The 110,123-nt window shown below is 74.6% G+C and carries 34 protein-coding genes, 1 tRNA gene and 2 pseudogenes (1 of these 37 only partly in view); 24 read left to right on the top strand and 13 right to left on the bottom strand.

The genetic code is table 11. From position 1 onward, the window contains the following. The 12 genes and pseudogenes from ACIF6L_RS24860 to ACIF6L_RS24915 form a co-directional block, all read left to right on the top strand. Window positions 1-6,533: the 3' portion of a type I polyketide synthase gene (locus ACIF6L_RS24860; RefSeq protein ID WP_396491771.1), read on the top strand. 8,437 nt of this gene lie to the left of the window's left edge; only the last 6,533 of its 14,970 coding nucleotides appear in the window; its start codon lies off the left edge, out of view; the stop codon is at window positions 6,531-6,533. A 43-nt stretch (window positions 6,534-6,576) separates the two neighbouring features. Beyond that, a pseudogene (locus tag ACIF6L_RS24865) lies at window positions 6,577-23,220 on the top strand (type I polyketide synthase); the annotation flags it as partial. A 31-nt stretch (window positions 23,221-23,251) separates the two neighbouring features. After that, entirely contained in the window at window positions 23,252-37,972 is a 14,721-nt protein-coding gene (locus tag ACIF6L_RS24870; protein ID WP_396491439.1) for an SDR family NAD(P)-dependent oxidoreductase, read from the top strand. 264 nt (window positions 37,973-38,236) lie between these two features. Next, window positions 38,237-38,953 (top strand): hypothetical protein, encoded by a 717-nt coding sequence (locus ACIF6L_RS24875; RefSeq protein ID WP_396492581.1) that lies wholly within the window; start codon window positions 38,237-38,239, stop codon window positions 38,951-38,953. A 5-nt stretch (window positions 38,954-38,958) separates the two neighbouring features. Next, window positions 38,959-42,117 carry a condensation domain-containing protein gene (locus tag ACIF6L_RS24880; RefSeq protein ID WP_396491438.1) on the top strand — a complete coding sequence of 1,053 codons (3,159 nt, stop codon included), beginning with the start codon at window positions 38,959-38,961 and terminating at the stop codon, window positions 42,115-42,117. Window positions 42,118-42,197: 80 nt separating this feature from the next. Further along, on the top strand, window positions 42,198-43,064 hold the full coding sequence (locus tag ACIF6L_RS24885; protein WP_329490248.1) for a 3-hydroxyacyl-CoA dehydrogenase family protein: 867 nt from the start codon (window positions 42,198-42,200) through the stop codon (window positions 43,062-43,064). Then, window positions 43,061-43,351, top strand: a complete 291-nt coding sequence (locus ACIF6L_RS24890) for an acyl carrier protein (RefSeq protein WP_329490249.1) — start codon at window positions 43,061-43,063, stop codon at window positions 43,349-43,351. The genes ACIF6L_RS24885 and ACIF6L_RS24890 overlap by 4 nt, the downstream gene beginning before the upstream one ends. Continuing rightward, window positions 43,344-44,459, top strand: a complete 1,116-nt coding sequence (locus tag ACIF6L_RS24895) for an acyl-CoA dehydrogenase family protein (protein ID WP_329490250.1) — start codon at window positions 43,344-43,346, stop codon at window positions 44,457-44,459. The genes ACIF6L_RS24890 and ACIF6L_RS24895 overlap by 8 nt, the downstream gene beginning before the upstream one ends. A gap of 45 nt (window positions 44,460-44,504) precedes the next feature. Next, window positions 44,505-45,611, top strand: coding sequence for an HAD-IIIC family phosphatase (locus ACIF6L_RS24900; protein ID WP_359811455.1), 1,107 nt, complete (start codon window positions 44,505-44,507; stop codon window positions 45,609-45,611). A 332-nt stretch (window positions 45,612-45,943) separates the two neighbouring features. Beyond that, a pseudogene (locus ACIF6L_RS24905) lies at window positions 45,944-65,692 on the top strand (SDR family NAD(P)-dependent oxidoreductase); the annotation flags it as partial. Between the two features lie 45 nt (window positions 65,693-65,737). Further along, on the top strand, window positions 65,738-76,576 hold the full coding sequence (locus ACIF6L_RS24910; RefSeq protein ID WP_396492583.1) for a type I polyketide synthase: 10,839 nt from the start codon (window positions 65,738-65,740) through the stop codon (window positions 76,574-76,576). Window positions 76,577-76,642: 66 nt separating this feature from the next. Continuing rightward, the gene (locus tag ACIF6L_RS24915) at window positions 76,643-79,813 is read left to right on the top strand and encodes an amino acid adenylation domain-containing protein (protein ID WP_396491437.1); all 3,171 of its coding nucleotides are present in this window, start codon (window positions 76,643-76,645) and stop codon (window positions 79,811-79,813) included. 80 nt (window positions 79,814-79,893) lie between these two features. Here ACIF6L_RS24915 and ACIF6L_RS24920 read toward each other — a convergent pair whose 3' ends face one another. The 3 genes from ACIF6L_RS24920 to ACIF6L_RS24930 form a co-directional block, all read right to left on the bottom strand. Beyond that, window positions 79,894-80,556 carry a response regulator transcription factor gene (locus ACIF6L_RS24920; RefSeq protein ID WP_329490255.1) on the bottom strand — a complete coding sequence of 221 codons (663 nt, stop codon included), beginning with the start codon at window positions 80,554-80,556 and terminating at the stop codon, window positions 79,894-79,896. Next, on the bottom strand, window positions 80,541-81,866 hold the full coding sequence (locus ACIF6L_RS24925; RefSeq protein WP_396491436.1) for a sensor histidine kinase: 1,326 nt from the start codon (window positions 81,864-81,866) through the stop codon (window positions 80,541-80,543). The genes ACIF6L_RS24920 and ACIF6L_RS24925 overlap by 16 nt, the downstream gene beginning before the upstream one ends. 212 nt (window positions 81,867-82,078) lie before the next feature. Beyond that, on the bottom strand, window positions 82,079-82,525 hold the full coding sequence (locus tag ACIF6L_RS24930) for a hypothetical protein (protein ID WP_396491435.1): 447 nt from the start codon (window positions 82,523-82,525) through the stop codon (window positions 82,079-82,081). Between the two features lie 355 nt (window positions 82,526-82,880). Between ACIF6L_RS24930 and ACIF6L_RS24935 the strand changes: the two genes are divergently transcribed. Then, the gene (locus ACIF6L_RS24935) at window positions 82,881-83,099 is read left to right on the top strand and encodes a DUF5988 family protein (protein ID WP_329490258.1); all 219 of its coding nucleotides are present in this window, start codon (window positions 82,881-82,883) and stop codon (window positions 83,097-83,099) included. Window positions 83,100-83,405: 306 nt separating this feature from the next. Here the strand turns inward: ACIF6L_RS24935 and ACIF6L_RS24940 are convergent, their stop codons facing one another. Further along, window positions 83,406-84,194 carry an alpha/beta fold hydrolase gene (locus tag ACIF6L_RS24940; protein WP_329490259.1) on the bottom strand — a complete coding sequence of 263 codons (789 nt, stop codon included), beginning with the start codon at window positions 84,192-84,194 and terminating at the stop codon, window positions 83,406-83,408. A 235-nt stretch (window positions 84,195-84,429) separates the two neighbouring features. Between ACIF6L_RS24940 and ACIF6L_RS24945 the strand changes: the two genes are divergently transcribed. Both ACIF6L_RS24945 and ACIF6L_RS24950 read left to right on the top strand, forming a co-directional pair. Next, a complete protein-coding gene (locus ACIF6L_RS24945) occupies window positions 84,430-84,723 on the top strand; it encodes a hypothetical protein (protein WP_329490260.1) in 294 nt (97 codons plus the stop codon). 563 nt (window positions 84,724-85,286) lie between these two features. Next, window positions 85,287-86,204: a transcriptional regulator gene (locus ACIF6L_RS24950; protein WP_396491434.1), complete on the top strand. Its 918-nt coding sequence runs from the start codon at window positions 85,287-85,289 to the stop codon at window positions 86,202-86,204. A gap of 59 nt (window positions 86,205-86,263) precedes the next feature. Here ACIF6L_RS24950 and ACIF6L_RS24955 read toward each other — a convergent pair whose 3' ends face one another. After that, window positions 86,264-87,205, bottom strand: a complete 942-nt coding sequence (locus ACIF6L_RS24955) for an ABC transporter ATP-binding protein (RefSeq protein WP_396491433.1) — start codon at window positions 87,203-87,205, stop codon at window positions 86,264-86,266. 566 nt (window positions 87,206-87,771) lie between these two features. On the opposite strand from ACIF6L_RS24955, the gene ACIF6L_RS24960 reads away from it, so the two are divergent. Continuing rightward, window positions 87,772-89,151 carry a sensor histidine kinase gene (locus ACIF6L_RS24960; protein WP_396491432.1) on the top strand — a complete coding sequence of 460 codons (1,380 nt, stop codon included), beginning with the start codon at window positions 87,772-87,774 and terminating at the stop codon, window positions 89,149-89,151. A 408-nt stretch (window positions 89,152-89,559) separates the two neighbouring features. Continuing rightward, the gene (locus ACIF6L_RS24965) at window positions 89,560-90,375 is read left to right on the top strand and encodes a 4'-phosphopantetheinyl transferase family protein (protein ID WP_396491431.1); all 816 of its coding nucleotides are present in this window, start codon (window positions 89,560-89,562) and stop codon (window positions 90,373-90,375) included. A gap of 17 nt (window positions 90,376-90,392) precedes the next feature. Here the strand turns inward: ACIF6L_RS24965 and ACIF6L_RS24970 are convergent, their stop codons facing one another. Next, entirely contained in the window at window positions 90,393-91,325 is a 933-nt protein-coding gene (locus ACIF6L_RS24970) for a LuxR C-terminal-related transcriptional regulator (protein WP_329490265.1), read from the bottom strand. Window positions 91,326-91,612: 287 nt separating this feature from the next. Here ACIF6L_RS24970 and ACIF6L_RS24975 point away from each other — a divergent pair, with 287 nt between their 5' ends. The 3 genes from ACIF6L_RS24975 to ACIF6L_RS24985 all read left to right on the top strand — a co-directional run bounded on the left by ACIF6L_RS24975 (window position 91,613) and on the right by ACIF6L_RS24985 (window position 96,631). Continuing rightward, window positions 91,613-91,882, top strand: a complete 270-nt coding sequence (locus tag ACIF6L_RS24975) for a hypothetical protein (RefSeq protein ID WP_329490266.1) — start codon at window positions 91,613-91,615, stop codon at window positions 91,880-91,882. A 936-nt stretch (window positions 91,883-92,818) separates the two neighbouring features. Beyond that, window positions 92,819-95,536 (top strand): AAA family ATPase, encoded by a 2,718-nt coding sequence (locus ACIF6L_RS24980; RefSeq protein WP_396491430.1) that lies wholly within the window; start codon window positions 92,819-92,821, stop codon window positions 95,534-95,536. A gap of 147 nt (window positions 95,537-95,683) precedes the next feature. Next, window positions 95,684-96,631, top strand: a complete 948-nt coding sequence (locus ACIF6L_RS24985; protein ID WP_396491429.1) for a hypothetical protein — start codon at window positions 95,684-95,686, stop codon at window positions 96,629-96,631. A gap of 138 nt (window positions 96,632-96,769) precedes the next feature. Here the strand turns inward: ACIF6L_RS24985 and ACIF6L_RS24990 are convergent, their stop codons facing one another. Further along, window positions 96,770-99,352 (bottom strand): BTAD domain-containing putative transcriptional regulator, encoded by a 2,583-nt coding sequence (locus ACIF6L_RS24990; RefSeq protein WP_396491428.1) that lies wholly within the window; start codon window positions 99,350-99,352, stop codon window positions 96,770-96,772. Between the two features lie 112 nt (window positions 99,353-99,464). After that, complete coding sequence (locus tag ACIF6L_RS24995) at window positions 99,465-100,403, bottom strand: AfsA-related hotdog domain-containing protein (protein ID WP_396491427.1); 939 nt, start codon at window positions 100,401-100,403, stop codon at window positions 99,465-99,467. A 234-nt stretch (window positions 100,404-100,637) separates the two neighbouring features. On the opposite strand from ACIF6L_RS24995, the gene ACIF6L_RS25000 reads away from it, so the two are divergent. Next, on the top strand, window positions 100,638-101,246 hold the full coding sequence (locus tag ACIF6L_RS25000) for a DNA polymerase ligase N-terminal domain-containing protein (protein WP_396491426.1): 609 nt from the start codon (window positions 100,638-100,640) through the stop codon (window positions 101,244-101,246). A gap of 451 nt (window positions 101,247-101,697) precedes the next feature. On the opposite strand, the gene ACIF6L_RS25005 is transcribed toward ACIF6L_RS25000, so the two are convergent. Beyond that, window positions 101,698-102,585 (bottom strand): Rieske 2Fe-2S domain-containing protein, encoded by an 888-nt coding sequence (locus ACIF6L_RS25005; RefSeq protein ID WP_396491425.1) that lies wholly within the window; start codon window positions 102,583-102,585, stop codon window positions 101,698-101,700. 302 nt (window positions 102,586-102,887) lie between these two features. Here ACIF6L_RS25005 and ACIF6L_RS25010 point away from each other — a divergent pair, with 302 nt between their 5' ends. Together ACIF6L_RS25010 and ACIF6L_RS25015 are read left to right on the top strand one after the other, a co-directional pair. Next, window positions 102,888-103,124: a DUF6296 family protein gene (locus ACIF6L_RS25010; protein WP_329490273.1), complete on the top strand. Its 237-nt coding sequence runs from the start codon at window positions 102,888-102,890 to the stop codon at window positions 103,122-103,124. A 572-nt stretch (window positions 103,125-103,696) separates the two neighbouring features. Then, window positions 103,697-104,269, top strand: a complete 573-nt coding sequence (locus ACIF6L_RS25015; protein WP_359839284.1) for a type 1 glutamine amidotransferase domain-containing protein — start codon at window positions 103,697-103,699, stop codon at window positions 104,267-104,269. 87 nt (window positions 104,270-104,356) lie between these two features. Here ACIF6L_RS25015 and ACIF6L_RS25020 read toward each other — a convergent pair whose 3' ends face one another. Further along, a complete protein-coding gene (locus ACIF6L_RS25020; RefSeq protein WP_396491424.1) occupies window positions 104,357-105,268 on the bottom strand; it encodes a SigB/SigF/SigG family RNA polymerase sigma factor in 912 nt (303 codons plus the stop codon). Window positions 105,269-106,428: 1,160 nt separating this feature from the next. On the opposite strand from ACIF6L_RS25020, the gene ACIF6L_RS25025 reads away from it, so the two are divergent. Beyond that, window positions 106,429-107,070, top strand: coding sequence for an HAD family acid phosphatase (locus ACIF6L_RS25025; protein WP_396491423.1), 642 nt, complete (start codon window positions 106,429-106,431; stop codon window positions 107,068-107,070). Window positions 107,071-107,254: 184 nt separating this feature from the next. Here the strand turns inward: ACIF6L_RS25025 and ACIF6L_RS25030 are convergent. The 3 genes from ACIF6L_RS25030 to ACIF6L_RS25040 form a co-directional block, all read right to left on the bottom strand. Continuing rightward, window positions 107,255-107,328: transfer RNA gene (locus ACIF6L_RS25030), tRNA-Ile, on the bottom strand. Window positions 107,329-107,588: 260 nt separating this feature from the next. Further along, a complete protein-coding gene (locus ACIF6L_RS25035; protein WP_396491422.1) occupies window positions 107,589-108,191 on the bottom strand; it encodes an isochorismatase family protein in 603 nt (200 codons plus the stop codon). A 305-nt stretch (window positions 108,192-108,496) separates the two neighbouring features. After that, window positions 108,497-109,480, bottom strand: a complete 984-nt coding sequence (locus tag ACIF6L_RS25040) for a DJ-1/PfpI family protein (protein ID WP_329490278.1) — start codon at window positions 109,478-109,480, stop codon at window positions 108,497-108,499. Between the last annotated feature and the right edge of the window lie 643 nt (window positions 109,481-110,123).

The raw sequence follows: 110,123 nt of genomic DNA on the forward strand, positions 1-110,123 counted from the left end.
TGGCCGCGGCCGGTGTGCCGGTCCGGTCCTTCACCGGTCCGGCCGAGGCGGCCGAGGCCGAGCCGCAGGTCGTGCTGGTCTGTGCGGGGGCCGAGGAGGCCGAGGACGGCGACGTGGCCGGGGCCGCCCGCCGCCGCACCGCCGACGCGCTGGCGCTGGCCCAGGAGTGGCTGGCCGAGGAGCGCCTGGAGAACGCCCGGCTGGTGGTCGTCACCCGGGGCGGCGTGGCCGCCGGGGAGGGTGAGGCCGTGGCCGACCTGGCCGCCGCCGCCGTCCGGGGTCTGCTGCGCTCGGCGCAGTCGGAGAACCCCGGCCGGCTGGTCCTGGTGGACCTGCCCGCCACCGGTACGGCCGAGCGGATCGCCGTTCTCCCGGGCGTCCTCGCCACCGGCGAACCGGAGCTGGCCCTCCGTGACACGGCCGTGCTGGGCCGGCGGCTGGGCCGTCCGTCCGGCGCTGGAGCAGCGGTTGAACGCCTCGCGGGCCGCGCGGCCGACGGCCCGCGGACGCTGCTGGTGACCGGTGGGACGGGCACCCTGGGCGGCCTGGTGGCCCGGCACCTGGTGGTGACCGGGCAGGTCAACGGCGTCGTGCTGACCAGCCGTTCGGGCCCCGCCGCCGCCGGGGCGGCCGCGCTGGCGGCCGAGCTGGCGCAGCTGGGCGCCCCGGTCCGGATCGTGGCGTGCGACGTGGCGGACCGGGACGCGCTGGCCGCGCTGCTGGCCACGATCCCGGCCGGCCGCCCGCTGGGCTCCGTCTTCCACGCCGCCGGGATCATCGACGACGGCGTGATCGGCACCCTCACCGCCGACCGGCTGGCGGCGGTCATGCGGCCGAAGGTCGATGCCGCCTGGCACCTGCACGAACTCACCCGGGACCTGGACCTGGCGCACTTCGTCCTGTTCTCCTCGGCCGCCGCCGTCTTCGGCGCACCCGGGCAGGGCAACTACGTCGCCGCCAACTCCTTCCTGGACGCGCTGGCCGGGTACCGCCGGGCCGCCGGCCTGGCGGGCCTGTCGCTGGCCTGGGGCCCCTGGGTGCACGAGGCGGGCATCGGCCGGGAGCTGGGCGAGCGGCTGCTGACCCGGATCAGCCGGTCCGGGGTCGCGGCGCTGGGCGCGGACGAGGGCCTGGCCGTGCTGGACGAGGCGCTCACCCGCGGCGAGGCGGTCCTGGTGCCGGCCCGGCTGGACCTGGCGGACCTGCGGGCGCGGGCCGCCCGCAGCGGGGACGTCCCGCCGCTGTGGCGGGCGCTGGCCGGTGGCCGGGTCCGGCGGGCCGCCGCCGCGGCCGGCACCGGGGCCGAGGCCGGCGAGGCGCTGCGGCACCGGCTGGCCGGGCTCTCCGGCCAGGACCGTGACCGGGCGCTGCTGGACCTGGTCCGGGCGCACGTGGCCGCGGTGCTCGGGCACGCCTCCGCCGAGGCGGTCGAGCCCACCCGGGCCTTCACCGACCTGGGCTTCGACTCGCTGACCGCGGTGGAGCTCCGGAACCGGCTGCGGACCGAGACCGGGCTGCGGCTGCCGGCCACGCTGGTCTTCGACCACCCCACCCCCGTCGCGCTGGCCGCGCTGCTGCGCGGCGAGCTCGCGGGCGGCCTGCCCGCCGCGGCCCCGGCGGTCCGGCCGTCCGCCGCGGTGGCGGACGAGCCGATCGCGATCGTCGGCATGGCCTGCCGGTTCCCCGGCGGCGCCGCCGGCCCGGAGGAGCTGTGGGAGCTGCTGGCCTCGGGCCGGGACGCGATCGGCCCGTTCCCGCAGGACCGCGGCTGGGACCTCGACGCCCTGTACGACCCGGACACCGAGCACGCCGGGACGTCCTACACCCGCGAGGGCGGCTTCGTCCGGGACGTCAGCGGCTTCGACCCGGCGTTCTTCGGGATCTCGCCGCGCGAGGCGCTGGCGATGGACCCGCAGCAGCGGCTGCTCCTCGAAGTGTCCTGGGAGGCCTTCGAGCGGGCCGGGATCGACCCGGCCGCCCTGCGCGGCAGCCTGACCGGCGCCTTCGTCGGCGGCTACGGGTCGGGGTACGCCGGGATGAGCCTCGAAGGCGAGTCCGAGTTCGAGGGCATCGACGGCCATGTGATGACCGGGAACGCGACCAGCGTGCTCTCGGGCCGGCTGTCCTACACCTTCGGCCTGGAGGGGCCCGCCGTCACGATGGACACGGCGTGCTCCTCGTCGCTGGTGGCGCTGCACCTGGCCTGCCAGTCGGTCCGGGCGGGGGAGTGCTCGCTCGCGCTCGCGGGCGGCATCACCGTCATGGCGGCCCCGGACGGCTTCATCGCCTTCTCCCAGGCGCGCGGGCTGGCCGTGGACGGCCGGTCCAAGGCGTTCGCCGCGTCCGCCGACGGGATGGGCATGGCCGAGGGCGTCGGCATGCTCGTGGTGGAGCGGCTGTCCGACGCGCGCCGCAACGGGCACCCGGTGCTCGCGGTGGTGCGCGGTTCGGCGATCAACCAGGACGGCGCGTCCAACGGCCTCACCGCCCCCAACGGGCCTTCGCAGCAGCGGGTGATCCGGGCCGCGCTGGCCAGTGGCGGGCTGACGGCCGCCGACGTGGACGCGGTCGAGTCGCACGGCACGGGCACCAAGCTCGGCGACCCGATCGAGGCCCAGGCGCTGCTGGCGACCTACGGGCAGGACCGCCCCGAGGACCGTCCGGTCTGGCTGGGGTCGGTGAAGTCCAACCTCGGGCACACCCAGGCGGCCGCCGGGGTGGCCGGGGTGATGAAGATGCTGCTGGCGCTCCAGCACGAGGAACTGCCGCGGACGCTGCACGTGGACGAGCCGTCCCCGCACATCGACTGGTCGGCCGGGCACGTGCGGCTGCTCACCGAGCCGGTGCCGTGGCGGGCGAACGGGCGGCCGCGCCGGGCGGGCGTCTCCTCGTTCGGGATCAGCGGCACCAACGCGCACATCATCCTGGAGGAGGCACCGGCGGCCGGGGCGGCCGACGCCGTCGAGCCCGCGGCGCCGGCGCCGTCCGGGGCCGGCGCGTGGGTGCTGTCGGGCCGCTCGCCCAAGGCGCTGGCGGGCCAGGCGGGCCGGCTGCGCGAGTGGGTGGCCGCCCGGCCCGGGGCGGAGCCGGCCGATCTGGCCTGGTCGCTGGTCGCGACCCGGTCGCTGTTCGAGCACCGGGCCGTGGTCGTGGGCGGGGACGGCGCGGAGCTGGCGGCCGGGCTGGAGAGCCTGGCGGCGGGCGTGTCCGCGGGGTCGGTGGTGTCGGGGGTGGCCCGGGCCGACGCGCGGCCGGTGTTCGCCTTCCCCGGCCAGGGCTCGCAGTGGGTCGGGATGGGCCGTGAACTGGCCGCGGTGAACCCGGTGTTCGCGGCGCGGCTGGCGGAGTGCGAGGCGGCGCTGGCGCCTTATGTGGACTGGTCGCTGGGTGAGGTCCTGGCGGGCGCCGAGGGCGCGCCGGAGCTGAAGGCGGCGGATGTCGTCCAGCCCGCGCTGTGGGCCGTGATGGTGTCACTGGCGGCGGTCTGGGAGGCCGCCGGGGTGGTGCCCGAGGCGGTGGTCGGTCACTCGCAGGGCGAGATAGCGGCGGCGACGGTGGCGGGGATGCTGTCGCTGGAGGACGGCGCCCGGGTGGTGGCGCTGCGTTCGAAGTCGTTGAAGGTGCTGGCCGGTCTCGGCGGGATGCTGTCGGTGAGCCGGAGCGCCGCGGTGGTGGAGGAGCGGATCGCCCGGTTCGGTGAGCGGCTGTCGCTGGCGGCGGTCAACGGCCCTTCGGCGGTGGTGGTTTCGGGTGAGCCGGAGGCGCTGGAGGAGTTGAAGGCGGAGCTCGAGGCCGAGGGAGTCCGGGCCCGGATGGTCGCGGTGGACTACGCCTCGCACAGTGCGCAGGTCGAGCGGCTGGAAGCGGAGATCACGTCCGTGCTGGCCGCGGTGGAACCGCGCCCGGGCCGGATCCCGATGGTGTCCGCGATGACCGGTGAGACGCTGACCGGTGAGGAGTTGGACGCCGCCTACTGGTACGGCAGCCTGCGGGCGACGGTGCACTTCGACCGGGCGGTGCGCACGCTCGCGGGTCAGGGGCACCGGGTGTTCGTCGAGGTCTCCCCGCACCCGGTGCTGCTCGGCGCGATGACGGAGTCGCTGGAGGAGGTCGCGCAGCAGGCGGGCGCGGCCGCCGTGCCCGCCGCCGTCTGCGGCACCCTGCGCCGTGACGACGGCGGTGCGACCCGCCTGGTCACCTCCTTCGCCGAGGCCTTCGTGAACGGCGCGGCCGTCGACTGGACGGCCGTCCTCCCGGCCGGCCGGCGGGTGGACCTGCCGACGTACGCCTTCCGGCACGACCGCTTCTGGCCGAAGGTCCCGTCGGCGCTGCCGGCGGGCGGCCCGGCCACCGGCCGGGACGGGGCGGCCACACCGGCCGAGTCCGCGTTCTGGGCGGCCGTCGAGGGCGGCGACCTGGAGCAGCTCGCGGACACCCTGGCGATCGAGGACGGACGCGAGCGGCTCGGCGAACTGCTGCCCGCGCTGACGACGTGGCGGCGCCACGACCTGGACCGCTCGACCACCGCGAGCTGGCGCTACCGGATGGGCTGGGCGCCGGTCGCCGAGCCCGACCCGGGCGTGCTCACCGGCACCTGGCTCGTCGCGGTGCCCGAGGCGGACGCCGCCGGCGACCTGGCGCAGGGCTGCGCGGTCGCGCTGGGTGTGCGCGGGGCCGAGGTCGTGCCGGTCGAGGTCCCGGCCGGGACGACGGACCGTGCCGTCCTGTCCGCGCTGCTCGCCCGGGCGCTCCGGGAGGCGGGCGCGGAGCCGTCCGGCGTGACCGGCGTGCTGTCGCTGCTGGCGCTGGACGGGACACCGCTGCCGGACCACCCGGTGGTGACCGGCGGGCTGGCCGCCACCCTGACCCTCATCCAGGCGCTCGGCGACGCCGGGATCGAGGCACCGCTCTGGCCGGCCACCCGCGGCGCGGTCGCGGCCACGCCCGGCGAGCTGCCGACCGCTCCGGCGCAGGCACAGGTCTGGGGCCTCGGCCGGGTCGTCGGCCTGGAGCACCCGGACCGCTGGGGCGGTCTGATCGACCTGCCCGAGGTGCTGGACGACCGGGCCGGCGCCCGGCTGGTCGCGGTGCTCGCCGGCTGCGGCGAGGACCAGGTCGCCATCCGCCCGGCCGGGATGCTGGGCCGCCGGATGAGCCGGGCCGCCGGGGTGCGGGCCGGTGAGGACCGCTGGACCCCGCGCGGCAGCGTGCTGATCACCGGCGGCACCGGCGCCATCGCCGGGCACGTGGCCCGCTGGCTGGCCGAAGGGGGCGCGCCGCGCGTCGTGCTGACGGGCCGTTCCGGCCCGGCGGCCGCCGGGGTCGCGGCCACGGTCGCCGAACTGGCGGAGCGCGGCACCGCGGTGGACGTCGTCTCCTGCGACGTGAGCGACCGCGCGGCGCTGGCCGGGCTGGTGGACCGGATCGGGAAGACCGGTCCGGCGCTGTCCTCGGTGCTGCACACCGCCGCCGTCCTGGACGACGGCGTGGTCGACCGCCTCACCCCGGCCCGACTGGAGACGGTGCTGGCCGCCAAGGCTGCGAGCGCCGCCCACCTCGACGAGCTGACCGCCGACCTGGACCTGGACGCCTTCGTGCTGTTCTCCTCCGCGGCCTCGACCCTCGGCTCCGCCGGGCAGGGCAACTACGCGGCCGCCAACGCCCACCTCGACGCCCTGGCCGAGAACCGGCGGGCCCGCGGGCTGACCGGTCTGTCGGTGGCCTGGGGCCAGTGGGGCGGCGGCGGCCTGGCGGAGTCCAAGGAGGCGATCCGGGAGCGGATGAAGAAGCTCCCGATGTCGGCGATGGACCCGCAGCTGGCGGTCCGGGCCCTGGACGAGTCGCTGCGCGGCCCCGACGCCGTGGTGACGGTGATGGACGTGGACTGGGCCCTGCTGGCGCAGACCGCGGTGGACCTGCCGAAGGCCCCGCTGGTGCGGGACCTGCCGGAGGTCCGCCGGATCGCCACCACCGCCGCCGCCCGGCCCGCCGAGGCGGCCGGCGCGGGGGAGGGCGAGCTGGGCCGGCGGCTGGCGGGCCTGGACCGGGCCGAGCAGGAGCGGCTGCTGTCGGACCTCGTACGGGCCGAGGCGGCCGTGGTCCTGGGCCACGCGTCGGCGGACGGCGTCCAGGCCCAGCAGGCCTTCAAGGACCTCGGGTTCGACTCGCTGACCGCGGTGGAGATCCGCAACCGGTTGAACACCGCGACCGGACTGCGGGTGCCCGCTACGTTGATTTTCGACTACCCCACCCCGGTGGCGGTGGCCGCCTGGCTGCGCACCGAACTCGCCCCGGACGAGGCGGACTCGGTGCCGGTGCTCGACGACCTCGACCGGCTCGAATCCAGCCTGTCCGGTCCGGCACCCGACCAGGACACGAGCGAGCGAATCACGAGGCGGCTGCAGAGCATTCTGTCGAAGTGGATCGAGAAGCAGGGCGAAGCGGAATCCGGCAGCGGCGAGGTTGAACTCGAATCGGCGACACCCGACCAGGTGTTTGAGTTTCTCGACAAGGAACTTGGTCTGTCCAACTAGTTACTTCGCGCTAATTGACGGCATGTTTTGGTAAGGGGTCACTGTGGATAACCAAGAGAAACTCTTCGACTACCTCAAGAAGACCGCGGCCGAGCTCCAGGAGACGCGCAAGCGCCTGCACAAGCTGGAGGCCGGCGAGTACGAGCCGCTGGCGATCGTCGGCATGGCGTGCCGCTACCCGGGCAACGTGGAGACCCCGGAGGACCTCTGGGAGCTGCTGGCGGCCGGCGGCGACGCGGTGGGCGAGTTCCCCACCGACCGCGGCTGGGACCTGGAGAGCATCTACGACCCGGACCCGGAGAAGTCCGGCCGGTCGTACACCCAGTCCGGGGCCTTCGTGAAGGACGCCAGCGGATTCGACGCCGCGTTCTTCGGGATCAGCCCGCGGGAAGCCGTCGCGATGGACCCGCAGCAGCGTCTGCTGCTCGAAGTCGCCTGGGAGGCGCTGGAGCGCGCGGGAATCGACGCGGGAACGCTGAAGGGCAGCCGGACGGGCGTTTTCGTCGGTGGTTTCACCTCGAACTACCTGGTGAACCTGGAGCTGGCGGAAGGGGGCACGGCCGGGCTGGAAGGCCACATGATGACCGGCAACCTGACCGCCGTGCTCTCCGGCCGGGTCTCCTACGTCATGGGCCTGGAGGGCCCCGCCGTCACGGTGGACACGGCGTGCTCCTCCTCGCTGGTCGCGCTGCACCTGGCCTGCCAGGCGATCCGCGCCGGGGAGTGCTCGATGGCACTCGCCGGCGGTGTGACCGTGCTGGCGCAGCCCGGCATGTTCGTCGAGTTCTCCCGCCAGCAGGGCCTGTCGGTGGACGGCCGCTGCCGCGCCTTCTCCGACGACGCGAACGGCACCGGCTGGGCCGAGGGCACCGGCATGCTCGTCGTGGAGAAGCTCTCCGACGCGCGCCGCAACGGGCACAAGGTGCTCGCGGTGATCCGTGGCTCGGCGATCAACCAGGACGGCGCGTCCAACGGTCTGACCGCCCCCAACGGCCCCTCGCAGCAGCGGGTGATCCGCGCCGCGCTGGAGAGCTCCCGGCTGTCCGCCGCCGACATCGACGCGGTGGAGGCCCACGGCACCGGCACCAAGCTCGGGGACCCGATCGAGGCGCAGGCGCTGCTGGCGACGTACGGCCAGGAGCGCGGCGGCGGGCAGCCGCTCTGGCTGGGGTCGGTGAAGTCCAACCTCGGACACACCCAGGCCGCCTCCGGGGTGGCCGGCGTGATCAAGATGGTGATGGCGCTGCGCAACGGCCGGTTGCCGCGGACGCTGCACGTCAACGAGCCCACCCCGCACGTCGACTGGTCCGCCGGTGAGGTGGAGCTGCTGACCGAGTCCGTCCCGTGGCCGGCCGGCGAGCGGGTCCGCCGCGCGGGCGTGTCGTCCTTCGGTGGCAGCGGCACCAACGCCCACCTGATCCTGGAGGAGGCACCCGCCGAGGAGGACGCGGCCGAGCCGGTGGAGGCCGCGCCGCGGGTCGTCTCGGGCGCCGGCGCGTGGCCGGTGTCGGGCCGCTCGGCCGAGGGGCTGGCGGCGCAGGCCGGCCGGCTGCGGGACTGGGTGGCGGCGCGGCCGGAGGCGGAGCCCGCGGACGTGGCGTGGTCGCTGGCGACCATGCGCGCGACCTTCGAGCACCGCGCCGTGGTCGTGGGCGGGGACGGCGCGGAGCTGGCGGCCGGGCTGGAGAGCCTGGCCGACGGCGTGCCCAGCGGCGCCGTCGTCGCGGGGGTGGCCCGGGCCGACGCGCGGCCGGTCTTCGTCTTCCCCGGTCAGGGTTCGCAATGGCTCGGCATGGGCCAGGAGTTGGCGCGGTCGAGCCCGGTGTTCGCGGCGCGGCTGGCGGAGTGCGAGGCGGCGCTGGCGCCGTATGTGGACTGGTCGCTGGGTGAGGTCCTGGCAGGCGCCGAGGGCGCGCCGGAGCTGAAGGCGGCGGATGTCGTCCAGCCGGCGCTGTGGGCCGTGATGGTGTCGCTGGCGGCGGTCTGGGAGGCCGCCGGGGTGGTGCCCGAGGCGGTGGTCGGTCACTCGCAGGGCGAGATAGCGGCGGCGACCGTCGCGGGGATGCTGTCGCTGGAGGACGGCGCCCGGGTGGTGGCGCTGCGTTCGAAGTCGTTGAAGGTGCTGGCCGGGCTTGGCGGGATGCTCTCGGTGAGCCGGTCGGCGGCCGTGGTGGAGGAGCGGATCGCCCGGTTCGGTGAGCGGCTGGCGCTGGCGGCCGTCAACGGCCCGTCGGCGGTGGTGGTTTCGGGTGAGCCGGAGGCGCTGGAGGAGCTGAAGGCGGAGTTCGAGGCCGAGGGCGTGCGTGCCCGGCTGGTCGCGGTGGACTACGCCTCGCACAGTGCGCAGGTCGAGCGGCTGGAAGCGGAGATCACGTCCGTGCTGGCCGCGGTGGAACCGCGCCCGGGCCGGATCCCGATGGTGTCCGCGATGACCGGCGAGACGCTGACCGGTGAGGAGTTGGACGCCGCCTACTGGTACGGCAGCCTGCGCGCCACGGTGCACTTCGACCGCGCGGTGCGGACCCTGGCGGGCCAGGGGCACCGGGTGTTCGTCGAGGTCTCCCCGCACCCGGTGCTGCTCGGCGCGATGACGGAGTCGCTGGAGGAGGTCACCCAGGAGGCCGGGCCGGGTGCGGTGCCCGCCGCCGTCTGCGGCACCCTGCGCCGTGACGACGGCGGTGCGACCCGCCTGGTCACCTCCTTCGCCGAGGCCTTCGTCAGCGGCGCGGCCGTCGACTGGGCCGCCGTGCTCCCGGCCGGACCGGGAGTGGACCTGCCGACCTACGCCTTCCAGCACGAACGGTTCTGGCCCAAGGGCACGCTGGGCGAGCTGCGCTCCGCGCGCCCGGGCGGCGGCGACGCGCTGTCGCTCGGCCTGGGCGCGGTGGGCCACCCCATGCTCGGCGCGGTGGTGGAACTGGCCGGTGGCGCGGGCCTGGTGTGCATGGGCCGGGTGTCGCTGCGCACGCACGCCTGGCTGGCCGACCACGCCGTCGGCGGCGTCGTCCTGCTGCCCGGCACCGGCTTCGTGGAGCTCGCGGTGCGCGCCGGTGACCAGGTGGGCTGCGGCCTGCTGGAGGAACTGACGCTGCACGCACCGTTGGTGCTGCCCGCCGACCGCGGCGGGGTCCAGCTCCAGGTGGTCGTGGCCGCGCCCGACACAGAGGGCCGCCGCGGGGTCGAGGTGTTCTCCCGCCCCGAGGAGACGGCCGCCCCGCAGGCCTGGGTCCTGCACGCGAGCGGCGTGGTCGCCCCCGCCACCGCGGCCGGGCGGACCGACGAGGACTTCCTGGTGTGGCCGCCGAAGGACGCCGCACCGGTGGACATCACCGACGTGTACGCGGTGCACCTCGCCGAGGTGTACGGCCCGACGTTCCACGGCCTGCGGGCTGCCTGGCGCCGGGGCGAGGACGTCTTCGCCGAGGTCGCGCTGCCCGAGGAGGCGGCGGCCGAGGCCGGCGCGTTCGGCCTGCACCCGGCGCTGCTCGACGCCGCCCTGCACGCCTCGCTGCTGGCGGAGCCGGTTGTCGAGGCCGAGCCGGGCCAGGTGCCGATGCCGTTCGCGTGGACCGGCGTCGAGCTGCACGCCGGTGGCGCGTCGGTGCTGCGGGTGCGGCTGCGCCAGGACGCCCAGGGCGGTGTGTCGCTGACCGCGGCGGACGCCACCGGCGCACCCGTGGTGTCGGTGGGGTCGCTGGTGAAGCGACTCGTCGCGATGGACCAGCTGCGCTCCGCGCAGAACGAGTTGAACGACTCGCTGTTCGTCCAGGAGTGGACCGAGGTGCCCGCCGGCGCCGCCCCGGCCGGCGAGTGGGCGCTGATCGGCGCCGACCGCTTCGGGCTGGTCGACGAGCTGGGCGCCGCCGCTGTGCCGGTGCGCGCCTTCGCCGGCATCGCCGAGCTGGCCGCCGCCGTCGAGACGGGCGAGGCCGCTCCCGGCACCGTCCTGCTGTGCGCGGACGCCCTGCTCGGCGGGGACGCGGACCAGGGCGCCGGCCTCCCGGACACGGTGCGCCGGGCCGGTGCCGAGGCACTGCGGCTGGTGCGCGAGTGGCTGGACGAACCACGCCTGGACGCCGTGCGGTTGGTGGTCGTCACCCGGGGCGCCGTGGACGCCGGCGGCGAGGCGGTGACGGACCTGGCGGCGGCCTCCGTACGGGGGCTGCTGCGGTCCGCCCAGGCCGAGAACCCGGGCCGGCTGGTCCTGGCCGACCTCCCGGCCGTCGAGGCCGGCGCCCGAAGCGCGCTGCTGGCCACCGTGGTCGGCGGCGACGAGCCCGAGCTGGCGATCCGCGGCGAGGCCGCCTACGGCCGGCGCCTGACCCGCCCCTCGGGCGAGCTGGAGCCGGTCATCTGGCCGGCCGACGCGGTGGCCGACCCGGCGGCGCGTTCGCTGCTGGTGACGGGCGGCACCGGGACGCTGGGCGGGCTGGTCGCCAAGCACCTGGTGGCGACCGGCCGGGCCGGTGGTGTAGTGCTGACCAGCCGCTCCGGCCCGGCCGCCGCCGGAGCCGCCGCGCTGGCGGCCGAGCTGGCGGAGCTGGGCGTCTGGGTCCGGATCGTCGCGTGCGACGCGGCCGACCGGGACGCGCTGGCCGAGGTGCTGGACCGGATCCCGGCCGAGAACCCGCTGGGCTCCGTGGTCCACTCGGCGGGCGTCGTCGACGACGGCGTGATCGCGTCGCTGACGCCGGAGCGGCTGGCGGCCGTCATGCGGCCGAAGGTCGACGCGGCCTGGAACCTGCACGAGCTGACGGCCGGGCTGGACCTGGAGCGCTTCGTCCTGTTCTCGTCCGCGGCCTCCACCTTCGGCGCGGCCGGCCAGGCCAGCTACGTGGCGTCGAACTCCTTCCTGGACGCCCTGGCCGGGTACCGCCGGGCCGCCGGCCTCGCGGGGATGTCGCTGCAGCTCGGCCCGTGGATGCACGAGGCGGGCATCGGCCGGAACCTGGACCGGACCTCGCTGTCGCGGATCGACCGCGGCTTCGTCCCGCTCGGCGCCGAGGACGGCCTGGTCGTCCTGGACGTGGCGCTGGCCCGGGACGAGGCGGTGCTGATGCCCGCCCGCCTCGATCTGGCGGCGCTGCGGGCGCAGGCCGCCGGCAGCGCGGACGTCCCGCCGCTGTGGCGCACGCTGGCCGGGGTGTCCGTCCGGCGCACGGCCGTCTCGGCCGCCGCCACCGGTACCGGCGCCGACGCGGCCGAGGCGCTCCGGCGCCGGCTCGCGGCGGTCTCCGGCCCCGAGCGGGACCGGGTGCTGCTGGACCTCGTCCTCGCCCATGTCGCCGCCACGCTGGGGCACGCCTCGGCGGACGCGATCGACACCGGCCGCCCGTTCACCGACGTCGGCTTCGACTCGCTGACCGCCGTCGAGCTGCGCAACCGCCTGAACGCCGAGACCGGCTTGCGGCTGCCCGCGACGCTGGTCTTCGACTACCCCACCCCGACCGCGCTCGCCACGCTGCTGCGCGGCGAGCTGGCGGGCGACCTGCCCGCCGTCGCGGCACCCGCGGCGCCGGTGGCCACCGGCGCCGCGGACGAGCCCATCGCGATCGTCGGCATGGCCTGCCGGTTCCCCGGCGGCGCGGCCAGCCCGGAGGAGCTGTGGCGCCTGCTGGCCTCGGGCTCGGACGCGATCGGCCCGTTCCCGCGCGACCGCGGCTGGGACTTGGAGAGCCTCTACCCGGACACCGACCCGCACGGCGAGTCGTACACCCAGGCCGGCGGCTTCGTCCAGGACGCCAGCGCCTTCGACGCGGGGTTCTTCGGCATCTCGCCGCGTGAGGCGCTGGCGATGGACCCGCAGCAGCGGCTGCTGCTGGAGACCTCCTGGGAGGCGTTCGAGCGGGCCGGGATCGACCCCGCGACGCTGCGCGGCAGCCAGACCGGCGCCTTCGTCGGCGGCTACAGCTCCCGGTACGCGACCGACGTCCAACTGGAGGGCACCGAGGTCGTCGAGGGCCACCTCGTGACCGGCAACGCGACCAGCGTGCTCTCGGGCCGGCTGTCCTACACCTTCGGCCTGGAGGGCCCGGCGGTCACGGTGGACACGGCGTGCTCCTCCTCGCTGGTGGCGCTGCACCTGGCCGCCCAGGCGCTGCGTTCCGGCGAGTGCTCGCTCGCCCTGGCCGGCGGGGCCACCGTCACCGCCACCCCCGGGGTGTTCGTGGCCTTCGCCAAGGCCGGCGGCATCTCGATGGACGGGCACTGCAAGTCCTTCGCCGCGGCGGCCGACGGCTCCGGCTTCGCCGAGGGCGCGGGCATGCTCGTGGTGGAGCGGCTGTCGGACGCGCGGCGCAACGGGCACAAGGTGCTCGCGGTGATCCGCGGTTCGGCGATCAACCAGGACGGTGCGTCCAACGGTCTGACCGCACCCAACGGCCCCTCCCAGCAGCGGGTGATCCGCGCGGCCCTGGCCAGCGCCCGGGTGTCGCCCGCCGACGTGGACGTGGTCGAGGCGCACGGTTCGGCGACCACGCTGGGCGACCCGATCGAGGCACAGGCGCTGATCGCCACCTACGGCCAGGACCGGCCGGAGGGCCGGCCGCTGTGGCTGGGGTCGGTGAAGTCGAACATCGGGCACACCCAGGCCGCGGCCGGTGTGGCCGGGGTGATGAAGATGGTGCTGGCGCTGCAGAACGAGCAGCTCCCGCAGACGCTGCACGTGGACGAGCCGACCCCGCACGTGGACTGGTCGGCGGGCGAGGTGCGGCTGCTGACCGAGCCGGTGGCGTGGCCCACCGGCGAGCACGTCCGCCGGGCCGGTGTGTCCGGCTTCGGGATGAGCGGCACCAACGTGCACGTCATCCTGGAGGAGGCGCCGGCCGCGGTCGCCGAGGAGGCGGACGCCCTGGACGAGCCGGCCGGTGAGGCCGGGGTGGTGGCGGTGCTGGAGCCGGCCGGGCCGGTGGCGTGGCCGGTGTCGGCGCAGTCGTCGGAGGCGTTGGCGGGTCAGGCGGATCGGTTGCGGGAGTGGGTGTCGGCGCAGCCGTCGCTCGAACCGGTGGATGTGGCGTGGTCGTTGGCGGCGACGCGGTCGGTGTTCGAGCACCGGGCGGTGGTGGTCGGTGGCGGTCGTGAGGAGCTGGTGTCGGGGCTGGGTGGCCTGGTGGCCGGGTCGGGTGCGGCCGGGGTGGTGTCGGGGGTTGCCCGTTCGGGTGGTCGGTCGGCGTTCGTGTTCGCGGGTCAGGGTGCGCAGTGGGTTGGCATGGGCCGTGAACTGGCTTTGTGCAGTCCGGTGTTCGCGGCGCGTCTGGCGGAGTGTGAGGCGGCGCTGGCGCCGTATGTGGACTGGTCGTTGAGTGAGGTTCTGGCGGGTGCCGAGGGTGCGCCCGGTCTGGACGCGGCTGATGTGGTGCAGCCGGTGCTGTGGGCGGTGATGGTGTCGCTGGCGGCGGTGTGGGAGGCCGCGGGCGTCACGCCGGACGCGGTGGTGGGTCATTCGCAGGGTGAGATCGCGGCGGCGACGGTCGCGGGGATGCTGTCCCTGGAGGATGGTGCGCGTGTGGTGGCGGTGCGGGCTCGGGCGCTGACGAGTTTGTCGGTGCAGGGTTCGATGGTGTCGGTGGTGATGCCGTCGCAGGCGGTGCGGGAGATCGTCGAGGGTTGGGGCGAGCGCCTGTCGGTGGCGGCGGTGAATGGCCCGGCTGCGGTGGTGGTGTCGGGTGAGCCGGAGGCGTTGTCGGAGTTCGAGCGTGAGTTGGCTTCGCGCAAGGTGTTGCGGTGGCGGATTCCGGCGACGGACTTCGTGGCGCATTCGCCGGCGGTGGAGCCGTTGGAGGCGGTGCTGGCGGCGGAGTTGGCCGGGATCGTGCCGCGGGCGGGTCGTGTTCCGATGATCTCGACGGTGACGGGCGAGTGGTTGTCCGGTACGGAGGTGGACGCGGGCTACTGGTTCGCGAACCTGCGGCGGATGGTTCGTTTCGAGGAGGCCGTTCGCACCCTGCTGGGCGGCGGTTACGGCTCGTTCGTGGAGGTCTCCACGCACCCGGTGCTGACGGCGGCGGTGGCGGAGACGGCCGAGGACGCCGGTGTCGCCGATGTCCTGACGGTGGGCTCGCTGGAGCGCGACAACGCTGGCGCCACCCGCCTCCTCACGGCATTCGCCCAGGCCTACGTCGGCGGCCTGTCGGTCGACTGGAAGACGGTGCTGCCCGCCGCCGAGACGGTGGAGCTGCCGACCTACGCCTTCCAGCACCAGCACTACTGGCTCCAGTCCGCCGCAGCGCCGTCCCCGCTGGGCGGCGACGGTGCGAGCACGGCCGCGGAGGCGCAGTTCTGGGCCGCCGTCGAAGGCGGCGACCTGGCCCACCTCACCGAGGCGCTGGCCATCGAGGACCAGCAGCTCATCGAGGTGCTGCCCGCGCTGGCATCCTGGCGTCGCCGGGAGCGGGACCGCTCGGTCACGGAGGCCTGGCGCTACCGGGTGACCTGGTCCCCGGCGACCGTCCCCGGCGGCCTCGCCCGGCTGTCCGGCCGGTGGCTGGTGGTGCTCCCCGCCGGGGAGACCGACGGCGATGTGGCCCAGGGCTGCGTGGCCGCGCTGTCCTCCCGCGGCGCCGAGCTCGTCTTCGTCGAGGTCCCGGCCGGGACGGTCGACCGGGCGGCTCTCGCCGCACTGCTCGGCGAGGCGCTGCGGGGCACCGGGGAGGTGTCCGGCGTGCTGTCGCTGCTCGCGACCGACGAGACCCGTCTGCCGGATCACCCGGTGGTGACCGTGGGCCTGGCCGCCACACTGGGCCTGGTGCAGGCGCTGGGCGACGTCGAGGTCGTCGCGCCGCTCTGGGTCCTCACCCGGGGCGCCGTGGCCACCGCCCCGAACGAGGTGCTGACCAGCCCGCTGCAGTCCCAGGTCTGGGGCTTCGGCCGGGTCGTCGGACTCGAATACCCGGACCGCTGGGGCGGGTTGATCGACCTCCCACCCGTCCTGGACGAGCGGACCGGCTCGCAGCTGGTGGCCGTACTGGCCGGCTGCGACGAGAACCAGGCCGCGCTCCGCCCGGCCGGGATCGTGGGCCGCAGGCTGACCCACGCCCCCCAGCCGGCGGCGGCCGGGACGTGGCGGCCGACCAACGGCACCGCGCTGATCACCGGCGGTACCGGTGCGCTCGGCGGGCACGTGGCCCGCTGGCTGGTCGGACGCGGTGTGGAGCGCCTGGTGCTGACCAGCCGGTCCGGCGCCGGCGCCGCCGGTGTCGCCGCGCTCGCGGCCGAACTGGCCGCCCGGGGCTCCCGGGTGGACGTGCTGGCCTGCGACGCGGCCGACCGGTCCGACCTGGCCGGCCTGCTCGACCGGCTCGCCACGACCGGCCCCGCGCTGGGCACCGTGGTGCACACCGCGGCGGTGCTGGACGACGGCGTGATCGACGGCCTCTCGGCGGCGCGCCTGGAGTCCGTGCTCGCGGCCAAGGCCGCCGGTGCGGCCTACCTGGACGAGCTGACGGCCGACCTCGACCTGGACGCCTTCGTACTGTTCTCCTCCGTGGTGGCCACCACGGGCGGCCCGGGCCAGGCCAACTACGGTGCGGCGAACGCCTACCTGGACGCCGTGGCCGAGAACCGGCGCAGCCGCGGCCTGGCCGCGCTCGCCGTGGCCTGGGGCCCGTGGGCGGCCGGCGTGGCGCAGGGCTCCGAGGCGGCCCGGCAGCGGCTGGCCCGCAACCAGTGGGAGGGCGTGATGGACCCGGACCTCGCGGTCCGGGCCCTGGGCGAGGCACTGGACTGCCGCGACACCGTGCTGACCGTCACCAACATCGACTGGTCCGTCATCCTCGCGCAGCCGCAGCAGGCGGCGAGCCTGCTGACCGTCCCCCTGATGCGTGACCTGCCGGAGATCCACCGGCTGGCCGCCCTGCTGGCCGAGGTCCCGGCCGCGCCGGTCGAGCAGGACCTGGTCCGCCGACTGGCCGGGATGAGCCGGGCCGAGCAGCGCCGGGTGCTGACCGAACTCGTCCAGGCCAAGGCCGCCCATGTGCTCGGCTACGCCTCGTCCGAGGCGGTCGAGACCAACCGCGCCTTCAGCGAACTCGGCTTCGACTCGCTGACCGCGGTCGAGCTGCGCAACGACCTCAGCTCCGCCACGGAGCTGCGGCTGCCCGCGACCCTGCTGTTCGACTACCCGACCGCGGCCGCGCTGGCCGACTACCTGGAGGCGGAACTGCTCGGGGCGGTGCCGGACGGCGCCGGGACGCCGGCGGCCGTGCCGGCCACGATCGCGGCCGACGAGCCGATCGCGATCGTCGGGATGGCCTGCCGCTACCCCGGCGGGGTGGTCGACCCCGACGGGCTGTGGGCGCTGCTGGCCTCCGGCGGGGACGGGATATCCGGCTTCCCGGACGACCGCGGCTGGGACCTGGAGGCGCTCGGCGAGTCCTCGTACGTCAGGTCCGGCGGGTTCGTCCAGGACATGAGCGGGTTCGACGCCGGCTTCTTCGGCATCAGCCCCCGCGAGGCGCTGGCGATGGACCCGCAGCAGCGGCTGCTGCTGGAGCTGTCCTGGGAGGCGGTGGAGCGGGTCGGCATCGACCCGGAGTCGCTGCGCGGCAGCGCGACCGGCGTCTTCGTCGGCGGCTACACCTCCGGCTACGGCTACGGCGCGGACATCGAGGGCATGGCCCACCTGATCACCGGCAACGCCACGAGCGTGCTGTCCGGCCGGGTCTCCTACGCGCTCGGGCTGGAAGGCCCGGCGGTGACGATCGACACGGCCTGCTCGTCGTCCCTGGTGGCGATGCACATGGCCGCCCAGGCGCTGCGCTCCGGCGAGTGCTCGATGGCGCTGGCCGGCGGTGTCACCATCCTGGTGTCCCCGGAAGGCTTCGTCGGCTTCAGCGAGCAGAGCGGACTGGCGGCGGACGGCCGCTGCAAGGCCTTCTCGGCCGACGCGGACGGCATGGGCTTCGCCGAGGGCGCGGGCATCCTGGTGGTGGAGCGGCTGTCCGACGCGCGGCGCAACGGGCACCAGGTGCTCGCGGTGCTGCGGGGCAGCGCGACCAACCAGGACGGTGCGTCCAACGGTCTGACGGCGCCGAACGGTCCGTCCCAGCAGCGGGTGATCCGCGCGGCGCTGGCGAACGCCGGCCTCACGGCCGCCGATGTGGACGCCGTCGAGGCGCACGGGACGGGTACCAAGCTGGGTGACCCGATCGAGGCGCAGGCGCTGCTGGCGACCTACGGGCAGGACCGTGGTGCCCAGAAGCCGCTGTGGCTGGGGTCGGTGAAGTCCAACATCGGGCACACCCAGGCGGCCGCCGGTGTGGCGGGTGTGATCAAGATGGTGCTGGCGTTGCAGCACCAGGAGCTGCCGAGGACGCTGCACGCGGACGAGCCGTCGCCGCACGTGGACTGGTCCGCCGGTGAGGTGGAGCTGCTGACGGAGGCGGCGCCCTGGCCGAGCAACGGCCGGGTGCGGCGAGCGGGGGTGTCCTCGTTCGGTCTGAGCGGCACCAACGCGCACGTCATCCTGGAGGAGGCCCCGGCGGTCGCCGAGCCGGCCGATGCCGGGAACGACGCCGGGAACGACGGCCGGGGCGACGTCCCGAACAAGGTGGTCGAGCCCGGCGCGGTGGGCGCCTGGCTGGTGTCGGGCCGCTCGGCCGAGGGCCTCACCGCTCAGGCGGGCCGGCTGTACGACTGGGCCGTGGCACGGCCGTCGGTGGATCCGGCGGAGGTGGCGTGGTCGCTGGCGACGACGCGGTCCGTGTTCGAGCACCGGTCGGTGGTGGTCGGTGCCGACGCCGGCGAGCTGCTTTCCGGCCTGCAGAACCTCGCGGCCGGTGTGCCGTCGGGTGCGGTCGTGTCGGGTGTGGCGCGGCCGGGTGCGCGGGTGGTGTTCGCCTTCGCCGGTCAGGGTTCGCAGTGGGTCGGCATGGGGCGTGAACTCGCCTCGTGCAGCCCGGTGTTCGCGGCGCGGTTGGCGGAGTGCGAGGCGGCGCTGGCGCCGTATGTGGAGTGGTCGCTGAGCGACGTCCTGGCGGGTGCCGAGGGTGCCCCCGCACTGGAGGCGGCGGATGTTGTCCAGCCGGCGTTGTGGGCGGTGATGGTGTCGCTGGCGGCGGTCTGGGAGGCCGCGGGCGTCACGCCTGCTGCGGTGGTGGGGCATTCGCAGGGTGAGATCGCGGCGGCGACGGTGGCGGGGATGCTGTCGCTGGAGGACGGCGCGCGCGTCGTGGCGCTGCGTTCGCGGTCGTTGAAGGTCCTGGCAGGTCTGGGCGGGATGCTGTCGGTGAGCCGGAGCGCCGCGGTGGTGGAGGAGCGGATTGCCCGCTTCGGTGAGCGGCTGTCGCTCGCGGCCGTCAACGGGCCCTCGGCGGTGGTGGTTTCGGGTGAGCCCGAGGCCCTGGAGGAGCTGAAGGCCGAGTTCGAGGCCGAGGGCGTGCGCGCTCGGATGGTCGCGGTGGACTACGCCTCGCACTCGGCGCAGGTGGACCGCCTCGAAGCGGAGATCACCGAGGTCCTGGCCGGTATCGCGCCGCGCCGGGGCCGGATCCCGATGGTGTCCGCGATGACCGGCGAGACGCTGACCGGTGAGGAGCTGGACGCCGCCTACTGGTACGGCAGCCTGCGCGCGACGGTCCACTTCGACCGGGCGGTGCGCACCCTGGCCGGTCAGGGCCACCAGGTCTTCGTCGAGGTGACTCCGCACCCGGTGCTGCTGGGCGCGATGAACGACACGCTCGAAGAGGTCGCGCTGGACTCCGCCGCGCTGCCGGCGGCCGTCTGCGGCACGCTGCGCCGCGACGACGGCGGTGCCCAGCGCCTGCTGGCTTCACTCGCCGAGGCCCATGTCAACGGCGTGGCGGTCGACTGGACGACGGTTCTGCCCTCCGCCGACCTCGTCAAGCTGCCGACGTACGCCTTCCAGCACGAGCGGTACTGGCCGCGTGCGGCCGGACCGGCTCTGGGCGGGGACGCGGTGTCGCTGGGCCTGGGCGCGGTCGGTCACCCGCTGCTGGGCGCGGCGGTCGAACTGGCCGGTGGTGCGGGGCTGGTCTGCACCGGGCGGCTGTCCGTGCGGACGCACCCGTGGCTGGCCGATCACGCGATCGGCGGGGCGGTGCTGCTGCCGGGGACCGGCTTCGTCGAGATGGTGGTCCGGGCCGGTGACCAGGTGGGCTGCGGCCTGCTGGAGGAGCTGACGCTCCAGGCGCCGCTGGTGCTGCCCGCCGACGGCTCCGGTGTGCAGGTCCAGGTCGTGGTGGCCGCCGCCGATGCGGACGGCCGTCGGACGGTCGAGGTGTTCTCCCGCCCCGACGGGCAGGAGGAGTGGGCGCAGCACGCCGGTGGCGTCGTCGCTCCCGCCGGGGAGGCGCCGGTCGCGGAGGAGGACTTCGCGGTCTGGCCTCCGCGCGGGGCCACGGCGGTGGACGTGACCGGCATCTACGAGGCCGGCGCCGGGGCGTCCTACGGTTACGGCCCGGCGTTCCGGGGGCTGCGCGCGGTGTGGCGCCGGGGCGAGGACCTCTTCGCGGAGGTGGCACTGCCCGAGGGTGTGGCCGCCGATGCGGGTGCGTTCGGTCTGCACCCGGCGCTGCTGGACGGTGTGCTGCACGCCAGCGCCCTGGTCGCCGGGGCCGAGGACGAGGGCCAGGTGCGGTTGCCGTTCGCGTGGACGGGTGTCGAGCTGCACGCGGCGGGTGCGTCCGTGCTGCGGGCCCGGCTGCGCCGGGATGCGCAGGGCAGTCTGGTGCTGTCGGCGGCGGATGCCACGGGTGCGCCGGTGGTCTCCGTCGAGTCGCTGATCACTCGTCCGGTGTCGGCCGAGCAACTCCGTTCGAACGATGCCGGGGTGGCGGATTCCCTGTTCACCGTCGAGTGGGCCGCGGTGACTGTTGCCGAGGCTTCGGCCGGGGCGTGGGCGCTGATCGGCGCCGACCGCTTCGGCCTCGCCGAGGCGCTGGAGGCCTCCGGCGTTCCGGTCCGCTCGTTCACGGACCTGGCCGGTCTGGCCGCCGCCACCGAGGCGGGGGAGATCGAGCCCGCCCTGGTGCTGGCCTGCGCCGGCGACCAGGGGGAGGGCGACAACGCGGCCGAGGCCGCCCGCCGGGCGACCGGCGACGCCCTGGGCCTGGCCCAGACCTGGCTGGCCGAGGAGCGTCTGGCCGAGGCCCGGTTGGTGGTCGTCACCCGAGGGGCCGTCGCCGCCGCGGCCGGTGAGCGGATCGCCGATCTGCCCGCCGCCGCCGTCTGGGGCCTGCTGCGCTCGGCGCAGTCGGAGAACCCCGGCCGACTCGTCCTGGTCGACCTGCCGACCGGCGCGGGCGCCGAGCAGATCGCCGCCCTCCCGACGGCACTCGCCACCGGCGAACCGGAACTCGCCGTGCGCGGCACCCTGGCCCACGCACGGCGCCTGGCGCGCCCGGCGGGCGAGCTGGCGGTGCCCGAGGGCCCGTGGCGGCTGGAGCCCGATGCCGGCGGCTCGCTGGAGGGCCTCGTGCTCGCGGCGGCGCCGCAGACGGGCGACGCGCTGGAGCCCGGGCAGGTTCGGGTGGCGGTCCGCGTCGCCGGGCTGAACTTCCGGGACGTGCTGATCGGCCTGGGGATGTACCCGGGCGGCGGTGTGATGGGCAGTGAGCTCGCCGGAACGGTGCTCGAAGTCGGCTCCGGAGTCTCCGGGCCGGCCGTGGGCGACCGGGTGATGGGCGTCGCCGAGGGCGCGTTCGGCCCGGTGGCGGTCACGGACGCCCGGCAGCTGGTGCGGATCCCGGAGGGCTGGACCTTCGCCGAGGCCGCGTCCGTCCCGAGCGCGTTCATGACGGCCTGGTACGCCCTGGTCGAACTGGCCGAGGCCGAGGCCGGCCGGCGGGTGCTCGTGCACGCGGGTACCGGTGGCGTCGGCATGGCGGCGGTGCAGCTCGCCCGGCACCTGGGCCTGGAGGTGTTCGCGACGGCGAGTCCGGCGAAGTGGCCGGTGCTGGCCGCGATGGGCCTGGACGAAGCGCACATCTCCTCGTCCCGCGACGCCGGGTTCGAGGCGGAGTTCCTCGCCGCCACCGGCGGCGCGGGTGTGGACATCGTGGTCAACTCCCTGGCGGGCGAGCTGACGGACGCCTCGCTTCGGCTGCTGCCGCGCGGCGGGGCCTTCGTCGAGATGGGCCGCACCGACCTCCGGGACGCGGAGGCCCTGGCCGTCCAGTACCCGGGGGTCTTCTACCGGCCCTTCGACCTGGGCGAGGCCGGGCCCGAGCGGATGGGCGCGATGCTCGGCCGGATCGTCGACCTGATGGCCGCCGGCACGCTGACGAAGCTGCCGGTCCGGGCCTGGGACGTGCGGCGGGCGCGTGAGGCGTTCCGCTTCATGCAACAGGCACGCCACACCGGCAAGCTCGTCCTCACCGTCACCGCCGGCCCGGCCGAACCCCGCGAGCGCGGCAGGTCGGCGCTGGTCACGGGCGGCACGGGCACGCTCGGCGGCCTGGTGGCCAGGCATCTGGTGACCACCGGGCGGGCCGACGGGCTGGTGCTGACCGGCCGTTCCGGCCCGGCCGCGCCGGGTGCGGCCGCGCTCGCCGCGGAGCTGGCGCAGTCGGGCGCGTCGGTGGACGTGCTCGCCTGCGACGCGGCGGACCGCGACGCCCTGGCCGCCGTCCTGGCCGGAGTCCCGGCCGGGGCTCCGCTGACGACCGTGGTCCACACCGCCGGTGTCCTGGACGACGCGACCATCGCGTCGCTGACCCCCGAGCGGGTGGCCGCCGTGATGCGGCCCAAGGCCGACGGTGCCTGGAACCTGCACGAACTCACCCTGGGGCTGGACCTGGAGCACTTCGCCCTGTTCTCCTCGGCCGCGGCGACCTTCGCCAGCCCCGGTCAGGGCAACTACGTGGCGGCCAACGCGTTCCTGGACGCGCTGGCGGCCGACCGCCGGGCGGCCGGACTGCCCGCCACCTCGCTCGCCTGGGGCATGTGGGCCGAGGCCAGCGCACTGACCGGGCGGCTCAGCGACTCCGAGCGCGCCCGGATCAACCGCGGCGGCGTCGCCGCGCTCAGCGCGGACGAGGGCCTGGCGCTGCTGGACCTGGCGCTCGCCAGGGACGAGGCGGTGCTGGTCCCGGCCAAGCTGGACCTGGCCGGGCTCCGGGCCCAGGCCGGCCGCGCCGCCGACGTCCCGCCGCTGTGGCGGGCCCTGGTCGGCGGCGGGACGGGCCGGCGCCACGCCGCCTCGGGCGCCGTCGGTGCGGACTCGCTGCGCAAGCAGCTGGCCGGGGTGTCGGAGCCGGGGCGGCTGCGGCTGCTCGTCGACCTGGTCCGGGCCCACGTGGGCGCCGTGCTGGGGCACGCCTCCGTCGAGGCGGTCGAGTCCACCCGGGCCTTCACCGACCTGGGCTTCGACTCGCTCACCGCGGTCGAACTGCGCAACCGCCTGGGCACGGCGAGCGGACTGCGGCTGCCGGCCACCCTGGTGTTCGACTACCCCAACCCCACGGAACTGGCCGGGCTCCTGCTGGAGAAGCTGCTGCCGGAGCTCGCCGAGCACGGCGAGGCGGACGCGGCCGAGGAGAAGCTGCGGAAGGCCCTCGCGACCGTCCCGCTGTCCAGGTTCCGCGATGCCGGGCTGATGGAGGCGCTCATGCGGCTCGCCGACGTCCGGGACGCCGCGCTGATCGGCGACCAGGGCGAAGAGGCCGAGGCCATCGACGAGTTGGACGCGGACAGCCTGATCCGCCTGGCCCTGGACGGCGAGTCGGAGTGATGTTGATGATGCTCGATGCGTGGAGGCAGCGATGACCGGACAGGCCGACAAGCTCCTTGAAGCGCTGCGTGCCTCCGTGAAGGAAACCGAGCGGCTGCGACAGCGGAACCGCCAGCTCGTCTCGGCGGCCTCGGAACCGCTGGCGATCGTCGGCATGAGCTGCCGCTACCCCGGGGGCGTGACGACCCCCGAGGAACTGTGGGAGCTGCTCGCCTCCGGCGGGGACGCGATCTCCGGGTTCCCGGACGACCGCGGCTGGGACACCGAGGGTGTCTACGACCCCGACCCCGACCACCAGGGCACGTCCTACGTGGTCGAAGGCGGGTTCCTGCGGGACGCGGCCGGCTTCGACGCCGGGTTCTTCGGGATCTCGCCGCGTGAGGCGCTGGCGATGGACCCGCAGCAGCGGCTGCTGCTGGAGACCTCCTGGGAGGCGCTGGAGCGGGCCGGGGTCGACCCGGCCTCGCTCCGGGGCTCGCAGACCGGCGTGTTCGTCGGCGTCGCCCCCTCCGACTACGTCGCGCACCAGTCCCTGCAGACCATGGAGGGGCTCGACTGGCACCTCATGACCGGTGGTGCGGCCAGCGTGATGTCCGGCCGTATCTCCTACCTGCTCGGTCTGCAGGGGCCGGCGGTCTCCGTCGACACGGCGTGTTCGTCGTCGCTGGTGGCGCTGCACCTGGCCTGCCAGGCGGTGCGCGCCGGGGAGTGCTCGCTGGCGCTGGCCGGCGGTGTCACGGTCATGGCCACCACCATGGGCTTCGTCGGGTTCTCCCGGCAGCGCGGCCTGGCCGAGGACGGGCGTTGCAAGGCGTTCTCGGCCGACGCGGACGGCATGGGGATGGGCGAGGGCGCCGGCATGGTCGTCGTCGAGCGCCTGTCGGACGCGCTGCGCAACGGGCACAAGGTGCTCGCGGTGGTGCGCGGTTCGGCCGTGAACCAGGACGGCGCGTCCAACGGTCTGACGGCGCCGAACGGTCCGTCCCAGCAGCGGGTGATCCGCGCGGCCCTGGCGAACGCGCGGATCTCGGCCGCCGACGTGGACGCGGTCGAGGCGCACGGCACGGGCACCACGCTGGGCGACCCGATCGAGGCGCAGGCGCTGCTCACCACGTACGGCCAGGACCGTCCGGAGGGACGGCCGCTGCTGCTGGGGTCGGTGAAGTCCAACATCGGCCACTCCCAGCAGGCGGCGGGTGTCGCCGGGGTGATCAAGATGGTGCTGGCCCTCCAGCACGAGCAGCTGCCGAAGACCCTGCACGCGGACGTGCCGTCGCCGCACGTCGACTGGACGGAAGGCGAGGTCCGGCTGCTGACCGAGGCCGTGCCGTGGCCGGCCGGTGAGCGGGCCCGTCGGGCCGGGGTGTCCTCGTTCGGTCTGAGCGGTACCAACGCGCACATCATCCTGGAGGAGGCCCCGGCCGGGGGCGGGGAGCCCCAGGAGGGTGACACCCCGGCGACGGCGCCGGTGGTGTCGGGGGCGGACGCCTGGCTGGTGTCGGGCCGCACGGCCGAGGGCCTGACGGCGCAGGCGGAGCGGCTGCACGCATGGGTGTCGGCGCGGCCGTCGGTGGAGTCGGCGGAGGTGGCGTGGTCGCTGGCGACGACGCGGTCGGTGTTCGAGCACCGGGCGGTCGTGCTGGGTGGCGGGCGCGGCGAGTTGGTGGCCGGGTTGGAGAGTCTGGCGGCCGGTGTGCCGTCGGGGTCGGTGGTGTCGGGTGTGGCGCGGCCGGGTGCGCGGGCGGTGTTCGCGTTCGCGGGGCAGGGTTCGCAGTGGGTGGGGATGGGTCGTGAACTGGCTCTGTCGAGCCCGGTGTTCGCGGCGCGGCTGGCCGAGTGCGAGGCGGCGCTGGCGCCTTATGTGGACTGGTCACTGGCCGATGTCCTGGCGGGTGTGCCGGAGTTGAAGGCGGCGGATGTCGTCCAGCCGGCGTTGTGGGCGGTGATGGTGTCGCTGGCGGCGGTCTGGGAGGCCGCCGGTGTCAAGCCTGCTGCGGTGGTGGGGCATTCGCAGGGTGAGATCGCGGCGGCGACGGTGGCGGGGATGCTGTCGCTGGAGGACGGCGCGCGCGTCGTGGCGCTGCGTTCGCGGTCGTTGAAGGTCCTGGCAGGTCTGGGCGGGATGCTGTCGGTGAGCCGGTCGGCCGCGGTGGTGGAGGAGCGGATTGCCCGCTTCGGTGAGCGTGTTGCCCTGGCGGCGGTCAACGGGCCGTCGGCGGTGGTGGTTTCGGGTGAGCCGGAGGCCCTGGAGGAGCTGAAGGCCGAGTTCGAGGTCGAGGGCGTGCGCGCTCGGATGGTCGCGGTGGACTACGCCTCGCACTCGGCGCAGGTCGACCGCCTCGAAGCGGAGATCACCGAGGTCCTGGCCGGTATCGCGCCGCGCCGGGGCCGGATCCCGATGGTGTCCGCGATGACCGGCGAGACGCTGACCGGTGAGGAGCTGGACCCCGCCTACTGGTACGGCAGCCTGCGCGCCACGGTCCACTTCGACCGCGCGGTGCGCACCCTGGCCGGTCAGGGCCACCAAGTCTTCGTCGAAGTGACTCCGCACCCGGTGCTGCTGGGCGCGATGAACGACACGCTCGAAGAGGTCGCGCTGGACTCCGCCGCGCTGCCGGCGGCCGTCTGCGGCACGCTGCGCCGCGACGACGGCGGCGCCCAGCGCCTGCTGGCCTCACTCGCCGAGGCCTTCGTCAACGGTGCCCCCGTGGACTGGCGCACGGTGCTCCCGGCCGCCGAGTCGGTGGAGCTGCCCACCTACGCCTTCCAGCACGAGCAGTTCTGGCCGCCGGCTGCGGCGCCGTCCCTCGGTGGGGACGCGGTGTCGCTGGGCCTGGGCGCGGTCGGTCACCCCCTGCTGGGCGCGGCCGTCGAGCTGGCCGGCGGCGCGGGGCTGGTCTGCACCGGGCGGCTGTCGCTGCGGACGCACCCCTGGCTGGCCGACCACGTAGTCGGCGGGGTCGCGCTCCTGCCGGGGACCGGCTTCGTCGAGATGGTGGTCCGGGCCGGTGACCAGGTGGGGTGCGGCCTGCTGGAGGAACTGACCCTCCAGGCGCCGCTGATCTTCCCGGCGGACGGTTCCGGTGTGCAGGTCCAGGTCGTGGTGGCCGCCGCCGATGCGGACGGCCGTCGGACGGTCGAGGTGTTCTCCCGCCCCGACGCCGCCGACGCGCAGCAGGCGTGGCTCCAACACGCGAGCGGTCTGGTCGCCCACGCCGGTGAACCCGCGCTCGCCGAGGAGGACTTCGCGGTCTGGCCTCCGCGCGGGGCCACGGCGGTGGACGTCAGCGGTATGTACGAGGCGCTGGCCGGGACGCCCTACGGCTACGGCCCGGCGTTCCGGGGGCTGCGCGCGGTGTGGCGCCGGGGCGACGAGGTCTTCGCGGAGGTGGCACTGCCCGAGGGTGTGGCCGCCGATGCGGGTGCGTTCGGTCTGCACCCGGCGCTGCTGGACGGTGTGCTGCACGCCAGCGCCCTGGTCGGCGGTTCCGAGGAGGGCGATTCCGGGCAGGTGCGGCTGCCGTTCGCGTGGACGGGCGTCGAGCTGCACGCGGCGGGTGCGTCCGTGCTGCGGGCCCGGCTGCGCCGTGATGCGCAGGGCAGTCTGGTGCTGACGGCAGCGGACGCCACGGGTGCTCCGGTGGTCTCCGTCGAGTCGCTGGTCACCCGTCCGGTGGCGGCCGACCAACTGAACTCCGCTGCCTCGACGGTGGCGGATGCCCTGTTCACCGTCGAGTGGGCCCCGCTGAGCGTTGCCGAGGCTCCGGTCGGGGCGTGGGCGCTGATCGGCGCCGACCGCTTCGGTCTGGCCGAGGCGCTGGAGGCCTCCGGCGTTCCGGTCCGGGCCTTCGCCGACCTGGCCGGTCTGACCGCCGCCACCGAGGCGAGGGAGATCGAGCCCGCCCTGGTGCTGGCCTGCGCCGGTGACCAGGACAGTGGAAACCCGGCGCAGGCGGCCGCGCGTGTGACCGGTGAGGTGCTCGGCCTGGCCCAGGCCTGGCTGGCCGAGGAGCGTCTGGCCGAGGCCCGGTTGGTGGTCGTCACCCGGGGAGCCGTCGCTGCCGCGGCCGGTGAGCGGATCGCCGATCTGCCCGCCGCCGCCGTCTGGGGCCTGCTGCGCTCGGCGCAGTCGGAGAACCCCGGCCGACTCGTCCTGGTCGACCTGCCCGCCGGTGAGTCCGGTGCGCCCGCCACGGTGCTGCCGTCGGCGGTGGGCAGCGGTGAGTCCGAGCTGGTCGTCCGCGCCGACCAGGCCCACGGGCGGCGTCTGGCGCGCCCAGCGGGCGAGTTGGCGGTGCCCGAGGGCCCGTGGCGGCTGGAGCCGGACGCCGGCGGGTCACTGGAGGGGCTGACACCGGCGGCGGCGCCGCAGACGGGCGACCCGCTGGAGCCCGGGCAGGTTCGGGTGGCGGTCCACGCGGCCGGGCTGAACTTCCGGGACGTGCTGATCGGCCTGGGGATGTACCCGGGCGGCGGTGTGATGGGCAGTGAGCTCGCGGGTACGGTGCTCGACCTCGGCCCCGAGGTGACCGGCCTCGCGGTCGGCGACCGGGTGATGGGCGTCGCCGCAGGCGGGTTCGGGCCGGTGGCGGTCACGGACGCCCGGCAGTTGGTGCGGATCCCGGAGGGCTGGACCTTCGCCGAGGCCGCGTCGGTGCCCGTGGCGTTCATGACGGCCTGGTACGCCCTGGTGGAACTGGCCGAGGCCGAGGCGGGCCGGCGGGTGCTCGTGCACGCGGGCGCCGGTGGCGTCGGCATGGCGGCGGTGCAGCTCGCCCGGCACCTGGGCCTGGAGGTGTTCGCGACGGCGAGTCCGGCGAAGTGGCCGGTGCTGGCCGCGATGGGCCTGGACGAAGCGCACATCTCCTCGTCCCGCGACGCCGGGTTCGAGGCGGAGTTCCTCGCCGCCACCGGCGGCGCGGGTGTGGACATCGTGGTGAACTCCCTGGCGGGCGAGCTGACGGACGCCTCGCTGCGGCTGCTGCCGCGCGGTGGGGCCTTCGTCGAGATGGGCCGTACCGACCTCCGGGACGCGGAGGCCCTGGCCGTTCAGTACCCGGGGGTCTTCTACCGGCCGTTCGATCTCGGTGAGGCCGGGCCCGAGCGGATGGGGGCGATGCTCGGCCGGATCGTCGACCTGATGGCGGCGGGCGAGCTGACGCGGCTCCCGGTCCGGGCCTGGGACATCCGGCGGGCGCGTGAGGCGTTCCGCTTCATGCAGCAGGCGCGCCACACCGGCAAGCTGGTCCTGACCGTGCCCGCCGAACTGCGCGCCCCCCGCCCATCCGGGCGGACGGCGCTGGTGACGGGTGGCACGGGCACGCTGGGTGGTCTGGTCGCGCGGCATCTGGTGACCGCGGCCCAGGCGGACGGTCTGGTGCTGACCAGCCGTTCCGGTCCGGCCGCCGCCGGGGTGGCGGTGCTGGCGGCGGAGTTGGCGCGGGCGGGTGCGTCGGTGGACGTGGTCGCCTGTGACACGGCGGACCGTGAGGCGCTGGCCGCGCTGCTGGCGGCGATTCCGGCGGGGCGTCCGCTGCGGAGCGTGATCCACACCGCCGGAGTGCTCGACGACGGGATCATCGCGTCGCTGACGCCCGAGCGGGTGGCCGCGGTGATGCGGCCGAAGGCCGACGGTGCCTGGCACCTGCACGAGCTCACCCGGGGTCTGGATCTGGACCGGTTCGTGCTGTTCTCCTCGGCCGCGGCGACGTTCGGCGTCCCGGGTCAGGGCAACTACGTGGCGGCCAACGCGTTCCTGGACGCGTTGGCGGCCGACCGGCGGGCGGCCGGACTGCCCGGCACCTCGCTGGCCTGGGGCCTCTGGGCGGAGGTCAGCGGCCTGACCGGGCAGCTCTCGGACTCCGACCGGTCCCGCCTGACCCGCGGTGGCGCCGTGGCACTGAGCGCGGACGAGGGCCTGGCCCTGCTGGACCAGGGGACCGCCCGCTCCGAGGCGCTGCTGGTGGCGACCCGGCTGGACCTCGCCGGGCTGCGCGCGCAGGCCACGCGGAGCGCGGAGGTCCCGCCGCTCTGGCGGACCCTGGTCACGGCCGGGACCGGCCGGCGGACCGCCGCCTCGGGCGGCGTCGGCGCGGACTCGCTGCAACGGCAGCTGGCCGGCCTCTCCGAACAGGAGCGCACCCGGCTGCTCACCGACCTGGTCCGGACCCACGTGGCGGCCGTGCTGGGGCACAGCTCCGCCGAGGCCGTCGAGCCCGGCCGGGCCTTCACCGACCTGGGCTTCGACTCGCTCACCGCGGTCGAACTGCGCAACCGCCTGGGCACCGCGACCGGTCAGCGGCTGCCGGCCACCCTGGTCTTCGACTACCCCAACCCGGTCGCGCTGGCCGGTCACCTGCGGGCCCGGCTGCTCGGTGACACCGAGCAGCCCGTGGACCTCCTGCCGGTCCGCCCGGCGGAAGCGGGATCCGACGAGCCGATCGCGATCGTCGGGATGGCCTGCCGGCTCCCCGGCGACGTGAACGACCCCGACGGGTTCTGGCAGCTGCTCACCACCGGGGCGGACGCGATCTCCCGCTTCCCGGACGACCGCGGCTGGAACGTGGAGGGCCTCTACGACCCGGACCCCGAGAGCGTCGGCACCTCCTACACCCAGGAGGGCGGCTTCGTCGCGGACGCCGGCGGCTTCGACGCCGGGTTCTTCGGGATCTCGCCGCGCGAGGCGCTGGCGATGGACCCGCAGCAGCGTCAGCTGCTGGAGACGTCCTGGGAGGCGCTGGAGCGGGCCGGGATCGACCCCGCGACGCTGCGCGGCAGTCAGACCGGCGTCTTCGTCGGCGGGTTCGCGTCGGCCTACGGGCTCGGACTGGCGACCGGCGGCGAGGGAGCCGAAGGGCACCTGACGACCGGCTTCGCGACGAGCGTGATGTCCGGCCGGGTGTCCTACACGCTGGGCCTGGAGGGCCCGGCGGTGACCATCGACACCGCGTGCTCGTCCTCGCTGGTGGCGCTGCACCTGGCCACCCAGGCGATCCGCGCCGGGGAGTGCTCGATGGCGCTCGCCGGCGGGGCAACCGTGATGGCGACCCCCGACGGCATCGTCGGGTTCAGCCAGCAGCGCGGTCTCGCGGTGGACGGCCGCTGCAAGGCCTTCTCGGCCGACGCGGACGGCATGGGCTTCGCCGAGGGCGCCGGCATGGTGGTCCTGGAGCGGCTCTCGGACGCGCGACGCAACGGGCACCGGGTGCTCGCCGTGGTGCGCGGCTCGGCGGTGAACCAGGACGGGGCGTCCAACGGTCTGACGGCGCCGAACGGTCCGTCCCAGCAGCGGGTGATCCGCGCCGCGCTGGCGAACGCCGGCCTCACGGCCGCCGATGTGGACGTGGTGGAGGCGCACGGGACGGGTACCAAGCTGGGTGACCCGATCGAGGCGCAGGCGCTGCTGGCGACCTACGGTCAGGACCGTGGTGCCCAGAAGCCGCTGTGGCTGGGGTCGGTGAAGTCCAACATCGGGCACACCCAGGCGGCCGCCGGTGTGGCGGGTGTGATCAAGATGGTGCTGGCGTTGCAGCACCAGGAGCTGCCGAGGACGCTGCACGCGGACGAGCCGTCGCCGCACGTGGACTGGTCCGCCGGTGAGGTGGAGCTGCTGACGGAGGCGGCGCCCTGGCCGGTGGGGGAGCGGCCGCGTCGGGCCGGTGTGTCCTCGTTCGGGATCAGCGGCACCAACGCGCACGTCCTGCTGGAGGAGGCGCCCGCCGAGGCCGGTACCGCGACCGACGCGGAGCCGGTCGAGCCGGCAGCTGCCTCGTCGGTGGTCGAACCCGGCGGGGTCGGGGCCTGGGCGGTCTCGGGGCGTTCCGCCCAGGGGCTGACGGCGCAGGCGGAGCGGCTGCACGCGTGGGTGTCGGCGCGGCCGTCGGTGGAGTCGGCGGAGGTGGCGTGGTCGCTGGCGACGACGCGGTCGGTGTTCGAGCACCGGGCGGTCGTGCTGGGTGGCGGGCGCGGCGAGTTGGTGGCCGGGTTGGAGAGTCTGGCGGCCGGTGTGCCGTCGGGTGCGGTGGTCTCGGGTGTGGCGCGGCCGGGTGCGCGGGTGGTGTTCGCGTTCGCGGGGCAGGGTTCGCAGTGGGTGGGGATGGGCCGTGAACTGGCGGCGTGCAGCCCGGTGTTCGCAGCGCGCCTCGCGGAGTGCGAGGCGGCGCTGGCGCCGTATGTGGAGTGGTCGCTGAGCGACGTCCTGGCGGGTGCCGAGGGTGCCCCCGCACTGGAGGCGGCGGATGTCGTCCAGCCGGCGTTGTGGGCGGTGATGGTGTCGCTGGCGGCGCTCTGGGAGGCAGCCGGTGTCGCCCCGGACGCCGTGGTCGGTCACTCGCAGGGCGAGATAGCGGCGGCGACCGTGGCCGGGATGCTGTCGCTGGAGGACGGCGCCCGGGTGGTGGCGCTGCGTTCGCGGTCGTTGAAGGTGCTGGCGGGCCTGGGCGGGATGCTGTCGGTGAGCCGGTCGGCCGCGGTGGTGGAGGAGCGGATCGCCCGCTTCGGTGAGCGGCTGTCGCTCGCGGCGGTCAACGGGCCTTCGGCGGTGGTGGTTTCGGGTGAGCCGGAGGCGCTGGAGGAGCTGAAGGCCGAGTTCGAGGTCGAGGGCGTGCGCGCTCGGATGGTCGCGGTGGACTACGCCTCGCACTCGGCGCAGGTGGACCGCCTCGAAGCGGAGATCACCGAGGTCCTGGCCGGTATCGCGCCGCGCCGGGGCCGGATCCCGATGGTCTCGGCGATGACCGGCGAGACGCTGACCGGTGAGGAGTTGGACGCCGCCTACTGGTACGGCAGCCTGCGCGCGACGGTCCACTTCGACCGCGCGGTGCGCACGCTCGCCGGTCAGGGGCACCAGCTGTTCGTCGAGGTGACTCCGCACCCGGTGCTGCTGGGCGCGATGAACGACACGCTCGAAGAGGTCGCCCAGGAGGCCGGCCCGGGCATCGTGCCCGCCGCCGTCTGCGGCACCCTGCGCCGCGACGAGGGCGGCGTGACCCGGCTGGTCACCTCGCTCGCCGAGGCCTTCGTCAACGGCGCCTCCGTGGAGTGGACTTCCGTCCTCCCCGCCGCCGAGCGGGTCGAGCTGCCGACGTACGCCTTCCAGCACGAGCGGTACTGGCCGCGTGCGGCCGGACCGGCTCTGGGCGGGGACGCGGTGTCGCTGGGCCTGGGCGCGGTCGGTCACCCGCTGCTGGGCGCGGCGGTCGAACTGGCCGGCGGTGCGGGCCTGGTCTGCACCGGGCGGCTGTCCGTGCGGACGCACCCGTGGCTGGCCGATCACGCGATCGGTGGGGCGGTGCTGCTGCCGGGGACCGGCTTCGTCGAGATGGTGGTCCGGGCCGGGGACGAACTCGGTTGCGGCCTGCTGGAGGAGCTGACGCTCCAGGCGCCGCTGGTCCTGCCCGCCGACGGCGGCGGGGTCCAGGTCCAGGTGGTGCTGGCCGAGGCGGACTCCGAGGGCCGTCGGACGGTCGAGGTGTTCTCCCGCCCCGACGGGCAGGAGGAGTGGACGCAGCACGCCGACGGCGTCCTCGCTCCCGCCGGGGAGGCGCCGGTCGCGGAGGAGGACTTCGCGGTCTGGCCTCCGCGCGGGGCCACGGCGGTGGACGTCAGCGGTATGTACGAGGCCGCGGCCGACGGGCCGTACGGCTACGGGCCGGCGTTCCAGGGCTTGCGGGCCGCCTGGCGCCGGGGCGACGAGGTCTTCGCGGAGGTCGCGCTGCCGGACTCGGTGGCCGCCGATGCGGGTACGTTCGGTCTGCACCCGGCGCTGCTGGACGGCGTGTTGCAGGCCAGCGCCCTGGTGTCGGAGGCCGGGGACGAGGTGCGGTTGCCGTTCGCGTGGACGGGTGTCGAGCTGCACGCGGCGGGTGCGTCCGTGCTGCGGGCCCGGCTGCGCCGGGATGCGCAGGGCAGTCTGGTGCTGTCGGCGGCGGATGCCACGGGTGCGCCGGTGGTCTCCGTCGAGTCGCTGATCACCCGTCCGGTGGCGGCCGACCAACTGAACTCCGCTGCCTCGACGGTGGCGGATTCCCTGTTCACCGTCGAGTGGGCCGCGGTGAGCGCTGCCGAGGCTCCGGCCGGGGCGTGGGCGCTGATCGGCGCCGATCGCTTCGGTCTGGCCGAGGCGCTGGAGGCCTCCGGCGTTCCGGTCCGCTCGTTCACGGACCTGGCCGGTCTGGCCGCTGCCACCGAGGCGGGGGAGATCGAGCCCGCCCTGGTGCTGGCCTGCGCCGGTGACCAGGCGGAGGGCGACAACGCGGCCGAGGCCGCCCGCCGGGCGACCGGCGACGCCCTGGGCCTGGCCCAGGCCTGGCTGGCCGAGGAGCGTCTGGCCGAGGCCCGGTTGGTGGTCGTCACCCGAGGGGCCGTCGCTGCCGCGGCCGGTGAGCGGGTCGCCGATCTGCCCGCCGCCGCCGTCTGGGGCCTGCTGCGCTCGGCGCAGTCGGAGAACCCCGGCCGACTCGTCCTGGTCGACCTGCCGACCGGCGCGGGCGCCGAGCAGATCACCGCCCTCCCGACGGCACTCGCCACCGGCGAGCCGGAACTCGCCGTGCGCGGCACCCTGGCCCACGGACGACGGCTGACGCGTCCATCCCGTTCCACGGAGGCAGTTGAACAGCTGCCGGGCCGCCCATCCGGGCGGACGGCGCTGGTGACGGGTGGCACGGGCACGCTGGGCGGTCTGGTCGCGCGGCATCTGGTGACCGCGGCCCAGGCGGACGGTCTGGTGCTGACCAGCCGTTCCGGTCCGGCCGCCGCCGGGGTGGCCGTGCTGGCGGCGGAGTTGGCGCGGGCGGGTGCGTCGGTGGACGTGGTCGCCTGTGACACGGCAGACCGAGAGGCGCTGGCCGCGCTGCTGGCGGCGATTCCGGCCGGGCGTCCGCTGCGGAGCGTGATCCACACCGCCGGAGTGCTCGACGACGGGACGATTCCGTCGCTGACGCCCGAGCGGGTGGCCGCGGTGATGCGGCCGAAGGCCGACGGTGCCTGGCACCTGCACGAGCTCACCCGGGAGCTGGATCTGGACCGGTTCGTGCTGTTCTCCTCGGCCGCGGCGACGTTCGGCGTCCCGGGTCAGGGCAACTACGTGGCGGCCAACGCGTTCCTGGACGCGTTGGCGGCCGACCGGCGGGCGGCCGGGCTGCCCGGCACCTCGCTGGCCTGGGGCCTCTGGGCGGAGGTCAGCGGCCTGACCGGGCAGCTCACCGACGCCGAGCGGTCCCGGATGACCCGGAGCGGGACCAGCGGGCTGAGCGCGGCCGAGGGCCTGGCCCTGCTGGACCTGGCGCTCGGCCGGGACGAGGCGGTGCTGGTACCGGCCCGGCTGGACCTGGCCGGGCTGCGGTCCCAGGCGGCCCGCACCGGTGACGTCCCGCCGCTGTGGCGGGCACTGGCCGGCCGACCGGCCCGGCGCACCGCCGCCGCTTCCGACGGGGCGGGCGCGGACTCGCTGCGGCAGCGGCTCGCCGCGCTGCCCGCCGCGGACGGCGACCGGATGCTGCTGGACCTGGTCCGGGCGCACGTGGCGGCCGTGCTGGGGCACAGCTCCGCCGAGGCCGTCGAGCCGGGCCGGGCCTTCACCGACCTGGGCTTCGACTCGCTCACCGCCGTCCAGTTGCGCAACCGCCTCACCACCGGGACCGGACTGCGGCTGCCGGCGACCCTGGTCTTCGACTACCCCAACCCGGCCGTGCTGGCCGGGCACCTGCGGGGCCGGCTCGGCGGCGGAGCCTCGGCGGCCGTGGCACCGCCGGCCCCGGTCGGGGCGGCGGCCCACGACGAGCCGATCGCGATCGTCGGCATGAGCTGCCGGTTCCCGGGCGGTGTGACGGGGTCCGAGGACCTCTGGCGGATGATCTCCGAGGGGCAGGACGCGATCTCGCCGTTCCCCGCCGACCGCGGCTGGGACCTGGACTCCCTCTACGACCCGGACGCCGCGCACATCGGCACCTCGTACACCCAGGCGGGCGGGTTCGTGCAGGACGCCAGCGCCTTCGACGCCGGGTTCTTCGAGATCAGCCCGCGTGAGGCGCTGGCCATGGACCCGCAGCAGCGGCTGCTCCTGGAGCTGTCCTGGGAGGCCATCGAGGGAGCCGGGATCGACCCGGTGTCCCTGCGCGGCAGCCAGACCGGCACCTTCGTGGGCGGCTACACCTCCGGCTACGAGATGAGCGTGCTGGCGCACGGCGGCGCGGAGGCCGAGGGCCACCTGATGACCGGGATCGCGACCAGCATCCTGTCCGGCCGGCTGGCCTACACCTTCGGTCTGGAGGGGCCGGCGGTCACGGTCGACACGGCGTGCTCGTCGGCGCTGGTGGCGCTGCACCTGGCGGCCCAGGCACTGCGGTCCGGCGAGTGCACGATGGCGCTCGCCGGGGGCGTGACGATCATGGCCACGCCGGGGACGTTCGTCGAGTTCTCCCGCCAGCGCGGGCTGGCCCCGGACGGCCGCTGCAAGGCGTTCGCCGCCGCGGCGGACGGCACCGGCTTCGCCGAGGGCGCGGGCGTGCTGGTGGTCGAGCGGCTGTCCGACGCGCAGCGCAACGGGCACCGGGTGCTCGCGGTGCTGCGGGGCAGCGCGACCAACCAGGACGGTGCGTCCAACGGTCTGACCGCCCCCAACGGGCCCTCGCAGCAGCGGGTGATCCGGGCCGCGCTGGCCAACGCCGGCGTCCGCGCCGACGAGGTCGACGTGGTGGAGGCGCACGGCACGGGCACCAGGCTGGGCGACCCGATCGAGGCCCAGGCGCTGCTGGCCACCTACGGCCAGGACCGGCCGGAGGACCGGCCGCTCTGGCTGGGGTCGGTGAAGTCCAACATCGGACACACCCAGGCCGCGGCCGGCATCGCCGGAGTGATCAAGATGGTGCTCGCCCTGCGACACGGCCGGATGCCCGCCACGCTGCACGTCGACGAGCCCACGCCGCAGGTCGACTGGACGGAGGGCCGGGTGCGGCTGCTGACCGAGCCGGTGCCGTGGCAGCCGAACGGGCGGCCGCGCCGGGCGGGCGTCTCGTCGTTCGGGATCAGCGGTACCAACGCGCACGTCATCGTGGAGGAGGCCCCCGCGCCTGCCGCGCCCGTCGCCCCCGCCGCTCCGTCGGCAGCGCCGGCGGTGGTGCCGTGGGTGCTGTCCGGGCGGACCGAGGAGGCGCTGCGGGCCCAGGCCGGGCGGCTGCGCGACTTCCTCCTCGACCGGCCGGACGCGGACCCGGTGGACATCGGGTTCTCCCTGGCCACCACGCGCACGGTCTTCGACCACCGGGCGGTCGTGCTGGGCGCGGACCGGGACGGCCTGCTCGCGGGCCTCGCGGTGGCCGCCGCCGGCGTGCCCACCAGGGACGTGCTGACCGGCACCGCGACGGCGGGCCACCGGCCCGTGTTCGTCTTCCCCGGCAGCGAGTCCCGGTGGCTCGGCTGCGCCGCCGCGCTGCTGGACGAGGCGCCGGTCTTCGCGGACCGGATCGCCGCGTGCGAGCGGGACCTGGCCCCGTACGTGGACTGGAAGGTCACCGAGGTACTGCGGGAGGGCCCGGCCGGTCCGGCGCTCGACCGCCCCGAGGTCCTCCAGCCGGTGCTCTGGGCGGTGATGGTGTCGCTGGCCGCGCTGTGGCGCTCGGCGGGCGTCCACCCGGCGGCCGTCGCGGGCCACGCGGTGGGCGAGGTCGCGGCCGCCCAGGTGGCCGGTGTGCTGTCACCGGCGGACGCGGCCCGGATCGCGGTGCTGACCGGCCGGTCGGCGGCCGGCGTGGCCGCCGACCGGGCGGAACTCGCCGCCGTCCGCCCGCGGGCGGGCACGGTGCCGCTGTTCTCCACCCGGGCGATGGCCTGGGCCGAGGGCGCCGGACTGGGCGCCGACCACTGGGTCCGGAGCCCGCAGGACGCCCTGCCGGCCGAGGAGTTGGCGGCGGCCCTGGCCGACGGCGGCTTCGGTGCGTACATCGAGGTCAGCGCCGACCCGGTGCTCACCGCGGCCCTCGCCCGGGCCCTGGACGACCGGGGCCTGCGGGCCGGGGCGGGCGCCACCGTCACCGGGACGCTGCGCCACGGGGAAGGGGGCCTGCGGTCGTTCACCTCCGGTCTGGCCGCCCTCCACGTCCTCGGTGTCCCCGTGGACTGGGCCGCGGTCCTGGGTGGCGGGCGCCGCGTCGACCTGCCGACGTACGCGTTCCAGCGACAGCCCTACTGGCCGCAGCCGCCGGCCCGCAGGCCCGGTGCCGAACCGGTCGCGGCCGGCTCCGCCACCCCGGGCGAGCAGCGCTTCTGGGCCGCGCTGGAGGGCGGGGACATGGCCGCCCTGGCCGAAGTCCTCGGCCTGGCCGAGCCGTTGCGGGAGGACATGCCGCTGGGCACGGTGCTGGCGCGGCTCTCGACCTGGCGTCAGCAGGAGCGCGAGCAGGCGCCGCTCGACGGCCCCGACGGGTCCGCCGACGGCTCCGGTGACCTCGACTGGCTCCGGCAGCTGGCCGGCCTCGGCGAGGCCGAGCAGCGGGAGCTGGTGCTCGACCTGCTCCGCCAGGAGATCGCCACGATGCTCGGCTACGCGTCGGTCGATTCGGTCCGCCCGAACGGCGACGTGTTCGAGATGGGCATGACGTCCATGTCGGCCGTTCAACTGCGGGAAAGAATTACCGGGCTGACCGGCCTTAAGCTGCCGGAGGGCTTCATCTATGACCTCTATCTGCCGGAAGCGATCGCGGATTTCCTGCTCGGCGAGCTGACGGCGGTCCTCCGGGAAAGCGCCGACGGGCAATGAGCCGACGGGCCATGAGCCGGGGGCCGATGAGCGGCCCCCGGCGATCCGGGGCCGTGCCGGTGTCCGACCGGTTCTTCGAGGAAATGTTCCACGGGCTGTGCCGCAGGGAAACCAGCCGTCCGACTCCGAAGATGGGATGAGAAAGTGCCGAACGAGAACGCCTGGAGCGTCATAACCGCCCCGACGTCGAAGTCCCTTGTTCTCGGAATCGATTTCCCCGCCGCCGGGCGGCGCGAGGCCGGATTCGAGGACCTCGCACGGAAGATGGGCCCGGCCTGGGCCGGGCACGGGTTCCTGCAGACCACGCCCCCGCCGGTCCGCCTGGCCGACCGCCCGGCCGGCGACTACTACACCGAGCACTGGCTGAACGCCGGCGAGTGGGAGAAGTACGAGGTGGTGGCCGTGCTCGGCTACTGCGTCGGCGGCGTCTACGCCGGTGAGATCGCCGACCGCCTGGCGCAGCGTCAGGGCACCGCACCCAAGGTGATCCTGTTCGACCCGCAGGTCACCGACCTGCAGCTGCTGGAGTCCGAGATCCACAAGATGATCGCGCTGGCCGGCCCGGTCTTCACCGCGGAGGAGGCGGAGCACGCCCGCGAGCGGGCCGCCGAGATCGTCGGGACTCCTTCGATCGGCCTGCTCGACGCCGCCGTAGAGATCGTCGGCCTCTACCGCGAGATGGCCTCCATCGCCTTCCGGCGGATCGGTCTCGCCGACGCCCGCCGGGACGAGGTCGTGCTGCTCTTCGAGTCGTACATGACGTGGCTCTCCGCCGCCTCCCAGATCGACCCGAGCCGGGCCTGGGGCGAGGCGCTCGCCGTCACCTCCTCCGACTACGCGGAGCTGGAGCGGACCGGCGCGGCGACGGTGGTCAACGCCAGCAAGGTGCTGGGCCGGCGGCTCTCGCTGGAGATCGGCCACGTCGACCTCCTGCGGGACGACTCGACGGTCCGGCTCCTCCTCGACAACGCCGAATTCTGAGGGCGATGAACTCCGACCTGGGCGCGTCCGGCCGGCCGCCGGAACCGGACCGCGCGAACGCACCGACGAACGCACCGACGAACGCTCCGACTACCGCGACGACGAACGCACCGACGACCTCGGCGCCGACCGCGACGACGAGCAAGGAGAAGGCCCTCTGGCTGCTGGAGCAGCTGGTCCCGGAGACCGGGGTCAACAACCTGGGGCTGGCCCTCCAGGTGAGCGGGCGGCTGCGGCCGGACGCGCTGCGGGCGGCCCTGGCGATCGTGGTCGGCCGGTACGAGGTGCTGCGGACCGTCTACCGCACCACCGGGGCGGACCTGGTCAAGGAGGTCGTCCCCGCGAGCGGGTTCGCCGTGGAGATCGAGCCGCTCGACCTGTCGGGCGACCCGGTGGAGCGGCAGCTGACCGCGTTCGCGGACCGGCCGTTCCGGCTCGACGGCCGGCCGCTGGTCAGGATCGGGCACGCCGTCCGTCCGGACGGCGACGTGCTCTGCGTGGCCGTGCACCACCTGGTCTTCGACATGGTCTCGGTGGCCCTGTTCCTCCAGGCGTTCATCCCGGTCTACGACGCGATCGCGGCGGGCCGGCCGGTGCCGCCGCAGGCCACCGCACCGGCCCCGGCGCTCGCCGAGCCCGAGCCGCGGCCCGCCGACCTCGCCTACTGGCGGGAGACCCTGGAGGGCTTCGACCCGGCCGGGCTGGAGCTGTGGTGCGGCACCCCGCGCGACCGGCAGCCGCGGCTGCGGGGCGAGACCGCGAGCCGCGCGCTCTCCCCCGGGGCGCAGCAGGCCGTGCTGCAGTTGCAGCGCGCGGTCAGGGCGCCGCTCGGCGCGGTGATGCTGGCCGCCTACGCGGCCCTCCTCGCGGCGCACGGCGCCGGACCGGACCTCGTCATCGGCTCCCCGGTCAACGTCCGCGGGGCGAACACCGCCGCCATCGGCTACCACGTCAACGTCGTGCCGATCCGGATCCGGGTGGACCTCGCCGAAGGCTTCCGGGCGCTGGCCCGGCAGGCCCGGGACGCGTTCCTCGGGGCGATGGCGCACGCCGACACCCCGGTCGACGAGCTGACCGGGGAGCTGCCGGGGATCGGTACGTCCTGGCAGACCCAGCTCTTCCGCCACCTGTTCAACTTCCTGCCCGAGGCGCCGGCCGGCGAGCTGTCGGTCGGCGGCATGGCCGCCCGGGTGCTGACGGTGGAGAACCCGCACAGCAAGTTCGACCTGGAGCTGGTCGGCTCGCCGTCCCGGGCGGAGATCGTGTTCCGCCGCTCCGAGACGCTGGCCCCGGCCGAGGTCGAGGCGATGCTGGACCGGTTCGACGCCCTGCTGGTCGCGGCCGCGCAGGACCCGGACCGGCCGCTCGCCGGGACGGCGGGCTGGAGCGACGCCGACCGCCGGGCCGTCGACCGGGCCGACGGGACGGCCGCCCCGGCCGTGCGCCCGACGGTGCCCGCGGCGTTCCGGGCCTGGGCGGAGAAGACACCCGAGGCCCCGGCCGTGACCGACGGCGACCACGGCGTCGACTACCGGCAGGTGGACGGGGCGGCATCCGCCGTCCGCGCGCTGCTGGCCGGTGCCGGCATCGGGCCGGGCGACACGGTGGCGATCGCCGTGCCGCGGCGCGAGGCCGCGGCCGCCGCCCTCGGCGTCTGGCGGGCCGGCGCCGTCTGCCTGCCGCTCGACGCCGGACACGACCCGTCCTGGCTGACCCGGCAGCTAACCCACGCGCGGGCGAAGGCCGTCCTCACCGGGACGGGTGTCCGGCTGCCCGACGACGCCGACCTGCCGCCGGTCCTGACGTCGGCCGACGCCCCTGCGCCCGGTCCCGCCGGACCGGCCGCGGACGGCGAACCGACCACGCCCGCCTGCCTGTTCTACACCTGCGGGGAGGCCGGAGAACCGGTCGCCACCGTGCTCAGCCACGCCGGCCTCGCGGACGCGGTCGGCCACTTCGCGGCCGAGCTCGGCGTCGGGCCCGGCACCGGTGTGCCGGCGCTCGCCGCGCCGGCCGGCTTCGACGCGCTCTTCGAGACCTTCCTGGCGCTGGGCGCGGGCGGCCGCTGCGTGGTCCTGCCCGACGGCGCCCGGACCGACGCGACCGCCCTCCGGGCCGCCGCCGACGGGCTCGACGCGACCGTCGCCGTCGTCCCGCCCGGCACCCCGGCCCGCCTCCTGGCGGACCCGGCCGGGCAGCTGCCCGGACTGACGGTGCTGGCCAGGGGCGACGAGCTGACCGCCGAGGTGGCGGAGCGGCTCCTCGCGGCCGGCTGCCGACTGCACAGCGGCCTCGGCATTCCGGGGACCACCGGCTGGGTGCTGTCCGGCCGGGTGGAGAGCCCCGACGGGCTGACCCGGGGGCGGCCGGTGGCCGGCACCCGGGCCTTCGTCACCGCCCCCGACGGGCGCGAGCTGCCCGTGGGACTGCGCGGTGAACTCCGCCTCGCGGGAACGGCTGCGGCCCCGAGCGGGCCGGACGGCCCGGCGGTCGCGACCGACGCACGGTACGGGCGCCACCACCGCACCGGCGAACTCGCCCGCCGGCGGTCCGACGGGGCGATCGAGTGGCTCGGCCGGGCCGACCGCCGGGTCACCACCGAGGACGGCCCGGTCGACCTCGGCCGCGTGGAGGCCGACCTGCTCGGCCGGGCCGGGGTGACGGCGGCCGCCGCGCTGGCCGTGCCGCGGCCCGACGGCGGGCACACCGTCGTCGCCTTCGCCGAGACGACCACCGAGACGACCACCGAGGCGTCCACCGATCCGACCACCGACCCGGCCGTTGCCCCGGGCACGGCCACCGACACCGGCGCCCCCACCGGGTCCCGGCTGTTCGTCCGCCTGGCCGCGCTGCCCAGGACACCGGACGGCCGCCCCGACCACGAGGCCCTCCGCGCGCTGGCCCGCAAGGCCGTCGAGCAGGGCGCCGACCTGCCGGACCCGGCGGAGGACGACGCGCTCGTCCGCAGCCTCGTCGGGATCTGGGGGCAGCTGCTGAGCACCGGCGCCACGGCACAGACGAACTTCTTCGACTCGGGCGGCCACTCGCTGCTCGCGGCCGTCCTGGCGCAGCGGGTCGAAGAGCTCACCGGCAGGAACCTCGAACTCGCCGACGTGTTCAAGCACCCGACCCCCGCCGCTCTCGCCGCGCTGCTGCGCGCCTGAGCGGCGGACCACACCGGGCCGCGTCACCACGACCGGGCCGGCCGACAGGAACCGGCTCACGAAACAGCAGGGAAGAATCCATGAGCACTGCTCTTGAGGAGCACCGCCTCGCCATCATCGGCGCCGGTGTGATGGGTACCAACATCTCGGCGCTCGCCCTCGGCCACGGCGTCTCCGTCGTCCTGGTCGACGTCGACGAGACCGTGCTGGAGACGGCCCGGCAGACCATCCGGCAGAAGCTGCGGCACGCCCAGCTCATGGGCGTCCTGCCGGCCGACCGCCCGCAGGGCACGCTGACCACCAGCGTCAACCTCGACGACATCGCCGAGGCCACCACCGTGGTCGAGGCCGTCACCGAGGTCGACAAGGTCAAGCAGGAGGTGCTCTCCGCGGCCTCCCGGGTCGTGACGCCCGGCACCACCCTGATCTCCAACACCTCGTGCATCCCGATCGACGAGATGGCCGAGTGGATCGTGCGCCCCGAGGACCTGGTGGGCGTGCACTTCATGAACCCCTCCTACATGATCAAGATGGTCGAGGTCATCCGCGGCCCGCGCACCGACCCGGCCGTCCTGGAGCAGGCCACCGAGCTGCTCACCGTCCTCGGCCGCGAGGCACTCGTCATCGAGGACTCGGCGGGCTTCGTGATCAACCGCCTGCTCCACCCGCTGATCAACACCGCGGCCATGCTCGTCCAGGAGGGCGTCGCCTCCGTCGAGGTCGTCGACGGCCTGCTGGAGGGCTGCCTCGGCCACTCCACCGGCCCGCTGCGCACCGGCGACCTGATCGGCCTGGAGAACCTGGTCGACTCGCTCAACGTGCTCTACGAGCGCCGCGGTGACGAAAGCTGCCGCCCCTGTGACCTCCTGCTCGAAAAGGTGCGGGACGGCCACCTCGGCCGGAAGACCGGCCGGGGCTTCTACGACTACGGAAAGGTCGCGTCATGACCGTCCACGGGGACAACACTCCGCTGACCGCTGAGACCCTCCAGAAGGAGATCCTCGGCTTCCTCGCCGAGCGCATCAAGACCGACGTCGAGCTGGACCAGGACCTCTTCGCCTCCGGCGTGGTCTCCTCGATGTTCGCCATGCAGCTCGTCGTCCACCTGGAGGACGCCTACGACATCGCCATCGTCGGCGGCGACCTCAAGCTCGACAACTTCCGCACCGTCGGGGGCATGGCCGGCCTCGTGCTGCGCCTGCGCGGCGACGCGGTGGCGGCCGGGAATGCCTGACCGACCGGCCGACGAGCGCGCCCTCATCGGCGAGCTCGTCGGCTCCCGGGCCGGCTCCTGGGACGTCGCGGGCGAACTGCCCCTCGACGTGCTGCGCACGCTCGGCGCCAAGGGCCTGCTGTGCGCGCAGGTGCCGGCCTCCTACGGCGGCCTCGGGCTGAGCAGCCAGGACAACGGCGAACTCACCGCGTACGTGGGGAGCCTGTGCAGCTCCCTGCGGTCCATCATGACCTCGCAGGGCATCGCGGCCTGGACCATCCAGCGCTTCGGCGACCGCGAGCAGCGGCGCACCTTCCTGGCGGAGCTGACCGGCGGGAAGCTCACCGCGGTCGGCTTCAGCGAGCCGGGGGCCGGCAGTGACCTGGCGGCCATGCGCACCCGGATCAAGGCCGACGGCGACGGGTTCGTCATCGACGGCGAGAAGAAGTGGGTCACCGGCACCCGGTACGCCGACTTCGTCGTCGTCATCGGCCGGCAGGGGGACAGCGACGGCGCGGCCGCCGCGATCGTCCCCGTCGACGCGCCGGGCGTGCACATCGACCTGGTACCCCAGCCGATGGGCTGCCGGGCCGCCGGCCACGCCAACATCCGCCTGGACAACGTCCGGCTGCCGGCCACCCACGTGCTGGGCGGCGGCGGACAGCCCCTGTCGATGCTCTTCACCACGGCGCTCTCCTACGGGCGGGTGTCGATCGCGTGGGGCTGCGTCGGCATCCTGCAGGCCTGCCTGAGCGCCGCCACCCGGCACGTGAAGCACCGGCACCAGGCGGGCGTGGCGCTCGCCGAGCACCAACTCGTCCGCGGGCACCTCGCGGAGCTGCTCGTCGCCGAGCAGGTCTCGCGGCGCAGCTGCGAGCACGCCAGCCGGCAATGGGACTCCGCCGCCCCGGACATGGGGCTCACGGCGGTCCTCGCCAAGCACGTCAGCGCCAACCACGCGGCCCGCGGCGCCGCCACCGCGGTCCAACTGCTCGGATCGACCGGTGCCGAGGACGGCCACGTGGTGGCCCGCGCGTTCCGGGACGCCAAGCTCATGGAGCTCATCGAAGGCAGCAACGAGATCTGCCGGCTGATCCTGGCGGACCACGCCCTGTCGATTTCCGACTGACGTCCATCCGACCGAAGTCCGACCGAAAGCTGGTAGGAGACCCCCGTGGCTGAGAAGCCAACCCTCGTGAAGTGCCTGGTCTGGGACCTGGACAACACCGTCTGGGACGGCACGTTGCTGGAGGACCCGACCGTCGAACTGTTCCCCGGAATCCACGACACCATCGTCGAGCTCGACTCCAGGGGAGTCCTGCACTCGGTGTCGAGCAAGAACGACCACGACCTCGCCTGGAAGCGGCTCGAAGACCTGGGCCTCGCCGAGTACTTCGTGCATCCCCAGATCGGGTGGGGGCGCAAGTCCGACGCGGTTAGGCTGATCGCCGAGCGGCTGAACTTCGCGGAGACGGCCGTCGCCTTCATCGACGACCTGCCCACCGAGCGCGCCGAGGTCAACTACCACGCGCCCGACATCCGTTGCTACCCGGCCGAGCGGGCGGCCGAGCTGACCGCACTGCCCGAGTTCAGCCCCGAGATCGTCACGGTCGACGCCCGGCGCCGCCGGGAGATGTACCAGGCGAGCTTCCGCCGGGACGCCGAGAAGGACACCTTCAGCGGCCCCGACGAGGAGTTCCTGCGCACCCTCGACCTCGTCATGGAGATCAAGCGCGCCGACCAGGAGGACATCTCCCGGGTCGAGGAACTGACCCTGCGCACCAGCCAGATGAACGCGACCGGCGTCCACTACTCGGACGCCGCGCTGCGTGCGCTGCTGGTCGACCCGGACCACGAGGTCCTGACCGTCAACCTCACCGACCGCTTCGGTCCGCACGGCGCCGTGGGCGTGCTCCTCCTGGAGCGCCACGCGGATCTGTGGCACCTCAAGCTCCTCGCGACCTCGTGCCGCGTGGTGACCTTCGGTGCCGGCGCGGTCATCCTCAACTGGCTGATCGACCAGGCGGCCCGCTCCGGCGCCCACCTCGTCGCCGACTTCCGGCGCACCGAGCGCAACCGCATGATGGACATCGCCTACCGGTTCGCAGGCTTCGCCGACGACCCCTGCGCCTGCCAGGCCGTCCTCGGCGAGCCCGCCGGGGAGGGCGTCCAGCGCCTGCACCTGGTCGCGGATCGCCGCGAGGGGCCGACGACGATGCGGCTGGACTCGCCCGAACTCGCCGCGGCCGCCTCCGAGAAGGACGCTGTCGCCCGAGGGTGAGCGGTACCGGGACTCCCCGGCCGAACGGAAAGGCGCGCCGATCAACCGGCGCGCCTTTCTCGGTTGAACACGTGGTCCTCCGGACGGACCGGCTCATATCCTGACCGTCGGGGGCTCCGGCGGGCCATTTCCCGGATTTCCTCGCACAGCTCCAGTGCGGTTCTTCGACGCAGCTTTCTGTGCGGCCGTTCTGTTCAGCCCTTTTGCATTGCTGTTTCTCCTTGGCTGAAAGACATTCGACCAGGTATCGCACTCCCAGACTCCGGAATGCCGAGGGATTTGTGAACGAGACTGATGGGCCGGCCCTGACGGAACGTGCCGCAGCCGGTGCGGAGCCGTTGGCGATCGTCGGCATGAGCTGCCGCTACCCCGGCGGGGTCCGTTCGCCCGAGGACCTGTGGAGCCTGCTGGCCGAACGCCGGGACGCCCTCTCCGACTTCCCCGCGGACCGGAACTGGAACCTCGAATCCCTCTACGACGCCGACCCGGAGAGCGCCGGGAGGACCTACCTCACCCGGGGCGGCTTCCTCGACGACGCCGCCGGTTTCGACGCCGCCTTCTTCGGCATCCCGCCGCGCGAGGCGCTGGCGATGGACCCGCAGCAGCGGCTGCTGCTGGAGACCTCGTGGGAGGCGCTGGAGCGCTCCGGCATCACCCCGTCCGCGATCCGGGGCACCCGGACCGGCGTGTTCGTGGGCGCCGAGCCGAGGGAGTACGGCCCCCGGCTGCAGGAGGCGCCGGAGGGCGTGAAGGGCTACCTGCTCACCGGCACCACGACCAGCGTGATGTCCGGCCGGATCTCCTACCTGCTCGGGCTGCACGGGCCGTCCCTCACGGTGGACACCTCCGCCTCCAGCTCCCTGGTCGCCATCCACCTCGCCGTGCAGGCGCTGCGGTCCGGCGAGTGCTCGCTGGCGCTCGCCGGCGGCGTGTCCGTGATGGCCACCCCGGGCAACTTCGTCGCGTTCAGCGGGCTGCGGGCGCTGTCCTCGGACGGCGTCTGCCGCCCGTTCTCGGCCGCCGCCGACGGCACCGTCTGGTCCGAGGGCGCCGGCCTGATCGTCCTGGAGCGGCTGTCCGACGCCCTGCGCAACGGCCACTCCGTGCTGGCCGTGCTGCGCGGCTCGGCGATCAACTCCGACGGGACCAGCGACGGCCTGACCGCCCCGAACGGCCGCGCCCAGCAGGCGGTCATCCGCCGCGCCCTGGCGAACGCGAGCCTGTCCGCCGCCGACGTCGACGCGGTGGAGGCACACGGCACGGGCACCCGGGTCGGCGACCCGATCGAGGCGGGCGCACTGCTCGCCACCTACGGCCGGGAGCGCCCCGAGGGCCGGCCGCTGTGGCTCGGCTCGGTGAAGTCCAACATCGGGCACACCCAGGCGGCCGCCGGTGTGGCCGGGGTGATCAAGATGGTGCTGGCGCTCCAGCACGGCGAGTTGCCCGCGATGCTGCACGCGGAGGAGCCGTCGCCGCAGGTGGACTGGTCGGCGGGTGCGGTGCGGCTGCTGGCCGAGCCGGTGCCGTGGCCCGCCGGGGAGCACACGCGGCGCGCGGGCGTGTCGGCGTTCGGGATCAGCGGGACCAACGTCCACGTCGTCCTGGAGGAGGCACCGCCGGCTGTCGAGACCGCCGAGGTGCCCGACGTGGCGCCGGTCCTCCCGGGCGCCGGTGCGTGGCTGGTCTCGGGCCGGTCGGCCGAGGGGCTGACGGCCCAGGCGGAGCGGCTGCACGACTGGGTGACGGCCCGGCCGTCGGTGGAACCGGCGGATGTCGCGTGGTCGCTGGCGGCGACGCGGTCGGCGTTCGAGCACCGGGCGGTCGTGCTGGGTACCGGGCCGGCCGAACTGCTGGGTGGCCTGCGGAGCCTGGCCGCCGGGGCGTCTTCGGCCTCGGTGGTGTCGGGCGTGGCGCGGCCGGGTGCCCGGGTGGGTCTGGTCTTCGCCGGTCAGGGCTCGCAGTGGGTCGGCATGGGCCGGGGCCTCTATGAGGGCAGCGCGGTCTTCGCCGAGGTCTTCGACCGGGTGTGCGGGCTGCTGGAGCTGGAGTTGGGCGTCTCGGTCCGGGACGTCGTGCTCGGCGCCGAGGGCGTGGACGAGGCGCTGGCGAACCAGACCTTGTACGCGCAGGCCGGTCTGTTCGCCTTCGAGGTCGCTGTCGCGGCGGTGCTGGAGGCCGCGGGTGTGACGCCGGACGCGGTGGTCGGTCACTCGGTGGGCGAGGTCGCGGCCGCGTATGTGGCCGGAGTGCTGTCGCTGTCCGAGGCCTCGCGGCTGGTGGCGGCGCGGGCACGGCTGATGCAGGCGCTGCCGGCGGGCGGCGCGATGGCTGCGGTGAACGCGCCGGAGGCCGAGGTGCTGGCGGAGCTGGTGCCCGGTGTGGTGATCGCGGCGGTCAACGGCCCGGAGTCCGTGGTGGTTTCGGGTGAGGTCGAGGCCGTCGATCAGGTGGTGGAGCTGTGGCGTGAGCGGGGCCGCCGGGTGCGGCGGCTGCGGGTCTCGCACGCCTTCCACTCCCCGGCGATGGACCCGGTGATCGACGAACTCACCGCCGTCGCGGCCGGGTTGGAGTACCGCCGGCCGAACATGATGTGGGCGGGCGCGCTCACCGGTGAACTGGTCACCGAGCCCGAGGCGGGCTACTGGCCGGCCCAGACGCGGGGAGCGGTGCGCTTCGCCGACGCGGTCGCCGCGCTGGCCCGCGAGGGCGTCTCGGTGTTCATCGAGGTCGGCCCGGACGGGTCACTCTCCTCGCTCGGCGCGGACATCGTGGCCGGCACCGCGAAGGACGAGCCCGACTTCGTCCCGCTCCAGCGGCGCGACGACGAAGGCACCACGAGCCTGGTGACGGGCCTGGCCCGCGCCTTCGTGCACGGCGTGCCGGTGGACTGGCGTGCGGTCCTGCCCACCGGGAGGCCGGTGGAGCTGCCGACGTACGCCTTCCGGCACAAGCGCTTCTGGCTCGACAGCGGCCCCTCCGCGCAGGTGATGGAGCTACCGCACGCGGCGGACGACACGGCCGGGGCGCCTCCCCTCGACGCCGCCGAGGGCTTGCTGCGCCGGCTCGCGGGCCTGTCGCGGCCCGAGCAGGACCAGGTGGTCCTCGACCTGATCGCGGCGCACGCCGCGGCCGTCCTCGGACACCCCTCCGCGCAGGCGCTCGACCCCGCGCACACCTTCAAGGAACTCGGCTTCGACTCGGTGACCGGGGTCGAGCTGCGCAACCGGCTGAGCAGCGCGGTCGCCCTGCGGCTGCCCACCACACTGATCTTCGACTACCCGACCCCGGTGGCACTGTCCGAGTACCTGCGGGCGCAGACGCTGGGGCACGCCGACGACACCACGGCGGCGGCCCGGACGGCAGCGGCCGCCGACGAGCCGATCGCGATCGTGGCGATGAGCTGCCGCCTCCCCGGTGACGTCAGTGCCCCCGAGCAGCTCTGGGACCTGCTGGCCACCGGCGGCGACGCGGTCGGCGAACTCCCCACCGACCGCGGCTGGGACCTCTCGCAGCTCTTCGACCTGGACGCGGAGCGAGCCGGCACCTTCTACACGCGCGGCGGCGGATTCATCATCGGAGCCGGGGAGTTCGACGCCGGGTTCTTCGGGATCAGCCCGCGTGAGGCGCTGGCGATGGACCCGCAGCAGCGGCTGCTCCTCGAACTGTCCTGGGAGGCCTTCGAGCGGGCGGCCATCGACCCCAGGCGGCTGCGCGGCTCGGCGACCGGCGTCTTCGTGGGCGCCTCCTCGTCCGGCTACGGCGCCAACGCGCCCGAGGAGCTCGAAGGGCACCTCCAGTCGGGCATCGCGCCCAGCGTGATCTCCGGCCGGGTGGCCTACACGCTCGGCCTCGAAGGGCCGGCGCTCACCGTCGACACGGCGTGCTCGTCCTCCCTGGTGGCACTGCACCTGGCAAGCCAGTCGCTGCGGTCGGGGGAGTGCTCGCTGGCGCTGGCGGGCGGCGTCACCGTGCACGCCACCACGGCGTGGCTCGCCTGGTTCAGCCGGCAGCAGGGCCTCGCGGCGGACGGCCGCTGCAAGGCGTACTCGGAGCGGGCCGACGGCATGGGTATGGCCGAGGGCGCCGGCATCGTCGTGCTGGAGCGGTTGTCGGACGCGCTGCGCAACGGGCACAAGGTGCTCGCGGTGGTGCGGGGTTCGGCGGTGAACCAGGACGGTGCGTCCAACGGTCTGACGGCGCCGAACGGGCCGTCGCAGCAGCGGGTGATCCGGGCGGCGCTGGCGGGCGCCGGGTTGTCGGCGGCCGAGGTGGACGTGGTCGAGGGCCACGGCACCGGCACGCGGTTGGGTGACCCGATCGAGGCGCAGGCACTGCTGGCGACCTACGGCCAGGACCGGCCGCAGGACCGGCCGCTGTTGCTCGGCTCGCTGAAGTCCAACATCGGGCACACCCAGTGGTCCTCGGGTGTCGCGGGCGTGATCAAGATGGTGCTCGCCCTGCAGCACGAGCAGGTGCCCCAGACGCTGCACGCCGACGAACCCTCCTCGCACGTGGACTGGGAGGCGGGCGCGGTCCGGCTGGCGACATCGGCGGTGGCCTGGCCGCACTCCGAGGAGCGGCCGCGACGCGCGGGTGTGTCGTCGTTCGGCATCAGCGGGACCAATGCGCACGTGATCATCGAGCAGGCGCCGGTGCAGGACGCTCCGGTGGCCCGTTCCGGTGGTGTTGACCTGCCGGTGGTGCCGTGGTCCCTTTCGGCGCGGTCGGCGGAGGGTCTTGCCGGCCAGGCGGAGCGGCTGTCGGCGTTCGGTGAGCGCTCCGATGCTGATGTCCTGGACGTGGGTTGGTCGTTGGCGGTGTCGCGGGCGGCGTTGGAGCAGCGGGCGGTGGTCCTCGGTGCGGACCGCGAGGAGTTGCTGGCCGGTGTTGCGGCGTTGGCCGAGGGCCGTGAGGTTCCGGGTGTGGTGATCGGGTCCGTGGGCGGTGTGGGCAAGGTCGGGTTCGTGTTCACCGGTCAGGGTGCGCAGCGCGTTGGCATGGGGCAGGGCTTGTATGCCGCGTTCCCGGTGTTCGCCGAGGCATTCGACGCGGTGTGCGCGGGTCTGGCCGAGCACCTGGACGGTTCCCTCGCCGCCGTCATCCGGGGTGAGGGCCCGATCGACGAGACGGGGTGGGCGCAGCCCGCACTGTTCGCGGTCGAGGTGGCCCTTCACCGCCTGCTGGAGTCGTGGGGTGTGAGCCCGCAGGTGGTGGCCGGTCATTCGATCGGTGAGCTGGCCGCGGCGCATGTGGCGGGTGTGTGGTCGCTGGAGGACGCCTGCGCGGTGGTGGCCGCGCGTGGCCGGCTGATGCAGCAACTGCCTTCCGGTGGTGCGATGGTGGCTGTCGAGGCGACTGAGGAGCAGGTTCTCGAAGCGATCGCGGGTCGTACCGGTGTCGGTATCGCCGCGGTGAACGGCCCCAAGGCCGTGGTGATCTCGGGTGTCGAGGACGAAGTGCTTCAGGCCGCCGCGCAGTTGGCCGCGTCCGGCGCTCGGACGAAGCGTCTGCAGGTCTCGCACGCGTTCCACTCGCCGCTGATGGAGCCGATGCTGGAGGAGTTCGCCCGTGTCGTCGCCGCCGTCAGCTACCGCGCGCCCAAGCTGGCGATGGTTTCCGCCCTGACCGGTCTCCCGGTGATGGACGAGGTGACGGACCCGGCCTACTGGGTGAAGCATGTCCGCGAGGCGGTCCGCTTCCACGACGCCGCGCAGTCCCTTCGCGCCGCCGGTGTGCGGACGTTCGTGGAGATCGGGCCCGACGGTGTGCTGTCCGGCATGGGCCCGCAGACCCGCACGGACGACCAGGGCGAGCCCGAGCTCTGGCTGCCGCTGCTCCGTCGCGGCCGTGACGAACCCCGCGCCCTGTTCACCGCCCTTGCGAAGCTCTTCGTGCGCGGTGTGCCGGTCGCCTGGGAGCAGGTCTACGCGGACACCGGTGCCCAGCAGGTCGACCTGCCCACCTACGCCTTCCAGCGGCAGCGCTACTGGTTGACCGCGACGGCGGGTAGCCGCGCCGAGGACCTCGGCCTGGAGAATCCCGGACACCCGCTGCTCGGCGCCGCCGTCACCCTGCCGGCCACCGGCGGCGTCGTCCTGACCGGAAGGCTGTCACTCGCCGCACAGCCCTGGCTGGCCGATCACGTGGTCGCCGGGCAGGTCGTCGTCCCCGGCGCCGCGCTGGTCGAGATGGCCGTGCGCGCGGGCGACGAGGCCGGCTGCACCCGGGTCGAGGAGCTGGTCATCGAGGCGCCGCTGGTCCTCCCGGCGCAGGGTGGCGTCCGGGTCCAGGTGACGGTGGACGGCCCCGACGAGTCCGGTCGCCGGGAGCTCGGTGTCTATGCCCAGGCCGAGGAGGCCGCGCCCGACGGGGAGTGGACCCGGCATGCGTCGGGCACGCTGTCGGTCGCCACGGCGTCGGCCGACAGCCTGCCGGCCGAGTGGCCCCCGGCAGGCGCCGAGGCGGTGGACCTCGCAGGGTTCTACCCGGCGCTGGCCGCCAGCGGCCTCGCCTACGGACCGGCGTTCCAGGGGATACGGGCGGCCTGGCGGCGCGGCGAGGAGCTGTTCGCCGAGGTCGCGCTGCCGGACGGCGTGAGCGCCGCCGACTTCGGGCTGCACCCCGCGTTGCTGGACGCCGCCCTGCACGTGATCGTGGGCACGGGCGAGCGCCGGGACCGGCTTGAGGTCCCGTTCTCCTGGGGGAACGTCGACCTGCATGCCACCGGCGCCGCCCTGGCCCGGGTCCGGGTGACCCCGGAGCTGACCGGTGAGGGCGTGTCGCTGACCCTGGCCGACGCGACGGGCGCGTTGATCGCCTCGGTCGGTTCGCTGGTCCTGCGGCCCTTCGCGGGCGCCGCGGCACCCGCGAGCGACGGCCTGTTCGGCGTGGAGTGGGTCCCGGCTGCCCTGGACGGCGCCGCGACGGAGGGCGGCCGGTGGGCGGTCCTCGGGACCATGGATCTGCCGGGCGCGGAGTCGTTCCCGGATCTGGCGGCGCTGGTGGCGTCGGCGGAGCCGGCCCCCGAGGTCGTGGCGGTGCGGGTCGTGCCGGAGCCGGGTGACGTCCCGGCCGGGGCTCGTCGTGCAGCCGCCGACGTGCTGGGTCTGGTGCAGGAGTGGCTGGCGGCGGAGTCCCTGGCCGCGTCCCGTCTGCTGGTGGTGACCGAGCGGGCCGTCGACGCCGGTCCGGAGGCGCCGACGGAGGTCGCGGCCGCTCCGGTGTGGGGTCTGGTCCGGGTGGCGCAGGCGGAGAACCCGGGCCGGATCGTCCTCGCCGACGTCGAGGATGCCTCCATGGAGGCGCTGCGCCAGGGTGTGGCCTCCGGTGAGCCGCAGTTCGCGGTGCGGGCCGGCCAGCTGCGGGTGCCCCGGCTGGCGCGCGTCGCGGAGGGGTTGCCGGTCCCGGCGGAGCGGGTGTGGAGCCTGGGCTTCCACGAGCGCGGCACGCTGGAGAACCTCACCCTGCTGGGTGGCGAGGAAGCGGGTGCGCTCGACGCCGGTCAGGTGCGGGTCGCCCTGCGTGCGGCGGGCGTGAACTTCCGCGATGTGCTCAACGTGCTGGACATGTACCCGGGTGACGCGGGCCGGCTGGGCCTGGAGGGCGCCGGTGTCGTGCTGGAGGTCGGTCCGGGCGTGACCGGGCTCCGGCCGGGCGATGCGGTGATGGGCCTGTTCACGGGCGCGTTCACCACCGAGGCGGTGACCGACCAGCGGCTGCTGGCCCCGGTGCCGTCCGGATGGACGATGGCGGAGGCGGCCGGTGCGCCGCTGGTGTTCCTGACCGCCTGGTACGCGCTGGTGGAGCTGGCCGGCCTGCGGCGGGACGAGCGGGTGCTGGTCCACGCCGCCGCCGGTGGGGTGGGCATCGCGGCGGTGCAACTGGCCCGGCAGCTGGGGGCGGAGGTGTTCGCGACCGCGTCGCCCGCCAAGTGGGCGGCGGTGCGCGGACTGGGTGTCGGTGCGTCGCACATCGCGTCGTCCCGCACGACCGACTTCGAGGAGACCTTCCGGACCGCGTCCGCCGGCCACGGGGTGGACGTGGTGCTGGACTCCCTGGCCGGGGAGTTCGTGGACGCGTCGCTCCGGCTGACCCGCGCGGGCGGCCGGTTCGTCGAGATGGGCAAGACCGACATCCGTGACCCGGAGCAGGTGCGCCGCGACCACGGGGTCGCCTACCGGGCGTTCGACCTGCTGGACCTGGACCCGGACGTGCTCGGCCGGATGCTGCGGTCGCTGACCCTGCTGTTCGAGGAGGGCGCCCTGCGGCCGCTGCCGGTGGCCTGCTGGGACGCACGCCGCGCGGTGGACGCCTTCCGGTTCCTGAGCCAGGCGCGGCACATCGGCAAGGTCGTCCTGACCCTGCCCGCGACGGCCGCCGGGGCGGGCACGGTCCTGGTGACCGGCGCGTCCGGTGCGCTGGGCGGTCTGGTGGCCCGGCACCTCGCCGAGAGCGGGCGGGCCGAGCACCTGGTGCTGGTCTCGCGTCGGGGCATCGAGGCCGCCGGGATGCCGGAGCTGGTCGCCGACCTGGAGGCGCTGGGCGCCGAGGTCACGGTGGCGGCCTGCGACGTGGCCGACCGCGACGAGCTCGCGGCCGTCCTGGCGGGTGTGCCGCTGACGGGCGTCGTGCACGCCGCCGGGATCGTCGACGACGGGATCGCGGCCTCGCTGAGCCCGGAGCGGGTGGCGGCGGTGATGCGGCCGAAGGCCGACGCGGCCTGGCACCTGCACGAGCTGACCCGCGGCCTCGACCTGGACATGTTCGTCCTGTTCTCCTCGATCGCCGGCGTCTGGGGCAACCCGGGCCAGGCCAACTACGCGGCCGGGAACACCTTCCTGGACGCGCTGGCGGCCTCCCGCCGCCGGGCCGGTCTGCCCGCCGCGTCCCTGGTGTGGGGGCCGTGGGAACACGGCATGACCGCCAAGCTCGACCGGGCCGACTGGCAGCGGATGTCCCGCCAGGGGCTGAAGCCGCTGCCCGCGGCCGACGGTCTCGCCATGCTGGACACGGCGGCCCGCGCCGCCGACGCCCTGACGGTGACGGCCAAGCTGGACCTCGCCGCCCTGCGCCGCTCGGGCGAGGTCCCGCCCTTCCTGTCCGGTCTGGTCCGAACCGGGCATGCGGGCCCGCCCGCCCGGCGCACGGCCGGCGGACCGGCCGCCGACGGCCGGAACGCGCTGAGCACCAGGCTCCTGGCGCTCGACCCCGCCGCGCGGACCGCCGCCGTCCTCGACGTGATCGCGGCGCAGGCCGCCCTGGTGCTGGGCATGGCCGGACCGGAGAGCATCGAGGCCGGCCGAGCCTTCCGCGAGACCGGCTTCGACTCGCTGACCTCCGTGGAACTGCGCAACCGGCTGAACTCGGCGACGGGCCTGCGCCTGTCGGCGACGACGGTCTTCGACTACCCGACGCCGGCGGCACTGGCCGGGTTCATGCTGGGCGAGCTGGTCGGCGCGGCCGAGCCCGGCCCGGCGGGGGCCGCGCCCGCGGTCACCGCCGGCGTGCCCGCCGACGAGGACCCGGTGGTCATCGTCGGCATGGGATGCCGGTTCCCCGGCGGGGTGTCGTCCCCCACCGAGTTCTGGGAGCTGCTGGAGGCGCGCGGGGACGCGATCGGTCCGTTCCCGACGGACCGCGGCTGGGCGCCGGACGTCCACGATCCGGACCCGGAGGCGGTCGGCAAGAGCCTGTCCGGCGAGGGCGGATTCCTTTACGACGCAGGGGAGTTCGACGCCGGGTTCTTCGGGATCAGCCCGCGTGAGGCGATCGCGATGGACCCGCAGCAGCGACTGCTGCTGGAGACGTCGTGGGAGGCACTGGAGGACGCCGGGATCGACCCGAACACACTGCGCGGCTCCGCGACCGGTGTCTTCGCCGGCCTGATCTACCACGACTACCTGCCGTTCGGCGCGGTGTCCGAGAACGTCGAGGGCTATGCCGGCACCGGCGGCTCGGGCGGGGTCGCCTCCGGGCGGGTGGCGTACGCGCTGGGGCTGGAGGGCCCGGCGGTGACGGTGGACACGGCGTGCTCCTCGTCGCTGGTGGCGCTGCACCTGGCCTGCCAGTCGCTGCGGTCGGGCGAGAGCACGCTGGCCTTCGCCGGCGGCGTCAACGTGATGTCGACGCCCGGCACCTTCATCGACTTCACCCGGCAGGGCGGTCTGGCCGCCGACGGGCGCTGCAAGGCGTTCGCGGAGTCCGCGGACGGCACCGGGTGGGGCGAGGGCGTCGGCGTCCTGGTGCTGGAGCGGCTGTCGGACGCACGCCGCAACGGTCACAAGGTGCTCGCGGTGGTGGCCGGTACGGCGGTCAACCAGGACGGCGCGTCCAACGGTCTGACGGCGCCGAACGGGCCGTCGCAGCAGCGGGTGATCCGGGCCGCGCTGGCCGGCGCCGGGTTGTCCGCGGCCGACGTGGACGTGGTCGAGGCCCATGGCACCGGCACGCGGTTGGGTGACCCGATCGAGGCGCAGGCGTTGCTGGCGACCTACGGCCAGGGGCGACCGGAGGACCGGCCGCTGCTCCTGGGGTCCGTGAAGTCCAACATCGGGCACGCCCAGGCGGCCGCCGGTGTGGCGGGTGTCATCAAGATGGTCGCCGCGATGCAGCGCGGTGTGGTGCCGGCGACCCTGCATGTGGACGCGCCGTCCTCGCACGTGGACTGGGAGTCGGGCGCGGTCCGGCTGGTCACCGAGGCGCAGCCGTGGCCGGATGCCGGGCATCCCCGGCGGGCGGGCGTGTCCTCGTTCGGGTTCTCCGGGACCAATGCGCACGTGATCATCGAGCAGGCACCGGTGCAGGACGCTCCGGTCGCCTGTTCCGGTGGTGTTGACCTGCCGGTGGTGCCGTGGTCCCTCTCGGCGCGATCGGCGGAGGGTCTTGCCGGTCAGGCGGAGCGGCTGTCGGCGTTCGGTGAGCGCTCCGATGCTGATGTCCTGGACGTGGGTTGGTCGTTGGCGGTGTCGCGGGCGGCGCTGGAGCAGCGGGCGGTGGTGCTGGGCTCGGACCGCGAGGAGCTGCTGGCCGGTCTTGCGGCGCTGGCCGAGGGCCGCGAGGTTCCGGGAGTGGTGACCGGGTCCGTGGGCGGTGCGGGCAAGGTCGGGTTCGTGTTCACCGGCCAGGGTGCGCAGCGCGTCGGTATGGGGCAGGGCCTCTACCAGGCGTTCCCGGTCTTCGCCGACGCGTTCGACGCGGTGTGTGCGGGGCTGGCTGAGCACTTGGACGGTTCCCTGGCGGGTGTGATCCGGGGTGAGGGCCCGATCGACGAGACGGGGTGGGCGCAGCCCGCTTTGTTCGCCGTTGAGGTGGCCCTTCACCGCCTGCTGGAGTCCTGGGGCGTGAGTCCCCAGGTGGTGGCCGGTCATTCGATCGGTGAGCTGGCGGCGGCGCATGTGGCGGGGGTGTGGTCGCTGGAGGACGCCTGCGCGGTAGTGGCCGCACGCGGTCGGCTGATGCAGCAACTGCCTTCCGGTGGTGCGATGGTGGCCGTCGAGGCCACGGAGGGGCAGGTTCTCGAAGCGATCGTGGGTCGTACCGGTGTCGGTATCGCCGCGGTGAACGGCCCCAAGGCCGTGGTGATCTCGGGCGTCGAGGACGAAGTGCTCCAGGCCGCCGCGCAGTTGGCCGCGTCCGGCGCTCGGACGAAGCGTCTGCAGGTCTCGCACGCGTTCCACTCGCCGCTGATGGAGCCGATGCTGGAGGAGTTCGCCCGCGTCGTCGCCGCCGTCAGCTACCGCGCGCCCAAGCTGGCGATGGTTTCCGCCCTGACCGGTCTCCCGGTGACGGACGAGGTGACGGACCCCGCTTACTGGGTGAAGCACGTCCGCGAGGCGGTCCGCTTCCACGACGCCGCACAGTCCCTGCGTGCGGCCGGGGTCCGGACGTTCGTGGAGATCGGGCCCGACGGTGTGCTGTCCGGCATGGGCCCGCAGACCCGGATCGACACCGAGGGCGAGGCAGCCGCCGAGGTCTGGCTGCCGCTGCTGCGCCGGGGCCGTGACGAACCCCGCGCTCTGCTCACCGCCCTCGCGAAGCTCTTCGTGCGCGGTCTGGCGGTCGCGTGGGGCGAGGTCTTCGCGGGCACCGGCGCCCAGCGGATCGATCTGCCCACCTATGCCTTCCAGCGGCAGCGTCACTGGCTCCCGGCCGTTGCCGCCGCGGTGGACGCGGCCGGGCTGGGCCAGTCACCGGCGCGTCATCCGCTGCTGGGTGCGGCGGTGACCCTGCCGGCCAGTGGGGGTCTCGTGCTGACCGGGCGGCTGTCGCTGGCCGGACAACCGTGGCTGGCCGATCACGTGGTGGCCGGGCAGGTGGTCCTGCCGGGGACGGCGCTGGTCGAGATGGCCGTGCGGGCCGGGGACGAGACCGGGTGCGGGCGGGTCGAGGAACTGGTGATCGAGGCGCCGTTGGTGCTGCCCTCCCAAGGGGCGGTCCGGGTGCAGGTCACGGTGGACGAGGCGGACGAGTCCGGCCGCCGTGCCGTGGCCGTCTACGCCCAGGCCGAGGACGTGGCGTTCGGGGAGGAGTGGACCCGTCATGCGTCGGGAACGCTGACGCCGGTCGCGCCGGAGGCGGGGGAGGCGCTGACCGAGTGGCCACCGGCGGGTACCGAGGTGGTGGACCTCGAAGGCTTCTACCCGGCCCTGGTCGACAGCGGTCTCGCCTACGGTCCGGTGTTCCAGGGGGTGCGTGCGGCGTGGCGGCGTGGCGAGGAGCTGTTCGCCGAGGTCGCGCTGCCGGACGGTGTCAGCGTGTCCGGGTTCGGGCTGCACCCCGCGTTGCTGGACGCCTCCCTCCACGTGATCGTGGGCACGGGCGAGCGCCTGGCGCGGCCCGAAGTACCGTTCGCCTGGGGCGATGTGGTCGTCCATGCCGCGGATGCGGCGGCTGCCCGGGTGCGGGTCACGCCTTCGGGTGAGGGCGTGTCGCTGACCCTCGCCGATGCCACGGGTGCGTTGATCGCCTCGGTGGGTTCGGTGGTCCTGCGCCCCTTCGCAGCGGTGGCGGCGCCGGCCCATGGTGACCTGTTCGGTGTGGAGTGGGTTCCGGCTGACCTGACCGGCGCCGCGACGGAGGGCGGTCGGTGGGCTGTCCTCGGGACGGCGGAGCTGGCGGGTGCGGAGTCGTTCCCGGATCTGGCCGCGCTGGTGGCGTCGGCGGAGGCCGTGCCCGATGTGGTGGTGGTGCGGGTCGTGCCGGACGCCGTGGACGAGGTCCCGGCTGCGGCTGGTCGTACGGCTGCCGGTGTGCTGGGTCTGGTGCACGAGTGGTTGGCGGCGGAGTCCCTGGCCGGGTCCCGTTTGCTGGTGGTGACGGACCGAGCGGTGGACGCCGGTCCGGAGGCGCCGATGGATGTCGCGGCTGCCCCGGTGTGGGGTCTGGTCCGGGTGGCGCAGGCGGAGAACCCGGACCGGATCGTTCTCGCCGACGTCGACGAGATGTCCGCAGAGTGGTTGCGCCTGGGTGTGGCCTCGGGTGAGCCGCAGTTCGCGGTGCGGGCCGGCCAGGTGCGTGTACCCAGGCTGGTGCGGGTGCCGTCGACGCCTGCCGCCGACTCGGGTGGTCGTCCGGGCACGGTGCTGATCACCGGTGCGTCCGGTGTGTTGGGTGGTCTGGTGGCCCGGCGTCTCGCGGAGAGCGGGCATGCCGAGCACCTGGTCCTGCTGTCGCGTCGGGGCATCGAGGCCGGCGGGATGCCGGAGCTGGTGGCCGATCTGAAGGGGCTGGGTGTCGAGGTCACGGTCGCGGCCTGTGACGTGGCCGATCGCGAGGAACTCGCCGACGTCCTGGCGGGTGTGCCGCTGACGGGTGTCGTCCACGCGGCCGGGATCGTCGACGACGGGCTCGTCGCCTCGCTGACCCCGGAGCGGTTGGCGGCGGTGATGCGGCCGAAGGTCGACGCGGCGTGGCACCTGCACGAGCTGACCCGTCACCTGGACCTGGACATGTTCGTCCTGTTCTCCTCGGTGGCCGGCGTCTGGGGCAACCCGGGGCAGGCGAACTACGCGGCGGGGAACACGTTCCTGGACGCGCTGGCCGCTCACCGGCGGCACGAGGGCCTGGCTGCGGTGTCGCTGGCCTGGGGCCCGTGGGAGGACGGCATGGCCGGCGGTCTCACTGACGCCGACTGGCGCCGGCTGTCCCGCCAGGGGCTGAGGCCGCTGCCCGCGGCCGACGGGCTCGGCATGCTCGACGCGGCCGCCCGCGCCGCCGCGCCGCTCGTGGTGACGGCCAGGCTGGACCTGGGCGCCCTGCGGAACTCCGGCGAGGTGCCGCCGCTGCTGACCGGTCTGGTCCGCGCCGGGCACCAGGGCTCCCGCACCCGCCGCTCGGCGGGCCGGGCCGCCGTCGGCGCCCAGAACGCCCTGGCCGCGCGGCTGGCCGGGCTGGGGCCGGACGAGCAGCGGGAAGTGGTGCGGGAGCTGGTGCTGTCGCAGGCCGCTCTGGTGCTGGGGATGGCCGGACCGGCCGGCCTGGACGCCGAACGTTCCTTCCGGGACGTCGGGTTCGACTCGCTCACCGCCGTCGAACTGCGCAGCCGACTGAGCAATGTGACGGGCCTGCGGCTCTCGGCGACGATCGTGTTCGACTACCCGACACCGGCGGCCCTGGTCGGCCACCTGGTGGGCGAGCTGGTCGGTGGGGCCGATCCCGTGTCGGCGGGCTCCGCACGGTCCGTGGTCCGACGCGCGTCGGCCGAGGACGACCGCGTGGTGATCGTCGGGATGGCGTGCCGGTTCCCGGGCGGGGTGTCGTCCCCTACCGAGTTCTGGGAGCTGCTGGAGGCGCGCGGGGACGCGATCGGCCTCTTCCCGACGGACCGCGGCTGGCCCGGCGACGTGGTCGATCCGGATCCGGACGCGGTGGGCAAGAGCGTGTCCGGTGAGGGCGGGTTCCTCTACGACGCGGGGGAGTTCGACGCGGAGTTCTTCGGGATCAGTCCGCGTGAGGCGGTGGCGACGGATCCGCAGCAGCGGTTGTTGCTGGAGGCGTCGTGGGAGGCGTTGGAGGACGCGGGGATCGACCCGACGGGGCTGCGGGGCAGTGCGACGGGGGTGTTCTCGGGGCTCTTCTACCACGACTACCTGCCGTCGCACTTCGTGCCGGAGGAGGTCGAGGGGTATCTGGGGACGGGTGGCACGGGTTCGGTGGCCTCGGGGCGGGTGGCGTATGCGCTGGGGCTGGAAGGTCCGGCGGTGACGGTGGACACGGCGTGTTCGTCGTCGCTGGTGGCGCTGCACCTGGCCTGCCAGTCGCTGCGCTCGGGGGAGAGTTCGCTCGCGCTGGCGGGCGGTGTGACGGTGATGTCGACACCGGGTACCTTCATCGACTTCTCGCGGCAGCGCGGTCTTGCGGCCGATGGCCGGTGCAAGGCGTTCGCGGAGTCCGCGGACGGCACGGGCTGGGGCGAGGGCGTCGGCGTCCTGGTGGTGGAGCGCATGTCCGACGCGCTGCGCAACGGGCACCGCATCCTGGCCGTGGTCGCCGGTACGGCGGTCAACCAGGACGGCGCGTCCAACGGTCTGACGGCGCCGAACGGGCCATCCCAGCAGCGGGTCATCCGGGCCGCGCTGGCCAACGCCGGGTTGTCCGCGGCCGAGGTGGACGTGGTCGAGGGCCACGGCACCGGGACCAGGCTGGGCGACCCGATCGAGGCGCAGGCGCTGCTGGCGACGTACGGCCAGGACCGGCCGCAGGACCGGCCGCTGCTCCTGGGGTCCGTGAAGTCCAACATCGGTCACGCGCAGGCGGCCGCCGGTGCCGCGGGGATCATCAAGATGGTCGCCGCGATGCAGCACGGCGTGGTGCCGGCGACGCTGCACGCGGACGAGCCGTCCTCGCGGATCGACTGGGAGTCGGGCGCCGTCCGACTGGTGACCGAAGCGGTGCCGTGGCCGGATGCCGGGCACCCCCGGCGCGCGGGTGTTTCGTCCTTCGGGTTCTCCGGGACCAATGCGCACGTGATCATCGAGCAGGCGCCGGACCAGGACACTTCGGGCTCCGGTTCCGGTGGTGTTGACCTGCCGGTGGTGCCGTGGTCCCTTTCGGCGCGGTCAGCGGAGGGTCTTGCCGGTCAGGCGGAGCGGTTGGCGGCGTTCGTTGAGCGTGCTGATGCTGATGCTGATGTCCTGGACGTGGGTTGGTCGTTGGCGGTGTCGCGGGCGGCGTTGGAGCAGCGGGCGGTGGTGCTGGGCTCGGACCGCGAGGAGTTGCTGGCCGGTCTTGCGGCGTTGGCCGAGGGCCGTGAGGTTCCGGGTGTGGTGACCGGGTCCGTGGGCGGTGCGGGCAAGGTCGGGTTCGTGTTCACCGGCCAGGGTGCGCAGCGCGTCGGTATGGGGCAGGGCCTCTACCAGGCGTTCCCGGTCTTCGCCGACGCGTTCGACGCGGTGTGTGCGGGGCTGGCTGAGCACTTGGACGGTTCGCTGGCGGGTGTGATCCGGGGTGAGGGCCCGATCGACGAGACGGGGTGGGCGCAGCCCGCGCTGTTCGCGGTCGAGGTGGCGTTGTTCCGTCTGCTGGAGTCGTGGGGTGTGAGTCCGCAGGTGGTGGCCGGGCATTCGATCGGTGAGCTGGCGGCGGCGCATGTGGCGGGTGTGTGGTCGCTGGAGGACGCCTGTGCGGTGGTTGCCGCACGCGGTCGGCTGATGCAGCAACTGCCTTCCGGTGGTGCGATGGTGGCTGTCGAGGCCACGGAGGAGCAGGTTCTCGAAGCGATCGCGGGTCGTACCGGTGTCGGTATCGCCGCGGTGAACGGCCCCAAGGCCGTGGTGATCTCGGGTGTCGAGGACGAAGTGCTTCAGGCCGCCGCGCAGTTGGCCGCGTCCGGCGCTCGGACGAAGCGTCTGCAGGTCTCGCACGCGTTCCACTCGCCGCTGATGGAGCCGATGCTGGAGGAGTTCGCCCGTGTCGTCGCCGCCGTCAGCTACCGCGCGCCCAAGCTGGCGATGGTCTCCGCCCTCACCGGTCTCCCGGTGATGGACGAGGTGACGGACCCCGCTTACTGGGTGAAGCATGTCCGCGAGGCGGTCCGCTTCCACGACGCCGCGCAGTCCCTTCGCGCCGCCGGTGTGCGGACGTTCGTGGAGATCGGCCCCGACGGTGTGCTGTCCGGCATGGGCCCGCAGACCCGCACGGACGACCAGGGCGAGCCCGAGGTCTGGCTCCCCCTTCTGCGCCGGGGCCGTGACGAACCCCGCGCCCTGTTCACCGCCCTCGCGAAGCTCTTCGTGCGGGGTGTGCCGGTCGCCTGGGAGCAGGTCTACGCGGACACCGGTGCCCAGCAGGTCGACCTGCCCACCTACGCCTTCCAGCGTCAGCGCTACTGGCTGACCGCGACGGCGGGCAGCCGCGCCGAGGACCTCGGTCTGGAGAGCGCAGGGCACCCCCTGCTGGGCGCGGCGGTCACCCTGCCGTCGAGTGGTGGCGTGGTCCTGACCGGGCGACTGTCATTGGCCGCACAGCCCTGGCTGGCCGATCACGTGGTCGCCGGGCAGGTCGTCGTCCCCGGCGCCGCGCTGGTCGAGATGGCCGTGCGTGCGGGCGACGAGGCCGGCTGCACCCGGGTCGAGGAGCTGCTCGTCGAGGCGCCGCTGGTGCTGCCGCCCCAGGGCGGAGCGCGGGTGCAGGTGACGGTCGACGAGGCGGACGAGTCCGGCCGCCGCGTGGTGGCCCTCTACGCCCAGGCCGAGGAAGCGGCTCAGGAGGAGGAGTGGACCCGGCACGCCGCCGGCGTTCTAGCTCCGGCCGACACGTCTGCCGACGTTCACGGCGATCTGGCGCAATGGCCTCCGGCTGGTGCCGAGGCGGTGGATCTGGACGGGTTCTACCCGGGGCTCGCCGCCAGCGGTCTCGCCTACGGTCCGGTGTTCCAGGGGGTGCGTGCGGCGTGGCGGCGTGGCGAGGAGCTGTTCGCCGAGGTCGCGCTGCCGGACGGGGTGAGCGCCGCCGACTTCGGGCTGCACCCCGCTCTGCTGGACGCCTCCCTCCACGTGATCGTGGGCACGGGCGAGCGCCGGGACCGGCCGGAAGTGCCGTTCGCCTGGGGCGATGTGGTGGTGCACGCCGCGGATGCGGTGGCCGCCCGGGTGCGGGTCACGCCTGTGGGCGAAGGCGTGTCGCTGACCCTGGCCGATGCCACGGGTGCGTTGATCGCGTCGGTCGGTTCGGTGGTCCTGCGGCCTTTCGCGGCTGCTGAGGCACCGGCTCGCGACGACCTGTTCGGTGTGGAGTGGGTTCCGGCTGCTCTGGACGGTGTCGCGACGGAGGGTGGTCGGTGGGCTGTCCTCGGGACGGCGGAGCTGGCGGGTGCGGAGTCGTTCCCGGATCTGGCGGCGCTGGTGGCGTCGGCGGAGCCGGCCCCCGAGGTGGTGGTGGTGCGGGTCGTGCCGGAGCCGGGTGACATTCCGGCTGCGGCTGGTCGCACAACCGCTGACGTGCTGGGTCTGGTGCAGGAGTGGCTGGCGGCGGAGTCCCTGGCCGGGTCCCGGTTGCTGGTGGTGACGGACCGAGCGGTGGACGCCGGTCCGGAGGCGTCGATGGACGTCGCGGCTGCTCCGGTGTGGGGTCTGGTCCGGGTGGCGCAGGCGGAGAACCCGGGCCGGATCGTTCTCGCCGACGTCGACGAGATGTCCGCAGAGTGGTTGCGCCTGGGTGTGGCCTCGGGTGAGGCGCAGTTCGCGGTGCGGGCCGGCCAGGTGCGTGTACCCAGGCTGGTGCGGGTGCCGTCGACGCCTGCTGCCGTTGGCGGGGACCGTCCGGGCACGGTGCTGATCACGGGCGCGTCGGGTGTGTTGGGTGGTCTGGTGGCCCGGCGCCTCGGGGAGAGCGGGCGGGCCGAGCACCTGGTCCTGCTGTCGCGTCGGGGTATCGAGGCCGTCGGGATGTCGGAGCTGGTGGCCGATCTGAAGGGGCTGGGTGTCGAGGTCACAGTCGCGGCCTGTGACGTGGCCGATCGCGAGGAACTCGCCGAGGCCCTGGCGGGTGTGCCGCTGACGGGTGTCGTCCACGCGGCGGGTGTCCTGGACGACGGGCTTGTCGCCTCGCTGACCCCGGAGCGGTTGGCGGCGGTGATGCGGCCGAAGGTCGACGCGGCGTGGTATCTGCATGAGCTGACGCGCGAGCTGGACCTGGACATGTTCGTCCTGTTCTCCTCGATCGCGGGTGTGATCGGTAACGCGGGTCAGGCGAACTACGCGGCGGGGAACACGTTCTTGGACGCGCTGGCCGCTCACCGGCGGCACGAGGGCCTGCCGGGGGTGTCGTTGGCCTGGGGTCCGTGGGAGAACGGCATGGCGGGTGAGCTCTCGGAGGCGGACCGCCGCCGGATGGGCCGGCAGGGTCTGCGGCCATTCTCCGACGCACGCGGGCTCGCCGTCCTGGAGGCGGCCGTCGGCCGGCCCGAAGCGCTCTTCGTGGCAGCGGAGTTGAACTTGGCTGCCCTGAGGGGATCCGGCGAGGTCCCGCCGCTGCTGTCCGGCCTGGTGCGCGGATCGCGGGCCAGTGGGTCGGCCCGTCGATCGGTCGCGGAGCCTCCCGCCGACGGTCGGAGCGCCCTGGCCGCGCGGTTGGCCGGGCTGGGGCCGGACGAGCAGCGGGAGGTGGTGCGGGAGCTGGTGCTGTCGCAGGCCGCCCTGGTGCTGGGGATGGCCGGTCCGGGCAGTCTGGACGCCGAACGTTCCTTCCGGGACGTCGGTTTCGACTCGCTCACCGCCGTCGAACTGCGCAACCGGCTGAACAGCGCCACCGGCCTGCGGCTGCCGGCCACGGCGGTCTTCGACTATCCGAGCCCGACGGCCCTGGCCGACTTCCTGGCCCAGGAGACCTTCGAGTCGGTCGCCGAGGTGTCGGGCGCCCTGGCGGCGTACTCCGGACTCGACCGGCTCGAAGCCTCGGTCACCGAGCTCCTGGGCGACGAAGACGCCCGGGCCCGGGTCACGGCGCGGCTCAAGGACATCCTCTCGGCGCTGAGCGACACCGCCGGGTCCGGCGAGGGCGACGAGGGCGCCTCGGTCGCCGAGACGATCCAATCGGCCAGTGACGACGACATGTTCGACTTCATCGACAACCAGCTCGGGCTCTGAGTACGTCGCCGTACCACCGTGCGAAATGAGGAAGGCGTCCATCGGATGGCGAACGAAGAGAAGCTCCGTGACTACCTCAAGCGGGTCACCACCGACCTGGCGCAGACCCGGGAGCGCCTGCGCGAGGTGGAGGGCCGGCAACAGGAACCCGTGGCCATCGTCGGTATGGCCTGCCGGTTCCCGGGCGGGGTGTCGTCACCGGAGGAGTTCTGGCAGCTGCTGGCCTCGGGCGGGGACGCGATCGGCCACTTCCCGACGGACCGCGGCTGGCCGGGGAACCTGGTTGATCCGGATCCGGACGCGGTGGGCAAGAGCGTCTCCGGCGAGGGTGGATTCCTCTACGAAGCTGCCGAGTTCGACGCGGAGTTCTTCGGGATCAGTCCGCGTGAGGCGGTCGTGATGGATCCGCAGCAGCGCTTGCTGCTGGAGACGTCCTGGCACGCGCTGGAGGGTGCCGGGATCGACCCGACGGGGCTGCGGGGCAGCGCGACGGGCGTGTTCGCCGGCCTCTTCTACCACGACTACCTGCCGTTCTACCCCGTACCGGAGGAGGCCGAGGGCTATCTCGGCACCGGAGGCATGGGGTCGGTCGTCTCCGGGCGGGTGGCGTATGCGCTCGGGCTGGAGGGCCCGGCGGTGACGGTGGACACGGCGTGCTCCTCGTCGCTGGTGGCGCTGCACCTGGCCTGCCAGTCGCTGCGCTCGGGGGAGAGTTCGCTCGCGCTGGCGGGCGGTGTGACGGTGATGTCGACGCCCGGCACGTTCATCGACTTCTCGCGGCAGCGCGGCCTGGCCGCTGACGGGCGCTGCAAGGCCTACGCGGAGTCCGCCGACGGCACCGGCTGGGGCGAGGGCGTCGGCGTCCTGGTGGTCGAACGGCTTTCGGACGCACGCCGCAACGGTCACAAGGTGCTCGCGGTGGTGACCGGTACGGCGGTCAACCAGGACGGCGCGTCCAACGGTCTGACGGCGCCGAACGGCCCGTCCCAGCAGCGGGTGATCCGGGCCGCGCTGGCCAGCGCCGGAGTCGGCGCCGACGGCGTGGATGTTGTCGAGGGCCACGGCACCGGCACGCGGTTGGGTGACCCGATCGAGGCGCAGGCGTTGCTGGCGACCTACGGCCAGGAGCGGCCGGCCGACCGGCCGCTGCTGCTGGGCTCGGTGAAGTCGAACATCGGGCACGCCCAGGCGGCCGCCGGTGTGGCGGGTGTCATCAAGATGGTTGCCGCGATGCAGCACGGTGTGGTGCCGGCGACGCTGCACGCGGACGAGCCGTCCTCGCGGATCGACTGGGAGTCGGGCGCGGTCCGACTGGTCACCGAGGCGCAGCCGTGGCCGGAGACGGGTGAGCGGCCGCGTCGGGCGGGTGTGTCGTCGTTCGGGTTCTCCGGGACCAACGCACACGTGATCGTCGAGCAGGCGCCGGCCGAGGAGGCTGTCGCGCCGAGGGGCGAGGGCTGGACGCTGCCGGTGGTGCCGTGGTCCCTCTCGGGGCGGTCGGCGGAGGGTCTTGCCGGGCAGGCGGAGCGGTTGGCGGCGTTCGTTGAGCGCTCCGATGCGGATGTCCTGGACGTGGGTTGGTCGTTGGTGGTGTCGCGGGCGGCGTTGGAGCAGCGGGCGGTGGTGCTGGGCTCGGACCGCGAGGAGTTGCTGGCTGGTCTTGCGGCGCTGGCCGAGGGCCGTGAGGTTCCGGGTGTGGTGACCGGGTCCGTGGGCGGTGCGGGCAAGGTCGGGTTCGTGTTCACCGGCCAGGGTGCGCAGCGCGTCGGTATGGGGCAGGGCTTGTATGCCGCGTTCCCGGTGTTCGCCGACGCGTTCGACGCGGTCTGTGCGGGGCTGGCCGAGCACTTGGACGGTTCGCTGGCGGGTGTGATCCGGGGTGAGGGCCCGATCGACGAGACGGGGTGGGCGCAGCCCGCGCTGTTCGCGGTCGAGGTGGCGCTGTTTCGTCTGCTGGAGTCGTGGGGTGTGAGTCCGCAGGTGGTGGCCGGTCATTCGATCGGTGAGCTGGCGGCGGCGCATGTGGCGGGTGTGTGGTCGCTGGAGGACGCCTGTGCGGTGGTTGCCGCGCGTGGCCGGCTGATGCAGCAACTGCCGTCCGGTGGTGCGATGGTGGCTGTCGAGGCCACGGAGGAGCAGGTTCTCGAAGCGATCGCGGGTCGTACCGGTGTCGGTATCGCCGCGGTGAACGGCCCCAAGGCCGTGGTGATCTCGGGCGTCGAGGACGAAGTGCTTCAGGCCGCCGCGCAGTTGGCCGCGTCCGGCGCTCGGACGAAGCGTCTGCAGGTTTCCCACGCGTTCCACTCGCCGCTGATGGAGCCGATGCTGGAGGAGTTCGCCCGCGTCGTCGCCGCCGTCAGCTACCGCGTGCCCAAGCTGGCGATGGTCTCCGCCCTGACCGGTCTCCTGGTGACGGATGAGGTCACGGACCCCGCTTACTGGGTGAAGCATGTCCGCGAGGCGGTCCGCTTCCACGACGCCGCGCAGTCCCTTCGCGCCGCCGGTGTGCGGACGTTCGTGGAGATCGGGCCCGACGGTGTGCTGTCCGGCATGGGCCCGCAGACCCGCACGGACGACCAAGGCGAGCCCGAGGTCTGGCTCCCCCTCCTGCGCCGGGGCCGTGACGAACCCCGCGCCCTGTTCACCGCCCTCGCGAAGCTCTTCGTGCGCGGTGTGCCGGTCGCCTGGGAGCAGGTCTACGCGGACACCGGTGCCCAGCAGGTCGACCTGCCCACCTACGCCTTCCAGCGCCGGCGCTACTGGCTGCCGACCGGTTCCGGCGTGGTGGACGCGGCCGGGCTGGGTCAGTCACCGGCGCGTCATCCGCTGCTGGGTGCGGCGGTGACCCTGCCGGCCAGCGGGGGTCTGGTGCTGACCGGGCGCCTGTCACTGGCTGCACAGCCCTGGCTGGCCGACCACGTGGTGGCCGGGCAGGTCGTCGTCCCAGGGGCGGCGCTGGTCGAGATGGCCGTGCGCGCGGGCGACGAAGCCGAGTACAGCCGGGTCGAGGAACTGCTGATCGAGGCGCCGCTGGTGCTCCCGCCGCAGGGCGCGGTCCGGGTGCAGGTGACGGTGGACGAGGCGGACGAGTCCGGCCGCCGTGCGGTCGCGGTGTATGCCCAGTCCGAGGAGGCGGCCTTCGCGGAGGAGTGGACCCGGCACGCGACGGGCGCGCTGGCACCGGTCGCGCCGAGTGCCGACACTGCGCTGCCGGGCGAGTGGCCGCCGGCGGGCGCCGAGACCGTAGACCTGGACGGGTTCTACCCGCGCCTGGCCGCCAGTGGCCTCGCCTACGGTCCGGTGTTCCAGGGTATGCAGGCAGCCTGGCGGCGTGGCGAGGAGCTGTTCGCCGAGGTCGCGCTGCCGGACGGTGTCGGCGTGTCCGGATTCGGGCTGCACCCGGCCCTGCTGGACAGCGCGCTGCACGTGGCGGGCCTGAGCGACGACGGGGACGGCCTGACGCTGCCGTTCGCGTGGAGTGACGTCGAGGTGCACGCATCGGGTGCGGTGGCGGCCCGGGTGCGTGTGGCACCGGCTGCCTCGGGCGAGGGCGTGTCGATCACGTTGGTCGATGCTGCGGGCGAGCTGGTGGCGTCGGTCGGTTCGTTGGTGCTGAGGGCGGCCTCGGCCGAGGACCTGGCGGGTGGCACCGGGGCGGCGAATGAGTCGATGTTCGGTGTGGAGTGGGCTCCGGCTGCTCTGGACGGTGTCGCGACGGAGGGTGGTCGGTGGGCTGTCCTCGGGACGGCGGAGCTGGCGGGTGCGGAGTCGTTCCCGGATCTGGCGGCGCTGGTGGCGTCGGCGGAGCCGGCCCCTGAGGTGGTGGTGGTGCGGGTCGTGCCGGAGCCGGGTGATGTCCCGGCCGGGGCTCGGTCCACGGCTGCCGGTGTGCTGGGTCTGGTGCAGGAGTGGTTGGCGGCGGAGTCCTTGTCCGGGTCCCGTCTGCTGGTGGTGACCGAGCGGGCCGTCGACGCCGGTCCGGAGGCGCCGATGGAGGTCGTGGCGGCTCCGGTGTGGGGTCTGGTCCGGGTGGCGCAGGCGGAGAACCCGGGCCGGATCGTTCTGGCCGATGTGGACGAGATGTCCGCAGAGTGGTTGCGCGTGGGTGTGGCGTCGGGTGAGGCGCAGTTCGCGGTGCGGGCGGGCCAGGTGCGTGTACCCAGGTTGGTGCGGGTGCCGTCGACGCCTGCCGCCGTTGCCGGGGGCCGTCCGGGCACGGTGCTGATCACGGGCGCGTCGGGTGCGCTGGGTGGTCTGGTGGCGCGGCATCTCGCGGAGAGCGGGCGGGTCGAGCACCTGGTCCTGCTGTCGCGTCGGGGTATCGAGGCCGCCGGGATGCCGGAGCTGGTGGCCGATCTGAAGGGGCTGGGTGTCGAGGTCACGGTCGCGGCCTGTGACGTGGCCGATCGCGAGGAACTCGCGGACGCGCTGGAGGGCTTGGCGCTGAACGGTGTCGTCCACGCGGCGGGTGTTCTGGATGACGGGCTCGTCGCCTCGCTGACCCCGGAGCGGTTGGCGGCGGTGATGCGGCCGAAGGTCGACGCGGCGTGGTATCTGCATGAGCTGACCCGTCACCTGGACCTGGACATGTTCGTCCTGTTCTCCTCGATCGCGGGTGTGATCGGTAACGCGGGTCAGGCGAACTACGCGGCGGGGAACACGTTCTTGGACGCGCTGGCCGCTCACCGGCGGCACGAGGGCCTGCCGGGGGTGTCGTTGGCGTGGGGTCCGTGGGAGAACGGCATGGCGGGTGAGCTCTCGGAGGCGGACCGCCGCCGGATGGGCCGGCAGGGTCTGCGGCCATTCTCCGACGCACGCGGGCTCGCCGTCCTGGAGGCGGCCGTCGGCCGGCCCGAAGCGCTCTTCGTGGCAGCGGAGTTGAACCTGGCTGCCCTGAGGGGATCCGGCGAGGTCCCGCCGCTGCTGTCCGGCCTCGTCCGTGCGACACGCGCAGGCTCGCGCACCCGCCGCACGGCCGGACTGCCGAGCGCCGACGGTCGGAGCGCCCTGGCCGCGCGGCTGGCAGGGCTGGGGCCGGACGAGCAGCGGGAGGTGGTGCGGGAGCTGGTGCTGTCGCAGGCCGCTCTGGTGCTGGGGATGGCCGGTCCGGGCAGTCTGGACGCCGAACGTTCCTTCCGGGACGTCGGTTTCGACTCGCTCACCGCCGTCGAACTGCGTAACCGGCTGAACAGCGCCACCGGTCTGCGGCTGCCGGCCACGGCGGTCTTCGACTATCCGACCCCGGCGGCCCTGGCCGGCTTCCTGCTGGGTGAGCTGGTCGGTGGCAACGACCCCGTCTCGACGGGTGCCGCGCTCCCGGCCTCCGGGCGCGCACGGGTCGAGGACGACCCGCTGGTGATCGTCGGGATGGCGTGCCGGTTCCCGGGCGGCGTGTCGTCCCCGGGCGACTTCTGGGAGTTGCTCGCCTCGGGTGGGGACGCCATCGGGGAGTTCCCCACCGACCGGGGCTGGGCGACGGACGTTTATGACCCCGATCCGGCGGCCGCAGGCCGGAGCGTTTCGCGGGAGGGCGGGTTCCTCTACGACGCGGGGGAGTTCGACGCGGAGTTCTTCGGGATCAGTCCGCGTGAGGCGGTGGCGATGGATCCGCAGCAGCGGTTGTTGCTGGAGGCGTCGTGGGAGGCGTTGGAGGACGCGGGGATCGACCCGACGGGGCTGCGGGGCAGTGCGACGGGGGTGTTCTCGGGGCTCTTCTATCACGACTACCTGCCGTCGCACTTCGTGCCGGAGGAGGTCGAGGGGTATCTGGGGACGGGTGGCACGGGTTCGGTGGCCTCGGGGCGGGTGGCGTATGCGCTGGGGCTGGAAGGTCCGGCGGTGACGGTGGACACGGCGTGTTCGTCGTCGCTGGTGGCGCTGCACCTGGCCTGCCAGTCGCTGCGCTCGGGGGAGAGTTCGCTCGCGCTGGCGGGTGGTGTGACGGTGATGTCGACACCGGGTACGTTCATCGACTTCTCGCGGCAGCGCGGTCTTGCGGCCGATGGCCGGTGCAAGGCGTTCGCGGAGTCCGCGGACGGCACGGGCTGGGGCGAGGGCGTCGGCGTCCTGGTGGTGGAGCGGCTGTCGGACGCGCGCCGCAACGGTCACAAGGTGCTCGCGGTCGTGCGGGGTTCGGCGGTCAACCAGGACGGTGCGTCCAACGGTCTGACGGCGCCGAACGGGCCGTCGCAGCAGCGAGTGATCCGGGCGGCCCTGGCCAACGCCGGTCTGTCGGCGGCCGAGGTGGACGTGGTCGAGGGCCACGGCACCGGGACCAGGCTGGGCGACCCGATCGAGGCGCAGGCGCTGCTGGCGACCTACGGCCAGGACCGGCCGCAGGACCGGCCGCTGCTCCTGGGCTCGGTGAAGTCGAACATCGGGCACGCCCAGGCGGCCGCCGGTGTGGCGGGTGTCATCAAGATGGTCGCCGCGATGCAGCACGGGAGCGTTCCGGCGACGCTGCACGTGGACGAGCCGTCCTCGCACGTGGACTGGGCGGCGGGCGCGGTCCGGCTGGTCACCGAGGCGCAGCCGTGGCCGGAGACGGGTGAGCGGCCGCGTCGGGCGGGCGTGTCGTCGTTCGGGTTCTCCGGGACCAACGCGCATGTGATCATCGAGCAGGCTCCCGAGCAGGACATTCCGCGCCCCCGGGCGGACCACCGGACGCTCCCGGTGGTGCCGTGGGTGGTGTCGGGGCGGTCGGCGGAAGCGCTTGCCGGTCAGGCGGAGCGGCTCGCGGACTTCGTACAGCAGTCTGACGCTGATCTTCTGGACGCTGGTTGGTCGTTGGCGGTGTCGCGGGCGGCGCTGGAGCAGCGGGCGGTGGTCCTCGGTGCGGACCGCGAAGAGCTGCTGGCCGGTCTTGCCGCGTTGGCCGAGGGCCGTGAGGTCCCCGGTGTGGTGACCGGAGCCGTGGGCGGTGCGGGCAAGGTCGGGTTCGTGTTCACCGGCCAGGGTGCGCAGCGCGTCGGTATGGGGCAGGGCTTGTATGCCGCGTTCCCGGTGTTCGCCGACGCGTTCGACGCGGTGTGTGCGGGTCTGGCTGAGCACTTGGACGGTTCCCTGGCGGGTGTGATTCGGGGTGAGGGCCCGATCGATGAGACGGGGTGGGCGCAGCCCGCTTTGTTCGCCGTTGAGGTGGCGCTTCACCGCCTGCTGGAGTCCTGGGGTGTGAGTCCGCAGGTGGTGGCCGGTCATTCGATCGGTGAGCTGGCCGCGGCGCATGTGGCCGGGGTGTGGTCGCTGGAGGACGCCTGCGCTGTAGTGGCCGCACGCGGTCGGCTGATGCAGCAACTGCCGTCCGGTGGTGCGATGGTGGCCGTCGAGGCCACGGAGGGGCAGGTTCTCGAAGCGATCGTGGGTCGTACCGGTGTCGGTATCGCCGCGGTGAACGGCCCCAAGGCCGTGGTGATCTCGGGCGTCGAGGACGAAGTGCTGCAGGCCGCCGAACAGTTGACCGCATCCGGCGCGCGCACGAAGCGTCTCCAGGTTTCCCACGCGTTCCATTCCCCGCTGATGGAGCCGATGCTGGAGGAGTTCACCCGTGTCGTCGCCGCCGTCAGCTACCGCACGCCCAAGCTGACGATGGTCTCCGCCCTGACCGGTCTCCCGGTGACGGACGAGGTCACGGACCCGGCCTACTGGGTGAAGCATGTCCGCGAGGCGGTCCGCTTCCACGACGCCGCGCAGTCCCTTCGCGCGGCCGGTGTGCGGACGTTCGTGGAGATCGGGCCCGACGGTGTGCTGTCCGGCATGGGCCCGCAGACCCGCACGGACGACCAGGGCGAGCCCGAGGTCTGGCTCCCCCTTCTGCGCCGGGGCCGCGACGAACCCCGCGCCCTGTTCACCGCCCTCGCGAAGCTCTTCGTGCGGGGCGTGCCGGTCGCCTGGGAGCAGGTCTACGCGGACACCGGCGCCCAGCAGGTCGACCTGCCCACCTACGCCTTCCAGCGTCAGCGCTACTGGCTGACCGCGACGGCGGGCAGCCGCGCCGAGGACCTCGGTCTGGAGAACCCCGGACACCCGTTGCTCGGCGCGGCCGTCACCCTGCCCGGCACCGGCGGCGTCGTCCTGACCGGGCAGCTGTCACTGGCCGCGCAACCGTGGCTGGCCCAGTCGCTCCTCAGGGACCGGGTCATGGTCCCCACGGCGGCGCTGGTCGAGATGGCCGTGCGCGCGGGCGACGAGGTCGGCTGCGGACGGGTCGAGGAACTGACCGTCGAGATGCCGGTCGTGCTGCCGGAGCGCGGCGGCGTGCGCGTCCAGGTGACCGTCGGGGAGAGCGGTCCCGCCGGGCGGCGGGAGGTCGCGCTGTTCGCGCGGGCGGACGACGGGGAGTGGGTGCGGCACGCGTCCGGCACCCTGGCCCCGGACGAGCCCGGCGAGCCGGCCGGCCACTCCGGAGCGGACACGGCGGCGTGGAGCGTGCAGTGGCCGCCGGTGGGTGCCGAGGCGGCCGACGTGGACGCGATGTACGCACGGCTGGCGGCGGCCGGGCTCGGCTACCGGCCGGCGGTCCGGGCCGCGTGGCGGCGCGGCGACGAGGTGTTCGCCGAGGTGGCGTCGGCCGAGGGGACCGAGGTGGCCGGGTTCGGGGTGCACCCCGCCCTGCTGGACGCCGCGCTGCACCTCATCGGCCTGGAACAGGCCGCCGAGGAGGGCCCGCTGCTGCCCCTCGGGTGGGCCGACGTGACGGTCCATGCCTCGGGCGCCCCGGCGGCGCGCGTACGGGTGGCGCCGTCGGCCTCGGGTGAGGGCGTCTCGGTGGCCCTGGCCGACCAGTCCGGACAGCCGATCGTCTCGGTCGGCTCGGTGGTGCTCGGAGCGCCGGCCGCCGGCTTGCTGGACCGGGCCGCGGGGGCGGTCGGTGACGGACTCTTCCGGGTGGACTGGGTGCCGGTCGCCGCGCCGGAGACGGCCGGCGAGCCGGGTCGGGTGTGGGCGGTGCTGGGCGACGACGGTGGCCTGGCCGTGCCCGGCGCCGCGGCGTACGCGGACGTGGCGGATCTGGTCGCCGAGGTGGAGGCGGGGGCTGCGGTCCCGGACGTCGTGCTGGTCTGCGGCGTTCCCGGAACAGCACCCTTCGGAACAACCACCGGCGAAGGCGCGGACGACGTCCCGGCCGCGGCGCGGGCCGCCGTGCTGCGTGTGCTGGCGGTGCTCCGGGACTGGCTGGCGGCGGGCTCGCTCGACGGGACGCGGCTGGTCGTGGTGACCGAGCGCGGTGTGGATGCCGGCTGCGGCGCGAGCGTGCGACTGGACAGCGCGGGCGTGGTCGGACTGGTGCGGGCGGCGGCCGGTGAGCATCCGGAGCGGATCGTGTCGGCGGACGTGGCGGAGCTGGCGGGCTCCGGGCCGCTCGTCGTGGCCGGAACGGCGCTGGGGGAGCCCGGGTTCGCGGTGCGGGACAGCACCGTGCGAGTGCCGCGCCTGACGCGTGCGGCCGATCAGGACCGGCAGGAGCCGGGCGAGCAGGCCTCCAACCGGAACGACCGGAACGACCGGAACGACCGGAACAACCAGAACGACAGGAACAATCGGAACAACCAGAACGGCCGGGACGACCGGCACCGGCTCCACGCCACCGACCGCCCGCGCACCGTCCTCGTGACCGGCGCCTCCGGTGCGCTGGGCGGTCTGGTCGCCCGGCACCTGGCGGCGAGCGGACAGGCCGGACGGCTCCTGCTGGCCTCCCGTCGCGGCCCGGCCGCCGCCCAGCTGTCCGCGCTGGCGGCCGAGTTGGCCGGTGCCGGGACGAGCGTGCGGGTGGTGGCGTGCGACGCCGCCGACCGCGCGCAATTGGCGGGCGTACTGAACGGCGAGCCGCTCACCGGGGTCGTCCACACGGCGGGCGTTCTCGACGACGGTGTCGTCGGCTCGCTCACCGACGACCGCGTCGAGCGGGTCATGCGGCCGAAGACCGACGCAGCCTGGCACCTGCACGAGCTGACCCGCCACCTGGACCTGGACACCTTCACCCTCTTCTCCTCGGTGGCCGGTGTCTGGGGCACCCCGGGGCAGGCCAACTACGCGGCCGGCAACACCTTCCTGGACGCGCTGGCCGCCCACCGGCGGCACGAGGGCCTGCCCGGTGTGTCGCTGGCGTGGGGCCCCTGGGAGCAGGGCATGGCCGGTGAGCTCACCGAGGCCGACCGCCGTCGGATGGCCCGGCAGGGCCTGAAGCCGCTGTCCGCCTCCGAAGGGCTCGCGCTGCTCGACGCGGCCGCGCACGCCGTCGACCCCCTGCTGGTCGCGGCCCGGCTGGACCTGCCCGCGATGCGTCGCCCCGGGAGCGTCGTGCCGGCGCTGGTGACCGGGCTCGTCCGCCCCGGTCGGCGCTCGGTGGGGCGCGGGGCCGGTCCGGAGGGCGGGAGGAGCCTCCTGAACCAGCTGGTCGCCCTCCCGCCGGAGCAGCTGGAGGGCGCGGTCCTGAACCTGGTGCTGACCCAGGCGGCCCTGGTGCTCAACCGGCCGGGCTCCGAATCCATCGAGGCCGGCCGGTACTTCCGTCAGCTCGGCTTCGACTCGCTGACGGCGCTGGAGTTCCGCAACCGGATCAGCGGCGCCCTCGGGCTGCGGCTGCCCGCGGCGGTGGTCTTCGACTACCCCACCCCCGCGGAGCTGGCCCGGTACCTCCGGGACCGGGTCGCCGAGCAGGAGATCGACTACGAGCCGGTGCTGGGCGAGCTCGACCGGCTCAAGTCCCTGCTGACCGCGATCGCCCGGCGGGGCGGCGGCCAGAACGCGAAGATCACGAGCCGTCTCGAACTGCTCCTGGAGGAGTTCCGCGGTGCGGACGCGAACGGCGCGCCCTCCGACGAGGACATCATCGGGGCGACGGACGACGAGATCTTCGACCTGATCGACAAAGAGCTGGGGATCTGAGCGGTCGGGCAGCAGCGGGAACGCCGGCGGACCCAACGGACTGGTAACGGGTAGAGGAGTGACGTGATGATTTCCGCGGAAGGGCGTACGCCTGCGGATCCGGCTGACGACGCGGGAGTCTCCCCCAGGGAAGAGGCGCTGTGGCTGCTGGAGTCGCTGGTGCCGGGCACGCCCGTGAACAACGTGTCCGCGGCGTTCGCCGTCGCGGGCCGGCTGGACCCGTTGCGGCTGGACGCGGCGCTGGCCGTCGTGCTGCGGGGCCACGCGGCCCTGCGCACCGTCTACCGCGCCGACGGCACCCGGCTGACCAAGCGGGTGGTCGCCGCGGCCGACTTCCGGCTGGAGCTCGTCCAGGTCGTGCTGGCGGGCGAACCCGGCGAGGCCGACCTGGCATCGGTGGCCGCCGTGCCGTTCCGGCTGGACGGGGGGCCGATGCTGCGGGCGGTGCTCCTCCGCTCGCCGGCGTCGGACGTCCTCTGCGTCACGGCGCACCAGCTGGTCTTCGACGAGGTGTCCGTCCCGGTGTTCCTGGCGGACCTGGCATCGGCCTACGAGAACGCCGACGCCGCCGCCGACACCGAGAGGAACGCAGCGCCCGCGCCCGTGCCCGGCTGGACCGAGCCGGATCCGACCCCGGAGAGCCTCGCCCACTGGCGCGCGGAGCTGGCGGGCGCGAGCACCGGCACCATGGAGCTGGCCTGCACCGAGCCCGAGCCGGACCGCCCGACGCTGGCGGCGGCGCAGCTCGACCGCACCCTGCCGCCCGGTACGGTGGCCGGGGTCCGCCGCCTCGCCGAGGACCTCGGCGTCCCGGAGTCCGCCGTTCTGCTGGCCGCCTACTACGTGCTGCTGGAGGCGTCCGGCGCCGGGCCCGACCTGCTGGTCGGGTGCCCGGTCGATCTCCGGCCGCCGCACGCCGCCCGCACGATCGGGTACCACGTGACCCATGTGCCGCTGCGGCTGCGGCTGGACCGCGCGGAGAGCGTCCGCGCGCTGGTGCGCCGCAGCGGCGAGCGGCTGCGCACGAGCGCGGCGCACGCCGACGTGGCCGTGGACGCCCGGGCGGACCTCATGCCCGCGGCGCGGACCGGCCGGTGGTCGCTGCCCTTCCGGCACGTGTTCGACCACCGGACGGCGAGCGGCGCCGCCGCGCCGGCCCTGGACGGGCTGCCGGTCAGGCCGTTCGCCGTCGGGAGCGGCTTCGGCAAGTTCGACCTCCAGCTCTGCGCCACCTCGACGGCGGACGCCGTCTCGCTGCGGGCCGTGTACCGGACGGAGCTCTTCGAACGGGCCCATGCCGAGCTGCTGTTGGGCCGCTTCGAGGCGGTGCTGGCCTCCTTCGCCGAGGACCCGGACCGCGCGGTCGGCGACGTGCGGTGCTGGAGCGACCGGGACCACGCGATCATCGGCGCGGCGAACGACACCGCCCGGCCCGTGCGGCCCGGCTCCGTCCTGGAAGCCGTCCACGCCCAGGTCCTGCGCTCGCCCGACGCGGTCGCCGTCGTCGAGGGCGACCGTTCGGTGCGGTACCGGCAGCTGTGGAGCGCGGCGCACGCGATGGGCGCCCTCCTCCGGGGCGCCGGGGTCCGGGCCGGCGACGTGGTGGCGACGGCCCTTCCGCGCGGGCCCGAACTGGTCGCGTCCGTCCTGGGGGCGTGGCTCGCGGGTGCGGCGTACCTGCCGGTCGACACGGCCCACCCCGAGGAGCGGATCCGCCACCAGCTCTCCGACTCCGGCGCGAAGGTGCTGGTCGCGGGCCCGGCCGGGGCCACGGGCGGGACCGGTGGCCCCGAGCAGGCGGTCGGGACCGGCCCGGTGGTGCTGACCGCGCCGGCCGTCGAGGACGCGCCGGACCGGGTGCCGGCCGAGGCCCGGCCCGCGGCGGTGGATCCGGCGGCCTGCGCGTACCTGATGTACACCTCGGGCTCGACCGGCCTGCCCAAGGGCACGCTGGTCGACCACGCGGCGCTGGCCAACGTGGTCGCGCACTTCGCCGAGCAGTTCGGCGCGGCGGCCGGGGACACGACGCTGTGGACGACCACCTTCGCGTTCGACATCTCCGGTCTCGAACTGTTCGTGTCGCTGAGCTCCGGCGGCCGGCTGGTGGCCGCCCCCGACCGGGCCAGGAGCGACGGCCGGGTCCTGCGGGAGCTGATCGAGCGGTACGGGGCACGGTTCGTCCAGGCGACGCCGACCACCTGGCGGCTGGTGATCGACCGGGTGGCGGACTGCCTGCGCGGCCGCGGCGTCGTCGTGGGCGGCGAGCCCGTGCCGCTGTCCCTCGCCCGGCGGCTGGTGGCGGCCGGCTGCGTGCTGCACCACGCCTACGGGCCGACCGAGACGACCATCTGGTCGACGTCACGCGTCGTCACCGAGGCGCCGGCCGGCCGCCTGGACGTCGGCGCGCCCATCCGCAACACCCGGGTCCACGTGCTCGACCGCCACGGCCGCGAGCTGCCGGTCGGCGTCCGCGGCGAGCTCTGCATCTCGGGCGTCGGGGTGGCGATCGGGTACCACGGCCGGCCGGACCTCAACGCCCAGCGCTTCGGCGAGCACCCCGGGTTCGGCCGGTTCTACCGGACGGGCGACGTCGCCTGCTGGCGCGCGGACGGCCTGCTCGACCTGTTCGGCCGCAGCGACCGGCAGGTCAAGCTCCGGGGCAACCGCATGGAACTGGGCGAGATCGAGGCGACCCTGCTGGCGCACCCCGAGGTCGGCGGCGCCGCGGTGGTCATGGTCGGCGACCCGAGCGCGGACGCCGTGCTGATCGGCTGCCTGGAGCCGGCCGCCGGGCCGATCGACACCGGGAGCGTGTGGGCGCACGCCCGCGCCCGGCTGTCCCGGTCGATGCTGCCGGGGGACCTCGTGACGGTCGACTCGCTGCCGGTCAACGGCAGCGGGAAGGTCGACTACCCCGCGCTGCAGCGGATGGTCGAAGCCCGGCGCGCGGCCGCCACCCGGTCCGGCCCGGACCGCCCGGAGCGGCGCGACGTCGACGACCTGACGGCCGAGCTGACGGGGCTGTGGCGGAGCATCCTGCGGGACGAGGCGCTCGACGCCGACACCGACTTCTTCGCCAACGGCGGGAACTCGATGCTCGCCGCGCTGGCGATGCAGGAGTTCCAGAACATCAGCGGGGTGTCGGTCAGCCTGGCCGAGGTGTTCGAGCGCCGTACGCCGCGGGAACTGGCCGCCGCCGTCCGGGACTCGGCACGGGCGCAGGCGCCGGCCGGCTGACCGTCCCGCGCACACGGCAGCGGCCCTGCGGGAGGACATCCCGCAGGGCCGCTGCTGTGTGCTGTCCGGCTGCCCGGTGCTCAGTCCTCGCCCTGCCCGTCGGCGCCGAGGTAGGTGAGGACGGCGCGGACCCGGCGGTTGGTGTCGTCGTCGTTGGCGAGCCCGAGCTTGGCGAAGATCGCCGTCGTGTACTTGCTGATGGAGCCCTCGCTGAGGAACAGCTGGTTGGCGATCGCCGTGTTGGAGAGCCCCTCGGCCATCAGCGCGAGGACGGAGCGCTCCCGTTCGGTGAGGGTGGCGAGCGGGTCGGCCCGCATCGGCCGGCCCAGCAGCTTGGCGACCACCGTGGGGTCGAGCGCGGTGCCGCCGTCGGCCACCCGCTGGACCGCGTCCATGAACTGGTTGGCGTCCAGGACACGGTCCTTGAGCTGGTAGCCGATGCCGCCGTGGCCGTCGGCGAGCAGCTCGCGCGCGTACAGCTGCTCCACGTGCTGGGAGAGGATCAGCACCGGCAGGCCGGGGACGACCCGGCGGGCGGAGAGCGCGGCCTGGAGTCCTTCGTCGGAGAACGTCGGCGGCAGCCGGACGTCCACGATCGCCGCGTCCGGTTTGTGGGTGACCAGCGCGTCGAGCGCGGCCGGCCCCGAGTCGACGGCCGCGACGACGGTGTGGCCGTACGCCTCGACGAGGCGCACCAGCCCGTCGCGGAGCAGGAAGAGGTCTTCGGCTACGACAATTCGCACGGCACCGCCACGGTGATACGAGTGGGTCCACCGGCCGGGCTGTCGATCTCCAGACGTCCGCCGAACGCCGCCATGCGGCGCTCGATGCCACTCAGCCCGGACCCTGTGGATGCGGCCGCTCCGCCGATTCCGTCGTCGCTCACGGTAGCAGTCAGCAACCGTGCCGCGTAGTTCAGTTCGACCTTGACCCGTTCGGCGCGGGAGTGCTTCGCGACGTTCGCCAGCAGTTCCGCGACGGAGAAGTAGACGGCCGACTCGACGGGGCGTTCGGGCCGGGCCGGCACCTCGCTGAAGACGTTGACCTTCACCGAGGAGTCCAGGGCCAGGGCCCGCAGGGCGTCGACCAGTCCGCGTTCGGCGAGGACGGGCGGGTTGATGCCGCGGACGAGCGAGCGCAGCTCGGCGAGCGCGGTGGCGGAGGTGGCCCGGGCCTCGGCGAGGATCGCCTTCGCGGCGTCGGGGTTGGTGTCCACCAGCTGCTCGGCGGCGCCCATCGACATCCCCATGGCCACCAGCCGGGCCTGGGCGCCGTCGTGCAGGCCCCGTTCGATGCGCTCCAGCTCGGCGGCCTGGGTCTGGGTCAGGTCGGCGCGGATGGCCTCCAGCTCCTCGACCCGCCGCCCGAGCCGGGTGCTCGGGACCGGCCCGAGGAACCGCCGGGCCATCGGGCCCAGGATCCGCCAGGCGAAGGGGGCGCCGACCAGGCCGGCCGCGATCACGGCGACGCCGTAACCGGTGAGGGCGGGCGTCAGCGCCATGTAGCCGCCGTAGCCGAGCGCGAGCAGCGGCAGGGCCGCGACCGGGAGCACGGTGACCGAGGCGACCAGGGACCAGACGCCGTCCCAGTGCAGCTGCGGGTCGTGGAACCGGGCGTGCACCTTGGCCCGCCGGCGGGCCTCCCGCTCGGACTTGTGGTACTCGTGACCGTCCCACCAGAAGCCCGTGGCCATCCTGGTGACCGGCGGGACGGGGCGGTAGGCCACCCGGATCTCCAGGTCGAGCCACTTCTTCGCGCAGTGGCGCGCGCCCCTGGCGAGGGCCCGGCTGGTCAGCGGGTGGACCACCCAGAGCGACACGGCGACCCAGAGGACCACCACCAGGGTCTCCCCGAGGGTGGCCAGCGCGCGGACGGCCAGCGGGGCGGACAGTCCGTCGGACCAGGAGTAGGCGAGGGCGGAGCCGGCCACCGCGACGGGCACGGCGACCAGGGCCATCACACAGGTGAGGCCGGTCAGCACGACGGACCGGTACAGCCCGAGCCCGATCCCGGCGCCCCACCGCAGGGGATTGCCTCCGAGCGGTATCCGCATCTGCCAGTTCCTTTCGCAAGGGTGATCATTGTGTCAGCCGGGCGCCGGTTCCTCAGGCGGTACCTGCGAACGTACGCCGGGCGGGTCCCCTACCGGGGCTGCCGGTACGCCACGCGCGCGGGTGTCCCGCGTGCACCGGGGGCCCGGACGCCGGATGGCCGGATGCCCAGGGGGGTCCGGCCATCGGAGGGGCGGAGCAGGTCCTCAGCACGTCACTTCTTGTCGGGGGTGGGGAAGACGGCGCTCAGCGCGGAGCCGCGGGTGAGGACGGCGACGCCGATCAGGGCCAGCGCGGACAGGCCCTGGAGGACGGCGTACCAGACCGGGCAGAGGCCGGGGATCAGGTCGACGACGATGATCGCGATCGGCATGATCGTGGAGAGGGTGCGCACCCGGTCGAAGGCCTTGTAGGAGCCCTGGGCGGCGCGGGCCGTCATCCGGTGCAGCAGGAAGGTGATCAGGAAGAGGATCGCGCCGCGGATCCACATGAACGGCGAGGCCTCGTGGCCGGTGAACGCCATGACGGCGACCGTGCCCAGGACGATGGCGCCGACGGCGCCGAAGAGCGTGATGCACTTCTTCACGGTGTCGAATGCGTCCTGCGTGCGGGACTCGCCGAGCTGCGCCGCCGAGGCCGTGATGTCGCTGGTGTTCGCCATGGTTCCTGCTCCTTCGTGTCGTTGTGCTAACGACATTACGGATCGCCGGCCCGCCCCGACATGGGTCTGTCCGTACGGGTGGGTGGGTCTGGACCCACTCCCCGCGGAACCCTCCCGAGCAGGCCGTTCGACTGTTCAACTGCCGCACGGCCAAGGGCGATTGGGATTGTTACGATCATGCGCAAGGCCAGGGCCGGGTGCGCTCCCCCGAAGCACCCGGCCCTTCCCTCTTCCGGCCGGGCCGACCCGGCCCCGGGGGAGAGCGGAACCACCGCGCGCGCCTCGTCGAGGGACGTCGAGGAACCGAGACCGGAGAAGAACAGGAATCCCGAACCCCAGAGAAGTGAGGGTGATCATGAACGACAACGGTGCACCCAACGTGTTCCTCACCGGCGCCCCCGTGCTCACCGGTGCGGAGCGGCTGCGCCATGTGGCGGATACCGGTGCGACCAAGGTGAAGGTCCCGCTCGGCAACCGCTACGAGCACTTCGAGGCCAGTTCCGAGACCACTCTCGTCGACGACCGCGAGCTGCGGGTCTTCGTCTGGACCCACAGCACGTACGTGGCCGAGTAGCGCGACCGGGACGCCGAACGACCCGCACGTCGACGGCGTACGGCAGAGCGGAACCGTGCGCCGGAGCCGTGCACCGACCGGGACCGTCCGGTCGGTGCACGGCTCCGGCGTGTTGGGGGTCCGCGGGCGGCCGGCGTCGATCGGCCGGCGAACCGTCGGCGAGCCGGCGGAGCGCGGCGGGTGCCAAGGGCCCGGCGGGACGGACGGCGAAGGCCCCGCAACCGCCCGGACGTGCCGGGCGGTTGCGGGGCCTGAGGACCATGGAGGCCCGGGGGGCGGGAGTCGCCGGGTGGTGCGGCCGGACCGTCAGCCGGCGGTCCGGGCGCCCGCACCCCGGAAGTGCTCGACGAGGACCTGCATGACGTCCTTGCTCCGCTCGCTGATGAAGAAGTGCCCGCCCTCGAACACCCGCAGGTCGAGCTCCGCCGTCGTGTGCTCGGCCCAGGCCTTCGCCTCGTCCAGGGTGGTCTTGGGGTCGTTGTCGCCGGTCAGCACGGTGATCGGGCTGTTCACCGTGATCCCGGGCGCGCAGCGGTAGCCCTCGACCGCCGTGTAGTCGGCCCGGAGGGCGGGCAGCGCGGCCCGCATCATCTCCTCGTCCCCGAGCAGGGCCGACGCGGTGCCGCTCAGCCGGCGGACCTCGGCCAGGATGGCGTCGTCACTGCGGAAGGTGTTCTCCTGCCGGACCGTCGACGGCGCGCGGCGCCCGGAGGCGAACAGCCGCACCGGAGCGTGCCCGTCGGCCTCCAGCCGACGGGTCAGCTCGAACCCGATGACGGCCCCCATGCTGTGGCCGAGGAAGGTGAGCGGGAGTTCCGGCTGGCGCCGGAGCACCTCGTAGAGGCGGTCGACGAGGACCGCCAGGTCGTCGATGGCCGGCTCCATCCGCCGGTCCTGCCGTCCCGGGTACTGGATGGCGAGGACGTCGACCGCGGGGCTCAGTGCCGCCGAGACCGGAAGGTAGAAGGAGGCCGAGCCGCCCGCGTGCGGGAGGCATACGAGTCGGGCGGTCGCGTTTTCGGCAGGGTGAAAACGTCGGCACCACAGTTCATCTCCGGGCGAAGGCCGAGACATGCCACTCCAGAAGGTCGTCATACCGGATTGTCAATTGAATCCGAACATAGCGAATTGCCGGAACGGCGGCAAGGAGATCGGCGGGCCCGGCCCCGCGTTATCCGCTCAACTGGCGAGCGGGCGGCAGTTGAACGGTGGCCGGGCGGCCGGCCGACTGGTATTCCTTTGGACCGAGGGAGCGTGGCTGCCTGTTGCGTTGCCCCGATGATCCCGGTTACTGTTCCAAAATACGCGGCGACATTGAGAGGTGACGTACGTGGGACACAAGTTCTCTCTGGTGCTCAGTCGGGAGATCTCCGACGAGGAATCGACGATCCTGCAGGACGCGGGTTTCGCCGGCGCGACTTTCTCGACCGATGCGCTTCCGACCAACGCGGAGGTCCCGGTCACGAGGATCGAGTTCGACGACGAGGTCGCGCCCTCCCTGGCCGAGGCCATCGAGTCGGCCCTGGAGACGGTGAAGACGGTTCCGGACCTCACGGTCCCGGGCCTCAGCGTCCCGGCGGTGCCGCAGGCGCCGGTCGAGGAGGCGGCCGCCGAGGCGGCCTAGCCTGTCGGCACGAGACGAAGAAACCGCCCAGGTGGCGGCGGGTGTGAATGCGGCGGAGCTCCGGCCGAGGGTGAACTTTCGAGTCACCCCGACCGGAGCTTCGCCGCGTTTTCCGTGCGGCCGGCGGTCGGCCGCCGCGGCCACCCCGTGGAGCACCTCCGCCCACGCCGTGGAGCACCCCCTGCCACCCCGTCGAGCACCTCCGGCCCTCCCCGGGCAGGGGCCGGCCGCGGCCGGAGCAGGCCGGCAGGAGGGGGGAATCGGGGGGCCCTTACATCCGGTGAGGGGACCCCTATATCCCCAGGCGGAAGCTTCCGGGGCGGTGTCCGGGGCTGCTAGCGTGCGGTTCTGGTTAATCCGATCGAACGCTATTGACTTTTGGGGGTCGGTGCGACGTTCCTCCGGCTGCCGACCTGCCGGAACAGACAGCTTCCGCTTCCGCTGCAAATGACTCGACCGAGTTGTCATGGGGGTGCAGTATGGGACTTCTAGCCCACAGTGTCATGCCGCTCAGAATTGATGAGCACTGGATTGGCGAGTCGGAAATCGTCTCGGTTCCGATCATGCAGATCCTGCCCGGGGACTCACCGCGTCTGGAGGGTGAGGACAAGATTCACGTCCTGCGGCTGGCGGCGATCGAGAGTCCGCTGCCGCCGATTCTGGTCGACCGGCGGACGATGCGGGTGATCGACGGAATCCACCGGCTGATGGCGGCCTCCCTCAGGGGGCGCCACGCGATCGACGTCAGGTTCTTCGACGGCAGCAGCGAGGAGGCGTTCCTCAAGGCGGTCGAGTCGAACATCGAGCACGGCCTTCCGCTGTCGCAGGCCGATCGCAACGCGGCCGCGCTGCGGATCCTCAAGTCGCACCCCACCATGTCGGACCGCGCCGTCGCCAAGTCGACCGGACTGGGCGCCAGGGCGGTCGCCGAGCTGCGCCGCTCCTCCGACTGCGTGCCCGCCTCGAACTTCCGGGTGGGGCGCGACGGCAAGGTCCGACCGCTGAACGGCGCGACGGGGCGGCTGCGGGTGGCGGAGCTGATCAGGGAGAACCCCGAGGCCTCGCTGCGCCAGGTGGCCCGGTCGGCCGGCGTCTCGCCCGCGACGGCGCTCGACGTGCGCCGGAGGCTGGAGCGCGGGGAGGGTCCCGTGCCCTGTCAGCGGACCCCCGCCGGTACCCCGGCGGGCTCCGCCCGGGAGCAGCAGCCGGACCGCACCCCGGTCGTCGTCGGTCCGCCCTCGACCGTCACGCTGGAGAAGCTCATGCGGGACCCGTCGCTGCGTCAGAACGAGCTGGGCCGGCGGCTGCTGCGGATGTTCAAGGAGAACGTGCTGGGCGCCAAGGAGATGTCGGACATCTGCGCGTCCGTGCCCTCGCACTGCATCGAGCTGATCGTCCAGCTCTCCCGTCAGAACTCCCAGATCTGGGAGGACTTCGCCCAGGAGCTGAACCGGCGGGCCCAGGTCGTCGCCGCCGAGTAGGGCGGCACCGGGCCGGACGGTGTCCGGGGGCGCCGCGGTCCGCGCGCCCCCGTGCGGGCTCAGGCGGAGCGCCTGCTGATCAGACCGAGGAACGCCTCCAGGGCGTCCTGGTCGACGCGGAGGTTCTCGGCCAGGACCTGGTGCCGCGCCAGCAGCGAGGTGACCTTCCCCAGGGCCTCGTCCGTGCCGGTCACCACGACGTGGTCGCCCTGGCGGTTGACGCCGCTGACCTCGGGCAGCCGCGCCAGCAGGCGGTGGTCGAACGGGGCGGACGGGCGGAACTGGATCCGCTGCCCGCTCCGGACGCGCTCCAGCAGCCTGGCCGGCGTGTCGGTGACGGTGAGCCGGCCCCGGTCGATCAGTGCGACCCGGTCGCACAGGCGCTCGGCCTCCTCCCAGGAACCGGTGACCAGCAGGATGGTGACGCCACTGGCGCGAACGGCCTCGATCAGCTCCCAGGTGTCTCGCCGCGACCGCGGGTCCAGCCCGGTGGTCAGCTCGTCGAAGACCGCCACCTTCGGGTTCCCGACCTGCTCCAGCGCGCTCGCCAGCACCTGGTCCGGCCGCTGGTCCGGACGCCCGGACGCCGGACCGGCCACCTCGGTCCCGTTCCCGGTGGTCTCGGTCCCGTTCCCGGTGGTGAAGCCGAGCGCGTCCATGAGCCGCTGCCAGTCGCCGGGGTCGCGGTAGAACGAGCTGAAGAGCGACAGCGCCTCCGCGATCCGCGGGTGGTCGGGTGCCCGGTCGTCCTGGAGGCGGGCGTCGATCTGGCGCGTCACCCCGGTCCGTTCCGGCCGGGGATCGCGGCCGAGCACCTCGATCCGGCCGCCGTCCCGGTCCCGGAGCCCTTCGAGGCATTCCAGGATCGTGGTCTTGCCCGCACCAGCCGGCCCGAGAATCCCGAAGATCTCACCTTCCTCGACGGAGAAGGAGACGTCATCGACCGCGACCCGGTCACCGTACGTCTTGTGCAGGTTCCGCACCTCGATCACCACGGACATCGGTTGTCCTTTCGAATGCTGGCTGCGCGTGCCGGTGTCGGCCCGGACTGGAAAACCTACGGTTCGCCCGGCCGCCCGGCCACCCCGCTATGCCCCGTACGCAGTGGGCCTACCCCCACCGGCTTTCCTGACTGTTCGATTTCAAGACGCCCCAGGGATATCCCACCGAATCGATTCCGTGCACAAGACGACCGGTGGAATGGGCAGGAGGAGGGAAAACGATCGGAAATCGCCGAATCCGGGGGAGGGGCGAGTGTGCTCCCGGCGGACCGGTCGAACGGACCGGCGAGCGGAACGACCTCGGTGCACGAACCACGGGAAGGCGCGGGACCGGACACCGGGCGCCGGCCGTGCGGTGGCGAACCCCTGACTTCGCGACGGGCACCCCTGTTCCGGGGCCCGCGAACAGGGGTCGAGGCCGCCGCTACCCCTAAGGGGTGGCCGAGTGGCTCTTGGCCGCCGCCCGTGCGCCCTACTGTCGGAGCCGAAGGTCCCGGAGCGACCACCGCAGTGGACGGCGTCGAGCGGACGCTACCGAACCGACCGCCGGAGGAGCCGTGAGCAGCATGCCGTCCCCAGCGGCCGAGCGGCCGACGGGCCTGCCCGCCGTCGCCCGGGCGCGGGGGCACGCGACGGCCCTCGGCCGGCTGGCGGTGCTGGCCGTCCTCGTCCCGCCCGCGCTCGGACTGCTCGTCACGACCCTGATCGGCTTCGTGCTCTGGTTCTGCCTCGGGGTCTTCCCACTGTTCCCCGCGGTCACCGGACTCACCAGGGCGGCGGCCGGCCTCGCCCGGCGGCTGGCCGGGGCGTGGTCCGGGGTGCCCGTGCCGTCGCCCTACCTGCCGCGCCCGGAGCCGGAGCGCCCGCCGCCCCTCCGGAGGACGACCGCGGGGGAGCACCAGCGGTGCGGCCGGCCCACCGGGGACACCCGCACCGTCCGCTGGCTCTGGACCGACCCGGCGACCTGGCGGGACTACCTCTGGGTGCTGCTGAACCCGCTGATCGGCGGCGCGACCGCCGCTGTCCCGCTGCTCCTGGTCGGCTGCGGCCTGGCCGGGCTCGCGCAGCCGGCCCTGCACACCGCCCTCCTCCCGCTGGACGGCGCCGACACCGCGCTCCTCGGCTTCGCCCTGGCGGCGGCCGGCCTCGCTCTGGCGGAGCGGGTGCTGCGCCTGCACGGCCGCTGGACCCGCGCCCTGCTCGGGCCCACCGAGCGGGCTGTGCCGACCTCCCTGCTCGGGCCCACCGAGCGGGCCGCGCCGACCGGCCGGGGCGGGCCGCCGGTCGGGGGCCGCCCGGACCTCGGCGAGACCCGGGCTCCCGAACTGCGCCGGATCGAACGCGACCTGCACGACGGCGCCCAGGCCCGGCTGGTCGCGGTCGGCCTGCGCCTCGGCGCGGTCGGGGCGCTGATCGACCGCGATCCGCAGGCGGCGAAGGAGCTGGTGTCGGAGACCCAGGCGAACGTCGTCCGGGCCCTCCAGGAACTGCGCGACCTGGTCCGGGGCATCCACCCCCCGGTCCTCGCCGAGCGGGGACTCGTCGCCGCGGTGCGCGCCCTCGCCCTGGACGTCCCGCTGAAGGTCGAGGTGCGGGCCGACGTCCCCGGCCGGGCCGAGGTGCCGGTCGAGTCGGCCGTCTACTTCGCCGTCAGCGAGGCGCTCGCCAACGCCGTGAAGCACGGGGGTGCCCGGCGCGCCAGCGTGGAGTTCTCGCACGCCGCCGGGCGGTTGCGGGCCGAGGTGGCCGACGACGGCCACGGCGGTGCGGACCCCCGGCTGGGCAGCGGGCTGCGGGGCATCCAGTGCCGGCTCGCCGCGTTCGACGGCACGCTCACGCTGAGCAGCCCGCCCGGCGGCCCGACCCGGCTGACCATGGAGCTGCCGTGCGCGCTGTCCGCGCCCGGGGCCGCCACCTCGGGCGGGCCGGGCCGCCCCTGCCGCTGACCGCCCACGGGTTCGCGGCCGCCCCGGGCACCGATCGCGAGATATCCCGCACCTAAGCGGGGCTTTAGCGGTCCGCGCGACCATCGGGGCGTATGACGGGCCCGGTGTGCGGGACCCGCAGGACCGGAGACGACCCGAGGGGGGTGTCATGTCACGTTCCGTCAGCACCACCGGGCGCGCGCGGGCCCGGGCCGGCGCCCCGGCGGAGCCGGGCGGCCCGGCCGCCGGGACGCCCGGCCGTGCCCGCCCGGGCCGTCGTGCGCTGCGCTCCGGGGCGTCGACGGACCCCGCCCACCGCACGATCACCCGTCACCGCGCCGCCACCCGTCACCGCGTTCCCACCCGTCACCGCGCCCTCCCGCAGGCGCGCGGCCCCGCAACGACCCACCCAGTTCTGGAGCGACGAGCATGACCGACCCGGGAAACTCCACGATCGGACCGCCGGTCGGCCGGCCCAGGCGGGTGGCCGCCCTCGACGGGTCCTGGGACGGGGTGCGCGCCGACCTGGCCGCGTACGGCACCGCCGTGGTCCACGCCGACCTCGCCGACCTGGCGCCCGTCCCGCCAGGCGGCGGGGAACCGCGCGGGCCGCTCGACCGGGACCGGTCGCGCTACCTGGACCTCGCCCACCCCGAGGTGCGCCACCGCCACGCCGCCTCCAGGGCGCTGCTCGAACACGCCGCCGCCGCCCTCCCGGACGGTGGCCCGGACGCCCCGGAGCTGGCGTACGGCCCCACCGGCCGGCCGTACCTGCGCGGCTGCGACCGGGTGGACATCAGCCTCAGCCAGGCCGACGGCCTGCTGCTGCTGGGCATCACCACCCGGGGCCTGATCGGGGTGGACGCCGAGCCCGCCGAGCGCCCGATGCACCAGGGCGGCCTGAGCCGCCAGGTGTGCACCGCGTACGAGCTGATCACGCTGGCGGCGCAGGCCGAGGAGGAGCGCAACCCGGCCCTGGTGCGGCTGTGGACCCTCAAGGAGGCGTACCGGAAGGCGACCGGGCAGGGCATGCGGTTCGACTTCACGGAGTTCGGCTTCGGTCCGGACGGCCGGCCCGTCCCGGTGCGGCGACCCGACGGCAGCACCGGGACCGGCGAGGAGTGGGGGTTCCACACCTTCGAACTGGACAGCGGGTACCGGGTCGGCGTCGCGGTCTACGACGCCGGGCCCGACCCCCTCGAAGACATGAATATGACAACCGGGCCCGATCACGACCGCGCGTGATGCGAGCCCGTGACCGGTCAGGCGGGCGGCTTCGGCGGCGGTTCGGCGCCCGCCGGACCCTTCCCGAGCAGACCCGCCATCGCCACGTTGTACCCGGCCTGGAAGCGGCTGGTGGCCTCCAGCTCCTCGGTGATCTCCGATATGTGACGACGACAGGTGCGCACCGACATGCCCAGCCGGCGTGCCACCATCTCGTCCTTGTAGCCCCGGGCCATCAGCCGGATGATCGACTGCTTGAGGTCGTCCGTGGTCGGGGTGTCGTAGACGAACGGGGTCGCGCTGTCCCACAGGTGCTCGAACACCGCGCAGAGGAAGGCCACCAGGGTCGGCTCACGGACGATCGCCGCGCCCGTCGACTCCTCCTCGTCCGCGGTGCGCACCGGCAGGAACACCGTCTCGCGGTCGTAGATCAGCATCCGGTCGATCACTTGGTCCGCGGTACGGATCTCGGCACCCATCGCGGTGACGTCGCGGACGTACGCCTTGGTCGGGAGGTCGCTGCGGGCGGTGTGCTGGTAGATGGTGTGCATCCGCACCCCGCGCTCCAGCATGCCTTCGGCGGACTTGCGCGCGGCCGGCAGCAGCGTGGAGGGGCGGGCGCCGCCCGGCTGGACGGTGAGCACCTCCTTGCGACAGGTCTGCCCCAGGTGGTCGAGCATGTTCTGGATCGCGTCGACGTCGGTGACCACGTCGAACGCCTCGAACCGGTTGCGCAGCCGGCGGCCCTCGAAGTACAGGGGGCTGAGCGACAGCAACTTGCTGCGGACGTCGGTGACCGCCTGCCGCAGGTCGCGGATCTGATGCTCCGCCGGCCCGACCAGGTCGGCCGCGGCCACGTCCGGGCTGACCGGCACCAGGACGTTCGGGTCGCCCGGTCTCGGCTGCAGCAGGTGCATCAGCCGCAGCACCTGCTCGATGCGGCTGACCTCGGCCTCGTCCAGTTTCAGCACGGCGGCGATGGCATTCCGGTCGAAGCGGCCCGACTCGACGGCGTGTCCATAGGCGCTCGCACTCAGATCGTCTAGTTCGGCGAAGCCGGTCTGAAGCTGTGGGTGTCCGAACACTCTGAAGCCCCCGTCGGAATGCGAAGTTCCTGCCATGCAACTTTACGCCATGGTGATCCGCTCGGACCGGGCGTTGTCCGCGCGGCAGAGTAGAGCCCAGGCAAGCGGTGAAAGGCTGTGCGGCCGTCGCCCTGCCGGAGTTTCCGACCTGTTCCGACTGCTTGGGGGACAAGATGAAGGTCTCGACCATCAGGATTCGGGTGGCGGCGAAGAGCGCCCTGCTCGCGGTGGGTGTCGCAACCCTGCTCGGGCTCGGCCACAGCTCGGCCTCCGGCGTCGGTGTCACCGGCCCCGGAGACGACCGCTGGGGGATCACCCACCTCATACCGTCCCCCGTCGCGAGCGACGACTGGGGCCTGAAGAAGGAACTGCTCATCAAGGCCGCCGACGCGCGCCTGGGCTTCAAGGTCACCGCGACCGAGGACGACGACCGCTGGGGCTGATCCCCCGCGAACACCCGTCGGACCGGCCGGGGGTGCGGGGCAGTGCCCGGACGCCCCCGGCCCGGCCGGCGGCCGCCCGGCGGCACCCCGCCCGCCGGCTGACGGCCCACCGGGGCGGGCGCGGTGAGTCGTTCCCCGCCCGCCGTTCCGGGCCGCGCGCTCCACCCGTCGCCGGTGGGTCCGCCGCCGACCGGCCGGAGCGCGCCCCCGCCCGCCGATCACGACCCGCTCCGAGCGCCCCGAGGTGTGTACTCCCTCGCCCCGGCGCTCGCGCCGCCGCCGGTGCCCTTCCCGGCCCGCGGCCCCCGCTCCGCTCTCCGGCCCCGGCCCGCCCGTCGCGCACCGGGTGGCCCGGCGGCCCGCCGTCGAACTCCGCGCTGCCGCGGCCCGACCGGTCGTCGCCGCCGACGTGGGCGGACCCGCCGGCGCGCGGCCCGGACCTGACGGCCACTCGCCCCGGACGCGGCGCCCGGCAGCCTCCCGCCCGCCGGTGCGCCGGCGCCCGGGTGCCACCCCTTCCCCGACACCCGCCGGAACCACCGCGTCCGGTCGCGGCAAGTCGGTCCGCGCGCAGACCGCTCCGCGCGCAGGCCGGGCCGCACGCAGACCGCTCCGCGCGCAGGCCGGTCGGCTCGTAGGCCGATCGGCGGGCAGGCCGGTCCGCACGCAGGCCGGTCGGACCCCCCGCCGTACCCGACCCGACCCCTCGTCACCCCGCCCCGGACAGCCGCCGTCGAGGCGGGGGGAAGTTGTTGCCGTGCAGCTTTCGGACGGCCCTCGGCGGCCCGTCCGGGCGGTCCCGCCTGCCTAGACTCGAACCGCCGGCGGATCACTTTCCGGGTGGCAAGTCTCAACCGCGCCCACGACTCTCCGGCGATCGCCGTGAGGCGGGCGCGCCGACCGTGACGCGGACGAAGCCGGGGGCCGAAAGTGCTGATGGACCGTGAACGAGAACTGGCCGTACTGGACTCCGCCCTCGCGGACAGCCTGCAGGGAACCCCCAGGATCGTCCTGATCGAGGGCGCGGTCGGCTGCGGGAAGAGCGAACTCGTCGAGACGGTCGCCGAACGCGCGGCCGCCTCCGGCGCGGTGGTGCTGCGCGCCATCGGCACCGCCGTCGAGCACGACCTCCCGCTCGGTGTGCTGGGCCAGTTGCTCGCCGCCGCCCCCGCCGGATCCCTGCCGGACCCGGCGGGGGCGCCGGACCCGTCCCGGATCGACGTGATGCAGTCCCTGTGCGCCGCCGTGCACCGGCTGGCCGAGACCACGCCGGCCGTGATCTGCATCGACGACCTGCACCACATCGACGACCTGTCCTGCCAGTACCTGCTCCACCTGGTCCGCCGCACCCGCGCCGCCCGCGTCCTGCTGGTCTGCACCGAGTCGGTCCACGAGCGCGGCGACGACCCCGTCTACGGCACCGAGTTGCTGCGCCAGCGCAGCTTCGTCCGGATCCGGGCCGAGCGGCTGCGCCCCGAGGCCGTCGACCGGCTGGTCCGCACGGAACTCGCCGCCTCCCCGGCCGACGGCAGAACCCCGCCGCCCGCCGACGCCGCCGGCGGCAACCCGCTGCTGCTGCGCGCCCTGATCGAGGAGCACCGGGCCGGCGGCCGCGCCCCCGAACTCGGCGGCGCCTTCACCCAGGCCGTCCTCGCCTGCCTGACCCGCTGCGGACCGGTCGCGCGCCGCCTCGCCGAGGTGGTCGCGGTCCTCGGCGAGCTCGGCTCGCGCGAACTGGCCGTCCGCCTGCTCGGCGGCACCGACGGCGCCGTCGTCCGGGGCAGCGCCACGCTCGGCGCCGCCGGCATCCTGGACGGCTACCGCTTCCGCCACCCCGTCGCCCGGCAGGCGGTGCTCGACCGGATGGACCCGGACGACCGGGCCGCCCTGCACCGCCGCGCCGCCGAACTCGCCTACCAGGACGGCGCCCCGACCACCGCCGTGGCCGCCCAGCTCCTCGCCGTCGGCCCCACCGAGCTGCCGTGGGCGGTGGCGGTGCTCTCCACCGCCGCCGAGCAACTGCTCGCCGACGGCGCGACCGACCGGGCCGCCGCCTGCCTCGAACTCGCCCACCGCGGCCGGGCCGACGACGAACAGCGCGCCCAGTTCCGCACCATGCTCGCCGCCATCACCTGGCGGACCAACCCCAGTGCCGCCGAGCGCAGCCTCGCCGGACCGCTGGAGACCCTCAGGGCCGGCCGGCTCGGCCCGGCCCGGCTCGGACCGCTCGCCCGGCTGCTCACCGAACAGGGCCGGATCGACGAGGCCGGCCAGGCCCTGGAACGGCTGGCCGCCGCCCGCGAGGCCGAGCGCGCCGGACAGCCCGCCCGGCTCGGCCGCGGCGCCGACCCGCTGGACGGCCTCTCGGCGTTCCCCCGGTGGGCCGGCCCGGCCCCGTCGGCCGCGGGCGCCCGGCCCGGCGAACCGCTGCCCGCCCGCACCCAGGGGCCCGCGACCCTGTGGGCGGTCCCCGAGTACACCGCGGCCGGGGCGGCCGGGGCCGCGGCCGAGACCTTCCTGCGCGGCGCCACGCTCGGCGACGGCACCGCCGCCCCGATCGTGCAGGCCGTCCGGGCGCTGCTCGCCACCGACGGCCCGGCCCGCGCCCTGCCCTGGTGCCAGGTGTTCCTGGAGGAGGCCGTCCGGCGCGGCGCACCCGGCTGGCAGACCACCTTCACCGCCCTGCACGCCGAGGCCCTGCTCCGGCAGGGCGACCTGGCGGGCGCCCAGCGGCGGGCCGAGGCCGCCCTGGCCTTGCTGCCCGAACGCGGCGGCAGCGTCTACGCCGGGGGCGTGGCGGCCACCCTGATCCGGGCCGCCACCGCCGCCGGCCGCCACGACACCGCCGCCCGCGAACTCGGCCGCCCGCTGCCCGAAGGCCTGACCGGCAGCATCCACGGCCTCGCCCACCTGCGGGCCCGCGGCGAGTACCACCTCGCCACCCACCGCTTCCACGCCGCACTCGGCGACTTCCTCGACATCGGCCGCAGCCTGAAGCGCTGGGGCCTGGACCGGCCGCTGCTGATGCCCTGGCGCAGCGGCGCGGCCGAGGCACTGATCCGGCTCGGCGAAGTCCCGCAGGCCGCCCGGCTCATCGCCGAGCAGCTCGCCCACCGGGACGCCGCCCACCCGTGGATCTGCGGCCTCACCCTGCGCGTACGGGCGGGCCTGTGCGAGCCCCGCGAGCGGCACGCGCTGCTCGCCCGCGCGGTGGACGAGCTGCACGAGGCCGAGGACCGCTACGAACTCGCCCGCACGCTCGCCGACTTCGCCCGGGTGCTGAAGGAACTCGGCGACACCAACCGGGCCGGCATGGTCGGCCGCCGCGCCTGGCAACTCGCCAAGGAGTGCGGCGCCCAGGCCCTGTGCGAGCAGATCGCCCCCGGCCCCGGCGGACCCGGCGGGCCGTCCGAGGACACCCGGTGCGGGGGCGTCGACTTCGCCGAACTCCACGCCAGGCTCAGCGACTCGGAGAAGCGGGTGGCGATGCTCGCGGTGCACGGCCACACCAACCGCGAGATCGCGATGAAGCTCTACATCACCGTCAGCACGGTCGAGCAGCACCTCACCCGGGTCTACCGCAAGCTCAACATCACCTGCCGGCGGGAACTGCCCGCGGAACTCCACCTGCTCGGCTCGGGCGGCCGGGTGTGACGGCCCGGCGGACCGGGTGACGGGAGTCCGGCACCGCGGTGAACAGCCAGGACCGGCGGCGGGAGCCCCCCGGGCCCGCGGCGTCGGCCGGACCGGCCGACCGCCGGACCGGCCCGGTGCGACGCCGCGCCTACCCACGGAGACACCATGACGACGCACACCGGTCCGCCGGACGCGGCCCTGCCCGAGGTGCTGCGCACCGGCATGCTGGCCCGGGTCGAGAAGCGGCTGCGGGGTCAGCTCCATGCCGAGCACGCTCGCTGCCGGGCCGTCGACCCGCCGGCCGCGGGCATGGTGGAGGCGCTGGCCGACCTGGTCGCCGCCGGTGGCGAGCGGATCCGGCCGACCGTGCTGCTCACCGGCTACCTCGCGGCGGGCGGCGATCCGGCGGGCGGCCCCGCCGTCGACGCGGCGGCGGCCCTCGAACTCCTCGACACCTGCTACCTGATCCGCCGGGACGCCCGGGAGAACGCCCCGCTCCGGCAGGGCGCGCCGACCCTGCACGTCCGGCACGCGGCCGAGCACGAGCGCAACGGCTGGTGCGGTGACGCCCAGGGGTTCGGCGTCGGCATGGCCTCCCTGATCGGGGACCTCGCGACGGCCCTCGCCGACCGGCTCGCCGCGGGCCTGCCGGACGCCGCCCGGCAGGTCTGGCACGACCTGCGGATCGGCCGGCTGGGCGGCAGTTACGTCGATTCCGAGCTGTCCAGCAGCTACCTCGCCGACCCGTGGCCGGCCGGCTGCCTCGCGGGCTGCGCCCGAGGCTGCGGCACCGGCTGGTACGCGCTCCAGCACCCGCTGCTGATGGGCGCCGCGCTGGCGGGCCGCGGCGACCTGGCGGTGGTGTACCAGGACTACGCCCGCCTCCTGCACGCCGCCTGGCGGGTGCGCGGCTTCCTCAGCGGCAGCGGGGACCGCGACTGGTACGGCGACCTGCTGCGGGAGATGCTGCTGGGCGGCGAGGACCCGGACCGCGCCGAGCGCACCATCGGCCACCTCCTCGACCGCACCCGGCGGGTCGTCGCCGCAGCCCCGCTGACCATCGCCTGGCGCACCGAACTCGCCACCCTGGCCACCCGCCTGGCCGCACCCTGACCGGCCCGGCCGGCGTGTGATCTCGCCCGCCCGCCGCCGGGGCACTCGGCCCGGTCCCGACGGTCGGCGCTCCGATGCCCCTCGTACCTCGGACCTCGTACCGGCCGGCCCACCCCGCCGGGGCCGCCCGCCCTTCGGCTACCCCTTCGGCTGCCCCGCCGGCTCGGCCCGGCGGCCGGGGGCGGGCAGGCGCCAGACGCCGGGGCGGACCTCCAGGTGGTCGCCCGGGCCGGGCCGGGCGGTGCGCAGGGCGCGGTGGGCGAAGGACTCCAGCCGGCGGTCGTGGAGGGTGCGGGCGAGGTCGAGGCAGTCGGTGAAGCGGGCGTGTGCCCGGGCGTGGTCACCGGCCGCGAGCGCGTGGAGTCCGAGGGCGCGCAGCACGTCGAACCGGGCCCGCGGGTCGGCCGGTCCGGAGTCGTCGGCGAGCGCGGTGGCGTGGGCGGAGGCGAGCAGGGCGTCGGCGTCGGCGCCGTCCCCGGCGTCCATCCGCAGTTCGGCCAGGCCGACCAGGGCCCGGCTCAGCTCGGCCCGGTGACCGGTCTCCTCGGCGACCCGGCGGGCCAGCCCGTAGTACTCCCCGGCCTCCTCCGGGCGCCGTTGCTGCCAGGCGAGATCGCCGAGCGAGCGGAGCGTCCGGGCCTCGGCCCCGCGGTCGCCGCAGCGCCGGGCCGCGTCCAGGGCGAGCGCGTGCGTCTCGGCCCAGGCGTCCCAGGCGGCGTGCGTCTCCAGGTGGCCGTCCAGCGCCGCCACCAGCCGGACGACGGCGGCCGGCCGCCCCGCCCGGTGGGCCTGCCGGACGGCGCGGACGAGCGCCTCCCGCTCACGGGTGAACCAGCCGGCGGGCTCGTGCGGCTCCTGCCCGGTGGGCCGGGCGTGCGTCAGCGCGGCGGTGACCCGCTCGGCCGCGCGGGCGTGCTCCGCACAGAGCCGCTCGATCGCGTCCCCGGTGTCCTGGGGGTCCTCCTCCTCCGTGAGCCGTTCGACGGCCAGGAGCCGCAGCAGCTCGGGGAGGTGGTGGCCGGTCCGGTCGGCGGCCAGCAGCCGGTCGTCGAGCAGCCCGTCCAGCAGGCGAGCGGTCTCGGCGGGGGAGCGGCCCAGCACCGCAGCGGCCGTCGCGCGGTCGAACCGGCCGGCCGGTAGCAGCCCGAGCAGCCGGAAGGCTTGCCGCAGCTCCGGTTGGGCGTCCCGGTAGGCTCGCAACAGCGGCTCCCGGACGTCGAGTTCGCCGATCCGCAGCTCGCCGAGCCGGTACCGTTCGTCCCGCAGCCGGTCCACCAGGCAGGCGACCTTCCAGTGCGGGCGCGCCGTCAGCTGGGCGGCGGCGACCCGGACGGCCAGCGGCAGTCGCCCGCACAGCTCCAGCAGTTCGCGGACGGCGGCGGGCTCGGCCGCCTCCCGCTCCGGGCCGGCGGCCGCCGCGAACAGCAGCCGCGCCTCCTCGGGGTCGAGGGTGTCCAGCAGCACCGGCCGGATGCCGCCGAGCCCGGCGGGCAGCCGGCGGGCGGTGACGATCGCGCTGCTCCCGCCGGTGGTCGGCAGCAGCGGGCGCAGCTGCGCCTCGGAGTCGGCGTTGTCGAGGACCAGCAGGAGTTGACGACCGGCCAGCTGGGCCTGCCAGGCGGCGCGGAGCTCGCCCGCCCCGGCGCCCTTCGCCGGCCGTACCCCGCGCCGTCGCAGCAGGGTGGACATCGCCTCGGTGGCGCGCAACGGCCGCCCTCGTTCGGGGTGGAGGTCCAGGAAGAGCCGGCCGTCGGGGAAGGACGGGTCACTGCGGCGGGCGGCCTCCAGGGCGAACGCGGTCTTGCCGACCCCCGGCTGCCCGGCGACCGCGACGAACGATCCGGCCGGGGCGTCCCGCAGCAGCTCCTCGACCTGGGCGAGGGCCGTGCCGCGGCCCGCGAAGACCGGGTCGGCGGGCGGCATCGCCCTCTCGTGCCCGGGCCGGACGGCCACGGCGACGGCCCGGGCGCCGCCCGCCGCCGTGCGCAGCAGCCCGGGATCGCCCGCCAGGATCCGCCGGTGCAGGCGTTGCAGCGGCGGCGCGGGTTCGATCGCCAGCTCCGCGACCAGCGTCCGGCGCAGCTCGGCGAAGGCCTCCAGCGCCTCGGCCTGCCGCCCTGCCCGGTACAGGGCCAGGATCAGGTGGCCGTGCAGTTCCTCCCGCAACGGGTGTTCGGCGGCCAGCGACCGTAGCTCGGCGATCAGTTCGTGGTGCCGGCCGAGTTCGAGGTCGGCCCGGATCCGCTGGTCCAGGGCGGCGACGCCGGCCTCGGCGAGCCGGGCGGCGGCCCCTTCGAGCAGCGGCCCGTGCGGGGTGTCGGAGAGCAGCGGGCCGCGCCGGAGCGCGAGGGCCCGGCGCTGGAGGTCGGCGGCGGCGCGGTGGCGGCCGGCGGCGAGTGCCTCCCGGCCGCGCCGGTGCAGCCGCTCGAACTCGGACAGGTCGAGCCGGTCCGGCGGGACGCAGAGCCGGTAGCCCGGGGACTGGGTGCGCAGCAGCTCCCGGCCCCGGTCGGGGTCGGCGGCGTGCAGCAGCTTGCGCAGCTGCGAGACGTAGACGTGCACGGTGGCGGTCGCCGTGCGGGGCGGCTCGTCCCGCCACAGCTCGGCGACCAGGCTGTCGACCGAGACCACCCGGTCGGCGTGGACCAGCAGGGTGCCGAGGACGACCCGCAGCTTGGCCGCCCGCGGTGTGTGCGGGCCCGTGCCGCCCTCGATCTCCATCGGTCCCAGGATCCGGAACCTCACCGGGCCCACCCCTCGTACTCGCTGTGCTCTCGTGCGCCGGGTCCCCGGCGGTGACGACGGTGACGGTGGCCCGTCGGCCGGCGGCGGGTCAGAAGTCCTGCACCACGGTGGTGCGTGCCTCGGCGACGGTCCGCCGGTGCTGGGTCAGCGTCAGGGTGACCGGGACGGCCGGCCGCCCCGCCGTGTCCCGCCCGACCGGCCCGGCGACGGCCGCGCAGTGCACCGGCGGGTCCACCTCGGCGAGGCCGCGGACGCGCACGTCGCAGGAGGCCGGCAGGGTCCGCCCGGGGACCAGCCCGCCGACGCGCCCGGCGACCAGCACCGAGGCCTGCCGCACCGCCTCCAGCAGTGACGGAGCGGGGAGCCGGCCGTCGGCCGGGCGGTCCCGGCGGAGGAGGACCCAGGTGTCGAGCCTGCCGCGGGAGTCCCAGGCGGGCTCGCTCAGCACCACGTCCGCCGCCGAGGCGAGGCCGACCGAACCGGGGTCGGCCCGGGCGCCCGCCGGCCCGGGGGCGGCGCGCACCGCCCACCGGCCGGCCCGCTCGCGGGGCGGCCCGGGCGGGTCGAACGCCAGGCTCGCGGTGCCCGTCGCGCACGGTACGTCGTCGAGCGACACCTCCAGGCGGAGGTCGAGGCCGCGCGGTACCCCGTCGACCGTCGCGGTCGGGGTGGCCCGCAGCTCGGCGGTCAGCCGGGCCGGACCGCGCCCGGCCCGCCAGGCGGCCACCTCGGTCACGTCGAGTCCGAACCGGCGGAACCATCCGGCCCGGTCCGGGGGCCCGCCGAAGTACTGCCGTCCGACGAACTCGGCGGTCTCCCGGACCGCCTCGGCGACCAGCAGCGGATCGTGGAAGTGGCCCGGCCCGTCGTCGGCCCCCGGGACCTCCCCGATCAGCCGAAACCGCTCCTCATCGCGGCTCGGCGCCTCCAGCAGGCAGTGGTCCCAGGACGGCGGACAGTGGACCAGGTGCCGGGCGGCCCCCGGCCCGGGCGCCCCGCGGTCCCGCACGGTGCTCCCGACGGCCATGGCCGCGCCTCCCCGGGTCGTCCGACGGCCGCCCCCTCGACAGCCCTCCCCCCAGCATGGCCCCACCGGGCGGTACGCGGGCACCCCGCCCCCGTGGCAGCAAGTTGCGCGACCGCTACTCCCACCCGGCCCGTGCGGGGCCCGTGCGGGGGCCGGTGGACCGGGAACCGGGCGGGCGCGCGGGTCGGGCGCGGGGGCGTGGGTAGGCGCCGTACGGGGTGGAGGGAGGACGGGATGGGCGGCTCGGACGCGCTGTCGGGCTACCACCGCAAGCGCGACTTCGACAGGACCGCCGAACCCGAGGGCGGCGGCCGCGCCGCACCGGGCGCGCGGCCCGGGTTCGTGGTGCAGGCCCACGACGCCCGCACCCTGCACTTCGACTTCCGCCTGGAGGTCGACGGCGTGCTCAAGTCCTGGGCGGTCCCCAAGGGGCCGTCCGGTGACCCGCACGACAGGCGGCTGGCGATGCCGACCGAGGACCACCCGATGGCGTACCGCGACTTCGAGGGGGTCATCGCCGAGGCCGAGTACGGCGGTGGCACGGTGATCATCTGGGACGAGGGCGGACATGAGAACCGCAGTACGGACCGGCGCGGCCAGGAGCTCCCGGTCGCGGAGGCGCTTGACGCCGGTCACGCGTCGTTCCGGCTGGCCGGCCGCAAGCTGCGCGGGGACTGGGCACTCACCCGGTTCCGCGAGGACGGCGCCGGCGAGCGCGCGGCCTGGCTGCTGGCGCGGCACGGCCACGGTGGTGGCCGGCCCGCCCCCGACCCCCGGCGGGCCCGCTCGGTGCGTAGCGGACGGACGCTGCGGCAGGTCGCCGAAGAGGCGGCCGGGGCCTGACCACGACCCGCCTCCAGGAGCGCCTCGGCGCAGGGGCTCCCCGGCGGCGGCCGCCGCCGGGGAGCGCTCGCCGATCCCGGGCCCGCATGACGAGACCTGTCAGAAGACGGGTTCCGGTGCCGGGCCCGGGCCCGGGAGGGGGCCGGGGCGGGGGTGCGGATCCGGTCCCGGGGCGGGTGTCGGCTGCGGGTCCGGACCCGGCCGGGGCGGTGCGGGCGGTACCGGGTCCGGCCCGCCCGGGCCGGGGACCGGACCGGGCAGGGGACCGGGCTGCGGGCCGGGGCCGGGGCCCGGGGCCGGTGTGGGACTGGGCGGTACGGGGTCGTTCGGGGGTGTCCCCATAGGGCTGCTCCTGGGCTCGATTCGATCGTTCGGCATCGTCTTCTCGGCACCGCCTACCCGGGCTGCGCCCGGGGACACGGGGCCGAACGGGGTTCGGCGGGCCCGGACGTCAGCCGGCCCCCGGCAGCCGTACCTCCAGGTGGCCCGAGAGCACCCTGGTCTCCAGGACCGGCTGGGGCGCGGTGGCCGGGCCGCGCACCACCTCGCCGTCCCGCAACCGGAACTCGCTGCCGTGCCAGGGGCAGCGCAGGCAGCCGTCCACCACCGTCCCGGCGGACAGCGGCCCGGACAGGTGCGCGCAGCGCTCGGCGAGCACGTGGTAGCGCTCGCCCTCGTGGACCACGACCACCGTCAGTTCGCCCGCCGTCCGGCGGACGGGCTCGCCGTCGGGGAAGTCGTCGACCGGACCGAGGCCGACCCAGTCGGGCGGCGCCAGCCGGGGCACCGCGGCGGACCGGTCGGGCCCGGCGGCCAGCCGGTAGGAGAGGTGCCCGCCGAGCGCCCCACCGACCGAGACGGCGGTCAGCCCGGCCAGGCCGAGCATCCGGCCGCGGGCGCGGTGCCCCCGGCAACGGGCCAGCAGCGATCCGGCGTACAGCAGCACACCGGTGGTGTTGGACAGCGCGTGCACCAGGCCGGTGCGCCGGCGCGGCGGGTCGAGTCGCGCCCAGTCCACCCAGCCGGCGAGCGCGGCCGGCCCGGCGGCCAGCAGCCCGGCCGCCACCAGGGTGGCGGCCGCCCGGCGGCCGCCCGGGGTGAAGTCCAGCAGACCCGCGGACATCCAGCAGCCGATCGGGAGCTGGACCAGCACGGGGTGGAGCGGGTGGCCGAGCCACACCCCGTGCAGGGCGTCGCGGGACGGCCCGAGCGGGACGGACTCCACGGCGTCGGCGAGCGAGGAGGCCGGGGCGTCGAGGAACTCCCAGTGCGCCGGGGCGTCCAGCGCCCGGCGCAGTCGGCGGGACCACGGGTGCAGGTGCAGAGCTGAGGCATCCATACCGGGCGGCTTGCCGGGCACCGCTCCGCCAAACCCGAATCCGGCCGCCGGTGAGACGACACGCGGTCGAGTCCACACCGCCGGGTGTACCGCCGTCGGCGGCGTTTGGGCGGGCCGCTACGGGGGACCCGCCCGGGTACCGGAGGAGTTCCGGAAGGCCCGGAGGTCCGGACGGCGGTCCCGACCGGATCGCCGGCCCGTCGGCGTCGGCCGTGGTGCCGGGTGATCGTGCCCGCGCCCGACCGGGTGCCGCGGGTACGGGTACGGGCCGGTCAGCCGGGGGTGGGGAGCAGGAGCCCGCCATGCGAAGCCTCGAACGCCGTTACGCGGTGACACTGCCCGGCCCGGTCGGCGGCCACGCCCCGCCCACCACCGTCGTCGTCCACGCGACCGACGCGACGGGCCCCGACGGCGAACCGGTCTGGGAGAGCGCGGACGGGAGCCTGCGGGTGGAGATCACCGGCGGCGTGGCCACCGTCCTCACGGCGCCCGCCGGCAGCGGCCGGCACCCCTGCCTCCAGGCGTACGCGCTGCCGTGATCGACGGTGCGGCGGCAAACGGTGCCGTGACCGACGGCGCCGGGAGCCCGACACCGTCGGTCGACGCGGGCCTCCGGCCGGTGCCGGGGCCGCCCTCAGGGTGCGGCGCTGTCGGCGGCCGGAGGCCCCGGCCGGTCCTCGCCGCGCCCCGCCGCCGGTGCGTCGGCGGACGACGGGGCGGCGCCCGGTGGGCCTGTGCCGTCGGTCGGGCGCCCTCGCAGGCCACCCGCACCACCCGTACCATCCGCACCGTCCCGCCCGTCCCGCTCCCGCCCGTCCTGCTCCCGCCCGGACCGGTTCTGCACCGCCAGGGCCCAGGACCGTCGTCTGATGCTCACCGCTGCCTCCCGGTGGTCCGGAGCGGGCGTCACCCGCCCGCCGATGCCGCGCGGCTACCCGAACCGGACGCCACCAATCCGGCATGCCGGGCGCGAAGCCGGGTACCCGCCGGCTCCCGGGGCGCGGAGGGGTGCCGGCGTCCACGTCCCCGCCCACCGGCTACGCCCGCCCACCGAACGGCCGAGCCCCGAGGAACGTCTCCGCCCACCCAATCCCGACCTTCAGGAGGAACGATGACCAGCGACACCAAGGTCCTCGCGATCGTGACGAACTACGGGGTCGAACAGGACGAGCTCCTCGTCCCCGCCCAGCACCTGCGCGACGACGGCGTGCGGGTCGACATCGCCGCCCCCACCGCGGACGACATCCGCACGCTCGTCGGGGACGAGGAGCCGGGGGAGCGGGTGCGCCCGACCCACACCCTCGACGAGGTCGACCCCGCCGACTACGACCTGCTGCTCATCCCCGGCGGGACCATCAACGCGGACACCCTCCGACTCCACCGGAAGGCGGTCGACGCGGTGCTCGCCTTCACCACCTCCGGCCGCCCGGTCGCCGCCATCTGCCACGGGCCCTGGTTGCTCGCCGAGGCCGGGGTGGCGTTCGGCAAGCGGCTCACCTCGTACCCGTCGCTGCGCACCGACCTCGCCAACGCCGGCGCGACCTGGCTCGACGAACCGCTGGTCACGGACGATGCCAACGGCTGGCGACTGGTGACCTCCCGCAATCCCGGTGACCTCGACCACTTCCTGCGGGGCATCGACGTCGCCCTGCGGGTGACGGCCGGGGCCGCCGGTCCGTCCTGACCGCGGCCCGTTCCGACCGGGCGCGTCGAGGCGGCCCGCCCCACACGAGGGGCGGGCCGCCTCGACGCCTGGCGGCGCCGGTCCGGATCAGGCCGGGTGGGGCTCGTGCGGGAGGTCGTCCCAGCCGGGGGCGTCCTGGTCGTCGAGCTGCTCGCGCAGCCGGGCCAGGGTGGTGGTGAGCAGACGGGAGACGTGCATCTGGGAGACGCCGATGCGTTCGGCGATCTCGGACTGGGTGCAGCCGTCCCAGAACCGGAGCTTCAGGACGGTCTGTTCACGGGTGGGCAGCTGGGCCAGCAGCGGCCGGACGGCGGTGCGGAAGTCGGCGAGTTCGATGCCGGGGTCGCAGCTGCCGATACGGTCCAGGATGGCGCTGCCGGTCTCGTCGGTGTCCTGGTCGCGCGGGGCGTCGAGGGAGTCCGGCCGGTACACGCGGCCGGCGACGAGCCCCTCGGTGGCCTGGTCCACGGTGAGGTGGAGGTCCTCGGCGATCTCCTCGGGCTGGGGGAGGCGGCCGAGCCGTTGTTCGAGGCGGTCGGAGCCGCGGGCGACGGTGAGGTAGAGCTCCTGCATGCTGCGCGGTACGCGCACGGGCCAGGAGGTGTCGCGGAAGAAGCGCTTGATCTCGCCCGCGATGGTGGGGATCGCGTAGGTGACGAACTCGACGCCGCGGCCGGGATCGTAGCCGTCGACGGCCTTGATCAGGCCGATGGTGCCGACCTGCAGGATGTCGTCCATGTCCTCGGCGCGGTGCCGGAAGCGGGCGGCGATGAAGCGCACCAGCGGCATGTTCAGCTCGATGACGGTGCCGCGCACGTAGCTGTAGGCGTGCGACTCCCGGGGCAGCGCGATCAGGCGGTCGAAGAGCGCGTCGCTCAGTTCGCGAGCCTCGGTCTTGCCCATCGAGCGCAACTCGGCCTCGGTCGGCCGGGGTGGCAAGTCGGCCGGCAGGCCGGGGGGCACGGGGGCTCGGGGAACGTTCTCCAGGGTGGTGGACACGTGTATCTCCAGGGCATCGGGTGAACGCCCGGCGGCGGCGCGTGACGTGCGCCGACCCCGGGTCTCTTTCCCTCCGGAACCGGTGGCCGGATTGGGCCGGAGGTCCCGGTGGCACCCGGCAGGGTGCGGAGCGGCGTAGGCCGGGCGAACGCCGCACGGGTGTTCTACCCGACATACGACACCTGATTCACGTTTTGCGCGATTTATATCGTTCTATCCGATTCACCCCTTCGGGGGCCCGGTGGCCCGCACGGCCGAGACCGTCCGCCCCCGGCCGCCTACGGGCCCGAGATCGGCCGCCCGCGGGCCCGCCTCCGGCCGCCTACCGGCCCGAGACCCGCCGTCTATCGGGCCGAGACTCGCCGCCCCCGATCGGAGGCGGCCCGGAGAAGTACGGTCGCGAGCGCCCCGTCCAGCGCGGCCCTCCGGCGCGTCCTCGGCCACCTCGCCGCCGACTCCTTCGACGAGCGCTTCGAGTACGGCCTCACCGCGATCCTCGGCGGGGCTCCGGGTCGGCGGTGACGGTCGCGCCGACGGGTCGGCCGAGGCCGGCGACGGCGCCCCGGCGCCCGGTGGTGAGGGCCCCGTAGGGTCCGGCGGTGACGGCCCCGGCGTCCGGTGGTGACGGCCCCGCAGCGTCCGGTGGCGGCGCGTCGTACGAGGCCGGATCGTGCGGCGTGCCGTCGGGGTCCGGGGCCCCGCCGATTGATGTTCGCCCGCCCGCCGGTTCTTTGTTACCCGCGGGTATTGGCTCGCCCCGTCGGCTGGTGTACGTTCTCGCCCGGGCGGAATGACTGCCCCGGGTTCAGGGACCTTCCGGTGGACCGCGCCTGACGCCCCCTCACGGGACGCCGGGCCCGGCCGCGGGGCGGACCCGGCTGCACTGACCCGGTCGGCGGCGACTTCGGCCCCCTCCCGCCCGGCTCCCGCCGGACGGAAGGCGCTCGGCCCCCCGGTGGCGACTCCTGCCGACAGCCGGCCGTTCGGCATGCCCTCGACGCTCCGTCGACCGGTGCCCGCGGCGGCCCCGTCGAGCGAGGACCTCGTCCGAGGGAGGCCCGCTCCGCCCGGCCACAACGTCGTCGCGACTCGCGCCACCGACCGACCCCCACCGCCGCGCCGACCGACGACCCCCGCAGACGAAAGGCCACCTCCCCGATATGAGCATCAAGGCACGGCTCGTTGCCGGAGCGGCCCTCACGGCCGCGATCACCGCCGGTCTCGCCACCCCGGCGGTCGCGGCCCCGAAGGCCCCGGCGGCCCCGGTTGCTCCGGTCAAGGCCCCGGCCGTCGCCGCCGCCGCGAGCAGCGGTGCGGTGACCGAGGCGCAGTGGCTGGCCGACGTCGGCGCCGCGATCGCGCCCGCCCGCGCGTACGTCGAGCAGCGCACGGCCTCGCCCACCGGCGAGAAGCCCGCGATCGTGTTCGACATCGACAACACCACGCTCGCCACGCACTTCCACCCGTTCGCGATGTCGGGCATCGCGCCGGTCGTGGAGCTGGCGCAGTACGCCCACAGCCGGGGGGTCGCGATCATCTTCGTCACCGCGCGGGTGGACTTCATCGACCCGATCACCCGGCACAGCCTGGCCGCGGCCGGCTACACCGTGGACGAGCTGCACGGGCGCGACCTGTGCGACCTGTTCAAGCCGGTCCAGCAGTACAAGACGGACGAGCGGGTCGAGGTCGAGAACGAGGGCTACACGATCATCGCCAGCGTCGGCAACAACTGGACCGACCTGGACGGCGGCCACGCCGAGCGCACCTTCAAGCTGCCGGACTACAACGGCCTGCTCTCCTGACCCACCCCGCCGGGCGGTCGCCCCACGCCGTCCGGCGGACCGGCACCGCCCGGGGCGGGTGGGCACGCCGAGCCCCGGGCGGGACGCGGACGCGGTGCCCGGGGCGGGAGGCCGCGCCTGGGGAGAGGCAGCGCGACGGGCAAAGAAGAACCCCCGGACGACAGACGTCCGGGGGTTCCAGCGGTGGGCCTAACAGGACTTGAACCTGTGGCCTCTTCCTTATCAGGGAAGCGCTCTAACCGTCTGAGCTATAGGCCCGCGCTGATGTTGCCCGCCAACATTAGCAGAGCTCGGACCGAGCCCCGACCGGGTTAACCCCGGCTCCGGCCGGCCCCCGGATGCGCCCGGCGCCCGGCCGACTCCGCCGTGGGCCGTCGCGGCAGCACGGTGGTGGCCGGGCCGACGCCGCGCAGCTGTGTGGGCCCGGGGCGGCCCCGGTCCCTGTCCCGACCCCCGAGCGGAACAGGGGCGCTGCCGACCGTCGGCCCGGCGGGTCTCGGGGCGGCAGCGCCGACGTGTCAGCCGGCGAGCTGGTCGACGGTGGGGACCACGATGCCGAAGAGGTCGGTGATCGTGGTCAGGCTCGCCGCCTGCAGTCCGGCGGCGGGCACGAGGCCGCCCTCGGGCGCGGCCAGTGAGCGGGTGGCGGTCGCCTCGGCGACGACGGTGGGCCGGTAGCCGAGGTTGAACGCCCCCTGGGCGGTGAAGGTGACGCACATATGGGTCATGAAGCCGGCCAGCACCAGGTCGAGTCCGGAGCCCAGGTCGCGCAGTGTCTTCTCCAGCTCCGTCTGGTGGAAGGCGTTGGGGAACTGCTTGACGACGACCGGCTCGCCGTCGATCGGTGCCACCTCGGGGCTGATCGCACCGATCTCGGCGCGGATGTCATAAGGGGTACCCTCGCCGCCGTCGTTGACGATGTGGACGACCGGCGTGCCGGCCGCGCGGGCGGCGGCGAGCAGGCGGGCCCCGGCGGCCAGGGCGGGCTCGACGCCGTCGAGCGCCATCACGCCACCGCGGTAGGTGTTCTGGAAGTCGATCATGATCAGGGTGCTCTCGCCGAGGCGCGGCGGCGTGTTGTCGAGGCCGATGACGTCACGCAGGGTGGTGGAGGCAGACATGGCTGGAGGTGTCCTTTCGGGCGGATGACGGATCGATCGGAAGCCGGACCGGAAGGTGCGACGCCGGACCGGAAGGTGCGACGCCGGACCGGAACAGGGCGGACGTGAGAAGGGGTGGACAAGGGCGGATTCGGGCGGCCCGTATCCGTGCCGGTGCCGGGAATCAGGCATGGCGGAGCCTCGGTCGCGACGACTCGCGTGCCGCGGCGGCCGGGTGAGGGAGCGGTCAGGGCGTCCGGTGATCCCGACGCAGGGGCGACGAGACCGGTGCGACCAGGACGTGGTGCGATCAGGACGTCGTGCGATCAGGACGTGGTGCGGAAACGGCGACGGTAGGAGGCCGGGGTGGTGCTGATCTGCTTGCGGAAGGCGCGGTGCAGCGTTTCCACCGAGCCCATCCCGATGCCCGCCGCGATCTGCTCCAGCGGTTGGTCAGTGGTCTCCAGCAGGCGGCGGGCCGCCTCGACCCGGGCCGCCTCCACGTAGGCGGCCGGGCTGGTGCCGGTCTCCTGGCGGAAGACCCGGGCGAAATGGCGCTCGCTCAGGCACATCCGCGCGGCCAGGACGGGGGCCGACAGGTCCTCGTCGAGATGCTCGGTGATGAAGACGCGCAACTCGTCGATGTCCCTGCGGGCCGGGGCGGGCCGGCTCAGCGGCACGCTGAACTGGCTCTGGCCGCCCTGCCGCCGCAGATACATCACCAGCTGCCGGGCCACGGCCAGGGCCAGGTCCTCGCCGTGGTCCTCGGCGACCAGCGCGAGCGCCAGATCCATGCAGGTGCTGATGCCCGCGCCGGTCCACACCCGGCCCGAGCGGACGAAGATCGGGTCGGCGTCGACCCTGACCTTCGGGTGGTCGGCGGCGAGCTGGGCCGCGGTCGACCAGTGGGTGGTCGCCCGCCGCCCGTCCAACAGCCCGGCGGCCGCCAGCAGATGCGCTCCCACGCACACCGAGGCGATCCGCCGTGCGTGCGGTGCCGTCTCCCTCACCCACTCCACGACGGCCTCGTCGACCCGGGCCACTGGACCGTCGGGGCGCAGCTCCACCGCGCCGGGCACCAGCAGCGTGTCCACTGCGGCGCCCACCTCGGAGAAGGAGAGGTCCGCGACCAGGCGGACCCCGGCCGAGGTGACGACCGGCCCGCTGTCGGGGCCGGCCAGCCGGATCTCGTAGCCCGCCCGGCCGCCGGTCTCCCGGTTGGCCAGGGCGAAGACCTCGGCCGGACCGGTGACGTCGAGCAGGTCGACATCGGGGAAGACCGCGATGACGACACGGTGTGGAGTGGGCATGCATCCATCGTCAAGGCAGCACCCGGGCGACTGCAATGACGGCGATCTGTCACATCCGGCCATCGCCGTCCGGGCCGCCGACGTCATTCCGGGGGCTCTCCAGGGCTCTCCGGGGCTCTGGCAGGCTCTGGCGGGTGGACCGCCGAGCCCCCGCTCTGGGCCGGCCGGGGAGGTTTGCCTCTGCCGCCGGGGGCGGGTAGTGTTTCCTAGTCGCTCGGCTGGGAGCACCGGACACGCAATCGCGCGGACGGTCCCGGGGCGGCCAATCCTCTTGTTCACACCTCTCTTCCCGGCTGGGTCGCGTTTCGGTGCGCCTCCGCTCGAATTGTTGTGCGTGTCTAAGTCGGTTGCGGCCGGATTCGCTTTGTGAAGCGCGGTTCGGCTAGAGTTCAGCAGGTCGGAGAGGCCCCCGGGTCGATAATCCGACAACCTCTGGAAAGCCGGAAGCGCGGAAAGACGAAGCAGAGCGATCTGCTAGAGTCGGAAACGCCGAAAGGCCGAAAGAAAGCAAATCGGATGAACGAAGCGCCGGTAAACGGAGCGGAAAGCATCTGGTAAGCTGGAAACACGAAAGAACGAAGCGCCCGGAGGGCCCGCTGGAAGGCGGTCCGAAGGAAGTGTCCGTTCCTTGAGAACTCAACAG

The sequence above is a fragment of the Kitasatospora sp. NPDC086009 genome (genome assembly GCF_044540385.1).
GTDB lineage: Bacteria > Actinomycetota > Actinomycetes > Streptomycetales > Streptomycetaceae > Kitasatospora.

Bases quoted from the DNA above. Each gene is read 5' to 3' on its own strand.
- ACIF6L_RS24870 (WP_396491439.1), top strand. From the start codon at position 23,252: ATGACCGGACAGGCCGACAAGCTCCTTGAAGCGCTGCGTGCCTCCGTG.
- ACIF6L_RS24875 (WP_396492581.1), top strand. From the start codon at position 38,237: ATGGGCCCGGCCTGGGCCGGGCACGGGTTCCTGCAGACCACGCCCCCG.
- ACIF6L_RS24880 (WP_396491438.1), top strand. From the start codon at position 38,959: ATGAACTCCGACCTGGGCGCGTCCGGCCGGCCGCCGGAACCGGACCGC.
- ACIF6L_RS24885 (WP_329490248.1), top strand. From the start codon at position 42,198: ATGAGCACTGCTCTTGAGGAGCACCGCCTCGCCATCATCGGCGCCGGT.
- ACIF6L_RS24890 (WP_329490249.1), top strand. From the start codon at position 43,061: ATGACCGTCCACGGGGACAACACTCCGCTGACCGCTGAGACCCTCCAG.
- ACIF6L_RS24895 (WP_329490250.1), top strand. From the start codon at position 43,344: ATGCCTGACCGACCGGCCGACGAGCGCGCCCTCATCGGCGAGCTCGTC.
- ACIF6L_RS24910 (WP_396492583.1), top strand. From the start codon at position 65,738: ATGGCGAACGAAGAGAAGCTCCGTGACTACCTCAAGCGGGTCACCACC.
- ACIF6L_RS24915 (WP_396491437.1), top strand. From the start codon at position 76,643: ATGATTTCCGCGGAAGGGCGTACGCCTGCGGATCCGGCTGACGACGCG.
- ACIF6L_RS24925 (WP_396491436.1), bottom strand. From the start codon at position 81,866: ATGCGGATACCGCTCGGAGGCAATCCCCTGCGGTGGGGCGCCGGGATC.
- ACIF6L_RS24930 (WP_396491435.1), bottom strand. From the start codon at position 82,525: ATGGCGAACACCAGCGACATCACGGCCTCGGCGGCGCAGCTCGGCGAG.
- ACIF6L_RS24935 (WP_329490258.1), top strand. From the start codon at position 82,881: ATGAACGACAACGGTGCACCCAACGTGTTCCTCACCGGCGCCCCCGTG.
- ACIF6L_RS24940 (WP_329490259.1), bottom strand. From the start codon at position 84,194: ATGACGACCTTCTGGAGTGGCATGTCTCGGCCTTCGCCCGGAGATGAA.
- ACIF6L_RS24950 (WP_396491434.1), top strand. From the start codon at position 85,287: ATGCAGATCCTGCCCGGGGACTCACCGCGTCTGGAGGGTGAGGACAAG.
- ACIF6L_RS24955 (WP_396491433.1), bottom strand. From the start codon at position 87,205: ATGTCCGTGGTGATCGAGGTGCGGAACCTGCACAAGACGTACGGTGAC.
- ACIF6L_RS24960 (WP_396491432.1), top strand. From the start codon at position 87,772: ATGCCGTCCCCAGCGGCCGAGCGGCCGACGGGCCTGCCCGCCGTCGCC.
- ACIF6L_RS24965 (WP_396491431.1), top strand. From the start codon at position 89,560: ATGACCGACCCGGGAAACTCCACGATCGGACCGCCGGTCGGCCGGCCC.
- ACIF6L_RS24975 (WP_329490266.1), top strand. From the start codon at position 91,613: ATGAAGGTCTCGACCATCAGGATTCGGGTGGCGGCGAAGAGCGCCCTG.
- ACIF6L_RS24980 (WP_396491430.1), top strand. From the start codon at position 92,819: ATGGACCGTGAACGAGAACTGGCCGTACTGGACTCCGCCCTCGCGGAC.
- ACIF6L_RS24985 (WP_396491429.1), top strand. From the start codon at position 95,684: ATGACGACGCACACCGGTCCGCCGGACGCGGCCCTGCCCGAGGTGCTG.
- ACIF6L_RS24990 (WP_396491428.1), bottom strand. From the start codon at position 99,352: ATGGAGATCGAGGGCGGCACGGGCCCGCACACACCGCGGGCGGCCAAG.
- ACIF6L_RS24995 (WP_396491427.1), bottom strand. From the start codon at position 100,403: ATGGCCGTCGGGAGCACCGTGCGGGACCGCGGGGCGCCCGGGCCGGGG.
- ACIF6L_RS25000 (WP_396491426.1), top strand. From the start codon at position 100,638: ATGGGCGGCTCGGACGCGCTGTCGGGCTACCACCGCAAGCGCGACTTC.
- ACIF6L_RS25005 (WP_396491425.1), bottom strand. From the start codon at position 102,585: ATGGATGCCTCAGCTCTGCACCTGCACCCGTGGTCCCGCCGACTGCGC.
- ACIF6L_RS25010 (WP_329490273.1), top strand. From the start codon at position 102,888: ATGCGAAGCCTCGAACGCCGTTACGCGGTGACACTGCCCGGCCCGGTC.
- ACIF6L_RS25015 (WP_359839284.1), top strand. From the start codon at position 103,697: ATGACCAGCGACACCAAGGTCCTCGCGATCGTGACGAACTACGGGGTC.
- ACIF6L_RS25025 (WP_396491423.1), top strand. From the start codon at position 106,429: ATGAGCATCAAGGCACGGCTCGTTGCCGGAGCGGCCCTCACGGCCGCG.
- ACIF6L_RS25035 (WP_396491422.1), bottom strand. From the start codon at position 108,191: ATGTCTGCCTCCACCACCCTGCGTGACGTCATCGGCCTCGACAACACG.
- ACIF6L_RS25040 (WP_329490278.1), bottom strand. From the start codon at position 109,480: ATGCCCACTCCACACCGTGTCGTCATCGCGGTCTTCCCCGATGTCGAC.